The following is an 81,779-nucleotide window of genomic DNA, read 5'->3' on the forward strand; positions in this document are numbered from 1 at the left end:
CGTCGCGCTCACGGTACTCCTCGTGCTGCTGCTGATGGCTTAACTAGGAGAGGGTACCCGGGCGGGAGTGGACCGCCCGCGCGCCCGCACCGTGGCGCCGTCGCCCAGGTCACTCGCTGTAGAGCCCGCGCTTGGAGATGTACTGCACCACACCGTCGGGCACCAGGTACCAAACCGGCTCGCCCTTGGCCACGCGCGCACGGCAGTCCGTGGATGAGATGGCCATCGCGGGGACCTCGACGAGGCTCACCGATCCGCTGGGCAGGTGCTGCGCCTGCAGGTTGTAACCCGGTCGGGTGACGCCGATGAAGTGGGCGAGGGTGAACAGCTCCTTCACCCGGTGCCAGGACAGGATCTGCTCGAGGGCGTCGGCCCCGGTGATGAAGAACAGGTCGTCGTCGGGACGGCGTTCGCGCAGGTCGCGCAGGGTGTCCACGGTGTAGGTCGCGCCAGGTCGGTCGATGTCGACGCGGCTGACGGAGAACCCGGGGTTGGACGCGGTCGCCACCACGGTCATCAGGTAGCGGTCCTCGGCCGGGCTGACCTGGTGCCCGCTCTTCTGCCACGGCTGGCCGGTCGGCACGAACACGACCTCGTCCAGCCCGAACCTCGACTGCACCTCGCTGGCGGCCACCAGGTGACCGTGGTGGACCGGGTCGAAGGTGCCGCCCATGATGCCCACGCGACGACGCATGCGCCAAAGCGTAAGGCCGCCGAGGCCACCGGGCCCGTCCTGTGGTCGAACTCATCGCACCGCCGCCCGGCGGGCGCCCGGGGACGCCTGTGGACAACGAGTTGGCCATGTCGGACCCCTGCTGTACCAAGGACCCATGAACTCGACCACCTCAGCCCTGCGGCTCTCCGCCGAGGACCGGCTGCGCGCGCTCGCCGGTCCGGACGCGACGCTGCGCGAGGACCAGTGGACGGCCATCGAGGAGCTGGTCGCCCGCCGGGGCCGGGCCTTGGTGGTGCAGCGCACGGGCTGGGGCAAGTCCGCGGTGTACTTCGTGGCCACGGCGCTGCTGCGCGAGCTGGGCGAGGGCCCGACGGTGATCGTGTCGCCGCTGCTGGCGCTGATGCGCAACCAGGTCGAGGCCGCGGCGCGGGCGGGCGTGCGGGCGCGGACGATCAACTCCAGCAACGTCGGCGAGTGGACCGAGGTGCAGGACGCGGTCGCCGCGGGCGAGGTGGACGTGCTGCTGGTGAGCCCGGAACGGCTCAACAACCCGGACTTCCGCGACACCGTGCTGCCGGAGCTGACCGCGACGGCGGGGCTGCTGGTGGTCGACGAGGCGCACTGCATCTCCGACTGGGGCCACGACTTCCGCCCGGACTACCGGCGGCTGCGCACCCTGCTGACCGAGCTGCCCGAGGGCGTCCCGGTGCTGGCGACGACGGCGACGGCCAACGACCGGGTGGTCCGCGACGTCACCGAGCAGCTGCGCCTGGCCGACGGCGACGCCTTGGTGCTGCGCGGCGCCCTGGACCGGGAGAGCCTGCGGCTGGCAGTGGTGCGGCTGCCCGACGCGCGGGCCCGGCTGGCGTGGCTGGCCGACCGGCTCGGAGAGTTCACCGGATCGGGGATCATCTACACGCTGACGGTGGCCGCGGCCGAGGAGTTGGCGTCGTTCCTGCGCGAACGCGGGTTCGAGGTGGCCGCCTACACCGGGCGCACCGACACGACCGAGCGGCAGCGCGCCGAGGACGACCTCCTGGGAAACAAGGTCAAAGCGCTGGTGGCGACCTCCGCGCTGGGCATGGGCTTCGACAAACCCGACCTGGGTTTCGTGGTGCACGTGGGCGCGCCGCAGTCGCCGATCTCGTACTACCAGCAGATCGGGCGGGCCGGGCGCGGTGTGCGCCGGGCCGACGTGGTGCTGCTGCCGGGGGCCGAGGACCGCGACATCTGGTCGTACTTCGCGTCGCTGGCGTTCCCGCCGGAGCCGGTGGTGCGTGAGGTGCTCGGCGCTCTGGAGGGCGCGGGCCGGGTGCTGTCGACACAGGCGCTGGAGCCGATGGTCGACCTGAGCCGGGGCCGGTTGGAGATGGTGCTCAAGGTGCTCGACGTCGACGGGGCGGTGCACCGGGTCAAGGGCGGCTGGGAGGCCACCGGGGAGCCGTGGTCCTACGACGGGGAGCGCTACGGGCGCATCGCCGAGGCCCGCACGGCGGAGCAGAACGCGATCATCGAGTACCAGCGCACCGACGGCTGCCGCATGGAGTTCCTGTTGCGCCAGCTCGACGACCCGCACGCGGCGCCGTGCGGGCGGTGCGACAACTGCACCGGCGAGCGCTGGGACGCCTCGGTGTCGGAGGAGGGCGTCACCGCGGCCCAGGAACGGTTGCGCAGGCCCGGGGTCGAGGTGGCGCCGAAGAAGATGTGGCCGACCGGGATGGCCGCGCTCGGGGTGTCGCTGAGCGGGAAGATCGCGGCGGGCCGGGCCGCCGAGACCGGCCGGGCGCTGGGCAGGCTCACCGACATCGGCTGGGGCAACCGGCTGCGTGCGCTGTTCGCCGAGCACGCCGCCGCCGTCCCCGACGACGTCATGCAGGGGTGCGTCCAGGTGCTCGCCGGGTGGGGCTGGTCGCAGCGCCCGGCGGGGGTGGTGACCGTCGGGTCCGCGGACCTGGTGGCGGACTTCGGTTCCCGCATCGCCGAGATCGGCAGGCTGCCGCTGCTGGGCGCGGTGGACGTCGTGCCGGTGGCGCCGGGCAACAGCGCGCACCGGGTGGCGCGGCTGTGGGAGGCGATGCGCGTGTCCGACGAGCTGGCCGCGCGGGTCGCCGAGCTGGACGGCCCGGTGCTGCTCGTGGACTCCCGTGTGGACAGTGGGTGGACGGTGACCCTGGCCGCCTACCTGCTCACGGGCGCGGGCGCGAAGGGGGTGCTGCCGTTTGCCCTGGCCACAACTGCATAGCGAGTTGGCGCACAAGCGCTGAAGCCGGCCGGGTCCGCTCTGCCAAGGCTCAGCGACATCGGCATCCACACGCAGCCGATGACCGCGGCTGAGGGGTCTGGATGAGCGAGTCCTGAGTCGGGCGGGTGAAGTCGACGATCCAGGTGTCACCGGCCCGACTTGGGGTGCTCCTAGACCAGGGGGACCAGGTCGTCGGCGTGGACGACCTCGCGGCGGCGGTCCCGGGGCAGGTCGTGGGTGGAGTGGCCCAGGAGGGCGGGCAGTTCCACGGCGTCGAAGTTGGTGACACCTCTGGCGACGACCGCGCCGGTGGGGTCGCGCAGCTCGACGACGTCGCCCGCGACGAAGTCGCCGGTGGTGGTGGTGATGCCCGCGGCGAGCAGGGAGCGGCGGCGGTGGACGACGGCGGTGACCGCGCCGTCGTCCAGGGTCAGCGAGCCCTTGGCGTCGGCGGCGTAGCCGAGCCAGAAGCGGCGGGAGGTCAGCCTGCGGCCTCCCGCGGCGAAGGCGGTGCCGACGTCGGCGGGGCCGAGGGCGGCCTCGGCCTGGGCCGCGGAGGTCAGCAGCACCGGGACCCCGGCGGCGGCGGCGAGGCGGGCGGCGGCCAGTTTCGAGGCCATGCCACCGGTGCCGAGGCCGGAGGCGCCCGTGCTGCCCGCGCGGATGCCGTCGATGTCGGTCTCGCTGGTGACCTCGGCGATCTTGCGGGCGCCGCCGAGGCGGGGGTCGCCGTCGTAGAGGGCGTCCACATCGGACAGCAGGATGAGGGCGTCGGCGCCGATGAGGTGGGCGACGAGCGCGGCGAGGCGGTCGTTGTCGCCGAAGCGGATCTCCTCGGTGGCCACCGTGTCGTTCTCGTTGACCACGGGGACGGCGCCGAGGGCCAGCAGCCGGGTCAGGGTGCGCTGGGCGTTGCGGTAGTGCGAGCGGCGGACCACGTCGTCGGCGGTGAGCAGCACCTGGCCGACGCGCAGCGAGTACCGGGCGAAGGACTCGACGTAGGCGTGCGCGAGCTGGATCTGCCCGACGCTGGCCGCGGCCTGCTGGGTGGCCAGGTCGCGGGGGCGCTTGGCGATGCCCAGCGGGGACAGGCCCGCGGCGATGGCGCCGGAGGACACCAGCACGACGTGCCCGCCCGCGGCCAGCCTGCCCGCGATGGCGTCCACCAGGGCGTCGAGCCGGGCGGTGTCCAGGCCGCCCGCCGCGGTGGTCAGCGACGACGAGCCGACCTTGACCACGGTCAGCCGGGCCGCGGCGATCGCCGGCCGCGGCGCCGACCCGGCCGCGGCCGGGTCGGTCACAGGTCCTCGTCCTTGATGTGCGCGCGGCGGGCGAGCTTGGCCGCCTTGCGGTCGGCGGCCGAGAGGCGGTCGAGGTTGTCCAGGCGCGGGTCGGTGCCGCGGCCGGTCATGGTCATGGCGATGCCCGCCGGGGTGGAGGGCTCCCACTCGAAGGTGACGTCGCCGATGGTGACCGGGCAGCCGGGGACGGCCCCGGCCTTGGCCAGGGCCTCCTCGACGCCGAGGCGGGCGAGGCGGTCGCCGAGGTAGCCGACGGCCTCGTCGTTGGTGAAGTCGGTCTGGCGGATCCAGCGCTCGGGGCGCTCGCCGCGGATCAGGAAGCCGCCCTCCTCCTCCGGGTCGTCGGCCACGGTGAAGCCCGCGTCGTCGACGGCGGTGGGGCGCAGGACGACCCGGCTGGGGGTGACCGGCGGCTTGGCGGCGCGGTCCTCCTCGATGATCTTGGCCAGGGCGAAGGTCAGCTCGCGCAGCCCGGCCCGGGTGACCGTGGAGATCTCGAAGACGGGCAGGCCGCGGGCCTCGATGTCGGCGCGGACCAGCTCGGCGAGGTCGCGGGCGTCGGGCACGTCGACCTTGTTGAGCACGACGACGCGGGGGCGGTCGGCCAGGTCGCCACCGAGGGCGGGGGTGTAGCGGGCCAGCTCGGCCTCGAGGGCGTCGATGTCGGACACCGGGTCGCGGTCGGCCTCGAAGGTGGCGCAGTCGACGACGTGGACCAGGACCGAGCAGCGCTCGATGTGGCGCAGGAAGTCCAGGCCCAGGCCCTTGCCCTGGCTCGCGCCGGGGATGAGGCCGGGGACGTCGGCGACGGTGTAGACCGACTCGCCCGCGGTGACCACGCCCAGGTTCGGCACCAGCGTGGTGAACGGGTAGTCGGCGATCTTGGGACGGGCCTGGGACAGCACCGAGATCAGCGAGGACTTGCCCGCCGAGGGGAAGCCCAGCAGGCCCGCGTCGGCCACCGAGCGCAGCTCCAGGACCAGCTCGCGCGTCTCCCCCGGCTCGCCCAGCAGGGCGAAGCCGGGCGCGCGGCGGGCCTTGGACGACAGGGCGGCGTTGCCCAGTCCGCCGCGACCGCCCTGGGCGGCGACGAAGCGGGTGCCGGGGCCGGTCAGGTCGGCCAGGATCTCGCCGTGCTGGTCGAGCACGACGGTGCCGTCCGGGACGTGCAGCTCCAGGTCCTCGCCGTTGGCCCCGTCGCGGTTGGCGCCGTGGCCCTGCTTGCCGTTGGAGGCGGCGGCGTGCGGGCGGAAGTGGAAGTCCAGCAGGGTGTGGACGTTGCCGTCCACGACAAGGATGACGTTGCCGCCGTTGCCCCCGTTGCCCCCGTCCGGGCCGCCGAGCGGCTTGAACTTCTCGCGGTGCACCGAGGCGCAGCCGTTGCCACCGCTGCCCGCGGTGGCGTCGATGACCACGCGGTCGACGAATCGGGACACCTTCGGGTACTTCCTCTCCTGCACAAAAAACGAGGGGCGGGCCGGATCGTGCTCCAGCCCGCCCCTCGTGGGGTCTTCGCGCGCGGTTCGGGGCTGTCAGGCCTCGACCGGGACGATGTTCACGGTCTTGCGACCGCGCTTGGCGCCGAACTGCACAGCGCCTGCGGCGAGAGCGAACAGCGTGTCGTCCTTGCCCCGACCGACGTTCACGCCGGGGTGGAACTTGGTGCCGCGCTGGCGGATCAGGATCTCGCCGGACTTGACGACCTGGCCACCGAACCGCTTCACACCCAGGTACTGGGGGTTGGAGTCACGCCCGTTGCGGGAGCTTGACGCACCCTTCTTGTGTGCCATGTGTCAGTCCCTCTACTTGGTGATGCCGGTGACCTCGACGCGGGTCAGCTTCTGACGGTGACCCTGCCGCTTGTGGTAGCCGGTCTTGTTCTTGAACTTGTGGATGCGGATCTTGGGGCCCTTGGTGTGCTCGACGACCTTGCCGGTCACCGACACCTTCGCCAGGGCGTCCGCGTCGGTGGTGACGTCGGTGCCGTCCACCACGAGCACCGCCGCGAGGTTGAGCTCGGCGCCCGGGGTGCCCTCGAGCTTCTCGACCTCGACGACGTCGCCAACAGCCACCTTGTACTGCTTGCCGCCGGTCTTGACGATCGCGTACATCGGGACGGAAGTCTCCTGCTACTCGACGATGGGGTCGTGCGCGCCCTTGACCGCGATGACTTATCCGCGCTCTGGGCTTCGCATGACGCAGCCTCCCGATGGAAGGCCGCGCACCAGGTTACGTTGCGGCCGGAATCGGGGTCAAACCGGGGTGGGTTTCCCGGTTCGACCCCGTCCGTTCACCCCTCCTGGTCGCCCACGGGCGGACCCGCGGGCCGGGAGGCCGCACGCCTGCGCGGAGCCCGCTTGGGCGCCGCGACGGCGGGCGTGGGCACCGGTTCGGCCCCCTGGTCGGGGGCGTGCGCGGTGCCGTTGACCGAGGAGCCGTTGGACTGCTCGGTGGTGTGCGCGGCGAGCACGACCGGGGCGACCTCGACGGGCGGGGTCTTCTCGGTCGGCGCGCCCGCGGCCCGGCTGACCCGGCCGCGGGACCGCGAGCGGGTGCGGCCCGCGGCGACGGGCTCGGCGGGCTCGTCCTGCGCGGACCGCTCCGCCGGGGCGGTCGCGGCCGGGAAGTGCTCGTCCGCGCGCTGGGCGGGAGCGGGCTCCTCCGGGGCGGGGACGGCGACGGGGGCGGCCGAGGCCGTGGCGGAGGCGATGCTCTGCACGGCGGCCTTGGCGACCTCAGCGACCTCGGCGACCTCAGCGGCCTCGTTGGAGCGGTGGGCGCCCTTGCCGTTGCCACCGGGGTTGCCGCCGCCGTTGCCGTGCGAGCGGTCCTTCTTGCCGGACTGCTGGTTGTCGTCCTTGTCCTCGTGGCGGTTGCGGTTGCGCCTGCCACCGCCCTGCTGGGACTTGTCCGAGGACGACTGCTGCTGCTGGCCACCGCCACCGCCCTGGGCGGACTTGGCGTTGGGGTCGGTGGACACGACCACGCCGCGGCCCTTGCAGTGCTCGCAGGTGTGGCTGAACGCCTCGAGCAGGCCGGTGCCGACCCGCTTGCGGGTCATCTGCACCAGGCCGAGCGAGGTGACCTCGGCGACCTGGTGGCGGGTGCGGTCGCGGCCGAGGCACTCGGTGAGCCTGCGCAGCACCAGGTCGCGGTTGGACTCCAGGACCATGTCGATGAAGTCGATGACGATGATGCCGCCGACGTCGCGCAGCCGGAGCTGGCGGACGATCTCCTCGGCCGCCTCCAGGTTGTTGCGGGTGACCGTCTCCTCGAGGTTGCCGCCGGAGCCGGTGTACTTGCCGGTGTTGACGTCGATGACGGTCATCGCCTCGGTGCGGTCGATCACCAGGTAGCCGCCCGAGGGCAGCCAGACCTTGCGGTCGAGGGCCTTGAGTAGCTGCTCGTCCACGCGGTGCTCGGCGAACACGTCCTTGGGTCCGATGTGCTTGCGCACCCTCTCCTGCAGTTCGGGGGCCACGTGCCGGACGTAGGCGTCGATCGTCTCGACCGCCGTGCCGCCCTGCACGACCAGTGAGGTGAAGTCCTCGGTGAACAGGTCGCGCACGACCTTGACCAGCAGGTCGGGCTCCTCGTAGAGCAGCGCGGGGGCGCTGGAGCGCTTGGTGCCGTTGAGGCCCTCGGACTTCTCCCTGATGACCTGCCACTGCGCCTGCAGCCTGCGCACGTCGCGGGCGAGCTCCTCCTCGCTGATGCCCTCCGAGGCGGTGCGGATGATCACACCGGCGTCCTCGGGCACGATCCGCTTGAGGACGTCCTTGAGCCTGCGCCGCTCGTTCTCCGGCAGCTTGCGGGAGATGCCGGTCGCGCCGCCGCCGGGCACGTAGACCAGGAAGCGGCCGGGCAGCGAGATCTGGGTGGTCAGCCGGGCGCCCTTGTGCCCGACCGGGTCCTTGGTGACCTGCACCAGGACGCTGTCGCCGGTGGACAGGGCCTGCTCGATCTTGCGGGCCTTGCCGTCGAGGCCCGCGGCGTCCCAGTCGACCTCACCCGCGTAGAGCACTGCGTTGCGGCCGCGGCCGATGTCGACAAACGCGGCCTCCATGCTGGGCAGCACGTTCTGCACGCGGCCGAGGAAGACGTTGCCGACCAGCGAGCCGGAGCCCGCGGAGGTCACGAAGTGCTCGACGAGCACGCCGTCCTCGAGCACGCCGATCTGGGTGCGGTCGGTGTGCTCGCGCACCACCATGGCGCGGTCAACGGCCTCGCGGCGGGCCAGGAACTCGGCCTCGGACAGGATCGGCGCGCGGCGGCGGCCCGCCTCGCGGCCGTCGCGGCGGCGCTGGCGCTTGGCCTCGAGCCGGGTCGAGCCGCGCACGCTGCGCACCTCGTCGCGGGCGTCCTTGTCCCGGTTGTCCCGGGACTCCCGCTCGCGGGGCTCCTTCTCCGGCTTGTCCTCCCGCGCCTCGCGGACGTGGACGACGGTGTTGGGCGGGTCGTCGGTGGACGCGTCGTCCCCGTCGTCCCCGCCCTTGCGCCGGCGGCGGCGACGCCTGCGGCGGCTGCCACTGGACTCGTCGGAGTCGTCGTCGGAGTCGTCGGACTCCCGGGTGGGCTCGGGCTCGGCCGCGGCGTCCTCGGGCTCGTCGACCTTGTCCTCGGCCTGGTCCAGGTCGTCGGCGGCGCCCTTGCCGCGGCCGCGGCCGCGGCGGCCACGGCGGCGGCGACGGCCACTGGCGCTGTCGTCGTCGTCATCGTCGTGCGGGACGTCGACCTCGGCCTCGGCGGGCTCGACCGGCTCAGGCTCGGGTTCGGGCTCGGGGCGGCGCGCGGGCTTGGACTGCACGGCCTCGGGCTGCAGGAACAGCGGGGACGCGGAGGCGAACACCGGGGTCGGCGGGATGCGCCGGGCGGGCTCGGGGGTCAGTGCCTCCTCGGCCACCGCGGCGTCGACCACCTCGGACTCGACGTGGTTGACGTCGGCGGGCCGGTCGCCCTCCCACGGCGCGTCGCCGGTCAGCGACCCGGCCACGCGCAGCGCGGTCTCTCTCGGCACGCTGGACTGCGCGCCGCGCACCGTCTCACCCAGGTCGGCGAGAGCGGCGATGACCTCTTTGCTGCTGACCGACAGCAGCTTGGCCAGCGCGTGCACCCGCACCTTGGCGGGCAGATCGGCCAGGGCGGCGGTCACGGCCGCCCCTGCCTCGTTGGGTGCGGTCGTGTCCCCGCCGGTCTTCCCGGCAGGGCTGGACTTATCCGACATGCAGCTCCTCCACCCCCGGGCGCGTCATCGGACGCGGCCACTCGGGGGCCTCGTTTTCAGTCCGCCGCGTAGCGACGGCAATCCTCGCCTCGTACCACCCCGACCTGCCGGACGTCGGGTCCGGTGGCCTGCGGGCGGCAGGTCTTTCGACAACGGGTCGAGGCGCTCCCGTCTCCCAGGTCTAGCCGATCGCCGCCGCCCGGTCTTGGGCGAGCGGGTCGGTCAGACCACCGTCGTCGTCAAGCCGTCCCTGGGCCATCCGGGTCGCCTTCGCGGGCACCGGCGGTTCCAGGGCGGCGACGACACGGAGCGCACTCAGCACGTCGTCGGGTCGCACGGCCGGTGTTGTCTGCCGGACGACCGCCACCAGTATCCCACACACCGAGCCCGTGTCGGACATGTCGATGCCCACAGCGTCCGGCGAGTTGTCGTCGAGGTCGACGGACGAGAGCGTCTCGGCCCGGATAATCGCAGGTCGGGCGTCAATAGTCCGCCGCCCGGACTTTGTCATCCGCTCGACCTCGACACGCTCGGCCGCCAGCAGCGCGGACACCGCGGCGGCCAGTTCCCCCGGCGGGACGCCGGGCAGCACGATCCGCCACCGGCTGCCCTCGCACCGCTCGGCGAGCCCGCCGGGACCGGCCTCGACGGCCTCGACCACGTCCAGGCCCGGGGCCAGCGCCGCGTCGAGCACCTGGGCCAGGCGGGCGGGGTCCAGCCGCCGCACGACCTGCAGCTCGACGTACTCGGCCTCGCTGGCCACCCCGGTGGGCGCCGCGCCGACCCAGGAGATCTTCGGGTGCGGGTTGAACCCCTGCGAGTAGGCCATCGGCACCCCGGCCCGGCGCAGCGCGCGCTCGAAGGCGCGGGCGACGTCGCGGTGGGAGGTGAAGCGGAGCCTGCCCCGCTTGGCGTAGCGCAGGCGCAACTTCTGCACCGGCGCCGCCGACGGGTTGGGCTGATCCTGGCGGCTCAGGACTACTCCTTACGGTGGTGCGGGCTCTGCTCCGGTGGTGAGCAGGGCTGCCTGGTGGCACCGTACCGGCAGGCCCAATTCAACCCGCGAGCTTGTTTCCACACCCCGGTGGTGATTACCGTCCGCAGGCGAGCCCGACCGCCCGGCCGAGAGGGACCGGGCGGACCAGCACTGGAGGTCGCCGTGCCCCTGCCCCGCCGCGCCACGGCGGTCGCGGCCGGTGTCACCCTCGCCGCCGCCACCCTGCTCACCCCGGCGCCCGCCACCGCGTTCCCACTCCCCGACGGCGCCGTGACCTGCCGCGACGACGGGAAACCCGTCCGCCACCTGGTGCTGTTCGACCCCGGGACCACCGAGCAGGAAGCCCGACTGGAGACGACGCTGGCCTGCGGGACCACGCTGGTCTACCACCCCTCGATCGCGGTGGCGGTGGTCACCTCCGAAGACGACCGGTTCGTGAACCGCCTGGGCAGCGACCGGGCGTTCAGCGCCTCCGCGGCCGTGGGCAGGCTCGCGGACCGGGAGCCGCTGCCGACCGGCGGGGGCGTCGTCCCCGCCGTCGACCGGCGCGGCGAGCAGTGGAACCTGGACATGGTCGGCGCCGCCCCCGAGGCGTCCGACGGCGCGGGTGTGCTGGTCGGCGTGCTCGACTCCGGGGTCGACGCCCGCCACCCCGACCTGGCCGCGGCGGTGGACCCGGCGGCCTCGGCGGGCTGCCTGACCGGGGTGGCCGACCCCGCCCCCGAGGCGTGGGCGCCGAGCACCTCCGCGCACGGCACGCAGGTCGCCGGGCTGATCGCGGCGGCGGCTGACGGCCGGGGCGTGACCGGCGTGGCGCCGGGGGTGCGGCTGGCCTCGGTCCGCGTGGTCGACGACCGGGGGATGGTGCTGCCCGAGGCGGTGGTGTGCGGGCTGCTGTGGGCCGCCGACCACGGGGTCCGGGTGGCCAACAACAGCTACTTCGTCGACCCGTGGCAGCTCACCTGCGACCGGGGCGCCGAGCACGTGGTGTTCGAGGCGGTGCGCCGCGCGGTCGAGCACGCGACCGGCGCCGGGGTGCTGACCGTGGCGGCGGCGTCCAACGGCGGCATCGACCTGGCCGCGCCCAGCGGCGAGGCCGCGGACCCGACCGGGGGCAGGCGCGCGCTGGGCTCGGGCTGCGAGGTGCTGCCCGCCGGGCTGCGCGGGGTGCTGTCGGTGACCGCCGTGGGCCAGGACCGGCTCAAGGCGGGCTACAGCTCCTACGGCTTGGGCGTGGTCGACGTGACCGCGCCGGGCGGCGAGCAGCGGCCCGGCGGCAGCGGGTGCGTGCTGTCCACCGTGCCCGGCGGCTACGGGTCCGCCTGCGGCACGTCGATGGCGGCCCCGCACGCGGCCGGGGTGGCGGCGCTGATGGCCGCCCGGCACCCGAAGGCCACACCGCTGGAGCTGACCCGGCTGATCACCCGGTCGGCGGACCCGGTGCCCTGCCCCGCCGACTACGACCTCGACGGGTCCGGCGCGCAGGACGCCTACTGCTCGGGGTACGCGCGGTACAACAGCTTCCACGGCCACGGGCTGGTGAACGCCCGCGCGGCCGACCCCACGAGTCCGCGGTAGCGCTAGGCCGTCCCGCGCCACAGGGCCCTGGTCGCCCCGGTGACCGCGAGGACCCCGCCGAGGGCCGCCACCGCGACCACGAGCTGCCCGAGGTCCGGCATGAACACCAGGATGTGCCGCAGCTCCAGGTCGAACGACGCCGGGAGCCACCACCCGCCCCCCAACGCGGCCACCACGCCCACGGGCACGGTGACGAGGGCGGCCCGCCGCCGCTTGACCGTCCACACCAGACCTGCCAGCAGCAGCGCCGCGATCCCGGCCAACGCGGCCAGGTACCACGGCGTCGGGTCGCCCGGCACCGGTTCCGGCTCGCCGCCCAGCACGACGCGCAGGGCGTTGAAGGCGGTGGTGTTCATGGCCTCGTCGAGGAAGGGGGCGTACATGTTCTGCTGGACGGCGATCGCCCAGCCCTTGTCCGGGGCCGCGATCACGATGGAGTGGTAGCCGCTCACCGCGCCCGCGTGCCACACGACCCGGGTGCCGTCCAGGTCGCCGACCCGCCAGCCGAGCCCGTAGCCGCCGCCTTCCCGCAACTCCGCGATGGTCTCCTGGCGGAGGTAGCCGCCGTCGCCCAGCAGCGGGACCGCGAGGTGGGCGAGGTCCACGGCGCTGCCGCCGAGGTAGCCGTAGGGCAGGCCGGAGGTGTCGAACACGCGGTCGGCGGGCCGGGTCTGGCCGAAGTACCGCTCGTGGCCCGGTGGCATCGGGTCCGGGCCGGCGATCCCGTCGGCCATGGCGAGCGGGGTGAAGACCTCGTCGCGCACCACGTCCGAGAACGAGTTCCCGGTCACCGCCTCGATGACCGCGCCCGCGATCACCGCGTTGGCGGGCGAGTACTGGTGCCGCTGGCCCGGCTCGGCCGCGGGGGTGACCTCGGCGAGGCCCTCGACCCAGCGGCGGATCGCGCCCGGGGCGTTGTCCTGGATGTCCGAGCGGGCGTAGCCGTCGGCGCCGGAGATGCCGCTGGTCTGCTGGAGCAGGTGGCGGACGGTGACCTGCTGGGTGTGCTCGGCGAGCCGGAACCACGGCACGTGCCGCACCACGGGGTCGTCGAGCCCGACCCGGCCCGCCTCGACCAGCCGCAGCACGGCGAACGCGGTGATCGACTTCGACACCGACCCGAAGCCGCCGGGCGTGCGCGGGGTCATCGGCTCGCCGTCGCCGTCGACGCCCCACGCCCCCTCTTCGACCACCTGATCACCCTGGACCAGCGCGTACGACAGGCCAGGGGCCCGCTGGTCGTCCCGCAGGACGGCCTCCGGGGAGGCGAGAGCGAGCAGTCCGGCCAGCAGCACAGCAACCATATGACTATATTGCTTTCAATACGGCCATATTGTCAATGCGGGTGGTTAGGGTGCGGCATGGCCACGGAGGAGTACCACGAGCTGCGGCGCGGGCAGGTCGCCGAGGCGGTGACGAGGTTGATCGCCGTCCACGGCTTCGACGGCGTGACGGTCGCCAAGACGGCGGTCGAGGCGGGCGTGTCGGTCGGCATGGTGCAGCACTACTTCTCGACCAAGGACGACATGGTGCGGTACGCCTACACGCGGGTCACCGAGCGGACCGTGGCCAGGATGGAGCGCCGCGCGACCGAGCTGGACCGGCGGCACCACAGCAGCATCCGCCACGCCCTGACCGAGGGCCTGGCCGAACGCCTCCCCCTCGACGACGCCCGCCGCACCGAGTGGCGGGTGTCCTTCGCCTTCGCCGCGCGGGCCGTCGACCACCCCGCCCTGGCCACCGTCCGCACCAGCACGGAGTCGGCCATCCGGTCCCGCCTGGCGGAGGCCATCCACAACGGCAAGGAGTGCGGCGAGGTCCCCGACGGCGCCGACGCCGACGCGCAGGCGGCGGGGCTGCTGGCCCTGGTCGACGGCCTGGGCCTGCACACCTACCTGGACCCATCGATGACCCGGCTGGCACTGTCCGAGTTGGACAGAGCACTGTCCGCGGTCTTCCCGGGGACCTGCCGCGAGAACAGGCCGCGCTAACCGCGCAGCAGCAGCGACTCCCCCGCCGCGGTGAAACCATGCCTGCCGTAGAAGGGGATCGAGCGCGCCGTGGGGCTCAAGACCACCCGGGCGTACTCGCGCCCATCGGCCAGTGACAACGCGGCGGAGAGCATGCGCGCCCCCACGCCTCTGTCCCGGTGCGACCGTTCGATGTAGACGTTGGCGATGTACCCCCAACGGCTCAGCGGTCTGCCGGGCCGGGGCATCCGGGTGAACTCGAGCATGTTCATCGACCCGACGGGCCGCTCGCCGTCGAACGCCAGCCAGAAGGCGCGCTGGTGCTCCTCGGCGGCGAACCAGCGCGCGAACGCGTCGGCGAACCCGGGGTCGTCGGGCGCCGCGCCGTGGTCCTCCTCGGTCCAGGCGCGGCGCATCGACGCGAGCGCGGCGACGTCCTGGCGGGTCGCCCGGCGGACGGTCACGGCGAGGACAGCGACGGGTTCCTGACCGGGGAGCCGACGCCGACCGGGCTGATCGGCAGCAGCTTGCGGTTGGTGGGGCCGATCTCGATGTCGGTGCCCATCGCCGGGCACACCCCGCAGTCGAAGCACGGGGTCCAGCGGCAGTCGTCCTGCTCGCGGCCGTCGAGGGCGTCCTGCCAGTCGTCCCAGAGCCACTCCTTCTCCAGGCCGGAGTCGAGGTGGTCCCAGGGCAGGACCTCGTCCTCGGTGCGCTCGCGGGTCGTGTACCAGTCCAGCGAGACGCCCTGGGGCTCCAGCTCGGTCTTGGCCGAGTCGACCCAGCGGTCGTAGGAGAAGTGCTCGCTCCAGCCGTCGAACCGGCCGCCCTCGCGCCACACGCGCTCGATGACCCGGCCGACGCGGCGGTCGCCACGGGAGAGCAAACCCTCGATCAGGGAGGGCTTGCCGTCGTGGTAGCGCATGCCGATGTTGCGGCCCAGGCTGCGGTCGGAGTCGGAGTTGACCGCGGCCCGCAGCTTGCGCAGCCGGTCGTCGACGGTGTCGGGGTCGGTCTGCGCGGCCCACTGGAACGGGGTGTGCGGCTTGGGCACGAACCCGCCGATGGAGATCGTGGCGCGGATGTCGCGGCGGCCGCTGGCCTCGCGGCCCGCGCGGATGACGTTCTTGGCCATCTCGGCGATCTGCAGCACGTCGTCGTCGGTCTCGGTGGGCAGCCCGCACATGAAGTACAGCTTCACCTGCCGCCAGCCGTTGGCGTACGCGGCGGAGACGGTGCGGACGAGGTCCTCCTCCGACACCATCTTGTTGATGACCTTGCGGATGCGCTCGCTGCCGCCCTCGGGGGCGAAGGTCAGCCCGGAGCGGCGGCCGTTGCGGGACAGCTCGTTGGCCAGGTCGATGTTGAACGCGTCGACCCGGGTGCTCGGCAGCGACAGGCCGGTGTTGGTGCCCTCGTAGCGGTCGGCGAGCTGCTTGGTGATCTCGCCGATCTCGGAGTGGTCGGCGCTGGAGAGCGAGAGCAGGCCGACCTCCTCGAAGCCGGAGTTCTCCAGGCCGGTCTGGATCATCGCGCCGATGCCGTCGATGGACCGCTCGCGCACCGGGCGGGTGATCATGCCCGCCTGGCAGAACCGGCAGCCCCGGGTGCAGCCCCGGAAGATCTCCACGCTCATCCGCTCGTGCACCGACTCGGCCAGCGGCACCAGCGGCTGCTTGGGGTACGGCCAGGCGTCGAGGTCCATCGTGGTGCGCTTGGCGACGGTCTCGGGCACCCGGTCGCGGTTGGGCGCGTAGGAGGCGATGTGGCCGTCCTCGCGGTAGACCACGTCGTAGAAGCGCGGGATGTAGACGCCGCCGGTCTCGGCCATGCGGGTCAGCAGCTCGTCGCGGCCGCCGGGCCGGCCCTCGGCCTTCCAGGCGCGGATGATGTCGGTGATCTCGCCGACGGCCTCCTCGCCGTCGCCGAGCACGGCCGCGTCGATGAAGTCGGCGATCGGCTCGGGGTTGAACGCCGCGTGCCCGCCGGACAGGATCACCGGGTGGTCCTCGGTGCGGTCCTCGGCCAGCAGCGGGATCTTCGCCAGGTCCAGGGCGGTGAGCAGGTTGGTGTAGCCCAGCTCGGTGGAGAAGCTGACGCCGAGGATGTCGAACGCGCCGAGCGGGCGGTGCCCGTCGACGGTGAACTGCGGGACGTCGTGCTCCCGCATCAGCGCCTCCAGGTCCGGCCACACCGCGTAGGTGCGCTCGGCCAGGACGTCGGGCATCTCGTTGAGCACCTCGTAGAGGATCATGACGCCCTGGTTGGGCAACCCGACCTCGTAGGCGTCCGGGTACATCAGCGCCCACCGCACGGCGGCGCTGTCCCAGTCCTTGACGGTGGCGTTCAACTCGCCGCCGACGTACTGGACCGGCTTGGAGACCCGGGGCAGCAGGGGCTCAAGCTGTGGGAAAACGGACTCGACACTCACCGCCCCCAGGGTAGACGGTGTTGCTGGCGACGAACCGGAGGGCAAGGCGATGAGCGACTCGAGGACCCCGGACTGGCCGGGCTTCGTCAACACCCGGGACCTGGGCGGCATGCCCCTGACCGGCGGCGGGACCACGGCGCACGGCGTGTTCACCCGGTCGGCCGACCCCGCTGGGGGTGACTGGGACGCCGCTCGGGCGGCGGGGGTGCGCACGGTGGTGGACCTGCGGTCGTCGGCCGAGCGCGGGCTGGCGATCCCGGGGGTGGCGGTCGTCCACGTCGACCTCGACGACACCGACGACGTGGGGTTCTGGACGGAGCTGCGCACCTCCGGCGCCTTCGGGACACCGCTGTACTACCGCCCGTTCCTCGCGGCGAAGGCGGCGAAGGTCGCCGAGGTCTTCTCGGCCCTCGCCGCGGCCGAGCAGGGCGTGGTGTTCCACTGCGCCCTCGGCCGCGACCGGACGGGGCTGGTGGCGCTGTTGCTGCTGTCGCTGGCGGGCGTGCCCGCCGAGGTCATCGCCGACGACTACGAACTCTCGACGGCGGCCTTGAGCCCGTTCTTCGCGTCCCAGGGCCGCGACGACCACGGCCCGTTCATCGCGAACCTGCTCGCGGAGAGAGGCACGACGGTCCGCCAGGCGGTCCTGGACGTGCTGCGCGACCTCGACGTCGCGAGATACCTGACTGACGCGGGGGTGGCCGTCTCGGACGTCGAGAAGCTGCGGACGTCGCTCAGGACAACAGGAGCTTCCCCAGACGGCGGGTAGCGACCACGACGCCGATGGCCGCCATGACCAGGAAGTAGGCGAGGTGGCCCGCCAGCGCCAGGTCGGGGGTGCCGAGCGTGAGGGTGCGCATGATCTCGATGGCGTGGTAGAGCGGGAAGCACTGGACCACGACCTGGAGGGCGGCCGGGTAGACCGCCAGCGGGAAGAACGTCGTGGAGAACAGGAACATCGGCAGCAGGGCCAACTGGACCAGCTCGAAGTCCTGCCAGGAGCGCATGAAGGTCGTGCAGGCCATGCCGACCGCGGCGAAGGCCAGCGAGACGAGCACGGCGGCGGGCAGCGCCAACAGCGCCCAGGGCGTGCTGATCAGGCCGATGCCGAGCATGACCGCCAGGAACGCCGCCGCGTAGCCCGCGCCGCGGATCAGGGCCCAGGAGATCTCGCCGATGGCCACGTCCAGCGGGCCGAGCGGCGTGGCGAGGACCGCGTCGTAGACCTTGGCGTACTTGAACTTGAAGAAGATGTTGAAGGTGGAGTCGTAGACCGCGCCGTTCATGGCCGAGGCGGCCAGCAGGGCGGGGGCGACGAAGGCGACGTAGGCGATCGGCTCGCCGGTGGGGCCGACGACCTCGCCGACCAGCCTGCCGAAGCCGTAGCCGAGGCCGAACAGGTAGAACACCGGCTCGAAGAAGCCCGAGAGCAGGGTCAGCCAGGCACGCCGGTTGACCAGCAGGGAGCGCTCGACGAGCATCCTGGCCCGGCCCGCGTACATGCCCGTGGGCAGCACGCGCAGCAGCAGGCCCTGGGACGGGGCGCGGGTGGTCGGGGCGGCCATCAGACCTCCAGCCTGCGGACGAAGGCGCGGCGGGCGAGGTGGGCGCCCAGGGCGAGCAGGGCGCACAGGTAGGCGATGTGCCCGAGGGCGGCCAGCGGGTCCAGGGAGCCGATGGTGACGCCCCGGCACAGCTCCGTGCCGTGCCACAGCGGCGAGACCCAGATGAGCGGGCGCACCAGCGCGGGGAGCTGCTCGACCGGGAAGAACGTCCCGGAGAACATCATCATCGGCATCATGATGAACCGGAACAGCACGTTGAACTGCTGCCCCTCGCTCTCCAATGTCGCCGCGTAGGCCATGACCGGGGCGCACACGGCCATGCCGGTGAGCACCGCGAACAGGATCGCCAGCAGGATCATCGGCGAGGTCAGCGCGCCGAGCGCGGCCGCGACGGCGACGAACGCCACGGCGCTGACCAGCAGCCGCAGCGCCAGCCAGGCCAGTTGGCCGCTGAGGACCTGGGCCGCGCCGACCGGCGTGGAGATCATCGCCCAGTAGACCCGCTGCCACTTGAAGCCGGAGAGCACCGGGTAGGTCGACTCGAACATGGCGGTCTGCATCAGCGTCGCGGCGAGCAGCGCCGGGGCCAGGTACTGCACGTAGGGCAGGCCGAGGGTGGCCGGGCCCGCCTCGACCTGGGAGCCGAAGCCCACGCCGAGCGCGACGAGGAACAGGGCAGGCTCGAGCACGGTGGAGATCACCGAGGAGCGCCAGTTGCGCTTGTACCAGGTCCACAGCCCCTCGACGACGAGCATCGTGGAGCGGACCGGGCCGGGCACCAGGACCGACGACGTGGGGCTGCCCATCAGTCGACCAGGGTGCGGCCGGTGAGGTGGAGGAAGACGTCCTCCAGCGTGGAGCGGCGCACCAGGCTCGACACCGGGACGACGCCGCGGTTGTGCGCGGCCTTGAGCGCGGACTCGCCGTCCGCGGTGTAGAGCAGCAGCCGGTCGGGCAGGACCTCGACCCGGTCGGCGAGGTCGGCGACCTTGGGCTCCACCTCGCCCTGGGCGTCGGGGGCGAACCGCAGCTCGAGCACCTCGCGGGTGCAGTGGCGCGAGATCAGCTCGCCGGGGCTGCCCTCGGCGGCGATCCGGCCGCCGTCCATCACCACCAGCCGGTCGCAGAGCTGCTCGGCCTCGTCCATGTAGTGGGTGGTGATGATGAGCGTGGTGCCCTGCTGCTTGAGCCGGAACAGCCGGTCCCAGAGCAGGTGGCGGGCCTGCGGGTCCAGGCCGGTGGTGGGCTCGTCGAGCAGCAGCAGCTCGGGGTCGTTGATCAGCGAGCGGGCGATGGTCAGCCGCCGCTTCATGCCGCCGGAGAGCGGCTCGACCGGGTCGTCGGCGCGCTCGGCGAGCTGGGCGAAGTCCATCAGCTCGGTGGCCCTGGCCCGCACGTGCGCCTTGGACAGGCCGAAGTAGCGGCCGTAGACCTGCAGGTTCTGCCGCACGGTCAGCTCGTTGTCGAGGGTGTCCTGCTGCGGCACCACGCCGAGCCGGGCCCGGATGCGCGGCCCGTCGCGGCCGGGGTCCATGCCCAGCACCGCCAGGTCGCCGCCGGTGCGCGGCGAGACGCACGCGATCATCCGCATCGTCGAGGACTTGCCCGCCCCGTTGGGCCCGAGGAACCCGAACGCCTCCCCCGGCCGCACGTCGAGGTCGACGCCCCGGACCGCCTCGAAGTCGCCGAACCGCTTGCTCAGTCCCCGCGCCAGCACGAGCGCGCCATCGCCACCCACGCCGGGCACACTAACCGGTGGGTACGACAATCCCGGAACGGATTCGCCCCGGGTCGGCGCGCACCGCAGGACTCCGACCGGATCAGACCGGCCCGCGCGAGGACGGGGAACGGCCCGGGACCTCGCGGTCCCGGGCCGTCCGACCCACGCCCCCGCTCAGAGCGCGGGGAACCAGATCTTGATCTCGCGCTCGGCCGACTCCGGGGCGTCCGAGCCGTGCACCAGGTTGTACTGCACCTCGAGGCCGAAGTCGCCGCGGATGGTTCCCGGGGTGGCCTTCTCCACCGGGTGGGTGCCGCCCGCGAGCTGGCGGAAGGCGGCGATGGCGTTCTCGCCCTCGACGACCATGGCGACGACCGGGCCGGAGGTGATGAACTCCAGCAGCGACTCGAAGAACGGCTTGCCGTCGTGCTCGGCGTAGTGCTGCTCGGCGACAGCGCGCTCGACGGTCTTGAGCTCGAGGGCGGCCAGGGTCAGGCCCTTGCGCTCGATGCGGGAGATGACCTCGCCGACCAGGCCGCGGTTCACACCGTCGGGCTTGACCAGGACCAGGGTGCGCTCACTCACGGCTTCCGAACTCCTTCGTGGGGACTGCTACGACCTGCGGGAGCGTATCCGGAGAGGGAGCCACGTCACTCTGGCGGGTGCCCCCGCGCCGCCGCGCGCGCCCCCGACCGGGGAGTCCACTGTGGGCCAGTCCGCCACCACTGATCACAGTGGACACTCGACTCCGCCGCCCCGGGAACGGCGAACGGCCCCGGCCCGCACCGAACGCGTCGGGAGCGGGCCGGGGCCGGTGACCTGGTTGTACTAGGAGATCTCGCTCTCGTGCGACAGCACGCGGTCGATGATGCCGTACTCCTTGGCCTCCTCGGGCGTGAACCAGCGGTCGCGCTCGCCGTCGGCCAGGATGGTCTCGATCGTCTGGCCGGTGCGCTCGGCGGTGATCGCGGCGATCTCGCGCTTCCACTTGCCGAACAGGTCGGCCTGGATCACGATGTCCGACGCGGTGCCGCTGATGCCGGACGACGGCTGGTGCATCATCACGCGGGTGTGCGGCAGGGCGTAGCGCTTGCCGTGCGCGCCCGCGCACAGCAGGAACTGCCCCATCGACGCGGCCATGCCCATCGCCACGGTCACGATGTCGGGCTTGACGAGCTGCATCGTGTCGTAGATGGCGAAGCCCGCGGTCACGGAGCCGCCGGGGGAGTTGATGTAGAAGGTGATGTCCTCAGTCGAATTCTCCGCGGCCAGCAGCAGCAGCTGGCCGATGATCCGGTTCGCCACCTCGTCGTTGACCTCGGAACCGAGCACCACGATGCGTGCTTGGAGCAGCCGCTCCTGCACCGAGTCACTGAGCGCGAAGCCGGACGTGCCGTTGTGCCGCATCTGCATCGCGTCCAGCCGGGGGCCGTGGTCACTCTGGAACATTCTGTCCGCTCTCTTTCACTGTGCGGGTCATACCAACCCACAGGCGGCATGAGCACTATCGGTAACCATCAGTCTGCCTTGGGCCATCGTAACCAAGGTCAGGAGTGGCCCGCACGCGATCCCCGCGCCTGTTCGCAGCCAGCGTACGGGCGGCAACGGCTCCCCAGCTCGCACCGCGCCCGCCCGCGCGCGAACGGCCATCCTCACCGGACACGACGGGGTCGCGCGCCACCCACCGGCACGGCGCCGCCGCTCACACACCGTGACAGCGACCGGGGAATCAGCGGGGCAGCAGGACCACCTGCGTCTGGGTCGTCTGGGCGACCCGCCCGCCCTGGGCGTCGAACAGGTCGGTCTGCACCACGATGGTCGTGCGGCCCACGTGCAGCGGCCGCGCCACCGCCTCGACGTGACCGGCGCGCACGGAGCCGAACAGGTTGGTCTTGGTCTCCAGGGTCGAGGTGCCCGTCGCCCCGTCGGGGAGGTTGAGGAACGCCGAGACCGCGCCCGCGCTGTCGGCGAGGGTGATCAGCGCGCCACCGTGCAGGGCCCCGCCGAGCGTGCACCGCTCGGGGGCCCAGTCCAGACGGGCGCGGACCTCCTCGGCGGTGGCGGAGGTGATCGCCACCCCGCTGGCCACCGCGAAGGGCATGGACTGGGTGAGCTGGTCCGGCGTCATGGGCGCGGACACTACTGCTGCTCGGGTTCGCGCTGGCTGCTCAACCTGCCCTCGGCCATGCGCTTGCGCACGTCCTCGCGGGCCCAGAACATCCAGCCCCAGGCGCACGCGAACAAGACGCCGACGGCGCCGAGGGCGGGCAGGAACACGAAGCAGGCCAGCAGCGCGACGTGCAGCGCGGCCACCCACCAGGTGATCCACCCGCGCTTGACCAGCCCGCAGCTCATCACCAGCGCGAGGGCGATGGCCCCGGTGAACCAGCCCTGCGCCGCGGTGATCGAGTCGTCCTTGTCGACGACGAGCAGGGCCAGCAGCACGACGATGGCCTCGATGACGAACATCGCCGACATCACACCGCGGAAGCCCTTCATCGGGTCGACCGGGGGCGCTGGCTGCTCGCTCACGCGGGCTCCTTCCCGAACAGGGCCCGGACCTCGCCCGCGGTGACCACGGACCCGGTGGCGACGACCCCGGCGCCGGAGAGCGGCTCGGACGGGTCGTCGGAGGTCTCGGCCAGGGCGACGGCGGCCTCGATGGCCTCGATCAGGCGGGGGGCGGTGGTGACCCGCTCGTCGCCGAACAGCTCGACGGCGATCTCGGCGAGGCGGTCGGGGTCCATCGCGCGCGGCGAGGAGTTGGCGGTGACGACGATGTCGCTCAGGACCGGTTCGAGCGGGGCGAGGATGCCCGCGGCGTCCTTGTCCGACAGCACCGACACCACGCCGACGAGCTTGCGGAAGCCGAACTCGTCGTCGAGGGCGGCGGCCAGCGCGGTGGCGCCCTGGGGGTTGTGCGCGGCGTCGACGAACACGCTCGGCGCGGTGCGCACCCGCTCCAGCCTGCCCGGCACGACCGCCGAGGCGAAGCCCTCCCGGATGGCGTCGACGTCGAGCTGCTTCTGCGCGCCCGCGCCCAGGAACGCCTCGACGGCGGCCAGCGCCAGCGCCGCGTTCTTGGCCTGGTGCTCGCCGTGCAGCGGCAGGAACACCTCGTCGTACACCCCGCCCAGCCCCTGCAGCCGCAGCACCTGCCCGCCGACGGCCACGTCGCGCCGCAGCACGCCGAACTCCAGGCCCTGCCTGGCCACCGTGGCGTCGACCTCGGCGGCCCGCTCCAGCAACACCGCGGCGACCTCGGCGTCCTGCTCGGCCAGCAGCGCGATCGAGCCCGGCTTGATGATCCCGGCCTTCTCCCCCGCGATGGCCGCCACGTCGGGGCCCAGCAGCTCCTGGTGGTCCAGGCCGATGGGGGTGATCACGGCGACGCGCGGGTCCGCGGCGCTGGTGGCGTCCCAGGTGCCGCCCATGCCGGTCTCGACCACGGCCACGTCGACCGGGGTGTCGGCGAACGCGGCGAACGCCATGGCGGTGAGCACCTCGAACTTGCTCAGCCGGACCCCCTCGCCGCCTGCGCCGTCGTCGTCCGCCGCGTTGTCGACCATCGCCAGGTAGGGCTCGACGTCGCGGTAGACCTCGACGTAGCGGGCCGGGTCGATCGGGGCGTTGTCCAGGCTGATCCGCTCGGTGACGAGCTGCAGGTGCGGGCTGGTGAACCGGCCGGTGCGCACGCCCAGCGCGGTGAGCAGGGCGTCGACGAGGCGGGTGACCGAGGTCTTGCCGTTGGTGCCTGCGACCTGGATGACCGGGTAGGCCAGTTGCGGGTCGGCGAGGACGTCGAGCAGCGCCCGGACGCGGTCGAGGGTCGGATCGATCCGGGTCTCCGACCACCGGGAGTCCAGTTCGGACTCGACCTGGCGGAGATCGGCCAGCGCCCCTGGGTCAACCACGGCGGCTCGCCTCCCTGGCTCGGGGCATGGGGGTCAGGCGCACCGCACGAGTCTACGAACACCCGACCGCCGGTCACGCGCGGGTGACCGCCCGCCGGTCCGTGTGTGCCGTTCAGCGCTCCCGGGCCCCGACTGCTAACGCCCGCGCCGCCCACATCGATGTCGTGGTCACCAGGCGGTGGGCGACTCGGGTGGTGGGAGACCTGTGGATCGACAGGGCGCGGTGGGGATGTGGGCGGTGCGACGGCTGCTCGTCGTCGGCATGGGCGTCGGCATGGGCGTCGCCGTCGTGTTGTCGGCACTGGTGCTGCTGGCCGGGATGGGCGTGTTCCGCGGCGGCGGGGCGCCGGTCGTCCCCGAGTCCGCCGTCGGGCTCGCCCCGCCCACGCTGCCCACCGCCGCCCGCACCACCCCCTTCGACCGCACGCCCGCCTCGGGCTGGGCCGAGGGCGCCGCCGGGATCGTCGCCCCCGCCGCGGCGGCGGTGGGCGAGTTCAGCGCGATCCAGGTCTCGGCCGCCACGAGCCTGGTCCGCGACGCCCTGGTCGCCAGCCGCATCGACCCGGCGCTGGTCACCGGGCACGACCCGGCCGGCTACCTGCGCCTGCTGGCCCCCGACGCCGCCGCGCAGCTTCGCCCGCTGTTCGGCACCGGCCGCGAACCCGAGGCCCAGGCGCTGGTCAGCATGGTCGACACCGCCAGCCCGCTGCTGCCGGTGGAGCCCAGGGTCACCGGGAGCATGCGGGTGGAGCCGGGCGGCCCCGGCGAGCTCGTCGTGCACACCAACTACCTGTTCGCCTACGCCTTCGACAGCCCGCCGGCGGTGGCGCCCGCCCCGATGGACTCGGTCGTGCTCGTGCGCGCCGACGTGGACTACATCCTGCGCGTGGGCGCGGAGTGGGCCCCCAGCAGCCAGGGCCTCTGGTACGGCGACGTGGGCGGGTACGGCTACGCCATCGCCTGCCAGGCCTACCGGCGCGGCTTCCTCGCCCCGGCCCACCTGGACCAGTCCGACCCGCTCAGCGACCCGCCGCACACCGACCCCGGCGCCTACTTCGACCCCAGCACCCCCCTGCCCGACAAGACCGCCTGCCGCTGAGCCGACAGGCTCACCCCGCAGCCCCCCGCGCCACCAGCAAGATCATCCGGCGCTGGGGACCCCCGGTTTCCACGTTACCGAGGGGGACCGACAGGACCGGGGCGTCGAGGCGGGTTGTCCACAGGCGCCCACCCGGCCGGACCGGTCCTGTGGACAGCCGGTGGCGCGATGCCGGGGGTAGGGGCGACCATGGGCGCATGGTGAGCAAACCCCCGACCGAGGACGTCGACGAGACCGACCTGGACGTCAGCGAGCCCAAGGACTGGGCGGCGGGCCTCCCGGGGGTCGCGGTGTCCCTGCGGCGCGGCGTGGAGCAGATGGGCGTGGTGCGGACCGCGCGCACGCTGCGGCTGCTCAACCAGCGCGAGGGCTTCGACTGCCCCGGCTGCGCGTGGCCGGAGCCGCACGGGCACCGCAAGGTCGCCGAGTTCTGCGAGAACGGCGCCAAGGCCGTCGCCGAGGAGGCGACCAGGCGGCGGGTGGGCCCGGGGTTCTTCGCCGAGCACCCGGTGTCGGAGCTGGCCGAGCGCACCGACTACTGGCTGGGCCAGCAGGGCCGCATCACCCACCCGGTGCTGCTGCGGCCGGGGGCCACGCACTACGAGCCGGTCGACTGGCCCACGGCGTTGTCGGTCGTCGCCGACGCGCTGCGCGGGCTCGACAGCCCCGGCGAGGCCGCCTTCTACACCTCCGGGCGCACCAGCAACGAGGCCGCGTTCGTGTACCAGCTCCTGGTCCGCTCGTTCGGCACGAACAACCTGCCCGACTGCTCGAACATGTGCCACGAGTCGTCCGGGGCGGCGCTGGCCGAGACGACCGGCATCGGCAAGGGGTCGGTGACGCTGGCGGACCTGACCGAGGCCGACCTGATCGTGGTCGTCGGGCAGAACCCGGGCACCAACCACCCGCGCATGCTCTCGGCGCTGGAGGAGGCCAAGGGCAACGGCGCCACGATCGTGGCGGTGAACCCGCTGCCCGAGGCGGGGCTGCTGCGGTTCAAGAACCCGCAGAACGCGCGCGGGGTGCTGGGCAAGGGCACCGCGCTGGCCGACGAGTTCCTGCAGATCAAGCTGGGCGGCGACCAGGCCCTGTTCCAGGCGATCGGCAACCTGCTGCTGCGCTGGGAGGACGAGGCCCCCGGGACCGTGCTCGACCAGGACTTCATCGACACCCGCAGCGAGGGCTTCGCCGAGTACGCCGAGCACGTGCGCGCCCTGGACTGGGCCGAGGTCGACACCGCCACCGGCCTCGACCGGGCCGAGGTGGAGCGGGTCGCGCGGCTGTTCGCCGGGTCCGAGCGCACGGTCGTGTGCTGGGCGATGGGCCTGACCCAGCACAAGCACTCGGTGGCGACCATCCGCGAGATCGCCAACGTCGTGCTGATGCGCGGCATGATCGGCAAGCCGGGCGCGGGCCTGTGCCCGGTGCGCGGGCACTCCAACGTGCAGGGCGACCGGACGATGGGCATCTGGGAGAAGATGCCGGAGAAGTTCCTGGCCGCGCTGGAGTCCGAGTTCGGCGTGGCGGTCCCGCGCGAGCCCGGCCTCGACACCGTCGGCGCGATCCGGGCGATGCGCGACGGCCGGGTGAAGGTGTTCATGGCCGTCGGCGGCAACTTCGTCTCCGCCGCGCCGGACACGGCCGTGACCGAGGCGGCGCTGCGCTCGTGCGCCCTGACGGTGCACGTGTCCACCAAGCTGAACCGCTCGCACGTCGTGCACGGGGAGGCCGCGCTGATCCTGCCGGTGCGCGGGCGCACCGAGCGCGACACCCAGGACGCGGGCGACCAGTTCGTCACCGTCGAGGACTCGATGTCGGTGGTGCACCGCTCGCAGGGGCGGCTGGCCCCCGCCAGCGACATGCTGATGTCCGAGGTGGAGCTGGTCTGCGGGCTGGGGCGGGAGCTGTTCGGCGACGGGCACCCCGTGCCGTGGGTCGAGCTGGCGCGCGACTACGACCTGATCCGCGACCACATCTCCCGGGTCGTGCCCGGGTGCGCGGACTACAACGCCAGGGTGCGCCAGCCGGACGGGTTCGTGCTGCCGCACGCGCCGCGCGACTCCCGCGAGTTCACCGGGACGCGGGACGACAAGGCCGTGTTCACCGCCAACCCGCTGACGGTGCTGCGCGTGCCCGAGGGGCGGCTGCTGCTGCAGACGATGCGCAGCCACGACCAGTACAACACCACGATCTACGGCCTCGACGACCGCTACCGCGGGATCAAGGACGCCCGCAGGGTGGTGCTGGTCAACCCCGACGACCTCGCCGCGCTCGGCGTGCCGGACGGGACGGCGGTGACCCTGGTCAGCGAGTGGGCCGAGGACCCGACGGGCACCACCGAGCGGCGGGCCGCGGATTTCCGCGTGGTGGCCTACCCGACCGCCCGGGGGTGCGCCGCGGCCTACTTCCCCGAGGCCAACTCGCTGATCCCGCTCGACTCGACGGCCGAGGGGTCCAACACGCCGACCTCCAAGTCGATCGTCATCCGGTTGGAGGTCTGAACGGCGTCACCGCCCGCGCGGGCGAGCCGGGCCCGGTCCGCGGGCACACAGCTCGCACTGGACACGACTGTGATCCACAACTCAGACGCCCGCGGGCATCGTGGGCGGCTGAGCGGCGTTGAAGCGAAGACAGCACCACCGGCCCCCAGGAGCATCCGATGTCGTCCGCGCCCACCCAGTTGACCATGTACTCGACGAGCTGGTGCCCGTTCTGCGTCCGGCTCAAGGCCGGGCTGAAGGCGGAGGGCATCTCGTTCGTGGAGGTCGACATCGACGAGAACCCGGACGCGATCCCGTTCGTGGAGAGCGTCAACGGCGGCAACCGGACCGTGCCGACGCTGCACTACCCCAGCGGCGCGACCCAGACCAACCCGTCGGTCGCCCAGGTCAAGCAGGCCTTGGCCGGTACGGGCGTCGTGGACTGACCCGTCTCGACAGCCCACTGACGCAGACGAGCCCCGGTGTCCAGCCGGGGCTTCTCTCTCACCTGTGCGACCTACCCATCGATCTCCACAGGCTGCTCGAACAGCACACCGAACGACCAGGACGAACCGTCCTCCACCCGGTGACCGGTGCACTTGAAGCCCTTGGTCCGCCGTGTGATCGTGGCCAGCTCGATGCGCTCGATCGCGATGTCGGTGTGCAGGTGGACGATGTCGCCGACGCGAAGGCGCTCGGCGGGGACAACTCGGATCACCCCGCCATTGTCCCTGGCCGAGCGGAGGCGTCAGGGCGCGCGGTGACCGCGGAACATCAGCCACAGCAGCCACGCCTGCAACAGCGCGGCGGCCACCAGCGCCGCGCTGCCCACGATCCCGTCCACCGCGGCGGGCAGCTCCGGCAGCAGCAGGATGACCAGCGACGAGGGCAGCGTCACCGCGAACGCCAGCACCGGCGCGAACGACGCGTCCGGGCCGTCGTGCAGGGCCAGGGTCAGCGCGACACCGATGAACACCGCCGTCACCACCACGAGGTAGACCAGCGCGATCCGGCGGGCGCCGCGGCGGTTGCTCCAGGTCGTCACACGGCCCCCAGCACCGACATGGCGGCGTTGTGGCCGCCGATCCCGCTGACCCCGCCGCCGCGCCGGGCCCCCGCCCCGCACACCCGCAGCGCCGCCGCGTCGGTCTCCACACCCCAGCCCTCGCCGAACGGCCAGGCCAGGTCGCCGTGGAAGATGTTGCCGCCGGGCATGGCCAGCTCCGCCTCCAGGTCCAGCGGGGTCCTGGCCTCCACGCACAGCTCACCGCCAGGCGCGCGGGCGACGCAGTCCTCGATCGGGTCGAGCAGGTGCCGATTCAGACCGGTGAGGTAGCGGCGCACGAGCGTGTCCCTCGTCGCGGCGTTGTCCTCGGCGAACAACGCGGTGGGCAGGTGCAGGCCGAACAGGGTCAGCGTGTGCGCGCCGGACGCCGCCAGCGCGGGGTCCAGGATGGACGGATCGGTGAGCGTGTGGCAGTACATCTCGCCCGGCGGCCGCTCGGGCAGCGCGCCGGAAGCCGTCTCCCGGTAGGCGCCCTCCAGGTCCGTGTGGGACTCGTCGAGGTGGAGGGTCCCGGCGAAAGCCTGCCGCGGGTCGATGCCCGACCGCAGCCGGGGAAGCCGCGACAGCAGCACATTGACCTTCAACTGCGCCCCCACCGGGGCCGTGGAATCCTTGCCCCGCAAGCGGTCGAGCACCGCGGGCGCCACACCGGACAGCACGTGCCCGGCCGCCGCGACCTGGTCGCCGTCCGCGGTCCGGAAGGTCACCTCGCCGCCCCGGTCGTCCACGTCGACCCGGGTGACCTCGACGCCGGTGCGGATGCTCGCGCCCGCCTCCCGCGCGACCCGCGACAACTCGGCGGTGACCGCCCCCATCCCGCCCGCGGGCACCCGCCACTCCCCCGTCCCGTTGCCGACGAGGTGGTAGAGGAAGCAGCGGTTGGCCAGCAGGTCCGGCGAGGCCAGCGAGGTGTGCGTGCCGATCAGCCCGTCGGTGGCCACGATCCCGCGCACCACGTCGTCGGCGAACGCCTCCTCGACGGTCTGCCCCAGCGGCTGCTCGAACACCTGCCGCCACACCCGCTCGCCCGCCCCGGCCACGACCCGCTCGCGCAGCGCGCCCCGGCTCGGCAGCGGCCCCAGCATGGTCGGCGCCACCGCCCGCGCCAGCCGCGCCATGCCGTCGTAGAACTCGCCCCAGCGCGCGAACTCGGCGCCCGACCCGGTCAGCGCCCGGAACGACGCCTCGGTCGCGGGCCCCGGGTCGCGCTCGACGAGCAGCCCGGTGTCCACGCCGTCGCGGCGCACCGGCGTGTAGGAGGAGACCGGCCGCGACCGCAAGTCCAACCGCAGCCCCAGGTCGGCGGCGATCCGGTCCGGCAGCAGGCTGACCAGGTAGGAGTAGCGCGAGAGTCGCACCCCCGGGAACGGGCTGGCGCTGACCGCGGCCCCGCCCACGTGCCCGAGGCGTTCCAGCACCAGCACCGACCGGCCTGCCCTGGCCAGGTACGCCGCCGCCACCAGCGCGTTGTGCCCGCCGCCGACCACCACCGCGTCATACCGGTCCACCCGGACAACCCTAGGCCGTGTTCCGGGAGTCCGTTCGGTGAGAATCGTGATCGGTGTCCGATGCGGCTTACGCTGGGTCCATGGGACGGGTGACAGTGCGCAGGCCGGTGGTCCGGGTCGTGGGCGGGGAGGCCCGCGAACGGCTGGACACGCTGGTGGCCGAGGAGCCGCTGGAGATCAGGGTCGGCGGGCGGGCACTGGCTGTGACCATGCGCACTCCCGGGCACGACGTGGAGCTGGCGCACGGGTTCCTGCTGACCGAGGGCGTCATCGGCGACCGGGCCGACATCGCGATCGCCCGCTACTGCGACGGCGTCGACGACGAGGGCCGCAACACCTACAACGTGCTCGACATCGCCCTCGCCGAGGGCGTCGCCCCGCCCGCGGTCGGCGTGGAGCGCAACTTCTACACCACTTCGTCCTGCGGGGTCTGCGGCAAGGCAGCCCTGGACGCGGTCCGGCTCAAGACCCGCTTCTCCCCCGCGGGCGACGACGTCCGGGTCAGCCCGGCGCTGCTGTCGTCGCTGCCGGACGTGCTCCGGGCGCGGCAGAAGGTCTTCGACGGCACCGGCGGCCTGCACGCGGCCGGGCTGTTCACCGCGGCGGGCGAGCCGCTCGTGGTCCGCGAGGACGTGGGCAGGCACAACGCCGTGGACAAGGTGCTGGGCAAGGCGCTGCAGGACGGGCTGGTGCCGCTGGGCGGGACGGTGCTGCTGGTGTCCGGGCGGGCGTCGTTCGAGCTGGTGCAGAAGGCGGCGATGGCCGGGGTGCCGGTGTTGGCCGCTGTCTCGGCGCCGTCGTCGCTGGCCGCCGAGCTGGCCGCCGAGCAGGGCATGACGCTGGTGGGGTTCCTGCGCGGCGACGCGATGAACGTCTACACGGGCGCGGAGCGGGTCGCGTGAGGCCGTTGGAGGGGGTGCTGGTCGTCAGCCTGGAGCAGGCGGTGGCCGTGCCGTACGCGTCGCGGCTGCTCGCCGACCTGGGCGCCCGGGTGATCAAGGTGGAGCGGCCGGGCGGCGGGGACTTCGCCCGCCAGTACGACGCGGCGGCCGGGGAGGTGTCGAGCTACTTCGCCTGGACCAACGTCGGCAAGGAGTCGGTGGTCCTCGACCTCAAGGCGCCCGAGGGGGCGCGGGTCGTCGCCGAGCTGGTCGAGCGGGCCGACGTCGTGCTGTGCAACCTGTCGCCGGGGGCGCTGCGGCGGCTCGGGCTCGACGCGGACACGCTGCGCGCCCGGCACCCGTCGCTGGTCGTCGCCGAGCTGTCCTCGTACGGGGAGGGCGGCCCGTACAGCGACCGCAAGGCGTTCGACGCGCTCATCCAGTCCGAGGCCGGGCTGGTCGCGCTGACCGGCGACGGGGACGCGGTGGCCCGCGCCGGGATCTCGGTGGCCGACATCGCGGGCGGGGTCCAGTTGCAGGCGGCGGTCCTGGCCGCACTGGTCCGCCGGGGCCGCACCGGGGAGGGCGCGACGCTGCGGCTGACGCTGATGGAGGCGCTGGCCGAGTGGATGCACCAGCCCGCCCTGTACGCGCACGGCACCGGCCGCGAGCCGCGCAGGCACGGGGCACACCACCCGACGATCGCGCCGTACGGGCCGTTCCCGTGCGCGGACGGGGCGGTGCACCTGGCGGTGCAGAACGACGGGCAGTGGCGGCGGTTGTGCTCGGCGGTGCTGGGGCGGCCCGAGCTGGCCGACGAGCCGGGGTTCCGCACCGTCGCCGAGCGGGTGGCCAACCGGGACGAGCTGCACGCGCGGTTGGGCGAGTCGTTCGGCGTGCTGAGCGCTGACGGCCTGCTCGCCGCGCTCGACGCCGCCGACGTCCCCGCCGCCCGCACCCGGGGCATCGGCGAGCTGACCTCGCACCCGCAGTTGACGGCCCGCGACCGGTGGACGGAGGTCGCGGTCCCGGGCGGGACCGCGCCGATGCTGCGCCCGCCGGTCGACGCCTCGACCTGGGACTGGGCGGCGGCCGCGGTCCCCGCACTCGGCGAGCACACCGACGCCGTGCTGGCCTGGCTGGGCTACACCCCCGACCAGCTTGCCGATCTTCGAGCACGCTCGGTGATCTAGTCCGACGATTTTGCTCCAGTTGCGCTTGTTGTTCACCACACCGCACACTCTGCGTGACCTGAACCGAGAAACATTCCGAGCATCTCCCGCGATGAGTGGTCGAGGACGGCGGGGCCGTCTCGGTCGGGGAGCACGGAGGGCGCCATGGGTGGCGTGGAGACCAGTCGTGGACGACTGCTGAGCAGGCGTTCCGCGCTGATCGCGGGGGCCGCGGGACTGGCCACCGCGGGTATCGGCGTCGGCGCAGCCAGCGGTGCCCTCGACCAGCTCATCGACGCCTCGGGGGCCGACGAGCCGCAGATCCGCCACGAGCGGATCCGCTCCGCCGCGCGTGGGCGCGAAGTCGACATGGTGACGATCCTGCCCAGCCGACTGCCCGCCAGGAACCTCCCCGTCTGCCTCTTCCTGCACGGCCTGCGCGGCAGCGCCCGGCGCGCCTTCCCCAGCGGCCTCGCCACCCGCCTGGCCAACGGCGTCGCGAGCGGCAGCCTGCCCCCCTTCGCCTTCGTCGCCCTCGACGGCGGCAACAACTACTGGCACGAGAACCACATCGGCGACAACCCCATGGCCATGCTCCTCGACGAGGTCCCCCGCTGGCTCCGCGCCCGCGGCCTCGCCGACGCCACCGGCACCCCCTTCGCCTGCGCGGGCGTCTCCATGGGCGGCTTCGGCGCCCTCCTCTACGCCCGCTACCGCCAAGAGCGCGCCCAACCCACCAGGGCCGCGGCCGCCATCTCCCCCGGCCTCCTGATGTCCTGGCGAGAGATGTCCACCCGCCGAGCCTTCAAGAACAGCGCCGAGTGGGCCGCCCTGGACCCCCTCCGCAACACCGACAAAATAGACAAAACCCCCACCGGCATCTGGTGCGGCACCGAAGACCACTTCATCGCAGGCACCCGCAAGTTCATCCGCCTGGCCACCCCCGAAGTCGCCCACACAGCCCCCGGCGGCCACGGCGACAGCTTCTACCGAAAAGTCGTCCCCGGCGTCCTCACCTTCCTCGGCAAGCACGCCCCACGCGCCCCCCAGCCCTGACGGCCCCCGATTCCCCCGAGCGCCGTCTCACACCCCGAAACAATCACGCAGCGCTCCCCTGCGGGGCCACGAATCGTCGCTGGGCGGTCGCATCGCCGGTTGAGACGCGGAGTGCCCGCCGCCCGCGCCCCGCTGGGCCGGATTGCTCCGGGGGCGGATTGCCCAGGGGGCGCATTGCCCCGGGGGCGCATTGCCCCGGGGGCGCATTGCCCCGGGGGCGCCCACATCGTCCCCGGGCGGCCCTAGGGGCATCACGCGGGCAAAGAGGCGGGCAAAGTTCACGCCCCCTGCCCAACAGGAGCGGGCTCGCTCAGGACGCGGGCTTGGCCGGGAGCCGCGCAAGCGCGCCGGAGCGAGCGGGCCACGACCAGATCCCGCACGGGCTCGCTTTCGGCGAGTCCCTACCCGGGCGTGCGCAGGTGCACGGGGGTGCACGGGTGCGCCGGGCGTGCTCGGGTGGCGCGGGCGCGTGCAGCTTCTCTGCGGGCCAGCAGGTGAGTCTCGCGGGCTCTCGCGTGTTCGCGTGGGCGGGAGGCGTCGGGGGGTCGGGGTGGGCGGCTGGGTGGCGGTGGGACGTGTCTGAGGGGTGGTTGAGGTAGGTGGGATCGGAGGGGCGGGTGTGCGGGGCGCACCAGTCACCTGCCAGGTGCCTCGCGCGCCGTTTTCCGATTCAAGGCTAACGGCGGGGTCTGACAGAAAGCCCGGCGTGTCGGGGGGTGTGGACAACTTTCACCCGGGAAAGTGGAGGGCCCGGGAGCAGTGGCTGCTTCCGGGCCCTCGACTTGTGCACGTGCGTCTTCTAGGCCGACTTCTCGCGGCGTTCGCGGCGGGAGGGTTGGCGGGAGACGATCGTGGGGTTCACGTTCTCGCGGACGGTCTGTTCGGTGATGACGACCTTGGCCACGTCGGTTCGGCTGGGGATGTCGTACATGACCGACTGGAGGACTTCCTCCATGATGGCGCGCAGGCCTCGGGCACCGGTGCCGCGCAGGATGGCCTGGTCGGCTACCGCTTCGAGGGCGGTGTCGGTGAACTCGAGTTCGACGCCGTCCATCTCGAAGAGCTTCTGGTACTGCTTGACCAGGGCGTTGCGCGGTTCGCAGAGGATCTGGACGAGGGATTCCTTGTCCAGGTTGCGGACGCTGGCCAGGACCGGGAGGCGGCCGATGAACTCGGGGATGAGGCCGAACTTGATCAGGTCCTCGGGCATCGTGTCGCCGAAGAAGTCGGCGTTGTCGATCTCGGCCTTGCCACGGATCTCGGCGCCGAAGCCGAGGCCGCGCTTGCCGACGCGGTCCTGGATGATCTTCTCCAGGCCCGCGAAGGCGCCCGCCACGATGAACAGGACGTTCGTCGTGTCGATCTGGATGAACTCCTGGTGCGGGTGCTTGCGGCCGCCCTGCGGGGGCACCGAGGCGGTGGTGCCCTCGAGGATCTTGAGCAGGGCCTGCTGGACGCCCTCGCCGGAGACGTCGCGGGTGATCGACGGGTTCTCGCTCTTGCGGGCGATCTTGTCGACCTCGTCGATGTAGATGATGCCCGTCTCGGCGCGCTTGACGTCGTAGTCGGCGGCTTGGATGAGCTTGAGCAGGATGTTCTCGACGTCCTCGCCGACGTAGCCCGCCTCGGTCAGCGCGGTGGCGTCGGCGATGGCGAAGGGCACGTTGAGCAGCTTGGCCAGGGTCTGCGCCAGGTAGGTCTTGCCGCAGCCGGTGGGGCCGAGCATCAGGATGTTCGACTTGGCGAGCTCGACGGTCTCCTCGCGGGAGTCGCGGCCCTCCGGTCGCGCCCGGTCGCCTGCCTGGATGCGCTTGTAGTGGTTGTACACCGCGACCGCCAGGGACCGCTTCGCGTCGCCCTGGCCGATGACGTACTGGTCGAGGAACTCGTGGATCTCGAGGGGCTTGGGCAGCTCGTCGAGCTTGACGTCGCCCGCCTCGGCCAACTCCTCCTCGATGATCTCGTTGCAGAGATCGATGCACTCGTCACAGATGTACACGCCGGGGCCGGCGATGAGCTTCTTCACCTGCTTCTGGCTCTTCCCGCAGAACGAGCACTTGAGCAGGTCTCCGCCGTCACCGATACGCGCCATGACCGCTGACCTCTGTCCCCTCCGGCGCTGTGGGTGCGCCTGGCTGTGTGTCGTCCGTCGAGACATGCCCTGGGTGGGCCGTTCACCTCGACGGTACCCGCCGACCCCTGGTCTGCGGGAGAACCTGCGGACCCGGCGCGGCCGGGTCCGAGCTGAACCAGTCCACCACGGTAACCCGAAAGCGGGTCCCGTGGGTGGAGGATTCCTACCCGGTCCGGTCGCGCGCGGGTCGCGCTCGGCCTAGTTCTGGCTCGACAGCTTGCGGTAGGGCAGCACCTCGTCGATGATGCCGTACTCCTTGGCCTCCGCGGCGGTGAGGATCTTGTCCCGCTCGGTGTCCTGGCGGACTTGCTCCACGGACCTGCCGGTGTGCTGGGCCAGGGTGGTGTCGAGCTGGGTGCGGATGCGCTGGATCTCCGCGGCCTGGATCTCCAGGTCGGAGACCTGCCCGTAGACGCCCTCGGTGGAGGGCTGGTGGATGAGCACGCGGGCGTTGGGCAGGGCGAAGCGCTTGCCCTTGGTGCCCGCCGACAGCAGCACCGCCGCCGCCGAGGCGGCCTGGCCGAGGCAGAAGGTGGCCACGTCGGGGCGCACGTACTGCATGGTGTCGTAGATGGCCATCAGCGAGGTGAACGAGCCACCGGGGGAGTTGATGTACATCGTGATGTCGCGGTCGGGGTCGGCCGACTCCAGGTAGATCAGCTGCGCCATGACGTCGTTGGCGGAGGCGTCGTCGATCTGCACGCCGACGAAGATGACGCGCTCCTCGAACAGCTTGTTGTACGGGTTCGACTCCTTGACCCCGTAGCTGGTGCGCTCCACGAACGACGGCAGCACGTACCGGGACTGGGGGATGTGGAGGTGGTCACTCACTGGGTTACTCCTGGTTCTCGTGCGTCCGGCGAGCGGGGTCAGCGGAGGGCGGTGCCGGGGTGCGGGACCCGGGTGCTGGCGGGGTCGGCCATCCGGTGGTGCTGGGACACGTCAGCCTGCCTCCTGGGTGGATCTTCACGACCTCGTCCGGTCCTCACCGAGGTTAACGAAAGTGGGCGGCGTCGACGTCCCGACACCGCCCACTTTCGCTAAGAGCGTTCACCCCGCGCGTCGCGCAGGTTGTTACTTGACGGGCTCCGGCTCCGCGGCGGTCTCGGACTGCTCGGCGGGGGCGTCCTCGACCGGGCCGAACAGCTCGGCGAGGTCGACGGTGGCGCCGGAGGCGTCGGTCACGGTGGCCTCGCGGACGACGGCGGCCAGGGCCTTGCCGCGGCGCACGTCGGCGAAGATGGCGCCGAGCTGGCCGGACTGCTGGGCGCGCTGGACGTACTCGTCGGGGCTGACGCCGAAGCGCTGGGCCTGGTAGACGATGCGCTCGGTCAGCTCCTGGTCGTTGACCTGGACCTGCTCGGCCTCGGCGAGGGCGTCGAGGATGAGCTGGGTGCGCACGGACTTCTCCGACTCGGCGCGCACCTCGTCGTCGAACTGCTCGCGGGTCTTGTCCTGGGTGGCGAGGAACTCGTCGAGCTTGGCCTCGTCGTGGTCGAACGGGTGCACCGCGTCGTGCTGGCGGTTGTCGATCTCGCCCTGGAGGACCTTCTCCGGGATCGGCACCTCGACGGTCTCGAGCAGCGCGTCGAGGATCTTGTCGCGGGCCTGGACGCCCTGCTGCATCCGCTTCACCCGGGTGAGCCGCTCGCGCAGGTCGGCGCGCAGCTCCTCGACGGTGTCGAACTCGCTGGCGAGCTGGGCGAACTCGTCGTCGGCCTCGGGCAGCTCGCGGGTCTTGACCGTCTGCACGGTCACCGACACCTCGGCGTCCTGGCCTGCGAACTCGCCGGCGACCAGGGTCGTGGTGAAGGTCTTGGTCTCGCCCGCGGCCGCGCCGATGAGCGCCTCGTCGATGCCCTCGATCAGCTCGCCGGAGCCGACCTCGTAGGACAGGCCCGAGGTCTTGGCCTCGGGGACGTCCTGGCCGCCGACGGTGGCGGAGAGGTCGACGGAGACGAAGTCGCCGTTCTCGACCGGGCGCTCGACGCCGGTCAGGGTGCCGAAGCGGGCGCGCAGCTCGTCGAGCTGCTCGTCGACCTCGGAGTCGGGGAGCTCGAGGTCGTCGACGGTGACGGAGAACTCGCCGTAGGCCGGGATGGTGATGTCGGGGCGCACGTCGACCTCGGCGGTGAACGCCAGGTGGTCGCCGTCCTCGAGCTTGGTCACCTCGATCTCGGGCTGACCGAGGACCTTGACCTCACCGGCGGTCACGGCCTCCATGTACTTGGCCGGGATCGCCTCGTTGACGACCTCGTCGAGGATCGGCGCGCGGCCGATCCGGGACTCGATGACGCGCGCGGGGGCCTTGCCGGGGCGGAAGCCGGGGATGCGGACCTGGCCCGCCAGTTTGCGGTAGGCGCGGTCGAAGTTCGGCTTGAGCTCGTCGAACGGAACCTCGACGTTGATCCGTACCCGCGTCGGGCTCAGCTGCTCGACCGTGCTCTTCAACGTGATCTCCTCGTGCGGCTGACTGGGGTTACCGGCCGAGGCGGCCGGGATCAGCCCCCGAGTCTAGGCGAGCACGCGCTGGTCGAGACCCGGGGGTGCACCTGACGACGGCCCGCCACCTGGGCGGGCCGTCGGATGGAGCCGGGGTTGGAGCGGGCGACGGGAATCGAACCCGCGTAGCTAGTTTGGAAGACTAGGGCTCTACCATTGAGCTACGCCCGCGTGCGGCGGCTTGCGGGCCGCTGCGGAGACAGATTAGCGCGTGCGGCTAGGGTTGCTGTGCAGACCCCGGGCTGTGGCGCAGCTTGGTAGCGCATCCGCTTTGGGAGCGGAGGGTCGCAGGTTCAAATCCTGTCAGCCCGACCGAAGGGGCATCCACGCTGGTGGGTGCCCCTTTCCGCATTCCGGTCCCCCGCGTCGGCGCTACCGCGAGCGAAGCCCCTCCACCTCACCCATCGCGAGCAGGGCGGGCCGGGCGCGGGCCGCGGCTGCCGACGGCGATGGCCACGCCGACGCCTTCGCGGCGCGCATCCGCGCTGAGGGGTGCACATGCGCGGAACCCCAATCTGGTCGAGTGCTTCGACCGGGCCTTCGCGGGGACCGGCATCCGCTGATGTCGGGCGCGGGGGTCAGCGTGGAGGAGCGGGGTCAGCCCCGTCCGCTTGGCGGGTTGTTCGCTTGGTTCGCCGGGGAATCCCGTGTCGGCGGGCAAGTCCCGGCCGTCGCGGACGAGGTGGCCCCGGCCGATGCGCCGGGGCCGACCGGGGATGTCTCGGAGAGTTCACGCGTGGTTGAGGTTGGGGTTCGCGCCAGCGGGTATTCCTGCGCCCATGACGATGATCGGGAGTGGGCTCGTCGCGACTGTGATGGTCGTTGACGGGGCCGGGTCGGTGTTGGTGGTCGCTCGAGACGGGGTGCTGGAGTTGCCCTCGGGGGTGGTTCGGCTCGGGGAGACCGTGGTGGAGGCAGCCGCTCGGGTGGTGGCTGAGCAGACCGGGGTCGTTGTCGGGGACGTGGGGGTGGTGGGGCTCGACGGGGAGGGCGAGTTCTCCGTGCTGTTGCGGGCCGCACCGCGCGGTGGCGAGGTGACCGGCGGTCGGTGGGTTGCGGTGGGCGAGGCCGGGGTGCGGGAACGGGTGCAGCACTGGGTCTCCGACTGACCTCACCGCAGTGCGTGGCGGGCCGTCGGGAGGGGGTTCCCGGCGGCCCGCCGCGCGCTACGGGGTGGCTGGGCGGCGGGCGTACTCGAGTTCGAGGACGGGGCGGCCGTCGCCGAAGTCGCGTTCGCGGATGAGGCCGGTCTCGGTGAAGCCCTCGCGGGCGTAGAAGCGGCGGGCGCGGTTGGCTCCGGCCATGGCCCACAGGCGCACGCGGCGGTAGTCGGCGACGGTGTCGGCCACGCCGTCGAGGAGGGCTCGGGCGACGCCGGTGCCCCAGGTGGTGGGGTGGGCGTAGAAGGCGCGGAGTTCGGCGTCGGCTGGGTTGTCGGGGTGGGGGCCGCTCCAGGCGAAGGCGACGACGTCGCGGTCGCGCTGGGCGACGAGGATGGTGTCGCCCGCCTGCGCCGGATCGTTGAGGTTGGCGTCCCAGCGGACGCGGCGGGCGTCGACGAAGCGGGTGAGCCAGTCGGGCTCGAACAGGTCTCGGTAGGCCTGGCGCCACGCCTCGGCGTGGACCTCGCCCACGGCGGCGGCGTCCTCGGCGGTGGCCTCGCGGACCAGCACCGGCGACACCAGCCTCACCAGGCGTTCTCCCGTGCAAGATGCAACATGCGCGAAGACTAGCGGCGGGATACCGTCGGATGCCGGGATCCGTCCGCGCAGGTCCACATTCGGCCAGTGCCGGGAACCCTGGGGGCACTGCGGCGTTGTCCGTGTAAGAGGTTTCCGGAACAGGGAGGGACCGATGGGCCCGGTCTTGCTCGTGGTGGTCATCCTGGCCGTGGTGGTCGCCGGTGTGCTCGTGGTGCGCAACAGCAACGCGGGCAAACAACGGCGGCTCGACGACGCCAAGGCGGAGGCGCGCCGCTGGGTCGAGCGCCTCGGCGGCCAGGTGATGAACCTGACCGGCACCGACGAGGCGTCCCGGCAGGCGATCGCCGACGCGGCCGAGCGCTACACCGCCGCGGGCTCGCAGATGGAGCAGGCGCAGACCGTCGAGCAGTGCAAGCTGGTGACCAAGACGGCGATGGAGGGCCTGTACTACGTGCGGGCCGCGCGCACGGCGATGGGCCTGGACCCGGGGCCGGAGCTGCCGGCCGACCCGGAGCAGCAGGCGGCGGGCAAGGTCACCCAGGTCCGCGAGGTGACCGTCGAGGGGCACGAGTACCAGGCCTCCCCCGCACCGGGGAACCGCACGCCGCACTACTACCCGGGCGGGCGCGTGGCAGGCCGTCCGGTGCCGCAGGGCTGGTACAGCGAGCCGTGGTGGAAGCCCGCGCTGGTGGCGGGCGCATGGGGTGTCGGGTCGGTGCTGCTGTTCAGCGCGATGTTCTCGGGCATGGCGGGCATCCCGGACGCGGGCGCGTGGCAGGACGGGTACGACGCGGGCCAGGCCGACGCCGCGGGTGACGGCGGCGGGGACGTCGGCGACTCCGGGGGCGACTGGGGTGGCGGCGACATGGGCGGTGGCGACATGGGCGGCGGTTTCGACTTCTGATCATTGATCACCGAAGCCGAAGGGTGGTTTCTGCCCGGTTGCGGGCGAGCGGGTGGCGCCCTTGGTGCGGCGGCGACCGGTCTGGCATCACCGCGCACGTCCCACCACAGACCAGGATGCCAACGCGGGCAGAACGCTTCCGACCAGCGGTTCGGAGTTGTCCACAGGCAAGATCCACTTCGGTGTACCGATGGAGTTAAGCCGGTAGAATGGGACTCGGGACGCCCCCAGTGGTGTGGCGGGGTTTGGTGTGGCGGGGTTTGGTGTCGCGCGGTTTGGTGTCGCGCGGTTTGGTGTGGCGGGGTTTGGTGTCGCGCGGTTTGGTGTCGCGCGGTTTGGTGTCGCGCGGCGTGGGCGTGATTGGTTTGTGGGACTGAGGGCCCTGTCGTGGGCGGGTGCTGAGCCGGCTACTCGGGTTGGCAGGTGGGGCACCAGTAGTTGTTGCGGGCGGCCAGGACCTCGGTGCGGACCTCGGTTCCGCAGACCAGGCAGGGCATGCCGGTGCGGCGGTAGACGTAGACCTCGCCGCCGTGGCGGTCCTTGCGGGGGGTGCGGCCCATCGCCTGGGGGAGGTGTTCGTCGCGGACGGTGTCGATGCGGTTGCGGCGGACGCCGATGCGCATGAGGGTGACCAGGTCGGACCAGATGTCGTTCCAGAGGGTGCGGTCGACCTTGTTGCCGGGGAGCTTGGGGTGCACGCCGTGGCGGAAGAGGACCTCGGCGCGGTAGACGTTGCCGACGCCCGCGAGGACGGTTTGGTCCATCAGGAGCACCGCGAGGGGGGTGCGCGACCTCGACACCCGGGCCCAGGCTCGTTCGGGGTCGGCGTCGCGGCGCAGCGGGTCGGGGCCCAGGCGGGTGCGCAGGGCCTTGACCTCGGCGTCGGTGATGACCTCGCACCGGGTGGGGCCGCGCAGGTCGGCCCAGTGGGTGGGGCCGACCACGCGCATGCGGACCTGGCCCACCGGCGGGGTCTCGGGCAGTTCCACGTCGCTGAACGAGCCGTAGAGGCCCAAGTGGACGTGGACGACCAGGTCGGTGTCGTAGACGTGCAGCAGGTGCTTGCCGTGGGCCTCGGCCCGGCGCAGCACGTGTCCGTCCACGAGGGACGCCCCGGCGGCGAACCGGCCCTGCGGGCTGCTCACCTCGACCGGGTGCCCGGCGTAGCGCTTGTGGTGCAGCCGGGCCAGGCGGTGCAGGGTGTGGCCCTCGGGCATCAGGCAGGCAGCGGGGGCGGGGTGCCGGTGCGCTCGTAGTCCGAGAGCTGGTCGATGCGGCGCTGGTGGCGGTCGACCCCGGAGAACGGGGTGGCCAGGAACGCCTCGACGATGGCGGTGGCCTCGTCGGCGGTGTGCATGCGGGCGCCGACCCCGACGACCTGGGCGTTGTTGTGCTGGCGGGACAGTTGCGCGGTCTCGGTGCTCCACGCCAGCGCGGCGCGGCAGCCCTCGACCTTGTTGGCGGCGATCTGCTCGCCGTTGCCGGAGCCGCCGAGCACGACGCCCAGGCTGCCCTCATCGGCCACGACCCGGCGCGCGGTCTCCACGCAGAACGGCGGGTAGTCGTCGAGTTCGTCGTAGGCGTGCGGGCCGACGTCGACGACGTCGTGCCCGGCCGCGCTCAGGTGGCTGACGAGGTGGGCCTTGAGTTCGAAGCCCGCGTGGTCTGATCCGAGGTAGACGCGCACGGCGGCGAGTCTGCCACCTGCCCGGGCGGGGCCGGTGCGAGGGTCGGGTGTGGACGTCGCCGGGGTGGGCGGTGGCGGGGGTGGGCGTCGACATCCCGCTGGCACCGCCCGCCTCCGCGCCCGGCCGTCGACCTGCTCGCGCGTGCGAGCAGGTGGCTTCCGGACCCGGTGCCGGGCGGGCCGGTGGTGGTGTAGACCGGTCCGGTGACGTGGATTCCGCTGGCCGACGGCGTGTTCGCCCGCAGGCACGCCGACCTGGACCTGACGCTGGGCCTGGTCGTGGGCACCGAGCGGTGCCTGGTCGTCGACACCGGGCCCGACGCGGGGTTCGGCGCGGAGTTCGCCGCCGCCGTCCGCGCGGTCACGGCGCTGCCCTGCGCCGCGGTGATCACCCACGCGCACTGGGACCACTACCTGGGCACGTCGGCGTTCGACCTCGACCACCTGTGGGCGCACCCCGCCGCCGTCGCCGAGATCGCGCACGGCACCGGGGCCCAGATCGACGGGTGGGTGGCCCACGACCCCGGTCGGGAGGACCGCCTGCGCCGCTCCCCCGTCGTGGTCCCCGACGCGGCGTATCCCGCGCGGGTGGACCTGGGCGGTCGGTCGGTGGAGATCACCCACCTCGGCCCGGCGCACACACCCGGGGACCTCGTCGTCCGGGTCGGGGACGTGCTGTTCGCGGGCGACCTGGTCGAGCAGGGCGGGCCGCCCCAGGTCGGTCCCGACGCCGACCGGGGGTCCTGGGTCGAGGTCCTCGGCAGGCTCGGCGACCCGCGCGTGGTCGTCCCCGGCCACGGCGACCCGGTCGACCTCGCCTTCGTCCGCGCCCAGCGCCAGGGTCTCGCCAGGGGTGACCACGGATGACACGCACCCGGGGCGCTGCCAGTGTCGAGGTATGCGAACAACGAGGAAGTGGGCGGCGGCGCTGGCCGCCGCCGTCCTGACCCCGGTGGTGGCCGTCCCCGCGCAGGCCGCGGCCCGGCTCGCGCTCCCGCACCCGACCGGGCACTCGGCGGTCGGGCGGCACACCCACCAGTTGGTCGACCTGAGCCGGACCGACCCGTGGGTGCCCGAGTCGGGCCCCCGGCGGCTGATGGTCACCCTCTTCTACCCGGCTGTCCCCGGCTCTGGCCGTCCGGCGGCCTACCTCGCCCAGGACGAGGCGAAGGCCGTGGTGGACAACGCGGGCATCGGCGACGCGCTGCCGGGGCCCGAGCTGGCCGCGACCCGCGTGTGGTCGCGGGAGAACGCGCTGCCGCTGCCGGGCAGGCGCCCGCTGGTCCTGCTCTCCCCCGGCTTCGGCGCGCCCCGGCAGACGCTGACCGGGCTGGCCGAGGACCTGGCCTCGAACGGCTACGTCGTCGCCGCCGTCGACCACGCCTACGAGTCGCTGGCGACCCGTTTCGCCGAGGGCGTGCTGCCCTGCGCGGCCTGCGACCTGATCGACCAGGTCGGTCCGGTGCGGGTCGGCGACAACCGGGGCGTCGACCTGGGGTTCGTCCTCGACCGCCTGCGGCACCTGCCGTGGGTGGACCGCACGCGCGTCGCGGCGGTCGGGCACTCGATGGGCGGGCTGGCCTCGGCGACGGTCATGCGGCTGGACCCGAGGGTGCGGGCGGGGGTGAACCTGGACGGGCCCGTGCTGCCCGCGGAGGGGGTCGGCGACCGGCCGTACCTGCTGTTCGGCACCGAGAGCGCGCACTCCCCCGGCTCGGTGGCCGACCCGAGCTGGGACGCGGCCTGGCCCGAGCTGACCGGCTGGAAGCGCTGGCTGACCGCGGCGGGCGCCGACCACTTCTCCTTCACCGACCTGAACCTGCTGACCCAGCAAGGTGGCCTGTTCCCGGAGATGCCGCTCACCGGGGCCCGGTCGCTGGAGCTGACCCGCGCCTACACCCGGGCGTTCCTCGACCAGCACCTGCGCGGCGGGCCGCCGGGCGTCTTCGACGGCCCCACGGCGGACAACCCGGAGATCGCCTTCCACTGAAGGCCGGGCAGGGCAGGGCCCGGGCCCTGCCCTGCCGGGCGGCTCAGCGCTGGATGGACTTGATCTCGGAGAACTCCTCCAGACCGAACTTGCCCAGCTCGCGGCCGTTGCCGGACTGGCGGTAGCCGCCGAAGGGGGCGCCGGGGTTGAACGAGCCGCCGTTGATGTCGACCTGGCCGGTGCGCAGGCGCTTGGCGACGCGTAGGGCGCGGTCGGTGTCCTCGGAGAACACCGCGCCCGCCAGGCCGTAGATGGTGGAGTTGGCGATCTCGACGGCCTCGTCCTCGTCGGCGGCGGGCAGGATCGCCAGCACCGGGCCGAAGATCTCCTCCTGGGCGATCTTCATGTCGGAGCGCACCCCGGCGAAGATGGTCGGCGGGACGTAGGCGCCGGTCGTGGGCAGGCCGTCGGTCGTGCCGCCGAAGGCCACGGTCGCGCCGCCGTCCCTGCCGTCCTGGATGTAGCCCAGGACGCGGTCGCGCTGGGCGGCCGAGGACATCGGGCCGATCCGGGTGGTCTCGGCGGCCGGGTCGCCGACGGAGTACTTCGCGGCGTTGGCCGCGGCCAGCTCCACGACCTGGTCGTGCAGTGCGGCGGGGACGACCCAGCGGGTCCACGCGGTGCAGGTCTGGCCGCCGTTGATGAACGTGTTGCCCAGGCCGACCTTGACCGCCTTCTCCAGGTTGGCGTCGTCGAGGATGACGTTGGCCGACTTGCCGCCCAGTTCCAGGGCGACGCGCTTGACCGTGCCCGCGGCGTTGGCGGAGACGAGCTTGCCCGCGTTGGTGGAGCCGGTGAACGAGACCATGTCGATGTCGGCGTGCCCGGAGATGGCGTCACCGACGACCTGCCCGGTGCCGTGCACCAGGTTGACCACCCCGGCGGGCACGCCCGCCTCGGCGAGCACCTCCAGCAGCAGGTTGGCGTTGAGCGGGGCGACCTCGCTGGGCTTGAGCACGACGGTGTTCCCCGCGATGAGCGCGGGGGCCACCTTCGCGACGATCTGGTGCAGCGGGTAGTTCCACGGCGTGATCGCGCCGACCACGCCGATCGGCTCGCGCACGACCAGCGAGTTGCCGATCTCCTCGGCGAACTCGTAGCCGCCGTCGAGCACCAGCCGCGCCACCGCGGCCGAGGTCGCGGCGGGCAGGGCGGCCTGCACCTTCGTCGAGAACGACAGCGGCGAGCCCATCTCGGCGGTGATGGTGGCGGCGATCTCGTCCCGGCGGGCCTTGATGCCCTCGGACACCTTGAGCACCAGTTCGGCGCGCTCGCGCGGGGACCGGTCCGACCACGCGCCGAACGCCGCCCTGGCCGCGGTGACCGCGGCGTCGACGTCGGCGGCGGTGCCGGCCGGGACGGTGGCGATGACCTCCTCCGTCGCCGGGTTCACCACGTCGATGCGGTCGGCGGAGCCCTCGACGAGCTCGCCGTCGATGACGTGTCCTGCGCGCGCGGTGACCGGAGCAGCCATTGATCCATCCTCCAAGCAGGCGGGTGTTGTGCTCGCAACCCTGGCACAGGCGGTCGCTCCCGGGCACGCCGTGCTCGGTCACACGCGCCCGGGCGCCCGGCGGCCGTCGCCGCCGAGCCGGGGACGAGCGGGTGGGTGGGGGAAATGTCTCAGTCGAAGTTCAGGTCGCCGGTGCGGGTGCGCTTGAGCTCGAAGAAGTCCGGGTAGCCCGCGAGCAGCCGGGCCCCGTCGAAGACCTTGACGGCGTCCTCGCCGCGCGGGATCGACGACAGGACCGGGCCGAAGAAGGCGACGCCGTCGATGTGGATGGTCGGGGTGCCGACGTCGTCGCCGACCGGGTCCATGCCCTCGTGGTGGCTCTTGCGCAGCGCGTCGTCGTGGTCGGTGGAGGTCGCGGCGGCGGCCAGCTCGGCGGGCAGGCCCGTGGCGGCCAGCGCCTCGGTGATCACCGCGTCGTAGTCCTTGCGGCCCGCGTTGTGGATGCGCGTGCCCAGCTCGGTGTACAGGTCGCGCAGGACCTCCTCGCCGTGGGCCCGCGCGGCGGCGATGGCCACCCGGACCGGGCCCCACGCCTTGTCCATCAGCAGGCGGTACTCCTCGGGCAGGTCGCGGCCGTCGTTGAGGACGGCCAGGCTCATCACCCGGAACCGCAGGTCCAGGTCGCGGTGCTGCTCCACCTCGAGGATCCACCGGGAGGTGATCCAGGCGAACGGGCAGGCGGGGTCGAAGTAGAAGTCGACCTTGGTCCTGGTGGCGGTCATGGGCGGTGTCTCCCGTGGGTGGTCTCGGCTGCGACGGGCGGCCGGGATCGGCCCCCCTCGCGGTGCAACACCCCGGTGCGGCGTTTGCTTCCCGGCCACCCCCTGTCAGCCGGTCGTGATTGGATGCCAGGACCAGTCCGAGATCGATGAGTCGCCGAGGTGTTGAGTGGCCGCGCCCAACCTGACCAGAGACCACGCCCAACAGCGGGCAGCGCTGCTGGAGGTCGAGTCCTACGTCATCGAGCTGGACCTGACCGACGGCCTCGGTCAGCCGGGGGAGTCGACGTTCTCCTCGCGCACCACCGTCCGCTTCCGCAGCGAGCGCCAGGGCGCGTCGACGTTCATCGACCTGGTCGCCGCCGCTGTGGAGTCCGCCGAGCTCAACGGCGCCGCGCTGGACGTGTCCGGCTACACCGAGGAGGACGGCGTCGTCCTCGACGGGCTCGCCGAGTCCAACGAGCTGACCGTGCTCGCCCGGTGCCGGTACATGAACACCGGTGAGGGCCTGCACCGCTTCGTCGACCCCGTCGACAAGGGTGTCTACCTCTACAGCCAGTTCGAGACGGCCGACGCCAAGCGCATGTTCGCCTGCTTCGACCAGCCCGACCTCAAGGCGACCTACGAGCTGCGGGTGACCGCGCCGGAGAGCTGGAAGGTCATCTCCAACGGGCCCGCCGCGCGCACCGAGGAGGCCGCCAACGGGGCCGTGGTGCACGTGTTCGCCCCCACCGAGCGCATCTCCACCTACCTGGTGGCGCTGGTGGCGGGCCCGTACGCGCAGTGGCGCGACGAGTTCGCCGACGGCGAGGGGACCATCCCGCTGGGCATCTACTGCCGGGCGTCGCTGGCCGAGCACATGGACGCCGAGCGGCTGTTCACCGAGACCAAGCAGGGTTTCGCGTTCTTCCACGACAGCTTCGGCGTGCGCTACCCGTTCGCCAAGTACGACCAGTGCTTCGTGCCGGAGTTCAACGCGGGCGCGATGGAGAACGCGGGCTGCGTGACGTTCCTGGAGGACTACGTCTTCCGCAGCAGGGTCACCCGCTACGCCTACGAGCGCCGCTGCGAGACGGTGCTGCACGAGATGGCGCACATGTGGTTCGGCGACCTGGTGACCATGCGCTGGTGGGACGACCTGTGGCTCAACGAGTCGTTCGCGACCTGGGCGTCGGTGCTCGCGCAGGCCAACGCCACCGAGTACACCCACGCCTGGACCAGCTTCGCCAACATCGAGAAGTCCTGGGCCTACCGGCAGGACCAGTTGCCCTCGACGCACCCGGTCGCCGCGGACATCCCGGACGTGCAGGCGGTCGAGGTCAACTTCGACGGCATCACCTACGCCAAGGGCGCCAGCGTCCTCAAGCAGCTCGTGGCCTACGTCGGCCTGGAGAACTTCCTGTCCGGGCTCAGGGTGTACTTCGCCAAGCACGCCTGGGGCAACGCGACCCTGTCCGACCTGCTGGGCGCGCTGGAGGAGGCCTCCGGGCGCGACCTGTCGTGGTGGAGCGCGCAGTGGCTGCAGACCACCGGCCTGAACTCGCTGCGCGCGCGGTTCGAAGTGGACGCCGAGGACAAGTTCACCTCGTTCACCGTGCTGCAGGGCGGGGCGAAGCCCGGCGCGGGCGAGCTGCGCACGCACCGGGTCGCCATCGGCGTCTACGACGACGACGGCGCTGAGGGCAGGCTGGTGCGCACCCACCGGGTGGAGGTCGACGTCGACGGCGCCGAGACCGCCGTGCCGAACCTGGTGGGCGTGCCGCGCGGCAAGCTGCTGCTGGTCAACGACGACGACCTGACCTACTGCACCATGCGGCTGGACCCGGTGTCGCTGACCACGCTGATCGACCGGATCGGCGACATCACCGAGCCGCTGCCGCGCACGCTGTGCTGGTCGGCGGCCTGGGAGATGACCCGCGAGGCCGAGCTCAAGGCCCGCGACTTCGTCACCCTGGTCTGCCGGGGCCTGGCCGCCGAGACCGAGGTCGGCGTGGTGCAGCGGCTGCTGATGCAGGCGCAGGTCGCGATCGCCTCCTACGCCGACCCCGGCTACGCGCCGACCGGCTGGGCCGAGTTCACCGACCGGGTCCTGGAGCTGGCGCGGGCCGCCGAGGCGGGCTCGGACCACCAACTGGCCTTCGTCAACTCGCTGGCCGGGGCGGTGCTCGACGACGCCAAGCTGGAGGTGCTGCGCGGCTGGCTCGACGGGTCGGCCCCGCTGGCGGGCCTGGTCGTCGACACCGACCTGCGCTGGCGGCTGCTGCACGCGCTGGTCGCGCACGGCGCGGCCGGGGAGACCGAGATCAGCGCCGAGCTGGAGCGCGACTCCACCTCCGCCGGGCACCGGCAGGCCGAGCGGGCCACCGCGCTGCGCCCGACCGCCGAGGCCAAGTCCGAGGCGTGGCGCCGCGCCACCCGCGACGACGAGATCGCCAACGCCGTCAGCGAGGCGGTCATCGGCGGCTTCTCCCACCCGGCGCAGCGCGAGCTGCTCAAGGGCTACGCGCCGACCTACTTCGCCGACGTGGCCGACGTCTGGGCCCGCCGGTCCAGCGAGCGCGCGCAGTCGGTGGCGCTCGGCCTGTTCCCGGCGTGGGCGGTGGCCCCGGAGACGGTGGCCGCGGCCGACGAGTGGCTGGCCGGTGAGCACCCGCCCGCGCTGCGCAGGCTGGTCAGCGAGGGCCGCGCGGGCATCGTGCGGGCGCTGGCGGCCAGGGAGTTCGACGGGAGCTGATCCCGCGAGGACGAAGAAGGCCCGGACCGTGCGGTCCGGGCCTTCTCGTCGTCGTGGGGTAGTTCAGGCGCGGGTGTCGGTGCCCGCCTGGTCGGCCAGCATGCGCAGGGCGCTGACCAGGCCGCCGGTGAGGTCGCCCTCCTTGAAGGAGGCGACCATGCTCATGACCGCGAGGTTGCAGCCCCGGTCGGGCAGCCTGCGGGCGGCCTCCTCGCCGGTGACGATCTCGACCTTGCGCTGGCCGGGCGACACCGCGATCAGCACCGAGTGGCTGGAGGCGGCGCCGATGCCCGCGTGCAGCTCCTGGGCCCGGTCGCGCGGGTCCTCGCCGAGGTCTCCCAGGTAGACGCTGAACCCGATGCTGGTCGACCGCGAGGCCAGGGTCAGCGCCTCGTCGAGGCGGGCGAGCTGCACCGGCGTGAACGGCAGGCCGGGCTCCGGGGGCGTGTACTCCTTGGCGACCGACAGCCGTCCACTGGCGGTCCTGGCCACCCCGATGCCGTGTTCGAAGTCCTCGACCACGTGGTCGGGCGTGCTGTGCACGAGCTCACCAGTTGCCACGGGCACCTCCCTTGGCGGTGCGCACGGGGGCGCTGTCCGGGTCGACGGGGCGCGCCGCCGGGTGGTCGGCGCCCAGTCCGGCAGGGTTCGCCGTCCACCACACGGGCGGGTGCTCCCACTCCTGCCCGGGGCGGTAGCGCGGCGACCTGGCGAACTTCTCGCGCAGCGTCAGCAGGGCGATCACGCCGTAGATGGCCAGCGGGATCACCGCGAGAACGAGAATGGTCTCGACGATCGTCACGGCCATTACGGTAACGGACGAGGTGGGAGCCGGTGCGGCGAGACCCACCGCACCGCCCCGCGCTGACCGCCGCGCGCACGCCGATCCGGCTGTCGTCGCACCGCGTGACCGTTGGTGCTCTCCTGGTAAGCCTGCTCGGCCGAGTGAACGCCACCGGGGTGGCTCTTTGAGCGTATCGGCAAGGGGCGAACGGCCCCATCTGCCACAACGCGCCCCCATCGGCCGCTGGGACGTCTTGTCGGTGGCTCGTACGGGTCCTAGCTTTTCACCTGTACGGCCCTTGCGAAACCGCCATTCGCCATTCCGAGCCGCGTTCTCAGCCCAGGAGGCCACTCCATGTACACCTTCCCTCCCCTCAGCCCGGTTGTCACTATCACCCGTTCGGGTGACGCGATGCGTTTGAGTGGTCTTCCGCTGGCAGGCCGCGCCTCGGTGCGGCCGACCGGACTGGCACTCGCGGAGCGGGGCGCGGTGGGCACCCGCGTGACGAGCGGCACCCGGGTCACGGCCGGCACCCCGGGGACCCGCGTGACCCTGGGCACAGACGCCACCATGGGCACGCGAGTCACCCGAGGCACCCGGGTCACCAGCGGCACCCGCGTCACCATGAACGCCGACACCATGGGCACCCGCGTCACTCGCGGCACCCGCGTCACCATGGACACCGACACCATGGGCACCCGCGTCACTCGCGGCACGCGGGTCACTCGCGGCACCTGGGTGACCATGGGCGCCGACGCCATGGGCACCCGGGTCACCCGGGGTACGCGCGTCACCTGCGGGACTCGCGTCACGATGGGCACCCGAGTCACCCGAGGCACCCGCGTCACCTCGGGAACCCGAGTCACCATGGGCACGCGGGTCACCGCCCTCGGCTTCCGCCTGACCATGGGCACCCGAGTCACCCGAGGCACCCGCGTCACCTGCGGGACTCGCGTCACGATGGGCACCCGAGTCACCCGAGGCACCCGCGTCACCTCGGGAACCCGAGTCACCATGGGCACGCGGGTCACCGCCCTCGGCTTCCGCCTGACCATGGGCACCCGGGTCACCCGAGGCACCCGCGTCACCATGGGTACGCGAGTCACCATGGGCACTCGGGTCACTCGTGGAACCCGGGTCACCAGCGGCACTCGCGTCACCTGCGGAACCCGTGTCACGCGTGGCACCAGGGTCACCGCGCGCACCCCAGGCACCCGGGTCACCTCCTGCGGGACCCGCGTCACCAGGGGCACCCGCGTCACGCGCGACACCCGGGTGACCGGAGCCGCGCGCGGGACCAGGGTCACCCAGGGCACGCGCGTCACGCTGGTCTGATGGGCACGATCCCGGGGGTGGCAGCATCCCCACCCAGGTCCACCACAGCCGTCCCGATCAGCAGCGGCAACCCGAGTGCGCACCGCTCAGGCCGCCTCACCCAGGTACGGCAGCCACAACGGGTCCGCGTCGACGACGCCCGCGAGCAGCCGCCAGTGCGGGCCGCGCGGGGCCGTGGGCACGACGCGCAGGCGCCAGCCGAGGTCGGTGAGGAGTTTGTCGGCCTTGCGGTGGTTGCACCTGGCGCAGCAGGCGACGCAGTTCTGCCACGTGTGCTGGCCGCCGCGGGAGCGGGGGATCACGTGGTCTATCGTCTCGGCTCGACCACCGCAGTAGGCGCAGCGGTAGCGGTCGCGGTGCATCAGCCCGGCCCTGGTCAGCGGCACCCGGCCCCGGTAGGGGACGCGGACGTAGCTGCTGAGCCGGATGACCGAGGGCACCTGCACGCTCGCTGTCGCCGAGTGCACGACCATCCCGGTCGGGTCACCGTGGACGACCTCGGCCTTGCCGCAGACCACGAGCACGACCGCGCGCCGCAGCGGCAGCGCGGTGAGCGGCTCGAAGGTGGTGTTGAGCAGCAGGACCCGGCGCCTGCCCCAGGTCGGGGGGTGCGTGGGCAGGGGGACGGGCGCGGCGAGAACAGGCGCGCCGCGCGCCAGGGCGAGCTCGCGCTCGGGGTGCCCGCCCGTGGGCAGGCACAGCGTCGGCCGCGGCAGCCCTGGGGGCGCGCCACGGCGGGTCGGTTGTCGTTCTGGCACTCGACCACCTCCACCAGTGCTGTCTAAGTCGACCACACATGGGGCTGTTCGCGCACGTGTGTTCTCCCACGCGTCGCCATCCGCACCCCGTACGGCCCACTTGACCGACTTCGACGCCACCCGCGGTCGTCGCTATCGTCGGCCCCGATGAACGCGACAGCCCTGACCCAGTTCCTGGTCGAGCAACCCAACTGCGCCACCGAGGAAGGCACCTGGTGCGCCCGGCTCTGGCGGCTCACCAGCAACGAGTGGCTGGCCAGCCAAGCGGGCTGGCTCGTGGCCAAACCGCTCAAGATCCTGCTGATCGTCGTGATCGCCCTCGCCATCCGCTTCCTGACCCGCAGGCTCATCGACCGGCTCACCAACGGTGACGGCAAGACCCCCGCGCTGCTCAAGCCGCTCCGGGAGCGCACGCCCGGCCTGGGCAACCTAGTCTCCGAGCGGCGCGCCCAGCGGGCCAAGACGATCGGGTCGGTCCTCAAGTCAGTCGTGACGTTCATGGTCTACGGCCTGGCGTTCGTGCTGGTCCTGGGTGAGCTGGGGGTCAACCTCGGGCCGATCATCGCCTCGGCCGGGGTCGTCGGCGTCGCGCTCGGCTTCGGCGCGCAGAACCTGGTCAAGGACTTCCTGTCCGGGATCTTCATGATGCTCGAGGACCAGTACGGGGTCGGCGACGTCGTCGACGTCGGCGAGGCCAGCGGCACGATCGAGGCGGTCGGCCTGCGGGTGACCACGCTGCGCGACATCAACGGGACCGTCTGGTACGTGCGCAACGGCGAGATCCTGCGCGTGGGCAACTCCAGCCAGGGGTTCGCCGTCGCCCTGGTCGACCTGCCGGTGGGCTACAGCGCCGACGTCGCACAGGTCACCGAGATCCTCAAGCGGGTCGGGCACGAGACCGTCGCCGAGGAGCCGGTGGCCAGCGACGTCATCGCCGAGCCGGAGGTGCTGGGCGTGGAGAAGGTCACGCCGGAGAGCATCACCATCCGGATGACGGTCAAGGTGCGTCCGGGCAGGCAGTGGGCCGTGCAGCGGGCGCTGCGGGCGCGGGCGATGAGCGAGTTGGAGGCCGCGGGCATCGCCCCGCCGATGGGCAGGCTGTTCCCCGCCGCCCCGCCCGCGTGACCGATGGGTGAGTATTGAGCCGTGGGCACACCCGAGACGTTCTACGACGCGGTCGGCGGCGAAGCGACCTTCACCCGGATCGTGGGCCGGTTCTACGAGGAGGTCGCCAAGGACGAGGTCCTGCGGCCGATGTACCCGGAGGAGGACCTCGGCCCGGCCGAGGACCGCCTGCGGCTGTTCCTCATGCAGTACTGGGGCGGTCCGCACACCTACTCCGACCAGCGCGGGCACCCCCGGCTGCGGATGCGGCACAACCCGTTCACCATCGGCCCGATCGAGCGCGACGCCTGGCTGCGCTGCATGCGGATCGCCGTGGACGAGCAGGGTCTGCCGGAGCCGCTGCGGGCCCAGCTCTGGCGGTACCTGGAGATGGCCGCGAACAGCATGATGAACAGCTGGGTCTAGGCCGTGCTGTGAATGCCCGTGTTCGCGGAAAGTGCGCGGCGTCTGCGGAATCCCGGGTGCGGGCGGCCCGGGACTGGCAGGATGGCTCACCGTGGGAACCGCGCACGACGAGCCGTCCGGTGCAGCCGCAGCGCCGCCGTGGTGGCGCGACGCGGTGTTCTACCAGGTCTACGTCCGCTCCTTCGCCGATTCCGACGGCGACGGGGTGGGCGACCTCGAGGGCATCCGGTCCCGGCTGGGCTACCTGGAGCTGCTCGGGGTCGACGCGCTCTGGCTGACCCCGTTCTTCACCTCCCCGATGGCCGACCACGGCTACGACGTGGCCGACCCGCGCGACGTCGACCCGCTGTTCGGCGACCTGGCCGCGTTCGACCGGCTGGTGGCCGAGGCGCACGAGCACGGCATCCGGGTCACCATCGACCTGGTGCCCAACCACACCAGCGACCAGCACCCGTGGTTCGCCGCGGCGCTGCGCGGCGGCCCGGAGCGGGCCCGCTACCACTTCCGCCCCGGCCGCGGCGCAGGCGGTGAGCTGCCGCCGAACAACTGGACCAGCGTGTTCGGCGGCCCGGCGTGGACGCGCTCGCCGGACGGCGAGTGGTACCTGCACCTGTTCGCCCCGCAGCAGCCGGACCTGAACTGGGACAACTCCGACGTGCGCGCCGACCTGGTGCAGACGCTGCGGTTCTGGCTGGACCGGGGTGTGGACGGCTTCCGCATCGATGTCGCGCACGGCATGGCCAAGGCCCCGGGCCTGCCCGACCTGGACCCGGCGGTGGTGCCGGTGCTGACCGGCGCGCACGCCCACCCAGCGGAGGACCCCCGGTTCGACAACGACGACGTGCACGACATCCACCGGATGATCCGGCAGGTGGTCGACCGCTACGCCGACACCGTCACCGTCGGCGAGATCTGGGTGCAGACCGACGAGCGCTTCGCCCGCTACGTGCGCCCGGACGAGCTGCACCTGGGCTTCAACTTCAAGCTCGCGCTGACGGCCTTCGACGCCGACTCGGTGCGCCGCACCATCGAGAATTCCCTGACCGCCGTGGCCGCTTCCGGCGTCCCGCCCACCTGGACGCTGTCCAACCACGACGTGGAGCGGCACGTGACCCGCTACGGCGGCGGGGAGACCGGCACCCGCCGGGCGCGGGCGATGGCGCTGGTCCAACTGGCCCTGCCCGGCGTGGTGTTCCTCTACAACGGCGAGGAGCTGGGCCTGCCCAACGTCGACCTGCCGGACTGGGCGCTGCAGGACCCGATCCACGAGCGCACCGGCGGCCGGGAGCGCGGCCGCGACGGCTGCCGGGTCCCGATGCCCTGGGAGGGCGCGGGCCCCACCTTCGGGTTCTCCACCGGGGACCGGTCGTGGCTGCCGATGCCCGCGGGCTGGGCGTCGTTCACCGTGGAGTCGCAGTTGGAGGACCCGGGTTCAGTGCTGTCGCTGTACCGGCACGCCCTGGAGGTCCGCAAGACGGTCGAGGCCTTCGACGGCGCGGAGCTGGAGTGGTACGGCGCTCCCCCGGGCTGCTTCGCCTTCCGCCGCAAGGGCGGCGGCCTGATCTGCGCCCTGAACACCTCGGACGCCCCGGTACCGCTCCCGCCCGGCGAGGTCCTGCTGGCCAGCGGCCCGGTCACCAGCACCGAACTCCCCCCGGAAACCGCCGTCTGGCTCGTCTGAACCCGCCTTCCGGAACGCGGCCACAGACCTACCAAGATCATCTCGGCCTGGGGACCCCCGATGTCAGCGCTACGCCGGGGGACCGACGGTTTCAGGTGGGCGAGGCGGGGTGTGCACAGGGGCTGGGTTGTCCACAGGTCAGCCGGACTCGCCGGTGAAGGTGGTGGCGATCGCGAGGAGGAACAGGGCCGGGCCCGCGACGTTGGCGGTCTGGGCGGCGACCTCGCGGGCGCGCTGGAAGCGGGCCGGTTCGGGGTCGGGGACCGCGGGGCCGGGGTCGCCGGGTGGGCGGTCGCGGCGCCAGGCGAGGTCGGCTGGGGTGGTGGGGGCGGTCTCGCGCAGGAAGTCGGCCGTGGGGTCCTGTCCTGGGCTGGTCATACCTGTCTGACGGTTGGGGAGGCGGGATGATTCCCGATCCGTCACACGAGCAAAGGCAGCAGGGCGTGGCGGCGGCGGACCACGGCGCCGTAGCGGGCGTCGAGGCGCATCCAGGAGTCGGTGGCGGTGACCTTGATCGTCTCGTCCTCGTCGTCGGCCAGGAAGCCCATGCCGGACAGGGCGAACAGGCAGCGCAGCGGGACCTTGACGGTCATGCCCTCACCGGTCACGGTGAGCACGGTCTGGTCCAGCAGGGACGCGGGCGGGTTGCCGGTGGGGCCGACGTTGTCCTTGGCCAGGGCGATGCCCTTGTCGGCGAGGTCGGAGACCATCTTGGCGGGGAGCTGGTCGACCCGCTGCCAGTGCTTGGTGGGGGGCAGCGCCGAGAGCCACAGCATGTCCTGCGGGTGGCCGGGGTCGAGCCGGTCGCCGCGGACCACGGCCAGCGCCGCCAGCAGCTCGTTGCCCGACACGGTCAGGTCACCCGGGGTCAGGTCGGCGCGCGCGGTGCGGGTGGCGAGCACGTCGAACGGGGTGGACACCCACGCGTCGACCAGGCCGCCCTCGCGGGCGCGCAGCCGCACGACGGCCTGCTGGTCGAGCCGCACCGCCCGGGCGACGAACGCCCCGAGGTCGTTGCGCTCCCCGGGCTCGGCGAAAACCAGCTCAGGCACTCCTGCTCCCCACGCCGCCGTGCCAGGTGGCCAGGAAGTCCCGCTCCACCTCGGTGATCCGCCTCGGGTGCTGCGTGCTGAAGTCGTAGGGGACCATCGTCGTCGACGCGATCACCGCCACCGGGTCGGACTCGGCCTGCCCGGTGCGGATCTTGTAGTCGAGCACGAAGTACGCCGCGCGGATCTCCCGCACGGTGATCTCCACCCGCAGTGCCGCGCCGTGCGCGAACAGCGGCAGCTTGTAGTCCACCGACAGCTTCGCCACGATCAGGCCCTTGGCCAGGTCCTCGGTGCCGTGCAGCGCCGCCTCGGCGAACAGCATCTCGACCCGCGCCTCCTCGAGCAGCGTGACCGTCCTGGCGTGGTTGACGTGCCCGTAGAGGTCCATGTCCGACCACCTCGGCCGCACCTGCGCGACGAACACACCCACCGCACCCCTCCCATCACCAGTACCGGGGAACCCTATCGCTGCCCGGCGCGGGCGCCGGGGCCGGGAGCTACCGGACCATGCCCCGCAACTGGCGGGTGGCGACGGACAGGACGGCGAGGTCGAGCTTGCCGGAGGCGTGGATCTCCTCCAGCGCCTGCCTGGCGCGGGTGAGGCGGGAGGAGTTGCCCTTCTCCCACGCGGCGATCTTGGCGTCGGCGTCCTCGCCGGGTTCGGACTGGCGGAGCACGTCGAGGGTGATGTCGCGCAGCGAGCCGTAGATGTCGTCGCGCAACGCCAAGCGGGCCAGGGCGTGCCAGCGGTTGCCGCGCTCCAGTGCGCTGATCGAGGTCAGCAGGGTGTCGACGCCCAGGTGGTCGGACAGCGCGTAGTACAGCGCGGCGGTCTCCGGGGCGCGCGTGCTCGGGTCGACCCCGCCGTCGCGCTCGCCCAGCTCGGCGACCTCGGTGATGTCGAGCAGGCCGTAGGCGTCGAGCAGCGTGGAGATCCGGCTGGCCAGGTCCTCCGGCACACCGGCGGCGACCATGTTCGCCGCGTCCGCGGCGGACTCGACCCTGGCCGAGCCGCGCAGCAGGTCCGGGACCAGGTCGGTCAGCTCGCGCACCGAGTCCTGGAAGCGGGTGATCTCCGCGCCGACGGCCAGCGGCTGCGGCCGGTTGGACAGCAGCCAGCGGGCGGCCCGGTCCAGCAGCCGCCTGCTCTCGAGCACCATCGAGTCGGCGACCTCGGTGGGCACGGCGTTGTCCAGCGCGTCGATGCCGCGCCAGATCGCGGGCAGGTCGAAGATCCGGGTCACCGCCGCGAACGCGCGGACCGCGTCGGTCGCCGAGGCGTTGAGCTCCTCGGCCAGCCGGAACGCGTAGGTGATGCCCGCGCCGTCGACGACCTCGTTCACCAGCAGGGTCGTGGTGATCTGCCGGTGCAGGGCGTGCGCGGTGATGGCCTGCCCGTACCGCTCGCGCAGCCGGACCGGGAAGTAGTCGGGCAGCCTGCGGGCGAACACGTCCTGGTCGGGCAGCTCGGAGGCGAGCACCTGCTCCTTGAGCGAGAGCTTGACGTGGGCGAGCAGGGTGGCCAGCTCCGGCGAGGTCAGGCCCTCCCCGGCCTTGTCCATCGCCCGGAACCGCTCCCGGGTGGGCAGTGCCTCGAGCTTGCGGTCCAGGCCGGCGTCGCGCTCCAGGGCGTCGACGAGGCGGGCGTGCACGGGAAGCATGGCGGCGGCGTGCGCGCGGCTGACGCCGAGGACGGCGTTCTGCCGGTAGTTGTCGGCCAGGACCAGCTCGCCGACCTCGTCGGTCATCGCCGCGAGCAGCTCGTCGCGCTGCTCGCGGCCCAGCGCGCCGTCGCGCACCAGGTGGTCGAGCATGATCTTGATGTTGACCTCGTGGTCGGAGCAGTCCACGCCCGCGGAGTTGTCCAGCGCGTCGGTGTTGACCTTGCCGCCGCGGCGGGCGAACTCGATCCGGCCGAGTTGGGTCAGGCCCAGGTTGCCGCCCTCGCCGATCACCCGCACGCGCAGCGCGGAGCCGTCGACGCGCAGCGCGTCGTTGGCCTTGTCGCCGACGTCGGCGTGCGACTCGGTGCTGGCCTTGACGTAAGTGCCGATACCGCCGTTCCACAGCAGGTCGACCGGGGCGAGCAGGATCGCCTTCATCAGCTCCTGCGGGGACAGCTTCCCGGTGTCCGCGGGCAGGCCCAGCGCCTGCGCGACCTGGGTGCTGACCGGGATCGACTTGAGCGTCCGGGGCCAGACGCCGCCGCCCTCGCTGATCAGCGACCGGTCGTAGTCGTCCCAGGAGGAGCGCGGCAGCTCGAACAGCCGCTTGCGCTCGGCGAACGCCTCGACCGTGGTGGGCCGCGGGTCGAGGAAGATGTGCCGGTGGTCGAAGGCGGCCACCAGGGCGATGTGCCCGGAGAGCAGCATCCCGTTGCCGAACACGTCGCCGGACATGTCGCCGACGCCGACCACGGTGAACCGCTCGGCCTGGGTGTCGAGGTCCAGCTCGCGGAAGTTGCGCTTGACCGACTCCCACGCGCCCCTGGCGGTGATGCCCATGGCCTTGTGGTCGTAGCCGACGGACCCGCCGGAGGCGAACGCGTCGCCCAGCCAGAAGCCGTAGTCGGCGGCGACCTCGTTGGCGATGTCGGAGAAGGTGGCGGTGCCCTTGTCGGCGGCCACGACCAGGTAGGTGTCGTCGGGGTCGTGGCGGACCACGCCGGGGGCCGGGATGGTCTCGCCCTGGCGCAGGTTGTCGGTCAGGTCGAGCAGGCCGGAGATGAACATGCGGTAGCAGGCGATGCCCTCGGCCAGCGCCGCCTCGCGGTCCAAGCCGGGGTCGCCGACGGGGGCGGGCGGGCGCTTGACGACGAACCCGCCCTTGGCGCCGACGGGCACGATCACCGCGTTCTTCACCGCCTGCGCCTTGACCAGGCCCAGCACCTCGGTGCGGAAGTCCTCGCGGCGGTCGGACCAGCGCAGGCCGCCGCGCGCGACCTCACCGAAGCGCAGGTGCACGCCCTCGACCCGGGGCGAGCAGACGAAGATCTCGAACCGCGGCCGGGGCTGCGGCAGCTCCGGGATGGCCCTGGGCTCCAGCTTGACCGCCAGGTACGGGCGCGGTCCGCCGTCGGCGTCGCGGACGAAGTAGTTGGTGCGCAGGGTGGCCTGGATGACGGTGAGCAGGCTGCGCAGGATGCGGTCGGCGTCGAGGCTGGTGACCTCGTCGATCAGCTCGGTGATCTCGGCGGCCTGCGCGCTCGTCTGCCCGACGCGGGTCTCGGCGGACAGGGCCGGGTCGAAGCTGGTCTCGAACAGCCGCACCAGCGCGGAGGCCACGGGGTGGTGGGCGAGGACGGCGTCCTCGATGTACTCCTGGGAGTACGGGATGCCCGCTTGGCGCAGGTAGCGGGAGTAGGCGCGCAGCACGGCGGCCTGCCGCCAGGTCAGCCCGGCGGTGAGGACGAGGGCGTTGAACCGGTCGGCCTCGGCGTCGCCGCGCCAGACCGCCGCGAACGCCTCCTGGAAGTCCTGGCGCAGCGAGTCCATCTTGTCCGCGCCGCGGGCCTCGAGCACGGCCGGGTCGATGCGCAGGCCGAAGTCGTAGATCCACCAGCGGCCGTGGTCCTCGGCGCGCAGCTCGTAGGGCCGCTCGTCGACGACGGTGACGCCCATGCGCTGCAGCATGGGCAGCACGTGCGACAGGGTGACCCCGCCGCCGGACAGGTAGAGCTTGAACCGCCGCTCCCCCGGCTCGGCGTTCTCCGGGACGTAGAACGACATCCGCAGGTCCGATTCGGACCGCAGCTCCTGCAGCGCGCGCAGGTCGGCCAGCGCCACGTCGGCGGTGAAGTCCTCCTTGTACGCCTCGGGGAACACCCCCGCGAAGCGCTGCCCCTGCCCGGCCGCGGACTCCGAGCCCGCCGCGGACCCGTTGTCGGCGCGGCTGCGCCGCTCGGCGATCAGCGCCTCGACCATCCGGTCGTCCCAGCCGCGGGTGGCCTCGGTCAGCCGCTCCTGCAGCCGGGTCACGTCCGGCTCGACGGTGGCACCGAGTTCGGTGTGGACGATGAAGTACACCTGCGCGAGCGGGCCCTCGCCGACCCGGGTGCTGAAGTCGACCTTGACCCCGCCCAGCTCCGCGGCGAGCACGCCCTGCATGGCGATGCGGGAGGTCGTGTTGTAGCGGTCGCGGGGCAGGAAGACCAGGCAGGAGTAGAAGCGCCCGTAGTCGTCGCGGCGCAGGAACAGCCGCAGCCTGCGCCGGTCGGCGAGGGCGATGACGCCCGTCGTCGTGGCGTAGAGCGACTCGGCGGAGGTGGAGAACAGCTCGGCGCGCGGCCAGTTCTGGATGACCTCGAGCATGCGCTGGCCGGAGTAGGACTGCATGGGGAACCCGGCCCGGTGGATGACCTGGCGCACCCGCCGCTGCACGACCGGGATGTCCAGGACGTCCTCGTGCAGGGCGGTCGTGGTGAACACGCCGAGGAACCGGTGCTCGCCGGTGACCGCGCCGTCGGCGTCGAAGGTCTTCACGCCGACGTGGTACGGGTAGGCGGCACGGTGCACTGTGGACGGTGCGCTGGCCTCGGTGAGCACCAGCAGGTTCGGCGCGAGCGCGTGCGCGACGGCGTCGGGGCCCGCGGTCAGGCCGCGCGCGGCCAGGCTGTCCTTGCGCAGCACGCCGAGGCCGCTGGCGAGCACGGCGCGCAGGGCGGGCTCGGTGCCCGGCTCGGCGCCGGGCTCGGGGCGGACCAGCTCGTTGTTGCGGTAGCCGAGGAAGGTGAAGTGGTCGTCGGCCAGCCAGCGCAGCAGCGCCGCGCCGTCGAGGACCTGCTCGGGGTCGACCCCGACGGGCGGGTCGGCCTCGAGCTGGTCGGCCAGCGACCGCGCGGTCGCGGCCATCTTCGCGGAGTCCTCGACGACCTCGCGCACGTCGTTGAGAACCGACAGCAGGCCGTTCTCCACCTCGCGCGCCCTGGCGCCGTCGGTGATGAGGTCGACCAGCTCGATCAGCATCCAGCTCTCGGGGAACGCGTCGTCCGGGGGCTCGATCGGGTCGGCGGTGGGCAGGACCTCGAGCAGGCCGCCGGTGACGTCGCGGCGGACGACGACGATCGGGTGCACCACGCGCTGGACCTGGGCCCCGCCGCGGCCGAGCTCGGCGGCGATGGACTCGACCAGGTAGGGCATGTCGTCGATGACCAGTTGCACGACCGTGCCGGTGGAGTTCCACCCGTCCACGGCGGTGGTCGGGTTGAGCAGGCGCACCGACGGCCGCCCCTGGGCCCGGTGCTCCGCGAGCCCGGCGTGCGCGCGGACCGCCCCCACCAGGTCGACCGGGTCGGCGCCGACGACGTCCTCGGGCGGGATGTAGCGGTAGTAGAGGCGGATGAGGTCGGCGATGTCGGGCGCCTGGGCGGCGGCCAATTCGATGAGCTCGTCCCTGCTCTGCTCCGGGCTGGCGCTGACCGGCCGCCCCGCCTCGCCCACGCCGTCGGCGTTGACGGTGGTGTCGCGGGACGCGGGTCCAGTCGAGGTCATGGTGTTATCGGCTCCACTGTCGGTGCGGCACCACTCTGTGCCGCACGAGGTCGCGCGGGTGCACGGCGATCCTACGCCGCGTTCCGCCGGTGATTCTTCTGGTTCACGGGATGGAAAGGCAGCATTAGGTCGTGAAACACCCGGTTGACAGGTGATCCGGCAAACCGGCCGCGGTCCGTCGCGCACATCCAGGTCACAGCCACTGCTCGGTCATCCGCTGTCGAAGTCCACGGGCGCCCACTCCGATGATCGGTGTCGACCCCGGATACCACGCGACGGGGTCGGCAAACCCGAGCGGCCCAGCGCGGGCCCGTCCGCCCCGGCGGCGTGCGCCGACCCGCCGCCCCCGGCGCGGCGCCTGCGGCCCCCGGTCCCGGCGATGTCGTCGGCGGTCCGGGCGTCGCCCGCCCAGTCCCCCGTGCCGGGCTCACCGTGGGCCGGGGCCGCGGGGTCGACCTTGGTGGCCTCGTAGGCCTCCATCGCCTCCGCGAGCAGGTCGGCCAGCCCGCTCGACGCGGTCCGCTCCCGGCGCCCCTCCCGGCCCCGCCTCGGCGACAGGTCCGGCGGCCGCACCTGTGGCGCGACCTCGTCGGTGCCGGGCCGGGTCAGGCCGCGCAGCCGCGCGGAGAAGTCCACGGACCGCCGGTCGACCAGCGACGCCACGTTGTCGGGGATCGACGACGCGGTGGTGGGTGGGTCCGCTGGGGTGTTCGGGCCCTCGGGGTCCACCGGCTCGTCGCTGCCCGGCGGCGGGGGGACCTCGGGGGGCGCGGGCTGGTCGGGTCCGGCTGGCGGGATGTCGTCCGGTTCGGGGACCACGGGCACGGACGCGGCGGGCAGCGGTGCGTCGGTCTCGGTGGGCGACAACGCCTCGGAGACGGACAACGGCGCGAACACCTCGGACACGGCCAGCGTCGGCACGGCAGGCTCAGGCGGCGCGGTGGGAGCCGCCGCGTCGGGCTGGGTGGGGGTGTTCAGCGCGGGCGCGACCAACTCCGCGCCCAAACCGGTCCCCGCGTTGTCCGGGTCCGCGGTCTTCTCGGCACGGCGGCGGCCACCGCCCTCGGCGGTGAGGCCGAAGCGGTCCAGGACCGCCTGCGCGGAGCCCGGCACGTCATCGCCTTCCGGCGTTCCGGGGGCGGGTCCGCTGCCCCCGGCGGCGGGCTCCTGCTCCGGCGCGGGGACCGGCGGGGTCTCGGGCCCGTCGTCGAAGTTCAGGCCGAAGCGGCTGAGCACGGCCTTGGCCGCGGTGACCTCGGCGGCCTTGGCCCGTGCGACGGCGTCCTGGTCGGTCGCCGACGGCTCCGGGGTCGGCAGCTCGGCGGCCTTGGTCCGCGCGCGGGCCTCGTGGTCGATCGCCGACCGTTCGAGGGCCGGGGGCTCGGCGGCGTCCACCCTGCGCAGCACGGTGTGGACGTCGATCGGTCCGGTCGGCACCTGCGCGGCGCGCGGCCCGACGAGGCCGTCCTGCCCGCGCCGCCGGACACCGGTGGTGTCGGCGCGCTTGGCCGCTCCGTCGTTCTTGCCGGTGACCTGCTGGACCCGGCGCCGCAGCTCGGCGGTGTCGAAGCGGCGCAGCACCGAGTGCGCGTCCACCGACTCCGACGCCGCGGCGGACCGGCGGCGCAACCGGTCGGTGTCGCTGGTCGACGGGTCGGACCGCCGCCCACCCGGTTCCGGCCGGTGGCCAGTGGGCTGACCGGTGGTGTCGGCACGCCTGCCGCCGGTCTCCGGTCTGCGCCGCAGACCGCCGGTGTCGGCTCGGGTCCCGTGGCGGGGATCGACGTCGAACCGGCGCAGGATCGCCTTGGCGTCGGTGGTGTCGGCCCCGCCGCCGTGGCGGGCCCGGCCCGTGTCCTGCTCCGCCGCCACGACCGGCTCTTCGTCCTGGTGCCCGCTCAGCTCGGTCGGGTCCTCCCCGCCGAAGGGCAGGTCCTCGGCCCGGCGCCGCCCGCCACCCGCGGGTCTCGCCGTGACCCCGGACCGCGACAGCACCTCCGCGACATCCGACCCGACCCCGGTGTCGGCGGCAGGCGCACTGCCCGGGGCGGTCAACTCGGTGGGCGTGGGCCGCCGGATCTCCTGGCTGGCCCGCCGCGACGCCCGCCGCCCCAGCGTCCCCGGCGGCGGGATCCGGTGTGCCGACTCGGGGCCCGCGACCGGTGGCGCGGCCTCGGGCGCAGCGTCGACCGGCCGTGCGGCGTCGGTGTCGGGCTTGGTCCGCCGGACCGCGTCAGCCCGGCGGGGAGCCGCCGTCAGCGGCATCTCCACCAGCGCGGTCAACGCGTCCCGCGCCTCGATGAGCAGGGCGTCAACGCCCTCGCTCGGTCCGGCCGTGGTCCCCGGCTTGGTGGCGACCCCGGTGCTGATGTCGACGCGCCGGGCCGGGTCCGGCAGCCAGTCGCCGTCGCCCGCCGAGCGGATGGACGACGCCAGCCGCTCGGCGTCCTCCTGCGAGGTGTTGGGCAGCAGCACGGCGAACTCGCCCTGGTCCGACCGGATCAACTCCGCGTCGTCGGGCGCCAGCCCCCGCACATGGGTCGCCAACGCGTTCAGCAGGGCGTCGGCCCCCAGCGGCAACGAGTCGCCCACCGGGTCCGCCGGGTCGACCACCCCGCGCGGAGTGACCCGCACCAGCGCGACGGCGTAGTCCGACTCCGGCTCGCCCGAGCCAGCCGGATCGTGGGCGGCGTCGACCGTGGTGCTCTGGTCGGCTCCCCCCCGCTCGGGCCCGACCTGGCCGAGCTCGGGCTCGTCCGCGTCCAGCGGCCCCGCGGCGGCTGCCTGGACCTGGACGGCGACGGCCGGGTCCACCCCCGCCTGCCCCGTGCCGGTCGCGCTCCGGTCCCGCTTGGCCTGGCCCGCGGCTGGCCCGCGCCTGGTCCGGTCCGGGGCGGTCCGCTGGTGGCCTGCCTGGTCCGGCCCGGCCACCGCCGACCGCAACAGCTCGGCCGCCCGCGCCGGGTCGGTGACCGCGCCACCCAACTCGGCGACCAGCAGCTCACGCGCTCGCTCGGCGGCGGCGAGCCGCCGGTACTCGGCGGCCCGCGCCGAGCGCAGCGCGTGCAGGGCGGCCGCGGGGTTCTCGGCCTCTTCCTCGGCGTGCGCGAGGAGCGTCCACGCGTCGCAGAGAAGGCTGTCGAGCTGGTGGCGCTCGGCTGTGCGCACCACGTCGACCAGCATGAACCGGCCGGACCCCGCGCGACCGGAGGGCAGCAGGACCCGGGTGGCGACGAGCAGCCGCAGCCTGCCCAGCGACAGCGCGGCCGCGGCCCGCACCGGCTCGGCCAGCAGCGGGCTCGCGACCACCGCGGCCTCGTCCGGGGTGCCCTGGTCGAGCAGCGCCGAGACCAGTTCCAGGGTCAGCCGGGCGTGGGCCCGCCCGCCCTCGACCCGCCTGTCCCCCAGCCTGCTCAGCAGACCGAGGCCCCCGCGCGCGGATTCCTCCGCGGTCTCGGGGTCGCCGTGGCGGCGGTGGTACGCGGCGGCGGTCGCGGCGAGCAGGGCCCGTTCGAGCTTGCGCCCGTCCTGGCTCAGCTCCGCGTCCGCGGCCAGTAACCGGTCGGCCTCGGCGAGCGCGTCCTCGAGGTCGTCGCGGCCGCCGACGTGGGTCGTGCAGGAGGCCAGTTGCCCGAGCGCGAGCGCCCGGGTGGCCTGCCGCGCGCCCCCCTCCTCCAGCACCGGCCGCAACAGCTCGGCGCCGATCAGCGGCTGTCCGAGCGCGCGGGCGGCCCCGGCGAGCGCGGTGCGCAGGGCCGCGGCCCGTTCCACAGCGCCCGCGGCGGTGGCCTCGCGGAGCGCGGCCAGCCCCGGCTCGACCGCCTCGGCGGCCCGGCCGAGCCGGACCAGCGAGCTGCCGAGCAGCGCGTTCGCCCTGGACGTGGTCGGCGGGTCGGCCTGACCCGCCAACGAGCGCGCGGCGAACTGGACCGCCAGTTCCGGCGCGCTCCACCGCAGCGCCTCGGCCACGTCCACGAGTGCCGCGCACTCGTCCGCGCCGACCGCCCCGGTTCCGGTGTCCCAGGCCGCCACGTCGCCCCGATCCCCTGCCTCGTCGCTAGGTCGTGTTCTGGAAGTCTCGCTCGATGAGAGTCGTGCTCGGCGTGGTGTCGCGAACACGGACCTTCACAACACGGCCTAGTCGCGGGTGAGCTTGCGGTGGGTCACCCGGTGCGGCCTGGCCGCCTCGGCGCCCAGCCGCTCGATCTTGTTCTTCTCGTAGCCCTCGAAGTTGCCCTCGAACCAGAACCACTTCGACGGGTTCTCGTCGGTGCCCTCCCACGCCAGGATGTGGGTGCAGGTCCGGTCGAGGAACCACCGGTCGTGGGAGATGACCACGGCGCAGCCGGGGAACTGCTCGAGCGCGTTCTCCAGCGACCCCAGGGTCTCGACGTCGAGGTCGTTGGTCGGCTCGTCGAGCAGGACCAGGTTGCCGCCCTGCTTGAGCGTGAGCGCCAGGTTGAGCCGGTTGCGCTCGCCGCCGGACAGCACGCCCGCGGGCTTCTGCTGGTCCGGGCCCTTGAAGCCGAAGGCGCTGACGTAGGCGCGCGAGGGCATCTCGACCTGGCCGACCTTGATGTGGTCGAGGCCGTCGGAGACGATCTCGAACACGGTCTTCTTCGAGTCGATGTTGGCCCGGTTCTGGTCGACGTAGCTCAGCAGCACCGTCTCGCCCACCTTGACCACGCCCTCGTCCGGCTCCTCGAGGCCGACGATGGTCTTGAACAAGGTGGTCTTGCCGACGCCGTTGGGGCCGATGACGCCGATGATGCCGTTGCGGGGCAGCGTGAACGACAGCCCGTCGATGAGCACCCGGTCGCCGAAGCCCTTCTTGAGCTTCTCGACGTCGACCACGACGCTGCCCAGCCGCGGGCCCGGCGGAATCTGGATCTCCTCGAAGTCGAGCTTGCGGAACTTGTCCGCCTCGGCCGCCATCTCCTCGTAGCGCTCCAGGCGGGAGCGGGACTTGGTCTGGCGGGCCTTGGCGTTCGACCGCACCCAGGCCAGCTCGTCCTTGAGCCGCCGCTGCAGCTTCTGGTCCTTCTTGCCCTGGACGGCCAGGCGCTCGGCCTTCTTCTCCAGGTAGGTGGAGTAGTTGCCCTCGTAGGCGTGGGTCCGGCCGCGGTCGATCTCCAGGATCCACTCGGCCAGGTTGTCCAGGAAGTACCGGTCGTGTGTGACGGCGAGGACAGCGCCCGCGTACGCGGCGAGGTGCTGCTCCAACCAGAGCACGCTCTCGGCGTCCAAGTGGTTGGTGGGCTCGTCGAGCAGCAGCAGGTCGGGCTTGCTCAACAGCAGCTTGCACAGCGCCACGCGGCGGCGCTCACCACCGGAGAGGAGCTTGACATCGGCGTCCGGCGGCGGGCAGCGCAGGGCGTCCATCGCCTGCTCGAGCTGGGACTCGAGGTCCCAGGCGTCGGCGTGGTCGAGTTCCTCCTGGAGCCTGCCCATCTCCTCCATGAGCTCGTCGGAGTAGTCGGTCGCCATCAGCTCGGCGATCTCGTTGAACCGGTCGAGCTTGACCTGGGTCTCCCCGAACGCCTCCTGGACGTTGCCCAGGACGTCCTTCTCCTCGTTCAGCGGCGGCTCCTGCTGCAGGATGCCCACCGTGTAGCCGGGGGTCAGGAAGGCCTCGCCGTTGTTCGGCGTGTCCAACCCCGCCATGATCTTGAGGACGCTCGACTTGCCCGCGCCGTTGGGGCCCACGACACCGATCTTGGCACCCGGGTAGAAGGAGATGTAGACGTCATCCAGGATGACCTTGTCCCCGTGCGCCTTGCGCACCTTCTTCATGGTGTAGATGAACTCGGCCATGACCGCGATCGTAGAGTGGCGGGTCGGGCGGTGTGAGCGCGACCGGGGGCAAACGGGCCCGCCGAAGCCCGTCAGCCGCCCCCGCGTCCGCTGCTCAGTGGTCGCGCAGGGCGCTGACCAGTTCTTCCTTGCGCATCGTCGACCGGCCCTCGATCCCTATTTCCGCGGCGCGCTTGCGCAAGTCGTCCACGGTCCAGTCCTCATACGAGCCCGAGTGCCCGCCCTTGGCCGCGACCTTCCCGCGTCCGCGGTTGGCGGAGGCGTTGGCGATGCGGGCGGCCTTCTCCTTGGACGCACCGTCGTCGCGGAGCGCTTCGTAGGTCCGCTCGTCCTTGATGCTGGGGTTGGGCACAGCACACCTCCTTGGCTCGGGTACGCCTCGGGTGCCCGTGCCGGGACCAGGCCAAACACCACGTCACGCCGCCGTCAGGAGGGGGGCGCCCGCCGGGTCGCCGTCCGGCTGCCCCGCCCGCTCCTCGGCGGAGCGGAAGCGCAGGTTTCGGCCGATGGACTCGGCCCGCACCTCCAGGCGTTGGCGCTTGTGCCCCTCGTGCTCGTACTCCCGGTGGCGGAGCCTGCCGTGCACGATCACCGGGTCGTCGCGGCGCAGCGCGGCGGCCACGCTGTCGCCGAGCCGGTCCCAGCACTCGACGTCGAGGTACATGGGGTCGACGTCGACCCAGGTCGCGGTGTCGCGGTCGTAGCGGCGGTCCTTGGTCACCATGCGGAAGCGGGTGAGGCGGGAGTCGGCCTCGTAGCGCCGGTGGGTCAGCTCGCCCACGATCCAGCCGGTCAGGGTCACCATCGTCTCGTGCATCGTTCGCTCCGTCTCGTCGTTCCGGTGCTGGTAGGACCAACGGTGCCGGTCGCCGCGACGGCGATCCAGGGGGAGCTCGGATCTGTGGATGGTTCCGGGAGCTGTGGACAACTAGCGCTTGTCGCGCGCCATTTGTCGGAGCATGGCGTTATAAGCGTCCAGCTCGTCGGAGTCGCCCTCGTCGACCCGCCGGTCGGAGCGCTTGGCGTCCCGGGCGTCGGCCCGCGACCACTGCACGAGCAGGGCGATGAGGACCAGCAGCAGCGGGATCTCGCCGGAGGCCCAGGCGATGCCGCCGCCGAGGCGCTGGTCGGCCAGCAGGTCGGTGGTCCACGGCAGCCCGAGGGAGCGGTAGAACTGCTGGCCGATGATCGAGTCCATGCCCATGAGGATCACGCCGAAGAAGGCGTGGAAGGGCATGGAGGCGAACACCAGCCCGAGCCTGCCCAGGTGCGGCAGCCGGTTCGGGGCCGGGTCGACACCGATCACCGGCCAGTAGAAGACGTACCCGACCAGCAGGAAGTGCGCGTTCATCAGCAGGTGCGCCCAGTGCTGCTCCAGCGCGGAGTCGAACAGGCCGGACAGGTAGAGGCCGTAGAACGAGCCGACGAACAGCACCAGGGCCACGAACGGGTTGGTCAGCAGCCGCGAGACCGGCGAGTGCACGGCGGCCAGCAGCCACTCGCGCGGCCCGGGCGGGTTGTCGCGGCCCGCGACCGGCAGCGCGCGCAGCGCCAGCGTCACCGGGGCGCCCAGGACCAGCAGGACCGGGGCCAGCATCGACAGCATCATGTGCGTTTCCATGTGCACGCTGAACATGGCGGGCGAGTACCGGCCGAACCCGGACGAGGTGGCGACCAGGATGACCAGGCAGCCCGCCATCCAGGCGACGGTCCTGCCCACCGGCCAGGTGATGCCCTTGGCCCGCAGCTTGAGCAGCCCGCGCAGGTAGAGGACCGCCATGACCAGGGCGGCCGTGCCGAAGACCAGGTCGAACCGCCAGTCGAACAGCAGCCGCGGCAGCGACGGCGGGGCATCGATGGCGTAGCCCAGTTGCAGCTCCGTGCGCCCCGGCTGGGCGATCGCGCCCTCCGGGGGCGGGGTGCGGGCCAGGGCGCTGGCCACGCCGATCGTGACCAGCATGACCAGCACCTCGACGCCCGCCAGCCGCAGCAGCGCCCCGCGCGTCCCCTGCTCGACGACGGCGCGGACCCCGCGCTCGCGCTGGAGGTACCCGAAGACGCCGAGGACGACCAGCAGACCGGTCTTGGCGACGACGAGCAGGCCGTAGCTGGAGCTGAACAGGTCGGCGACCGGCAGCCTGACCAGGGCGTTCACCACGCCGGACGCGGCCATGACCACCCAGCAGACCAGGGCGAGCTTGGAGAACCGCGCCGCCGCGAGGCCCAGGTGCTCGGCGCGCCGCCTGCCGTGGGCGAGCAGGGCGATGAGCCCGCCGACCCACAGGGCCGCCGCGACCAGGTGGAACAGCAGGCTGTTGGTGGCCATGTCGTGCGAGCCGCCGCTCGACGAGTGCCCGGTGACAGCGACCGGCACGATGCCCACCAGCGCGACGGCGAAGAGCACCACCGTCCACCCCCAGGTCAGCACGAACCGCGCCGCCACCGCGACGACCAGCGCCAGGGCCGCGGTGACCACCCACGCCTTGGCCTGCTCCAACGTCCCGACGAGGGTGAACAGCACGTCCGCCCGCAGCACCCCGAGCACATCACGCCCCACCGCGTCGGCCGCGGTCAGCGGAACGGACGCCAACGCCCCGAAGAACCACACGACGGCCCCCCACCCCGCCATCCGCAGCGCCGCGTACCCCCCGACGTCCACCGTGCCGGAGCGCTGCGGCGGCACGAGGAACGCCGCGAAGAGCAGCCCACCCACCGCCACCACGCTGCCGACCTCGGTCATCACCCGAACGAGGGTCAACGCGTACTCGGTCGAGGGCGCGGGCGCGGGCAGTCCCGGGACCCCCACCGAAGCCCCACCCGAAAGCGTGACCACCACGACGGCCAGCACCGCCGCCAACATCCCCCCGACCAGCACCAGACCCGCGACCCCAGCCCCACCCCGCCGCGGTCGCGCGTGCACATCCTCAACAGCCACGAAACCGAGCCTAACCGCCATACCACCCCCCGCCCCCACCCCCGCTAGCTGCTGCGACCCCCACCACTCCCGTCACCCACCCGAAACATCTGGGACGGTTCCGGCGATCAGAACAGGAGGGACGGACTACTGTGCTCCCTCGGCAGTCCGCCTCCCGCCCCTGTAGCTCAGCGGATAGAGCAGGAGCCTTCTAAGCTCTTGGCCGCAGGTTCGAGTCCTGCCAGGGGCACCAAAGCCTGCTTGTGCGAACCCTCGGCCAAGGTCGGGTCTCGAGGTCAGGGCACAGCGCTCCCGGCCGCGTCGTCAGGTGCACCCGGGGAGTTCCGCGTTGACCTGGGCTTCGTCCAAGACGAGTGGGAGACCGTTGCCGGGCGCTCGATCCGCGACTGGCGAAGTGACCAACTCGCTGTCCAGGGGAAGCTAAGCGGGTTCAGTGGATCGTTGGCCCAGATGAAAGCCGAGGCCTCGGCCGTCCACCGCGGGGACCACGACAAGGGCGGGCCGTCGGGTGCTCTACCACGCTTGCGGCTGAGGTTGATCCGGTCATAAGTGACAAAGCAGGCGGACCACCCGATAGGCTGGCCTGGCCAAGATCGACTACGAATGTGGAGGGGAAGTCACCAGTGGCTGTTTCCGTGGACCTGGCCAAGCAGTTGGACAAGGCGTACGAGGAGCTGAGCGTGTCGGAGGTCCTTGACGCGCCGGTCGCCGCGTTGGCGGGGGTCAGCGAGGGCGATGCGGAGAAGTTGGCGGCTGCCTTCGGGATCAAGACCGTGCGGGACCTGGGGACCAACAAGTACTTCAAGGTGGCCGCGGCCCTGGTGGACGTGGACCAGGCCGCCAAGTAGCCCCTGGGCACTGCTGTACGGGCGGGGTGCGGGCGTGGAGTCCGCACCCCGCCGCTTTTTCCCGACACCGGCCTGAGCTGCGTCGACCGGCACGCTGTGGTCTCATCGGGCCCGAGGGGCATCTGTGACCTCCGGGAGGGTGTGCGGTCGGCGTGGAGCGGTTGTACTTGGTCCTGGCTGTGACCGGTCTCGCGGGGGCGGTGCTCGCGCTGGTCAGCCGGTCCATCCGGCGGATGCCGCTCAGTGAGCCGTTGATCGCCTTGGGGTTGGGGGTGGGCCTGGGGCCGGAGTTGTTGGGACTGCTGGAGATCGGGCCCGACTTGCGTGACCCGCTTCTGCTCGAGGGCGCGCGGGTGTTGTTGGCGGGCTCGGTGATGGCGGCCGCGCTGCGGTTCCCGGTGGCGGGGCTGGCTTCGCTGGTTCGCCCGCTGGTGTTGCTCCTGGTCGTGGTCATGCCGTTGGCGGCGCTGGCGTCCGGGGCGGCGGCGCTGCTGTTGGGGTTGCCGTTGGCGCTCGCGCTGCTTGTCGGGGCATGCCTTTCGCCGACTGATCCTGTCCTGGCCGCGTCGGTGGTGACCGGTGAGCCCGCTGAACGGGATCTGCCTGCCCGGCTTCGCCGGGTGCTGACCACTGAGAGCGGGGCGAACGACGGGTTGGCGCTGCCCCTGGTCGGGGTGGCGCTGGTGGCCGTGCTGCCCGCGACCGGGTTCGTCGACGCGGTGGTGCGGCTTGGCTGGGAGGTGGTCGGGAGCGTGGTGGTCGGGGTGGTGCTGGGCGGGGTCGCCGGGTGGGCGGTGCGGGGCGCCGTTCGGCGGCGGAGCCTGGCGCGGGGGCCGGAGCTGGTGTTCACGCTGCTGCTGGCGGTCGGGGTCCTGGGTGTCGCCCGGGTGGCGAAGACCGATGGCGTGCTGGCGGTCTTCGTGGCCGGGCTCGCCTACAACCGCTTGGTCGACCAGGACGAGCGCGGCTCGCAGGACGCCATCGACGAGGCGGTGAACCGGTACGCGGTGATCCCGCTGTTCCTCGTCCTGGGCGCGGTGCTGCCGTGGCGGGAGTGGGTCGACTTCGGGCCCGCCGCCGTGCTGTTCGTCGTCGTGGTCCTGCTGGTCCGCCGCCTGCCCTTCGTCCTGGCGCTGGCTCGGCCGTTGGGGCTGGGGTGGCGTGCGGCGGTGTTCGTGGGGTGGTTCGGTCCCGTCGGCGTCAGTGGCTTGTTCTACCTCGCCCACAGCCTGCACGAGGGGGTGGACGACCCGCGCCTGTTCGCGGCGGGGACGCTCGCCATCGCGGCCAACGTGGTCGTCTTCGGATTGACCTCGACCCCCGGCCGCAACCGCTACGCGAGGTCGCGGCCGGGGGGCTGAGGTCAGAGGGCCTGCTCGTCCTTGCGCGCCGAGGTCCGCACGGAGGCGCCGCCGAGCAGGCGAGCGGTGTTGACCAAGCCCTCCATGCTGAACGCCTGGGGGGTGTTGCCCATGTGGCGGCCGGTGGCGGTGTCGTACTCCTCGCTGAGCAGGCCGACGTCGTTGCGCAGGTCGAGCAGCTTCTCGAACAGGTCGCGGGCCTCGTCGGGGCGGCCGGTGCCGTGCAGGGCGTCGGCGAGCCAGAACGTGCACACCAGGAAGGCGCCCTCGGTGCCGGGCAGGCCGTCGACGCCGTCGTCGGCCTCGGGGCGGTAGCGGAGGACGAAGCCGTCGTCGCACAGTTCCTTGCGGATCGCGTCCACGGTGCCGTGCATCCGGGGGTCGTCCCAGGGCAGGAAGCCGACGCGGGGCAGCAGCAGCAGGGCCGCGTCGAGGCCCTGGGAGCCGTAGAACTGGGTGAAGGTGTTGCGCGCGGTGTCGAACCCCTTGGCGCAGACATCGGCGTGGATGCGGTCGCGGATCTCGCGCCACCGGTCGACCGGTCCGTCCAGGCCGTGGGCGGTGACGGTGTGCACGGCGCGGTCCATGCCCGCCCAGGCCATGACCTTGGAGTGGGTGAAGTGCCTGCGGGGGCCGCGCACCTCCCACAGGCCGTTGTCCGGGTCTTGCCAGTGCCCCTCGAGGTGGTCGAGCAGCGCCCGTTGCAGGTCCCAGGCGGTCTCGTCGGTCGGGAGGCCGGCTTCCCTGGCCAGGTGCAGGCCGTCGAGGACCTCACCCCATACGTCGAGCTGGAACTGGTCGGCGGCGCCGTTGCCGATGCGGACGGGCGAGGCGCCCTCGTAGCCGGGCAGCCACGGCAGCTCCTGCTCCGGCAGGCGGCGGCTGCCGTCGAGGCCGTACATGATCTGCAGCTTCGACGGGTCGCCCGCGACCGCGCGGACCAGCCACTCGCGCCAGGCGCGGGCCTCGTCCACGAAACCGGTGCCCAGCAGCGCCTGGAGGGTGAAGGTGGCGTCGCGCAGCCAGCAGTAGCGGTAGTCCCAGTTGCGGGGGCCGCCCCACTGCTCGGGCAGCGAGGTCGTCGCGGCCGCGACGATGCCGCCGGTCGGCGCGTAGGTCAGCGCCTTGAGCGTGACCAGCGCGCGGCGGACCGCCTCCGGCCAGGGCCCCTGGTAAGTGCACTGGCTCATCCACTCGGTCCAGAAGGACTCGGTGTCCGCGATGGCGCGCTCGGCCTCGACCGCGCGCGGCTGGGGCAGGTGGGACGCGGTGTGGGTGAGCACGAACGGCACGCGCTCCCCGGCGCGCACCATGAACTCGGCGGTGGTGGTCATGTCGTGGCCGTGCAGCGCGACGCCTGTGTGCAGCCACACCGCGTCGGGCCCGGCGATCGCGGACAGCGCCCCGTCGTGGTGGCGCACCCACGGCACGACCTTGCCGTAGTCGAACCGCAGCCGCAGGTCCATCCGCATGGGCACGCTGCCGGACACGCCCTCGACCACGCGCACCACGTCGGCGCTCGCACCGCGCGGCGGCATGCAGTCGATGACCCGGACGCTGCCGTGCGGGGTGTCCCACTCGGTCTCCAGCACCAGGGAGTCGCCCCGGTAGCGGCGGCGCGTCGCCAGCCCGCCGGAGGCGGGTGCGAGCTGCCAGCGGCCCGCCTCCTCGTCGCCCAGCAGGGCCGCGAAGCAGGCGGGCGAGTCGAACCGCGGCAGGCACAACCAGTCGACGCTGCCGTCCCGGCCGACCAGGGCGGCGGTCTGCAGGTCGCCGAGCAGGGCGTAGTCCTCGATGAGCAAGGCCATCTCAGCGGCCCCCGTCCAGCTCGATGGCCACCTTGACGTCGTCGGGCCGGGCCTCGAACGCGTCGGCGAAGGACCCCAGGGGCACCCGCCTGCTGATCATCCCCGCCAGCCAGTCCGGGTCGGCCGCGGCCAGCGCGTCGGCGGCCTGCCGGTAGTGGCGCAGGTTGGCGTTGACCGAACCCACCACCACGTCGTTCTGGAGCACCATCTCCCGGTTGACGCTGCCCGCGTCGACCTCGAGCTTGCGCCCGGCGGGTGAGACGCCGGTCAGGCACAGCACGCCGAAGGCGGCGGTGTTGCGCATCGCGGAGAACACCACCTGGCCGACGCCGGTGGCCTCGATGACCACGTCCGGCTGGAGGTGGGCGGCGACCTCGTCGACGTCCTGGTGGTGGTAGGTCGCGCCCAGCTCCTTGACCAGGTGCGGCTTGGGGCCGTCCTCGACCAGGTCGAGCACGTGCACGTCCAGCCCCTGCTGGACCCCGATCATCGCCGCGAGCAGCCCGATCGGGCCCGCACCGGTCACCAGGGCCCGCTGCGGCTCGTACCAGGCGCGCTCGCCGATCCGCCAGACCTGCTCCCACGCCTTGGCCACCACGGTGGTGGGCTCCATCAGCACGCCCACGCGCTCCAGCGTCGGGTCCAGCGCCACGGCGTAGTCGGTCTCGACGCACCACAGCTCGGCCGCGTAGCCGTCGAGCTCCTTGATGCCGCGCTCGGTGTAGCGGCCGTTGCGGCAGTTGTCGAACTCGCCTCGCGCGCACGCCCCGCACGGCACCGGGTCCGGCCGCCGCACGACGCCCACGACCAGGTCCCCCGCGGCGAAGTCGCTGTCGTCCGGCGCCGTCACGACACGGCCGAGGGACTCGTGGCCCAGCACCAGCCGCTCACCGCCCGGTGGCGCCCACCCGTACTCGGCGCCCGCGATCTCCTTGTCCGTCCCGCAGACACCGACTGCCAGCCCGCGCACGAGCAGTTCACCCGGCCGCGGCTCGGGGTCGGGCAGTTCGTCCACTCGGAGCGATCCTGCGGTTCTGGGGTCGACGGTGAGCGCACGCATGGGGCGCGGGTACCCGACATGGGCGGCGACTACGCGTTCGCCCCGGGTCGGGGTCGGTGTGGGAATCCCGGGTCGGGGTATGCGGGGGCATGTTCTTCGACTCTTGGAGTGGTCTGCTCCGCGTGCTCGTCCTCGGCCTGTGCGCCTACGTGGTGCTGGTGCTCGTGTTGCGGCTGTCGGGCAAACGGACGTTGGCGAAGATGAACGCCTTCGACCTCGTGGTGACGGTGGCGCTGGGTTCCACCCTGGCCACCATCCTGCTCAGCTCGGATGTGGCGCTGGCCGAGGGCGCGCTGGGGCTGGCGGTGCTGGTCAGCGCGCAGTTCGCCGTCGCCTGGGTGTCGGTGCGGTCGCGGGCGCTGCGCACGGCGGTGAAGTCGACGCCCTCGCTGTTGCTGTGGCAGGGGCGGTTGCGTGAAGGGGAGCTGCGCGAGCAGCGCGTCAGCCGCTCCGAGGTGTTGCAGGCGGTGCGCGCGCAGGGGTTGGGCGGGTTGGACCAGGTGGCGGCGGTCGTGCTGGAGACGGACGGTTCGTTCAGCGTCATCCCCGCGAAATCGGCCGGGGACCTGGACGCGCTCGACGACGTGCCACGGGGATGACTCACCGATCCCATCGCGACCGGCCGCGGCACGGGTGTCAGCTCATGCTGGCCACCAGGTCGCGACAGGCCTGCTCGCAGGCCCGGCACGCCTCGGCGCACACCCGGCAGTGGTCGTGCATGCCTGCGTGGACCGCGCACTCGTCGCCGCAGGACCGGCACGCCACCGCGCAGGCCTCCAGCAGCGAGCGGCTGATGTTCGCGTCATAGGCCGTGTGCCGCGAGAGGACTCGCGCGGTCGTGCCGCAGATGTCGGCGCAGTCCATGTTGGTGCGCACGCACTTGGTCAGCTCTGCCACCGAGCTCTCGCTCAGGCAGGCGTCCGCGCAGGACGTGCACGCCTCGGAGCACGCGATCAGCGCGTTGACCGTCGCGGCCAGCTTGGTCCGGTCGAGGGTGATCTCAGCCGGGTAGGCCTCGATCATCGGTTTCGTCGTCGTGGTCAACGGTGTCGCCTCCTCCGTGGGGTGTCACCGGCGGGTTCCCGTGCCGCCACCGGCGAAACACAGGACACCCACGTGGAGGAGGCCCGCGCCGGGCCGCCCCGTGGGGGCGGCCCAGCCGGGTCAGGCGCGGGTCAACTGGACGCGCAGGCCCAGGGTGTCGTCCTGGTGGGTCTGGTCCGGGGGCGCGGACTCGGTCATCTCGGCGGCGAGGACGGCCTCGGCGATCTCGGGCTGGTGCTCGCGGATGGCCTCGGCGACCTCGTCGTCGCCGGTCCACAGCAGGCGGATGCGGTCGGTGACCTCGAGGCCGGTGGACTTGCGGGAGTCCTGGAGGAAGCGGATGACCTCGCGGGCCAGGCCCGCGCGGCGCAGCTCCGGGGTGATCTCGGTGTCCAGGGCGATGGTCACGTCGCCATCGGACTGCACGACCCAGCCGGTGCGGGGGACCTCGGAGATCAGGACCTCGTCCGGGGTGATCGGGGTCGGCTCGCCGTCGACGTCGACGACGGCCTTGCCGTCGGCGCGCAGGGCGGCGACGAGGGTGGCCGGGTCGGCGGCGGCGACGGCCTTGGCCACGACCTGGGTCTGCTTGCCGAAGCGCTTGCCCAGGGCGCGGAAGTTGGCCTTGACCGCGACGTCGAGGACCTCGCCCGCGGCGCCCAGGGCCTGCAGGGAGCGGATGTTGAGCTCGTCGGCCACGTCGGCCAGCAGGTCGTCGGACAGCTCGACGCCCTCGGGCAGGGCGATCAGGGCGCGGCCCAGCGGCTGGCGGATGCGGATGTCGCTGGCCTTGCGCGCGGCGCGGCCGGACTCGGTCAGGGTGCGCGCGACGGCCATCTGGGCCAGCAGCGGCTCGTCGACCACGGCCGGGTCGGCCTCGGGCCAGGTGGCCAGGTGCACCGACTCCGGGGCGCCCGCGCCCAGGCCCGGTGCGACGACCGTCCGCCAGACCTCCTCGGTGATGAACGGCGTGAACGGCGCCATCACCCGGGTCACGACGTCCAGGCACTCGTGCAGGGTGGCCAGCGCGTCGGCCTCGCCCGCCCAGAACCGGGCGCGGGAGCGGCGGACGTACCAGTTGGACAGGTCGTCGACGAACGCGGTGATCGCCCGGCCCGCGCCCGCGGTGTCGAAGCCCGCCAGCGCGGCGTCCACGGTGGCGGCGAGCTTGTGCGCGCCCGCCAGCGCCCACCGGTCGAGCACGTGCCGCTGGGCGACCGGCCTGGCCGCGGCCGGGTCCCAGTCGGCGATCGCGGCGTAGACGGTGAAGAACGAGGCGGTGTTCCAGTAGGTCAGCAGGACCTTGCGGATGATCTCCTCGAGCGGGGTGTCGCCGATGCGCCGGGGCGACCACGGGGAGCCGGAGCAGAGCATGAACCAGCGCACCGCGTCCGCGCCGTGCTTGTCCATCAGCGGGATCGGCTCGATGATGTTGCCCAGGTGCTTGCTCATCTTGCGGCCGTCCTCGGCCATGATGTGCCCCAGGCACACCACGTTCTCGTAGGACGACTTGTCGAACACCAGCGTGCCCACGGCCATCAGCGTGTAGAACCAGCCGCGGGTCTGGTCGATGGCCTCGCAGATGTACTGCGCCGGGTAGCCGCGCTCGAACTCCTCGACGCTGCCGGGCAGGTGCGGGTAGCCCAACTGCGCGAACGGCATGGAGCCGGAGTCGAACCAGGCGTCGATGACCTCGGGGACGCGGGTCGCGGTCTCCCCGGTCTCCTTGTCGACAAAGGTGATGTCGTCGATGTACGGGCGGTGCGGGTCCAGTTCGGACAGGTCGAGACCAGCCAGCTCGCCCAGCTCCTTGCGGGAGCCGACAGGGATGACCTTGCCGCTGGGGGTGCGCCACAGCGGCAGCGGCGTGCCCCAGTACCGGGAGCGCGACAGCGCCCAGTCGATGTTGTTGTTGAGCCAGTCCCCGTAGCGCCCGTGCTTGATGTGCTCGGGGTACCAGGTGGTGGCCTCGTTCTCGCGCAGCAGCTCGTCGCGCACCTGGGTGGTGCGGATGTACCAGGAGAGCTGCGCGTAGTACATCAGCGGCGTGTGGCAGCGCCAGCAGTGCGGGTACGGGTGCTCGTACTGCTGGGCGCGGAAGAGCAGGCCGCGCTCGCGCAGGTCGTCGGTCAGCGCCGCGTCGGCGTCCTTGAAGAACACCCCGCCGACCATCGGCACCTCGTCGAGGAAGCGGCCGTTGGGACCGACCGGGTTGACCACGGGCAGCCCGTTGGCCCGGCAGACGGTGAGGTCGTCGGCGCCGAACGCGGGGGCCTGGTGGACCAGGCCGGTGCCGTCGGTGGTGGTGACGTAGTCGGCGAGCACGACGATGTGCGCGTCCGGGATGTCGACCAGGTCGAACGGGCGCTGGTAGCGCAGCCCGGCCAGCTCGCTGCCCGGGACCTCGGCCAGCACCTCGGACTCCTCGCCCAGCACCGCCACGCGCAGCGGCTCGGCGACGACGAAGGTGCCCTTGTCGTTGCGGGCGACCTGGTAGGCGACCCCCGGGTGCACCGCGACGGCGGTGTTGGAGACCAGCGTCCACGGGGTCGTGGTCCAGATCAGCAGGTCGGCCTCGTGGCCCGCGACCCCGCCGACGACCGGGAAGCGCACGTAGACCGAGGGGTCCTTGACCGTCTCGTAGCCCTGCGCGACCTCGTGGTCGGACAGCGTGGTGCCGCAGCGCGGGCAGTACGGGGCCACCCGGTAGTCCTCGGAGAGCAGGCCCTTGTCGAAGATCTGCTTGAGCGCCCACCACACGCTGTCGACGTACTCGGGGTTCATCGTCCGGTACGGGTGCTCGGTGTCGACCCAGTAGCCCATGCGCTCGGTCAGCGCCTCGAACTCGCCGACGTGGCGCTGCACCGACTCGCGGCAGCGGGCGTTGAACTCGGCGATCCCGATTTTCTCGATGTCGGGCTTGCCGCTGATCCCCAGCTCCTTCTCCACCGCCAGCTCCACCGGCAGGCCGTGGCAGTCCCAGCCCGCGCGGCGGGGGACCGAGTAGCCCTTCATGGTGCGGTAGCGGGGCAGGACGTCCTTGAAGACGCGGGCCTCGATGTGGTGGGTGCCGGGGTGGCCGTTCGCGGTGGGCGGGCCCTCGTAGAAGACCCAGCTCGGGCCGCCCGCGGTGCGCTCGAGGCTGCGCTGGAAGACGTCGTTGTCCTTCCACCAGGAGATGATCCGGCGTTCCACAGCGGGCAGGTCGACCTTGGCTGGCACCACCTGGAACGGCGTCTTGGCGGACAACGTGCACTCCTCAAACTGGCTGGTGTGGGTCCCGAGCCGGGCTCAGCGACGTCGGGCCAGGATATCCCCTGGCCGCGATCACCCCTTCGCCAGCCGCGACCTGCCCTGGCGGAACGGGCGCCGGTCGTCGAGGGGGCGGGCGGGTCGGTCGCGGCCGTCACGGTGTCCACGCCCGCGTCTGACCAGGGCCGTGAGAGCCCGCACCGAGTTCGTCAGCCGACCACGCGGGTCTTGTCGCCGTCGACGACCAGGGCTTGTCCGTCGCGCAGGGCGACGAAGAGCATCTGGTTGTCTATGTAGTACTGGACCGTGCGCTCGATCTCCGCGGACTCCGGGTGGTCCGAGCGGTAGTGCGGCGCGATGCAGTAGGGCAGCACGCCGAGGCAGTCCCAGGGGGTCGGCCCCTCGGGGTAGCCGTCCGGGACCAGGTCCGGCAGGTCGATGGCGCCGTCGATGCCCCGCAGCGTCGGCCCCAGCATGCACGGCCCCGCGCTGTACCCGGCGTAGACGATCTCGTCCCGGGCGATGAGGTCGCGCAGGACGTCGTCGGCGCCGCTGTGGGCGTACGCCCGGCGCAGCACGAACCCACTGCCGCCGCGCACGTAGACGACGTCCGCGCCCGCGAGCGCGGCGCGCACCCCGTCCGGGTCGCCGAAGTGCTCGCGCAGGTCGACCTCGAACGGCTCGAGGCCGAGGGCGGACAGCTCGTCGACCTCGCGCTTGCCCGCGACCGCGCGGTCCTCGGCGTTCTTGTAGTCGTCGGCGTTGAGGACCAGGGCGGTGCGCCTGCCCTGTCCGGGGCGCAGGAGGCCCAGCAGCGCGTCGGGCTGGTTCCCGACGCGGAACGACGAGAGGTAGAGCCGCATGAGTCCCCGTGAGGTTGGCCACCGTGTCCGCCGAATCCTACGACAACCTCTCACCGGAATGTGGCCCGATGTGAACCGCCAACGGAAACCCCTTCGCCGCGCTGGCGGGGTCGGTCACTTGGCGATGACGTAGACCAGCTCGTTGGGGATCTCGAAGCTGTCGACCGCCCACGGCTTGCCCGCGGTGTGGGCGGCCATGGCGGCGGAGTGGGTCTGGAACATGCCCTTGTTGCGGTTGCCCAGGGACTTGGTCGGGAAGGTCGCCACGATGTGCGGGGAGTCGATCGTGTCGAGCAGCTCCCAGCCCAGGCCCGCGCGCTGGCGCTCCAGGCAGGGGATGGTCTTGAGCAGGAGGGTCACGTCGGCGTGGCCGGTGACGGGGGCGGCGACCAGGTCGTGCACGGTGGCCTCGTGGTCGACGCCGAGCAGGGACAGGACGGCGTCGATGAACGCCATCTGCCGGGTGTCGATGTCGGAGGCCAGGTAGCGCACGTGCGCGGGGAGCCCCATGGAGCGGATGGTGAGCGGGTTGAGCCCACAGGCCAGGTCGCGCACGGTCGCGGGCTCGGGGACGCGGGCAAGGATCTCCCGGTAGAACTCGGCCAGGTGCGGGAGCCGCTCCCGGGTCGAGGCGTGCACCCGCACAGCGGCGTCGATGGCGGCGTCCTCGTCACCGCTCTCGGCCGCGGCGGCGATCTTGCGGAGGGCGCCGGGGTAGTTGGGGGCGCTACCGGGCAGGTAGGCCCCGTAGATCTCGTGCAGCGCCCGCTTGGCCCGCTTGGCGGCGTCGGCCACGTTCCCACCGGAGGACACCAGCGCCTTGGCCGCCGTCCGGCGCACGGTCTCCTCCGCGACCACCGCGTAGCGCTTGCTACCCGCCACCACGGACACGACGGCGGCCAGCTTCGGATCATCCTCGGACATGCCACCGAGCCTATTGGCACCCGCAGCGGACTCCCACCAGCGCGGGGCCAACTCGTTCGGACTAGGCACACCGCCAAGCCCAAGAGCAGCCGTGCCCCGGCCCCCGCACCACAACCCCCACCGCCCCGCGCGACACCAAACCCCACCACACCACCGGGGGCGGCCCTCAGCCCATCCTACCGGCTTCACCCGTTCGGCACGCTGAAGTCGATCATGCCTGTGGACAACTCCACCGGGGCCCAATGCCGCTTACTTAGCCCAGCGTGTGGGCTGTGGGGATCGTGCGTGGTGATGGTGGCCGCGGAGATCGAGGCGTGGAAGCGTTCCGAACGCGAGAACACCGCACGACCGTGCCTGTCGATCACACCCTGGTTCGGGTCCTCGAGCAGGGGCGGCAGAACCGAGCCCATCCAGTCGCCTCACCCACCAACCCCGTGCGCGAGGCAACCGAGCAAGCCGACACCGACCGGACCCC

General features: G+C 72.6%; 70 protein-coding genes and 3 tRNA genes (1 of these 73 only partly in view). 24 read left to right on the forward strand and 49 right to left on the reverse strand.

Going from position 1 to position 81,779, the window contains the following annotated elements; translation table 11 throughout:
- Both rsfS and nadD read right to left on the reverse strand, forming a co-directional pair.
- Positions 1 to 12, reverse strand: the beginning of a protein-coding gene (gene rsfS / locus GCL84_RS23710) for a ribosome silencing factor (protein ID WP_156757755.1). Its footprint begins 366 nt before the window's first position; only the first 12 of its 378 coding nucleotides appear in the window; its start codon is at positions 10 to 12; its stop codon lies beyond the left edge, outside the window.
- Between the two features lie 97 nt (positions 13 to 109).
- Positions 110 to 694 carry a nicotinate-nucleotide adenylyltransferase gene (nadD, locus tag GCL84_RS23715; RefSeq protein WP_156757756.1) on the reverse strand — a complete coding sequence of 195 codons (585 nt, stop codon included), beginning with the start codon at positions 692 to 694 and terminating at the stop codon, positions 110 to 112.
- Positions 695 to 830: 136 nt separating this feature from the next.
- On the opposite strand from nadD, the gene GCL84_RS23720 reads away from it, so the two are divergent.
- Positions 831 to 2,918, forward strand: coding sequence for a RecQ family ATP-dependent DNA helicase (locus tag GCL84_RS23720; RefSeq protein WP_156757757.1), 2,088 nt, complete (start codon positions 831 to 833; stop codon positions 2,916 to 2,918).
- Positions 2,919 to 3,088: 170 nt separating this feature from the next.
- Here GCL84_RS23720 and proB read toward each other — a convergent pair whose 3' ends face one another.
- The 6 genes from proB to GCL84_RS23750 form a co-directional block, all read right to left on the reverse strand.
- A complete protein-coding gene (proB, locus tag GCL84_RS23725) occupies positions 3,089 to 4,219 on the reverse strand; it encodes a glutamate 5-kinase (protein ID WP_156757758.1) in 1,131 nt (376 codons plus the stop codon).
- Positions 4,216 to 5,655 carry a GTPase ObgE gene (gene obgE, locus GCL84_RS23730; protein ID WP_156757759.1) on the reverse strand — a complete coding sequence of 480 codons (1,440 nt, stop codon included), beginning with the start codon at positions 5,653 to 5,655 and terminating at the stop codon, positions 4,216 to 4,218. Before obgE ends, proB begins: the two co-directional genes overlap by 4 nt.
- 96 nt (positions 5,656 to 5,751) lie before the next feature.
- Complete coding sequence (gene rpmA / locus GCL84_RS23735) at positions 5,752 to 6,009, reverse strand: 50S ribosomal protein L27 (RefSeq protein WP_075972791.1); 258 nt, start codon at positions 6,007 to 6,009, stop codon at positions 5,752 to 5,754.
- A 12-nt stretch (positions 6,010 to 6,021) separates the two neighbouring features.
- Complete coding sequence (gene rplU / locus GCL84_RS23740; protein ID WP_156757760.1) at positions 6,022 to 6,330, reverse strand: 50S ribosomal protein L21; 309 nt, start codon at positions 6,328 to 6,330, stop codon at positions 6,022 to 6,024.
- 179 nt (positions 6,331 to 6,509) lie between these two features.
- On the reverse strand, positions 6,510 to 9,443 hold the full coding sequence (locus GCL84_RS23745; RefSeq protein WP_156757761.1) for a translation initiation factor IF-2 N-terminal domain-containing protein: 2,934 nt from the start codon (positions 9,441 to 9,443) through the stop codon (positions 6,510 to 6,512).
- Positions 9,444 to 9,624: 181 nt separating this feature from the next.
- Positions 9,625 to 10,380 carry a TIGR03936 family radical SAM-associated protein gene (locus GCL84_RS23750; RefSeq protein ID WP_156757762.1) on the reverse strand — a complete coding sequence of 252 codons (756 nt, stop codon included), beginning with the start codon at positions 10,378 to 10,380 and terminating at the stop codon, positions 9,625 to 9,627.
- A gap of 222 nt (positions 10,381 to 10,602) precedes the next feature.
- On the opposite strand from GCL84_RS23750, the gene GCL84_RS23755 reads away from it, so the two are divergent.
- Positions 10,603 to 12,018: a S8 family peptidase gene (locus tag GCL84_RS23755; RefSeq protein WP_156757763.1), complete on the forward strand. Its 1,416-nt coding sequence runs from the start codon at positions 10,603 to 10,605 to the stop codon at positions 12,016 to 12,018.
- A 2-nt stretch (positions 12,019 to 12,020) separates the two neighbouring features.
- On the opposite strand, the gene GCL84_RS23760 is transcribed toward GCL84_RS23755, so the two are convergent.
- On the reverse strand, positions 12,021 to 13,322 hold the full coding sequence (locus GCL84_RS23760; protein WP_156757764.1) for a serine hydrolase domain-containing protein: 1,302 nt from the start codon (positions 13,320 to 13,322) through the stop codon (positions 12,021 to 12,023).
- Between the two features lie 57 nt (positions 13,323 to 13,379).
- Between GCL84_RS23760 and GCL84_RS23765 the strand changes: the two genes are divergently transcribed.
- On the forward strand, positions 13,380 to 14,009 hold the full coding sequence (locus tag GCL84_RS23765) for a TetR/AcrR family transcriptional regulator (RefSeq protein WP_156757765.1): 630 nt from the start codon (positions 13,380 to 13,382) through the stop codon (positions 14,007 to 14,009).
- Here the strand turns inward: GCL84_RS23765 and GCL84_RS23770 are convergent.
- Positions 14,006 to 14,452 (reverse strand): GNAT family N-acetyltransferase, encoded by a 447-nt coding sequence (locus GCL84_RS23770; protein WP_156757766.1) that lies wholly within the window; start codon positions 14,450 to 14,452, stop codon positions 14,006 to 14,008. The two genes, GCL84_RS23765 and GCL84_RS23770, sit on opposite strands and share 4 nt — an antisense overlap.
- Positions 14,449 to 16,419 carry a TIGR03960 family B12-binding radical SAM protein gene (locus GCL84_RS23775; protein WP_156757767.1) on the reverse strand — a complete coding sequence of 657 codons (1,971 nt, stop codon included), beginning with the start codon at positions 16,417 to 16,419 and terminating at the stop codon, positions 14,449 to 14,451. Before GCL84_RS23775 ends, GCL84_RS23770 begins: the two co-directional genes overlap by 4 nt.
- 49 nt (positions 16,420 to 16,468) lie before the next feature.
- Here GCL84_RS23775 and GCL84_RS23780 point away from each other — a divergent pair, with 49 nt between their 5' ends.
- Positions 16,469 to 17,188 (forward strand): tyrosine-protein phosphatase, encoded by a 720-nt coding sequence (locus GCL84_RS23780; RefSeq protein WP_156757768.1) that lies wholly within the window; start codon positions 16,469 to 16,471, stop codon positions 17,186 to 17,188.
- On the opposite strand, the gene GCL84_RS23785 is transcribed toward GCL84_RS23780, so the two are convergent.
- The 8 genes from GCL84_RS23785 to folC form a co-directional block, all read right to left on the reverse strand.
- On the reverse strand, positions 17,154 to 17,984 hold the full coding sequence (locus tag GCL84_RS23785) for an ABC transporter permease (RefSeq protein ID WP_156757769.1): 831 nt from the start codon (positions 17,982 to 17,984) through the stop codon (positions 17,154 to 17,156). The two genes, GCL84_RS23780 and GCL84_RS23785, sit on opposite strands and share 35 nt — an antisense overlap.
- Positions 17,984 to 18,790: an ABC transporter permease gene (locus GCL84_RS23790; RefSeq protein WP_156757770.1), complete on the reverse strand. Its 807-nt coding sequence runs from the start codon at positions 18,788 to 18,790 to the stop codon at positions 17,984 to 17,986. The genes GCL84_RS23785 and GCL84_RS23790 overlap by 1 nt, the downstream gene beginning before the upstream one ends.
- Positions 18,790 to 19,722 (reverse strand): ABC transporter ATP-binding protein, encoded by a 933-nt coding sequence (locus GCL84_RS23795; protein WP_407924426.1) that lies wholly within the window; start codon positions 19,720 to 19,722, stop codon positions 18,790 to 18,792. Before GCL84_RS23795 ends, GCL84_RS23790 begins: the two co-directional genes overlap by 1 nt.
- Before the next feature lie 156 nt (positions 19,723 to 19,878).
- Complete coding sequence (gene ndk, locus GCL84_RS23800; protein WP_156757772.1) at positions 19,879 to 20,289, reverse strand: nucleoside-diphosphate kinase; 411 nt, start codon at positions 20,287 to 20,289, stop codon at positions 19,879 to 19,881.
- 243 nt (positions 20,290 to 20,532) lie between these two features.
- On the reverse strand, positions 20,533 to 21,117 hold the full coding sequence (locus GCL84_RS23805; protein ID WP_156757825.1) for a ClpP family protease: 585 nt from the start codon (positions 21,115 to 21,117) through the stop codon (positions 20,533 to 20,535).
- A gap of 316 nt (positions 21,118 to 21,433) precedes the next feature.
- Entirely contained in the window at positions 21,434 to 21,832 is a 399-nt protein-coding gene (locus GCL84_RS23810) for a PaaI family thioesterase (RefSeq protein ID WP_156757773.1), read from the reverse strand.
- A gap of 11 nt (positions 21,833 to 21,843) precedes the next feature.
- The gene (locus GCL84_RS23815) at positions 21,844 to 22,236 is read right to left on the reverse strand and encodes a DUF4233 domain-containing protein (protein WP_235926651.1); all 393 of its coding nucleotides are present in this window, start codon (positions 22,234 to 22,236) and stop codon (positions 21,844 to 21,846) included.
- Positions 22,233 to 23,618, reverse strand: a complete 1,386-nt coding sequence (gene folC, locus GCL84_RS23820) for a bifunctional tetrahydrofolate synthase/dihydrofolate synthase (protein WP_156757774.1) — start codon at positions 23,616 to 23,618, stop codon at positions 22,233 to 22,235. Before folC ends, GCL84_RS23815 begins: the two co-directional genes overlap by 4 nt.
- A gap of 205 nt (positions 23,619 to 23,823) precedes the next feature.
- On the opposite strand from folC, the gene GCL84_RS23825 reads away from it, so the two are divergent.
- The 3 genes from GCL84_RS23825 (at position 23,824) to GCL84_RS23835 (ending at position 27,643) form a co-directional block, all read left to right on the forward strand.
- On the forward strand, positions 23,824 to 24,717 hold the full coding sequence (locus GCL84_RS23825; RefSeq protein ID WP_197523476.1) for a hypothetical protein: 894 nt from the start codon (positions 23,824 to 23,826) through the stop codon (positions 24,715 to 24,717).
- A gap of 197 nt (positions 24,718 to 24,914) precedes the next feature.
- Positions 24,915 to 27,218: an FdhF/YdeP family oxidoreductase gene (locus tag GCL84_RS23830; RefSeq protein ID WP_156757776.1), complete on the forward strand. Its 2,304-nt coding sequence runs from the start codon at positions 24,915 to 24,917 to the stop codon at positions 27,216 to 27,218.
- A 158-nt stretch (positions 27,219 to 27,376) separates the two neighbouring features.
- Positions 27,377 to 27,643: a mycoredoxin gene (locus tag GCL84_RS23835; protein WP_156757777.1), complete on the forward strand. Its 267-nt coding sequence runs from the start codon at positions 27,377 to 27,379 to the stop codon at positions 27,641 to 27,643.
- A 71-nt stretch (positions 27,644 to 27,714) separates the two neighbouring features.
- On the opposite strand, the gene GCL84_RS23840 is transcribed toward GCL84_RS23835, so the two are convergent.
- The 3 genes from GCL84_RS23840 to GCL84_RS23850 are packed head-to-tail and all read right to left on the reverse strand — an operon-like array spanning position 27,715 to position 29,771.
- Complete coding sequence (locus GCL84_RS23840; protein ID WP_156757778.1) at positions 27,715 to 27,915, reverse strand: hypothetical protein; 201 nt, start codon at positions 27,913 to 27,915, stop codon at positions 27,715 to 27,717.
- Positions 27,916 to 27,945: 30 nt separating this feature from the next.
- Positions 27,946 to 28,242, reverse strand: a complete 297-nt coding sequence (locus tag GCL84_RS23845; protein ID WP_156757779.1) for an SCO4225 family membrane protein — start codon at positions 28,240 to 28,242, stop codon at positions 27,946 to 27,948.
- Entirely contained in the window at positions 28,239 to 29,771 is a 1,533-nt protein-coding gene (locus tag GCL84_RS23850; protein ID WP_156757780.1) for a phytoene desaturase family protein, read from the reverse strand. The genes GCL84_RS23845 and GCL84_RS23850 overlap by 4 nt, the downstream gene beginning before the upstream one ends.
- 80 nt (positions 29,772 to 29,851) lie before the next feature.
- Between GCL84_RS23850 and fdhD the strand changes: the two genes are divergently transcribed.
- From fdhD to GCL84_RS23865, 3 genes are all read left to right on the forward strand, one after another.
- Positions 29,852 to 30,673, forward strand: coding sequence for a formate dehydrogenase accessory sulfurtransferase FdhD (gene fdhD / locus GCL84_RS23855; protein ID WP_156757781.1), 822 nt, complete (start codon positions 29,852 to 29,854; stop codon positions 30,671 to 30,673).
- Entirely contained in the window at positions 30,670 to 31,845 is a 1,176-nt protein-coding gene (locus GCL84_RS23860) for a CaiB/BaiF CoA transferase family protein (protein ID WP_156757782.1), read from the forward strand. Before fdhD ends, GCL84_RS23860 begins: the two co-directional genes overlap by 4 nt.
- A gap of 144 nt (positions 31,846 to 31,989) precedes the next feature.
- Positions 31,990 to 32,880, forward strand: a complete 891-nt coding sequence (locus tag GCL84_RS23865) for an alpha/beta hydrolase (RefSeq protein WP_197523477.1) — start codon at positions 31,990 to 31,992, stop codon at positions 32,878 to 32,880.
- Positions 32,881 to 33,679: 799 nt separating this feature from the next.
- On the opposite strand, the gene clpX is transcribed toward GCL84_RS23865, so the two are convergent.
- The 4 genes from clpX to GCL84_RS23885 form a co-directional block, all read right to left on the reverse strand.
- The gene (gene clpX / locus GCL84_RS23870; protein WP_156757783.1) at positions 33,680 to 34,972 is read right to left on the reverse strand and encodes an ATP-dependent Clp protease ATP-binding subunit ClpX; all 1,293 of its coding nucleotides are present in this window, start codon (positions 34,970 to 34,972) and stop codon (positions 33,680 to 33,682) included.
- A gap of 240 nt (positions 34,973 to 35,212) precedes the next feature.
- Positions 35,213 to 35,845: an ATP-dependent Clp protease proteolytic subunit gene (locus tag GCL84_RS23875; protein WP_156757784.1), complete on the reverse strand. Its 633-nt coding sequence runs from the start codon at positions 35,843 to 35,845 to the stop codon at positions 35,213 to 35,215.
- 243 nt (positions 35,846 to 36,088) lie between these two features.
- Positions 36,089 to 37,465: a trigger factor gene (tig, locus tag GCL84_RS23880; protein ID WP_156757785.1), complete on the reverse strand. Its 1,377-nt coding sequence runs from the start codon at positions 37,463 to 37,465 to the stop codon at positions 36,089 to 36,091.
- A gap of 148 nt (positions 37,466 to 37,613) precedes the next feature.
- Positions 37,614 to 37,687, reverse strand: a tRNA-Gly gene (locus GCL84_RS23885).
- A 67-nt stretch (positions 37,688 to 37,754) separates the two neighbouring features.
- On the opposite strand from GCL84_RS23885, the gene GCL84_RS23890 reads away from it, so the two are divergent.
- Both GCL84_RS23890 and GCL84_RS23895 read left to right on the forward strand, forming a co-directional pair.
- Positions 37,755 to 37,828 (forward strand) — tRNA-Pro (locus tag GCL84_RS23890).
- 467 nt (positions 37,829 to 38,295) lie between these two features.
- Positions 38,296 to 38,625 (forward strand): NUDIX domain-containing protein, encoded by a 330-nt coding sequence (locus tag GCL84_RS23895; RefSeq protein WP_197523478.1) that lies wholly within the window; start codon positions 38,296 to 38,298, stop codon positions 38,623 to 38,625.
- Between the two features lie 57 nt (positions 38,626 to 38,682).
- Here the strand turns inward: GCL84_RS23895 and GCL84_RS23900 are convergent, their stop codons facing one another.
- Positions 38,683 to 39,207, reverse strand: a complete 525-nt coding sequence (locus GCL84_RS23900) for a GNAT family N-acetyltransferase (protein ID WP_197523479.1) — start codon at positions 39,205 to 39,207, stop codon at positions 38,683 to 38,685.
- A gap of 163 nt (positions 39,208 to 39,370) precedes the next feature.
- Between GCL84_RS23900 and GCL84_RS23905 the strand changes: the two genes are divergently transcribed.
- Positions 39,371 to 40,123 carry a hypothetical protein gene (locus tag GCL84_RS23905; protein ID WP_156757788.1) on the forward strand — a complete coding sequence of 251 codons (753 nt, stop codon included), beginning with the start codon at positions 39,371 to 39,373 and terminating at the stop codon, positions 40,121 to 40,123.
- Between the two features lie 407 nt (positions 40,124 to 40,530).
- Here GCL84_RS23905 and GCL84_RS23910 read toward each other — a convergent pair whose 3' ends face one another.
- Entirely contained in the window at positions 40,531 to 41,340 is an 810-nt protein-coding gene (locus GCL84_RS23910) for an Fpg/Nei family DNA glycosylase (RefSeq protein ID WP_156757789.1), read from the reverse strand.
- Positions 41,340 to 41,810, reverse strand: coding sequence for a ribose-5-phosphate isomerase (locus GCL84_RS23915; protein ID WP_156757790.1), 471 nt, complete (start codon positions 41,808 to 41,810; stop codon positions 41,340 to 41,342). Before GCL84_RS23915 ends, GCL84_RS23910 begins: the two co-directional genes overlap by 1 nt.
- A 204-nt stretch (positions 41,811 to 42,014) precedes the next feature.
- Between GCL84_RS23915 and GCL84_RS23920 the strand changes: the two genes are divergently transcribed.
- Together GCL84_RS23920 and GCL84_RS23925 are read left to right on the forward strand one after the other, a co-directional pair.
- A complete protein-coding gene (locus GCL84_RS23920; RefSeq protein WP_156757791.1) occupies positions 42,015 to 42,677 on the forward strand; it encodes an MBL fold metallo-hydrolase in 663 nt (220 codons plus the stop codon).
- Positions 42,678 to 42,708: 31 nt separating this feature from the next.
- Entirely contained in the window at positions 42,709 to 43,800 is a 1,092-nt protein-coding gene (locus GCL84_RS23925; RefSeq protein WP_156757792.1) for an alpha/beta hydrolase family protein, read from the forward strand.
- Between the two features lie 43 nt (positions 43,801 to 43,843).
- On the opposite strand, the gene GCL84_RS23930 is transcribed toward GCL84_RS23925, so the two are convergent.
- Positions 43,844 to 45,274: an aldehyde dehydrogenase family protein gene (locus tag GCL84_RS23930; protein ID WP_156757793.1), complete on the reverse strand. Its 1,431-nt coding sequence runs from the start codon at positions 45,272 to 45,274 to the stop codon at positions 43,844 to 43,846.
- Positions 45,275 to 45,423: 149 nt separating this feature from the next.
- Positions 45,424 to 46,035 (reverse strand): mycothiol-dependent nitroreductase Rv2466c family protein, encoded by a 612-nt coding sequence (locus tag GCL84_RS23935; protein ID WP_156757794.1) that lies wholly within the window; start codon positions 46,033 to 46,035, stop codon positions 45,424 to 45,426.
- Between the two features lie 166 nt (positions 46,036 to 46,201).
- On the opposite strand from GCL84_RS23935, the gene pepN reads away from it, so the two are divergent.
- On the forward strand, positions 46,202 to 48,766 hold the full coding sequence (gene pepN, locus GCL84_RS23940) for an aminopeptidase N (RefSeq protein WP_156757795.1): 2,565 nt from the start codon (positions 46,202 to 46,204) through the stop codon (positions 48,764 to 48,766).
- 63 nt (positions 48,767 to 48,829) lie between these two features.
- Here the strand turns inward: pepN and GCL84_RS23945 are convergent, their stop codons facing one another.
- On the reverse strand, positions 48,830 to 49,327 hold the full coding sequence (locus GCL84_RS23945; RefSeq protein ID WP_156757796.1) for a DUF5130 family protein: 498 nt from the start codon (positions 49,325 to 49,327) through the stop codon (positions 48,830 to 48,832).
- Positions 49,314 to 49,568 carry an aa3-type cytochrome oxidase subunit CtaJ gene (gene ctaJ, locus GCL84_RS23950; protein ID WP_156757797.1) on the reverse strand — a complete coding sequence of 85 codons (255 nt, stop codon included), beginning with the start codon at positions 49,566 to 49,568 and terminating at the stop codon, positions 49,314 to 49,316. The genes GCL84_RS23945 and ctaJ overlap by 14 nt, the downstream gene beginning before the upstream one ends.
- 528 nt (positions 49,569 to 50,096) lie before the next feature.
- On the opposite strand from ctaJ, the gene GCL84_RS23955 reads away from it, so the two are divergent.
- Positions 50,097 to 50,885: a hypothetical protein gene (locus GCL84_RS23955; protein ID WP_235926653.1), complete on the forward strand. Its 789-nt coding sequence runs from the start codon at positions 50,097 to 50,099 to the stop codon at positions 50,883 to 50,885.
- Positions 50,886 to 50,971: 86 nt separating this feature from the next.
- Here GCL84_RS23955 and GCL84_RS23960 read toward each other — a convergent pair whose 3' ends face one another.
- Positions 50,972 to 51,643, reverse strand: a complete 672-nt coding sequence (locus tag GCL84_RS23960; protein ID WP_407924427.1) for an HNH endonuclease — start codon at positions 51,641 to 51,643, stop codon at positions 50,972 to 50,974.
- Between the two features lie 147 nt (positions 51,644 to 51,790).
- Between GCL84_RS23960 and GCL84_RS23965 the strand changes: the two genes are divergently transcribed.
- The 3 genes from GCL84_RS23965 (at position 51,791) to GCL84_RS23975 (ending at position 54,854) form a co-directional block, all read left to right on the forward strand.
- Positions 51,791 to 52,768 (forward strand): mechanosensitive ion channel family protein, encoded by a 978-nt coding sequence (locus GCL84_RS23965; protein WP_197523481.1) that lies wholly within the window; start codon positions 51,791 to 51,793, stop codon positions 52,766 to 52,768.
- A gap of 21 nt (positions 52,769 to 52,789) precedes the next feature.
- On the forward strand, positions 52,790 to 53,173 hold the full coding sequence (locus GCL84_RS23970; RefSeq protein WP_156757798.1) for a globin: 384 nt from the start codon (positions 52,790 to 52,792) through the stop codon (positions 53,171 to 53,173).
- Between the two features lie 91 nt (positions 53,174 to 53,264).
- Positions 53,265 to 54,854 carry a glycoside hydrolase family 13 protein gene (locus GCL84_RS23975; RefSeq protein WP_156757799.1) on the forward strand — a complete coding sequence of 530 codons (1,590 nt, stop codon included), beginning with the start codon at positions 53,265 to 53,267 and terminating at the stop codon, positions 54,852 to 54,854.
- A 138-nt stretch (positions 54,855 to 54,992) separates the two neighbouring features.
- Here GCL84_RS23975 and GCL84_RS23980 read toward each other — a convergent pair whose 3' ends face one another.
- From GCL84_RS23980 to GCL84_RS24020, 9 genes are all read right to left on the reverse strand, one after another.
- The gene (locus GCL84_RS23980; protein ID WP_156757800.1) at positions 54,993 to 55,232 is read right to left on the reverse strand and encodes a hypothetical protein; all 240 of its coding nucleotides are present in this window, start codon (positions 55,230 to 55,232) and stop codon (positions 54,993 to 54,995) included.
- A 41-nt stretch (positions 55,233 to 55,273) separates the two neighbouring features.
- On the reverse strand, positions 55,274 to 55,906 hold the full coding sequence (locus GCL84_RS23985) for a hypothetical protein (protein WP_156757801.1): 633 nt from the start codon (positions 55,904 to 55,906) through the stop codon (positions 55,274 to 55,276).
- Positions 55,899 to 56,336, reverse strand: a complete 438-nt coding sequence (locus tag GCL84_RS23990) for an acyl-CoA thioesterase (protein ID WP_156757802.1) — start codon at positions 56,334 to 56,336, stop codon at positions 55,899 to 55,901. The genes GCL84_RS23985 and GCL84_RS23990 overlap by 8 nt, the downstream gene beginning before the upstream one ends.
- 67 nt (positions 56,337 to 56,403) lie before the next feature.
- A complete protein-coding gene (locus GCL84_RS23995; RefSeq protein ID WP_156757803.1) occupies positions 56,404 to 61,395 on the reverse strand; it encodes an NAD-glutamate dehydrogenase in 4,992 nt (1,663 codons plus the stop codon).
- Between the two features lie 210 nt (positions 61,396 to 61,605).
- Positions 61,606 to 65,427, reverse strand: coding sequence for a hypothetical protein (locus GCL84_RS24000; RefSeq protein ID WP_156757804.1), 3,822 nt, complete (start codon positions 65,425 to 65,427; stop codon positions 61,606 to 61,608).
- 105 nt (positions 65,428 to 65,532) lie between these two features.
- Positions 65,533 to 67,209: an energy-dependent translational throttle protein EttA gene (gene ettA, locus GCL84_RS24005; protein ID WP_156757805.1), complete on the reverse strand. Its 1,677-nt coding sequence runs from the start codon at positions 67,207 to 67,209 to the stop codon at positions 65,533 to 65,535.
- A gap of 94 nt (positions 67,210 to 67,303) precedes the next feature.
- Complete coding sequence (locus GCL84_RS24010) at positions 67,304 to 67,561, reverse strand: DUF7218 family protein (RefSeq protein WP_156757806.1); 258 nt, start codon at positions 67,559 to 67,561, stop codon at positions 67,304 to 67,306.
- A 63-nt stretch (positions 67,562 to 67,624) separates the two neighbouring features.
- Positions 67,625 to 68,026, reverse strand: a complete 402-nt coding sequence (locus GCL84_RS24015) for a single-stranded DNA-binding protein (RefSeq protein WP_156757807.1) — start codon at positions 68,024 to 68,026, stop codon at positions 67,625 to 67,627.
- A gap of 111 nt (positions 68,027 to 68,137) precedes the next feature.
- Complete coding sequence (locus tag GCL84_RS24020; RefSeq protein WP_235926661.1) at positions 68,138 to 70,069, reverse strand: cytochrome c oxidase assembly protein; 1,932 nt, start codon at positions 70,067 to 70,069, stop codon at positions 68,138 to 68,140.
- 231 nt (positions 70,070 to 70,300) lie between these two features.
- On the opposite strand from GCL84_RS24020, the gene GCL84_RS24025 reads away from it, so the two are divergent.
- From GCL84_RS24025 to GCL84_RS24035, 3 genes are all read left to right on the forward strand, one after another.
- Positions 70,301 to 70,376 (forward strand) — tRNA-Arg (locus GCL84_RS24025).
- A gap of 391 nt (positions 70,377 to 70,767) precedes the next feature.
- On the forward strand, positions 70,768 to 70,992 hold the full coding sequence (locus GCL84_RS24030) for a hypothetical protein (RefSeq protein ID WP_156757809.1): 225 nt from the start codon (positions 70,768 to 70,770) through the stop codon (positions 70,990 to 70,992).
- 152 nt (positions 70,993 to 71,144) lie between these two features.
- Positions 71,145 to 72,353: a cation:proton antiporter domain-containing protein gene (locus GCL84_RS24035; RefSeq protein WP_156757810.1), complete on the forward strand. Its 1,209-nt coding sequence runs from the start codon at positions 71,145 to 71,147 to the stop codon at positions 72,351 to 72,353.
- A 2-nt stretch (positions 72,354 to 72,355) separates the two neighbouring features.
- On the opposite strand, the gene GCL84_RS24040 is transcribed toward GCL84_RS24035, so the two are convergent.
- Together GCL84_RS24040 and GCL84_RS24045 are read right to left on the reverse strand one after the other, a co-directional pair.
- A complete protein-coding gene (locus GCL84_RS24040; RefSeq protein WP_156757811.1) occupies positions 72,356 to 74,161 on the reverse strand; it encodes a glycoside hydrolase family 15 protein in 1,806 nt (601 codons plus the stop codon).
- 1 nt (position 74,162) lies between these two features.
- Positions 74,163 to 75,176: a glucose 1-dehydrogenase gene (locus GCL84_RS24045; RefSeq protein ID WP_235926655.1), complete on the reverse strand. Its 1,014-nt coding sequence runs from the start codon at positions 75,174 to 75,176 to the stop codon at positions 74,163 to 74,165.
- 134 nt (positions 75,177 to 75,310) lie between these two features.
- Between GCL84_RS24045 and GCL84_RS24050 the strand changes: the two genes are divergently transcribed.
- On the forward strand, positions 75,311 to 75,820 hold the full coding sequence (locus GCL84_RS24050) for a DUF421 domain-containing protein (RefSeq protein ID WP_156757813.1): 510 nt from the start codon (positions 75,311 to 75,313) through the stop codon (positions 75,818 to 75,820).
- A 37-nt stretch (positions 75,821 to 75,857) separates the two neighbouring features.
- Here the strand turns inward: GCL84_RS24050 and GCL84_RS24055 are convergent, their stop codons facing one another.
- The 4 genes from GCL84_RS24055 to GCL84_RS24070 form a co-directional block, all read right to left on the reverse strand.
- A complete protein-coding gene (locus GCL84_RS24055) occupies positions 75,858 to 76,265 on the reverse strand; it encodes a four-helix bundle copper-binding protein (RefSeq protein ID WP_156757814.1) in 408 nt (135 codons plus the stop codon).
- Positions 76,266 to 76,385: 120 nt separating this feature from the next.
- The gene (ileS, locus tag GCL84_RS24060; RefSeq protein ID WP_156757815.1) at positions 76,386 to 79,514 is read right to left on the reverse strand and encodes an isoleucine--tRNA ligase; all 3,129 of its coding nucleotides are present in this window, start codon (positions 79,512 to 79,514) and stop codon (positions 76,386 to 76,388) included.
- Positions 79,515 to 79,726: 212 nt separating this feature from the next.
- The gene (locus tag GCL84_RS24065; protein WP_156757816.1) at positions 79,727 to 80,380 is read right to left on the reverse strand and encodes a Type 1 glutamine amidotransferase-like domain-containing protein; all 654 of its coding nucleotides are present in this window, start codon (positions 80,378 to 80,380) and stop codon (positions 79,727 to 79,729) included.
- Positions 80,381 to 80,494: 114 nt separating this feature from the next.
- Positions 80,495 to 81,304 carry a class I SAM-dependent methyltransferase gene (locus tag GCL84_RS24070; RefSeq protein ID WP_156757817.1) on the reverse strand — a complete coding sequence of 270 codons (810 nt, stop codon included), beginning with the start codon at positions 81,302 to 81,304 and terminating at the stop codon, positions 80,495 to 80,497.
- Positions 81,305 to 81,779 lie beyond the last annotated feature (475 nt).

The sequence above is a fragment of the Actinokineospora pegani genome, assembly GCF_009745975.1.
Taxonomy (GTDB): Bacteria; Actinomycetota; Actinomycetes; order Mycobacteriales; family Pseudonocardiaceae; genus Actinokineospora; species Actinokineospora pegani.

What these genes read in the sequence shown, in the direction of transcription:
- nadD (WP_156757756.1), bottom strand. Translation starts at nt 694, where the DNA reads ATGCGTCGTCGCGTGGGCATCATGGGCGGCACCTTCGACCCGGTCCAC.
- GCL84_RS23720 (WP_156757757.1), top strand. Translation starts at nt 831, where the DNA reads ATGAACTCGACCACCTCAGCCCTGCGGCTCTCCGCCGAGGACCGGCTG.
- rpmA (WP_075972791.1), bottom strand. Translation starts at nt 6,009, where the DNA reads ATGGCACACAAGAAGGGTGCGTCAAGCTCCCGCAACGGGCGTGACTCC.
- rplU (WP_156757760.1), bottom strand. Translation starts at nt 6,330, where the DNA reads ATGTACGCGATCGTCAAGACCGGCGGCAAGCAGTACAAGGTGGCTGTT.
- GCL84_RS23745 (WP_156757761.1), bottom strand. Translation starts at nt 9,443, where the DNA reads ATGTCGGATAAGTCCAGCCCTGCCGGGAAGACCGGCGGGGACACGACC.
- GCL84_RS23760 (WP_156757764.1), bottom strand. Translation starts at nt 13,322, where the DNA reads ATGGTTGCTGTGCTGCTGGCCGGACTGCTCGCTCTCGCCTCCCCGGAG.
- GCL84_RS23765 (WP_156757765.1), top strand. Translation starts at nt 13,380, where the DNA reads ATGGCCACGGAGGAGTACCACGAGCTGCGGCGCGGGCAGGTCGCCGAG.
- GCL84_RS23780 (WP_156757768.1), top strand. Translation starts at nt 16,469, where the DNA reads ATGAGCGACTCGAGGACCCCGGACTGGCCGGGCTTCGTCAACACCCGG.
- GCL84_RS23785 (WP_156757769.1), bottom strand. Translation starts at nt 17,984, where the DNA reads ATGGCCGCCCCGACCACCCGCGCCCCGTCCCAGGGCCTGCTGCTGCGC.
- GCL84_RS23790 (WP_156757770.1), bottom strand. Translation starts at nt 18,790, where the DNA reads ATGGGCAGCCCCACGTCGTCGGTCCTGGTGCCCGGCCCGGTCCGCTCC.
- GCL84_RS23805 (WP_156757825.1), bottom strand. Translation starts at nt 21,117, where the DNA reads ATGCAGATGCGGCACAACGGCACGTCCGGCTTCGCGCTCAGTGACTCG.
- GCL84_RS23810 (WP_156757773.1), bottom strand. Translation starts at nt 21,832, where the DNA reads ATGACGCCGGACCAGCTCACCCAGTCCATGCCCTTCGCGGTGGCCAGC.
- GCL84_RS23830 (WP_156757776.1), top strand. Translation starts at nt 24,915, where the DNA reads ATGGTGAGCAAACCCCCGACCGAGGACGTCGACGAGACCGACCTGGAC.
- GCL84_RS23835 (WP_156757777.1), top strand. Translation starts at nt 27,377, where the DNA reads ATGTCGTCCGCGCCCACCCAGTTGACCATGTACTCGACGAGCTGGTGC.
- fdhD (WP_156757781.1), top strand. Translation starts at nt 29,852, where the DNA reads ATGGGACGGGTGACAGTGCGCAGGCCGGTGGTCCGGGTCGTGGGCGGG.
- GCL84_RS23865 (WP_197523477.1), top strand. Translation starts at nt 31,990, where the DNA reads ATGGGTGGCGTGGAGACCAGTCGTGGACGACTGCTGAGCAGGCGTTCC.
- clpX (WP_156757783.1), bottom strand. Translation starts at nt 34,972, where the DNA reads ATGGCGCGTATCGGTGACGGCGGAGACCTGCTCAAGTGCTCGTTCTGC.
- GCL84_RS23895 (WP_197523478.1), top strand. Translation starts at nt 38,296, where the DNA reads ATGACGATGATCGGGAGTGGGCTCGTCGCGACTGTGATGGTCGTTGAC.
- GCL84_RS23905 (WP_156757788.1), top strand. Translation starts at nt 39,371, where the DNA reads ATGGGCCCGGTCTTGCTCGTGGTGGTCATCCTGGCCGTGGTGGTCGCC.
- GCL84_RS23910 (WP_156757789.1), bottom strand. Translation starts at nt 41,340, where the DNA reads ATGCCCGAGGGCCACACCCTGCACCGCCTGGCCCGGCTGCACCACAAG.
- GCL84_RS23925 (WP_156757792.1), top strand. Translation starts at nt 42,709, where the DNA reads ATGCGAACAACGAGGAAGTGGGCGGCGGCGCTGGCCGCCGCCGTCCTG.
- GCL84_RS23930 (WP_156757793.1), bottom strand. Translation starts at nt 45,274, where the DNA reads ATGGCTGCTCCGGTCACCGCGCGCGCAGGACACGTCATCGACGGCGAG.
- GCL84_RS23935 (WP_156757794.1), bottom strand. Translation starts at nt 46,035, where the DNA reads ATGACCGCCACCAGGACCAAGGTCGACTTCTACTTCGACCCCGCCTGC.
- GCL84_RS23965 (WP_197523481.1), top strand. Translation starts at nt 51,791, where the DNA reads ATGAACGCGACAGCCCTGACCCAGTTCCTGGTCGAGCAACCCAACTGC.
- GCL84_RS23980 (WP_156757800.1), bottom strand. Translation starts at nt 55,232, where the DNA reads ATGACCAGCCCAGGACAGGACCCCACGGCCGACTTCCTGCGCGAGACC.
- GCL84_RS23995 (WP_156757803.1), bottom strand. Translation starts at nt 61,395, where the DNA reads ATGACCTCGACTGGACCCGCGTCCCGCGACACCACCGTCAACGCCGAC.
- ettA (WP_156757805.1), bottom strand. Translation starts at nt 67,209, where the DNA reads ATGGCCGAGTTCATCTACACCATGAAGAAGGTGCGCAAGGCGCACGGG.
- GCL84_RS24015 (WP_156757807.1), bottom strand. Translation starts at nt 68,026, where the DNA reads ATGCACGAGACGATGGTGACCCTGACCGGCTGGATCGTGGGCGAGCTG.
- GCL84_RS24020 (WP_235926661.1), bottom strand. Translation starts at nt 70,069, where the DNA reads ATGTTGGCGGCGGTGCTGGCCGTCGTGGTGGTCACGCTTTCGGGTGGG.
- GCL84_RS24040 (WP_156757811.1), bottom strand. Translation starts at nt 74,161, where the DNA reads ATGGCCTTGCTCATCGAGGACTACGCCCTGCTCGGCGACCTGCAGACC.
- GCL84_RS24050 (WP_156757813.1), top strand. Translation starts at nt 75,311, where the DNA reads ATGTTCTTCGACTCTTGGAGTGGTCTGCTCCGCGTGCTCGTCCTCGGC.
- GCL84_RS24065 (WP_156757816.1), bottom strand. Translation starts at nt 80,380, where the DNA reads ATGCGGCTCTACCTCTCGTCGTTCCGCGTCGGGAACCAGCCCGACGCG.
- GCL84_RS24070 (WP_156757817.1), bottom strand. Translation starts at nt 81,304, where the DNA reads ATGTCCGAGGATGATCCGAAGCTGGCCGCCGTCGTGTCCGTGGTGGCG.